The organism is Persephonella marina EX-H1 (assembly GCF_000021565.1).
Taxonomy (GTDB): domain Bacteria; phylum Aquificota; class Aquificia; order Aquificales; family Hydrogenothermaceae; genus Persephonella; species Persephonella marina.
In genome coordinates, this window is sequence record NC_012440.1 from 57672 (window position 1) to 170884 (window position 113213).

Genomic DNA, 113213 nt, shown 5'->3' on the forward strand with positions numbered 1-113213 from the left:
AGAGAATGAGTTCTTTCTTCAGGTTGCATGGAGTCATGACTATCTAAGAAGAGAATGGATATTAAGATCAAAGGAAGGGGAGATAAAGCTCAACTTTGTTGAGGACAGGATAGAGTACCCTTCTGGAAAGGTAAAAGAGAAGGATAATATTGACAAGCTTGAGCTTATGATAAAACAGTTCGTCCAGAACCCATCTTTTGAAAGCTCTTTCAGAGCTTTAAACATCCTTAAGGAGTTTGACAAATTCAGAGTATAAAGGAGAGAGCATTGATCCCGATAATAAAGCCTGTTTTTGGGAAAGAGGAAGAAGATACAGTTCTTGAGATTATGAAAAGCGGTCAGATAACCCGTGGAAGATGGACATTAAAGTTTAAGGAAAGTTTCAGCGATTATATAGGTTCAACATTCTGTCATCCTGTTTGCAGTGGTACAGCGGCTCTTTATATTGCATTAAAAGCTGTTGGTGTAAGCAGCCCTGAAGATGTTGTTATAGTTCCGGCTATGAGCTTTATGGCAACGATAGATGCTGTTTTACTTGCAGGTGGAAAGCCTGTTGTTGTTGATGTTGGTGATGATTACTGTATGGATCCAGAGCAGCTAGAGGAAGCTGTTGAGAAATACAGACCAAAGGTTGTTATACCTGTTCATCTTTTTGGTCAGACAGCTGATATGGACAGGATAAAGGAGATCTGTAGAGAGAATGATGTGATAGTTCTTGAGGATGCAGCACAGGCACACGGAGCTGAGTATAAAGGGAAAAAAGCTGGAAATCTTGGTGATCTGTCAGCCTTCAGCTTTTATGCCTCAAAGAATGTTGCAATGGGTGAAGGAGGAGCGATTTTAACATCAGATCCAGAGATAGATGAGAAGATATCAAACTGGATAGAGTTTGGAGACCATCCAGCACTGAACCTGAGAATTACAGAGTTTCAGGCCGGTATAGGTTACTGGCAGCTCCAGAAGCTTGATGATACAAATGAGAAAAGAAGAAAGATAGCAAAACTTTATAACAGAGAGTTTAGAGATCTTCCTGCCCTAAAGCTTCCTGAGGAGCTTGATGGAAGAAAACATGTGTTTCATATATACGCCCTCAGACATCCAAAAAGGGATCAGATACTTGAAAGACTGATAGAAAAGGGGATAGGAGCAAGGGTCTATTACGATTACACACTCCACCAGCTTAGGAATGCTGAGCATTTAGATTGTGGTTTCTCTGAAAAGGTTGTTAAAGAGATATTTGCCATTCCCGTTCATGCAGCTTTAAAAGAGGATGAGATAGCATATATTGTAGATACTGTTAAAAAGGTTGTAAAAGATCTGTCCTGAGGTTTAGTATAATACTATCAGAAATCTATTAAGGAGAAATCTGATGACGGAGATAAACGGCAATCTATCGGCTGAAGGACTGAATTTCTGTATTGTTGTTGGAAGATTTAACGATCTTATAACAAACAAGCTTCTTGAAGGGGCGATAGACTGTATAGTCAGACATGGTGGCTCAGAGGATAATATCACTGTTGTCAGGGTTCCTGGATCATTTGAGATACCTCTTATAGCTAAAAAGGTGGCAAAGACAGGGAAGTATGATGCTGTAATATGTCTTGGTGCTGTGATAAGGGGATCAACACCACATTTTGAGTATGTTGCAGCGGAGGTTACAAAAGGTATAGCCCTCGTTTCACTTGAGACAGAGATACCTGTATCTTACGGCATCCTTACAACAGATACTATTGAACAGGCTGTTGAAAGGGCAGGAACAAAGATGGGGAATAAAGGTTTTGATGCTGCACTTTCAGCGATAGAGATGGCCAATCTTATAAAGGAAATCAGGTAATGGGAAAGTACAGAAAGAAAGCAAGGGAGATCGTTTTCAGAACGCTATACACCTATGATATAAAAGGTGGAGATCTTTTTGAGATAATGGAGGATCATATAAAGGATATCAGAGGAAAGCTATCTAAAAAGACTGTTGATTATATTTACTCAATACTTAAAGGTATAGATGAGCATCTCCCTGAGATAGATGATATCTTAAGGGAGAACCTGAAAAACTGGAGGCTTGAGAGGCTCGGTTATCCTGAGAGAGCCCTTTTGAGACTTGGTGTTTATGAACTGCTTTTCTCAGATATAGAGGACAAGGGTAGGGTTTTTATGGACATTCTTGATCTTACAAAATGCTATATAGATAATCCAGACACAGTCAAGTTTATAAATGGTGTTTTAAGTACAGTATACAAAAACAGGCAGAAAGTAAACCAATGAGAACAGCATATATATCTGATATACACGGAAATATCCACGCTGTTGAATCTCTTGAGAGAGATCTTAAAGATCAGGGTGTCGAGAGGATTATCTGTCTTGGAGATATACTGAATTTTGGGGCAAATCCTAAGGAAGTTCTTGAGTGGGTAAGGGAGAACTGTCATACAGTCCTGAGGGGAGAACATGATACATTTGTCTCACAGTGTGAGGATATATTTATAACAAATCCTGAAGCTATAAAGATGGCAGACTGGACCTACGATCAGATAACAGATGAAGACAGGGAGTATATAGCGTCACTTCCAAAGGATGGTGAGGTAGAGGGTTTTATAATTACCCATGATGAACCATCTGTTCCAGGAAGTATGTACTTTATAACATCTTTAAAGGATGCAAAGGATACATTCCCATGTTTTTCTGAGCAGATCTGTTTTTACGGCCATACACACATACCACTTATTTTTGTAAAGGATAAAGATAGTATAAAGCTTATTAGGGATGTTTCAGAGTGTCGTATAGAGGAGGGTAAACAGTATCTGATCAGTGTGGGGAGTGTAGGTCAGCCGAGGGATAGAGATCCAAGACTCTCTTATATAATCCATGATGAAGATAAAAAGAAGGTGTTAGTTAGAAGGGTGGAGTACGATTATGAGAAAGCGGCAAAAGAGATACTGAATAAAGGACTTCCCACTCTGTTCGCTGCGGCAATTACTAAGAAGCTTTAGCTACATCTTCTATTTTGTCATTTTCTGGAGAGTTATCGATCTTTACAAAGTTTTCGCAGACAAGTTTCTCAAATGCGTTCTCAACCCTCCACCTGAGCTCATATCCCCCATCACACTTTCCAAATTCTGTGATGTTTGAGCAGTTTAAACACTGTTTAATGAGAAGCATATCTTCCACCTCACAGTATATTAGTTTTATATATTGTATGGTTATCAATAATTAATAATAAATATTTGTTTTTAATAAGTCAATCCTGATCTAATCTTTTTTCTCTTCTTCCTGGTAGTATGTTGATATTGCTGTTTTGAGAACCTTAATTATTGTTCCTTCTGATATTTTCAGGGAAACTGTTTTTTCATCTATAGATTTTATCTCACCTATTATTCCACCGGATGTTATAACCTTTTCACCTTTTTTAAGATTTTTTAGAAACTCCTCATGCTTCTTTCTCTGCTGTTGCTGTGGTCTGTACAGAAGGAAGTAGAATATTGCTATGAGAAGTACCATCCATATTATTGCACTGATAAGTCCGCCTACAGGATCTCCTTGCATTCTAACCTCCTTATTTTAGTCCTATATATATTAACATATCTTGCATCTTTATTTTTTATGTATTATATTAATAAGTAAGTTTTAACTAACCGGCATCCCTAAAGCTACCTCCCTTCAAAAGGGGGTGCTTCCCCTTCTTTTTTTATATAATAGATAATCAATGGGAAAGATATTAATCATTCTGCTTATTACTGTAGGTTTAAGTTTTGGTCTGACAGAGCAGGAGAAAGACCGTCTTCTTATGCTTATTCAGGGTCTTTATAAGGATAAGGTCTACTCACTGGCAGCTAAAAAAGCCCAGGAATACCTTGATAAAACAGATCCAGATGATCCTTACAGGGAGAAGGTTTTTATATTACAGCTTCAGGCTTATATAAAGGAAGGGAATAAGGAAAAAGTACTGTCTATGATAGACAGGGTAAACAGTTATAACTTCTCTGAGGAAACAAAAAAGAGGGTTTATGCTACAGTTTTAAGCTTTTTTGAGAAAAATCCGGATGAGAAAGCAGAGGTTCTTAAAAGAATTATAAGATACACAGAAGGTTACGAGAGAAAAAAGCTTCTTGAAAAACTGGCTGCTATTTACTACAAGAACAAGAGATGGGCGAAGATCTTAGAACTTCCACCGGAGAAAGAACTTAATCTGTTGAAACTTATCGCCCTTTATAAAATGGGAAGGTATATGGATGTTATAAAAGAGACTGAGAGGATGGAAAAGTATCTTCCTGATCAGAAAGATGATGTTCTTTACTACAGGGCTCTTGCATTTTTCAAACTTGGGAGAGAGGATAAGGCGGCTTCCTACATGGAGGCTATAACATTTAAAACCCCTGAGGTTATAAAATTTCTGTCAGGTTATTACTTTAAAAGGAAAAAGTATCTGATCGCAGAGAAGTATCTCAGGCTTCTCACCCTTGAGAAGGGATATAAGGATTACGCTTTTTATATGTTAGGTGTTATTGAGGATCAGGGAAAGAGATACAAAAAAGCTGCCGAGTATTACAAAAAAGCATCGGAGTTTAAGACAAGATACGGAGATCTTGCGAGAAAGAGGATACTACAGCTTAAGAAAGCAGGTGTTATAGATACAGAAGGTAAAACCTATTACTCTGTAAGGGTTATCCTATTTTACTCTGAGAAAAGGGCTAAGAAATTTATAAAGAGATATGGTCTTGAAGAATGTTTTACAAAGCCTTACAAAAAGTATATAGCCGTTTACTGTGGGATGTATCAGACAAAGAAAGAGGCCGTAAAAGAGAAGAAAAGATTAATGGAGAAAGGTCTGAAGGACGTTATAATTGAGAAGATAAAAATATAACCAAGATCATTTTTTTTCCTAATTTTTCAAAGTATCCTTTTTTAAAATCCAAAAGGAGGTATGTTGTATGTCAGCTGAGTTTAAGCATGTTTTTGTCTGCCTTCAGAGAAAACCACCTGGAATGCCTAACTGTGGTGAGAAAGGTGCAGACATGATATTCCAGAAGTTTCAGGAAGAGCTTATGATGAAAAACCTGTTTGATAAAATGGCCGTTACACCAACTGGATGTATGGGTCCATGTATGATGGGTCCAACTGTTGTTGTGTATCCTGATGCTGTCTGGTACGGAAACGTAAAGCCTGAGGATGTTCCTGAGATTATTGAGAAACATATACTCGGTGGAGAGCCCGTAGAAAGACTCGTAACATCAAAAGGAAAACCACCTGCAACATTTTAGATATAAGGGGGATCTTCCCCCTTACTTTATCAGATCTTTTATTCTCCTGTATATCTCAACAGTGGCCTTTGATTTATTTAATGTATAAAAATGCAGTCCTTTAACACCGTTTTTTAGAAGATCCTCACACTGCTCTGTTGCATAATCTATACCTATCTTTGCTACTTCCTCTGGACTGTTCTCAACCTTCTCAAGTTTTTCAACAAGATCTTTAGGGATTGTTGCACCGCACATCACAGCAAACTTCTCAATCTGTCTGAAGTTAGTTATAGGCATTATTCCCGGTATGACAGGAATGTTTATGCCTTCTTTACTTAACAGGTCCATATACCTGTAGAAATAGCTGTTATCAAAAAACATCTGTGTTATTGCAAACTCAGCTCCGGCCTCAACCTTTTTTTTGAAGTAGTATATATCCTTCTCAAGTGATGGACTTTCAGGGTGACCTTCAGGATATGCAGCAACGCCTATACTGAAATAATCACCGAACTGTTCTCTTATAAATGATACAAGCTCATTTGCGTATCTGCATCCATCAGGTGGGAAGACAAAACTCTCTTCCTGCCCCTGTGGTATATCTCCTCTTAATGCCAGTATGTTCTGTATTCCTATATCTTTGTAACCTTTAAGAATATCGTAGATCTCCTTTTTAGAATGTCCTATGCATGTTAGATGGGCCATAACAGTAAGGTTACACTGCTCATGAATCCTTTTAACTACCCTTATGGTTCTCTCCCTTGTGCTTCCACCTGCACCGTACGTAACGGATACAAATGTTGGATTCAGTTTTTCAAGATCTTTGATCGTTCTAAATAGCTGATCCTCACCTTCAGGTGTTTTTGGAGGAAAGAACTCAAATGATATGCTCGTATTGATATGTTTTAATATCTCTCCTATCTTCATGGAAATAGTATAGAGGTAAAAATCTGATTTTGCAAATTATTTGCAAAAAGGGGAAGAGATCCCCTATTTTGCAACCTCAATAAATCTTGATTCTCTTATTGTTGTTATCTTTATCTGACCCGGGAACTCAACCTCTTTTTCTATTCTCTTTGCTATCTCCTTTGTGAGCATGTAAGCCTCTTCATCTGAGAGCTTTTCGGCGTTAACTATTATTCTTACTTCCCTTCCTGCCTGTATAGCGAATGATTTTTCAACATTCTCAAACGAGTTAACTATAGCCTCAATCTTCTCAAGTCTGTTTATATAAGACTGGAGAGCTTCCCTTCTTGCTCCAGGTCTTGCTGCTGAAAGTGCGTCAGCAGCTGCAACCAGAACAGCCTCAGGATATCTTGCAGGTTCGTCATTGTGGTGATAAAGGATAGCGTTTATAACAACATCAGGCTCACCGTATCTTTTAGCAAGTTCAGCACCTACCTTTGAGTGTGATCCACCAACCTCATGTGAGATTGATTTTCCAACATCATGCATAAGACCACCTCTCTTGGCAGCCTTCTCATCTAAACCAAGCTCAGCAGCCATTATACCTGCAAGGTGTGCAACCTCTTTTGTGTGGAGAAGAACGTTCTGTGTATAGGATGTTCTGTAGTAAAGCTTTCCTATGTAGTAGAAAAGTTCAGGGTGAACATCTGTAAATCCAAGCTCAAGACATGTCTCCTCACCAAGCTTTCTTATGTGTGATTCCATCTCATCCTTTACTTTAGTAACGATCTCCTCAATCCTTCCTGGATGTATTCTTCCGTCCGCTATAAGTCTCTCAAGGGATCTTTTTGCTATCTCCCTTCTTAATGGATCAAATGAGGATATTGTTACTATGTCTGGAGTGTCGTCTATTATAAGATCAACCCCTGTTTCCATCTCAAAGGCTCTTATATTTCTACCTTCCCTTCCTATAATCCTTCCTTTGAGATCGTTACTTGGGAGATCAACTACGGATATTGTGTGAGATGTTGTTATCTCTGGAGCAAGTCTCTGTATAGCTGTAACAAGATTCCATTTAGCCTCCTTCTCTGCCTCTTTTCTTGCCTCTTCTTCAATCTCCTTCATAAGTTTTGCTGCTTCAAGTTTAGCTTCCTCTTCAACCTTTCTTAAAAGCTCCTCTCTTGCCTCTTCCTTTGTCATAGACGCTATTCTCTGGAGCTCTAACATGTACTGTTCTTCTGCAGCTTTTAGTTTTGCCTCTTTCTCCTCAATCTCTTTCTGTATTGATCTTATCTCCTCTTCAAGCTTTTTGATCTCATCCCATTTTTTATCAAGTTCCTCTTCCCTGTGTTCAAGTCTTGCAAGCCTTTTCTCAAGCTGAGCCTCTCTGCTCATCAGTGTTTTTTCAAGGTTCTGCAGCTCTTCCCTCTCAGATTTAAGCTCTTTTTCAAGCTCCTGTTTTCTCTTCAGTATCTCTTTCTCTATTATTATCTCCTGCTGCTGTTTGAGACTTTCAGCCTCCCTCACTATCTCCTCAGCCTTTCTCTTTGCCTCAGCCTCAAACTCCTTTATTATCTCTTCAGCCTTTCTTCTTGCTTCCCTCTCTATCTCCTCCTTATTTTTTATTATCTCTTCAGCTTTTCTTTCCTTCTCTTTGAGTGTTTTTCCAACAGTTGCTTTACACGCAGCAAATCCCGCTGCCGTTCCAACAGCTAAAGCTGATATACCAACAACTATCTCTACCATCTTTCACATTCCTCCTTTCGTATTAATTGTTCTGGTGGGAGTGATAATAAGATCAACAGGTACGTCGTGAGATTCCACAGGGAGCTTTTCAACAACCTGGAAGTCGTAAGCAAGTCCCACCTTGAGACCCTTTATCCTCTTTAAAAGCCTGTCGTAGTAGCCTTTTCCGTAGCCGAGTCTGTGACCTCTAAGGTCATAAGCTACAGCAGGAACAACAACTATATCGATATCTTCTACAGGAAAAGCTTCTCCTTCAGGCTCTAATATGCCTGCATATCCTCTCTTTAAGCCTGATAGGTCTGAGATCTGGATGGGGATTATATCGTGATCCTTAACCTTTGGAAGAAGAACAACCTTTTTTGTTTTTAGAAGTTCTTCTATTATTGGAAGTGTGTTTACCTCATTTTTATGAGGGTAGTACAGAAGGATAGAGTTTGCCCTCTGAACCTCTTCCAGCTGAAGAAACCTATCTTTTATTTTTAAGGCATCCTCTTCAGCCTTCTCATATCTTCTTCTTTTTTGAAGTAACTCTTCTCTAACTCTCTGTTTCAATTTGACCTCCCAGTAACTGGAAGGTCACGCGGTATAAACCCGCAGGGACCGACGGGATACTGAGCCCTTTCTGGACCCAAACAAAAGGTGGGTGCTCTCACCGTGTTCCCACGGGATACACGGGATTTTGAGCTCCCTTTAAGTTAGCTATAGCCCAGAAACTACCGCTGCATCCCTATCGAGCCCCCGCAGGCAACTTATTCTTTTATCTGAAAATATATTTAATACCATCTTTACCGCGTTAAACCTTCCTACTGTCTAAGTTTTAGATCAGGAATCTCTTCCTTCATTTTCTGTATAACAAGCTCAACCTCTTTATTTACCTCTTCGTCAGATAAGCTCCTGTCCTCAGCTCTGAACTCAACAGAAAGAGCAACACTCTTTCTGTCACTGGATATGTAGTAAATATCAAAAAGCTCCACCTTATCAATCAGTTCAGAGCTTCTGTTTAAAACATTTATTAATTTATCTATCTGAAGATTTTCTGCAACCTCAAATGCAAGATCCCTTTTAACTGAGGGGTATTTAGGTAGCTCTCTAAATACTGGTATTTCAGCATTTTTATAAAGTGTGAAGAGGTATCCTTCCTTAAGAGAGCTGTCGTTTATATCCCTTGGAACATATCTAAGTTTTAGTTCAGCTATATATGTTTCCTTTGGTATCTCAAGTCTGTCTGCCTTTTCAGGATGGATCTTTCCTATATAACCTACATACTGATCATTTATGTATATATCAGCAGATTCATAAGGGTTCAGATAAGGAAGATCAGAAGGGATATATCTTACATCTTTTAATCCTATTGATCTTAAGTAGCTGTTAATAAGACCTTTAACTTTAAGGAAGTTCCACTTATCTGTTGTTGAGAATCTCTGATCATCTCTCGTGAAATTAAAGCCTTTTATATACCTTCCTGAGAGAAGTAATCCTACCCTTATTTCTTCGTATTCCTCAAAGAAAGCTGATGAGATCTCAAAGACTGACAGATCCTTTATCTGGTGTCTTAAATTCTCCTGAAAGACACCGATAAGACTTACTGCGAGGTTATCTCTCATCACACTCTGTGTTTTTAAAAGGTAGTTCTCTATTCTTATCACAGGTACAGGAATTCCGAGGATATTGAATATCTCTTCTCCTACAAATGTGTATGTTACTACCTCATCAAGACCATTATCCTTGAGGAAATCCCTTGTTCTCAGCTCAAACAGATACTCGTCACTTTTTCTGAAGCTCTCAACGGATACCCTCGGGTATTTCTCACCGAAAGTATCAAAACCTTTCAGTCTTCCTACCTCTTCAACAAGGTCTATCTCCCTTTTTAGATCAAAAGCCCTGAATGATGGTATCTGGGATACCGTTCCATCCTCCTCTATCTCTGTGGGTATCTCAAGTCTGTTTAAAAGATCTGAACATTCCTCCTTAGGAATGGATACGCCCAGTATTCTCTCAACAGTCTTCTCTCTGAGTTTTATCTTCTCTGGTCTGTAAGGATCTGGATAGATATCCTTTTCTCCTACAGCCTTTCCACCTGCTGTTTTAAGTATGAGCTCAACAGCTTTATCCTGGGCGTTAGGAAGGTTCTGTATATCAACACCCCTTTCAAATCTGTATGAAGAATCTGTTGATACAGCAAGTCTTTTTGCTGTTTTCCTTACAGATATACTGTCAAATACAGCTGCCTCTAAAAGTATGTTCTTTGTGTTGCTGTCAACTTTTGTGTTATCACCACCTATAACACCTGCGATGGCTATAACTTTTTTATCATCAGCTATAACAAGGTCAGTCTCTTTGAGCTGTTTTTCCTCACCATCCAGTGTAACTATTTTTTCACCTTCCCTTGCATTCCTTACATAAACAGCCCCTTCTATCTTGTCAAGATCAAATGCATGTAAAGGCTGACCTTCCTGGAGAAGTATGTAGTTTGTTATATCAACAACGTTGTTTATAGGGTTCATTCCTGATTTTATAAGCTTAAGCTGAATATGGAAAGGAGATGGTCTGATATTGACATCCTTTATTATGATACCTCTGTATCTGGTACATCTTTCTGAGTTTACAAATATCTCAGGAATGATCTCTTCAGCTATTGATATAACAGGGAATACTTCCTTTCTTTTTATACCGAATATAGCGCCTATCTCCCTTGCAAGACCTCTAACACTTAAAGCATCTCCCCTGTTTGGTGTTATCTCAATCTCTATTATCTTCTCATCACCAAGTCCAAGTATCCTGTTTGGGTCTTCGCCGGGCTTGATATCATCTGGGAGTATAAGAACACCTTCCGATTTTTCAGATATTCCAAGCTCCTCAAGTGAGAGGAACATACCTTCAGACTGGATAGAACCGAAATTCCTTTTTGTTATCTTTATTCCTTTTATTACAGAACCTTCTTTAGCAAGGATTACTGTACTGCCCTCTTTTACATTATCAGCACCTGTGACTACCTGGTATACCTTATGACCGTCTGTAGCTTCACATACGAGGAGTTTATCCCTTTCTGGATGTTTCTTTACAGAGAGTATCTTTACAGTTACTATCCCTTCAATATACTCGCCAAAAGTCTCACATACAGCCTCTATACCTGTAGTGTTCAGCCTCTCTACAACTTCCTCAGCAGGAATATCTATATCAATAAACTCCTTTATCCATGAGTAAGGAACTCTCATCTTATCCCCTTAAACTGCTGATTAAATCTCATATCACCTGTAAACAGAAGTCTTATATCTGTGATTCTGTATTTGAGCATTGCTATTCTTTCAATACCAAGACCGAAAGCAAATCCTGTGTACTCTTCAGGGTCTATACCAACAGCTTTAAATACTTCAGGATCAACCATTCCACATCCAAGAATCTCAAGCCATCCTGTCCCCTTACATACTCTACATCCCTTTCCACCACATACGGTACATCCTATATCAACTTCTGCAGAAGGTTCTGTAAATGGGAAGTAGCTCGGTCTGAACCTTATCTTTGTGTCCTTCCCAAAAACGGACTCTAAGAATATCTTAAGAATACCTTTCAGATCTCTGAATGTAACATCCCTGTCAACCAGAAGTCCTTCTATCTGGTGGAACATTGGGGAGTGTGTTGGATCTGCATCCTTCCTGTATACCCTTCCCGGAGCTATCACAGCTATAGGAGGTTTATGTTTAAGCATCGTTCTTATCTGAACAGGGGATGTGTGTGTTCTGAGGATATCCCCATTGTTCAGGAAGAATGTGTCCTGCATATCCCTTGCAGGATGGTCCGGTGGGATGTTCAGCATATCAAAGTTGTACTTTTCTTTTTCAACCTCTGGTCCTTCAGCAACAGAGAATCCCATTGATATGAATATCTGGGATATCTCTATAAGCGTTGATATAACTGGATGAGAGCTTCCAGACTCTATCCATTGTGGAGGAAGAGTTATATCTATCCTGTTTTTTCTTAGCTCTTCCTCTAAAGCCTTTTTCTTCAGTAACTCGGTTTTTTCTTTAAGAGCTTCCTCTAGCTCATCTTTTATCCTGTTTGCAAGCTGTCCTATCTCCTTTCTTTCCTCAGGAGACAGCTTTCCCAGTGTTTTCAGTATAGACTTTATCTTACCTTTCTTTCCAAGGTAGTTTACCCTTATATCATTAAGTTTGCCTATATCTGATGCTTCTTCTATAAGTTTTTTAGCCTCTTCTTCTAAAGCTTTCAGATCCTCTTTAAGCCCCAACTTCCACCTTCCGATCTATGCTGCTGATTTCTGTGATATAGCTTCCTTTGCCTTTTCTGCAAGCTTTGTGAATGTTTCAGGATCAGCTACAGCTATATCAGCAAGCATCTTTCTGTTAAGATCTATACCTGCAAGTTTGAGACCATGCATAAACTGGCTGTAAGAAAGACCGTTAAGTCTTGCAGCAGCATTTATTCTCTGTATCCACAGTCTTCTGAACTCTCTTTTTCTTAATCTTCTGTCTCTGTACTCATACTGTAGAGATCTTAAAACCTGTTCTTTAGCTCTTCTAAAAGATCTGTGTTTTGCTCCGTAGTATCCTTTCGCTAACTTTAATATCTTCTTTTTATGCTTCTTTGATGATGGTCCTTTTACTCTCATCTTTTTCCTCCTTGTTCAAGATTTAAACCTGGTAAGGTATTAACTGTTTGACTCTGTCTGCTATGTTTTCAGGAACATAGTCAGCCTTTCTTCCCTGTCTTTTTCTCTTGCTTGATTTCTTTGTGTTGTAGTGTGAAACACCACCTTTCCAGTATTTTATCTTTCCTTTAGCTGTAACTTTAAATCTTTTAGCAGCTGTTTTGTTTGTTTTCATCTTAACTTTAGCCATAATAATTTAAACCTCCTTTATTTCTAAATTTAGAAAAATGGAAAGATAGACTTAATAGTATAAAAAGTTTTTGAAAAATAATCAAATTGATATCTATCAGCTTTAGATGTAGTTTTAAGAAAAAATAAAGGTAGGAGGTTAGCTATGGGCAGGATTATTTTAATATTTCTCATCTTTGTCGTAACAGCTTCAGCAGGTAACATCAGGCTCAAAGAACCGCCTAAGGAACTTGGAAAGTACTACCCGCCAAACTCTGAAGGATATCCGTTTGTTTCCTTGATGCACACGCTTTCACTTTCTCTGACAGGAACTGTTGTTTCTGTTCAGGAAAAAGACTGGAAAAATGCTGAGAAATGGGCTTTAAAACTTAAGAAAAACTATCTGAAGATAGGTGATAAGGTGAAAAAATGGGATAAACTTCTTAAGAAAGAGGCTGTAAATAATCTTGTCTTATCTGTTAAAAAGAGGGATGTTAAAGGATTTAAGCAGAACTTGCAGATTGTAGGCAAGAGCTGTGTTCAGTGTCACAAAAACTATAAGATATCTGCAAGGATACTTTACAGATTCCCTTCATTTCATACCGTCTCTATAGAGGATCCTGTTTCAGAACTTGATATTGATTTCCATGATTATATGAAAAAGATGACAGACGATATGAAAAAGTTAAAGATATACATTTTTGACGGTAAGAAAAAAAGAGCTTTGAAATCTGGAACCAGATTTATTAAAAGGTTTGAGGCTTTAAAGCAGTCCTGCAGCGACTGCCACTCAGGTAAAGCTTCTGAGAGTCTTTACTTCGGTGGTAAGGTTAAGGAAGGCCTGTCTATGGTAAAAAATGGATTGAGAAAGGGAGAAAGGGAGAAGATATTCAAAGGGCTGAGACTTATAGGCGTCTTTAACTGTACAAAATGCCACAACACCCATATCATACAGGCTGAACTACAGGAGAGATTTAAAAAGAGATGATATGGTTAATACTGGCTGTATCAATCTTTTTTACAGGTTGTGATAGTATAAAGGATCTGTTTATTGAGGAAGATCTTTTAAAAAGGCCTGAAAGTAAAAGATGTGGAGAGTGTCACAGGGTTATATACAGTCAGTGGAAGGAGTCAAGGCACAGTAAAAGCTGGATAAGTGAAGATTATAAAAAGAGAACAGAGAACTACAGGAAGGTAAAATGTTACTCCTGCCATATACCATATCAGGTAGATCCTCTAAAGGAGCCTGATCACAGAAAGAAGAACAGACACGATGGGGTGAACTGTGTTTCCTGTCATTTTAAGGATGAGACAGGATCAATTCACGGCGGGTATGATGTTTTCTCACCGCCTCACCCTTCAAAGAAAGACACGAACTATAAAAGGTCTGAGATCTGTGGTGGATGCCATAAAAGGACATATCAGCAGTGGAAAAGCTCAAAAACGGAAAAAAGCTGTCAGAGCTGCCATATGCCTTCAAAAAAAGGTTACCTGATACAGAAATTTCCGTTCCAGTATCTACATCTGAAGAAAGATATTCACAACCATTCTTTTCCGGTTCCGATCCCGGATAAAGGATCATTTGATCTAAAAGTAAAGTTAGAGGAAGACAGAATAGCGGTTATGCTGAAAAATCTTAAGATTCCCCACTCAGTTCCAACAGCTGATAATGGGAGACCTAAATACTATGTTACAGTTGAGCTTTTTAATAGAGGGAAACCTGTTTACAGAGAGAGATACCTTATAACATCAAAGGATCCATTGAACTACAGAGAGGAAAAGCTTATAGATTTTTATATTTTTGAAGATTTTACCCATCTGAAGATAACAGTTGAGAGAAAGTTATCGTGGAGTAAAAAAAGGGAGAAAGTTCTCGAAAAAACATTCAGGAAAGGAGATATCTTAGCTTCTCCATAAGTTTTCTTACAGCTTTACCCCTGTGTGATATTCTGTTTTTCTCCTCTAAATCAAGCTCTGCCATCGTTTTCTTATAACCTTCAGGTATGAAAACAGGATCGTAACCAAAACCTTTCTCCCCTTCAGGTTTTTCTGCAATCTTTCCATAACAGTACCCTTCCGTCCACAGACCAAAATCCTCAGGAATATAAAAAACAACAACGCTTACAAATCTTGCCTTCCTGTTTTTCTCATCTTTCAGAAGATCAAGTAGTTTCTCAATATTTGTTCTGTCTATGCTCTCTTTAATCTGGTAAACACCACCGAAATCTATACTGTAGAACCTTGCAGAGTAAACCCCCGGATAGTTTTTTAATGCCTCAACCTCAAGGCCTGCATCCTCCGCTATGACAGGTATCTTATAAAAATCTCCGTACTCCTTAGCCTTTTTAACAGCATTTTCAAGGAATGTTTCCCTGTCTTCCTCAACTTTTATTTTTTCAGGCATATCATCAAGTGAGAGTATCTGTATTCCAAGATCACCGAAAAGCTTTTTAAACTCTTTAAGCTTTCCTTTGTTTGTTGTTGCTACAAGTATCTTATCTATCCTCATATCTTCCCCTTAAAGATTTTTTGATAAACAGTGACAGAATCCAACAGCTATAGCGTCAGCCTCATCATTTGTCTCAGGTTTTATATTAAAAAGTTTCTGAACCATAAGATAAACATCCTCTTTCTTTGCCCAGCCGTATCCGGTTATAGCATTTTTCACCTGCTGTGGTGTGTACTCATAAACAGGTATCCTGTAAAATGCAGAAAGAAGAAGTATAACTCCCCTGATCTCTCCAAGTTTTATTATAGTCTGTGGGTTGTTACCGTAAAATGAAGACTCAAGGGCTATCTCATCAGGTGAGAACTCATTTATCGTTCTCTCAAGTGATTCGTATATTATTCTGAAGTTTTCAGGTTTTTTCCTTGATGTTTTTATAGTCCCAGAGCTTACAAGTCTGTGTTTTTTACCTGTTATCTTAAATATGGAAAACCCGGTACTGTAGTTTCCCGGGTCTATACCAAGAACTGTTTTTCCCATTACGATACTTTTTCCATCAGTTGCTGTGACATCTCAAAGTTAGAGTAAACTTTCTGAACGTCATCGTTATCCTCAAGTGCATCAAGAAGTTTCATAAGTTTAGTTGCTGTCTCCTCATCATTAATCTCAACAGTTGTTGTGGGGATTCTTGTGAGTTCTGCCTTTTCTATCTCTATGCCCTCTTTCTCAAGGTTTTCCTTAACAGTGTAAAGCTCTTTTGGTTCTGTTCTTATCTCGTAAAACTCCTCATCATCTGTTATAACATCCTCTGCTCCTGCCTCAATAGCCTTTTCAAAGACAGTTTCCTCATCGTACTTATCTTTTGGAACCAGTATCACACCTTTCTCTTCAAAGAGGAATGATACACAACCTGAAGATCCAAGATTTCCGCCATGTTTTGTGAATATATGTCTTACCTCACCTGTTGTTCTGTTTCTGTTGTCAGTCAGACACTCAACTATGATAGCAACACCTTCTGGCCCGTAGCCTTCATAAACGACCTCTTCGTAGCTCACACCTTCAAGCTCACCTGTTCCTCTTTTAATAGCTCTTTCTATATTTTCAACAGGCATGTTCGCCTTTTTTGCTTTTTCTATAGCTATTCTCAGTCTCGGATTGAACTCAGGGTCGCCACCTCCCTGTCTTGCAGCAACAGTTATCTCCCTTATTATCTTTGTGAACATCTGTCCCCTTTTTGCATCCATCTTCGCTTTTTTGTGTCTTATGTTATGCCATTTGCTATGTCCAGCCATCTTAAGACCTCCTTTCTTTCATTTTCAGAATGAAAATTATACTTAATTGTCATAAAATCAATATATTATAAAATAACATGGAAGAAAGTAAGATTTTAGAGATTTACAGAACGCTGCTGGATTTTTTTGGTTATCAGAACTGGTGGCCTGTTTATTCTGACAATCCTTTTGTGGAGATATCATTTGGGGCTATCCTAACACAGAACACATCATGGAAAAATGTTGAAAAAGCATTGAAAAATCTTATAGATGAAGATCTTGTAGATTTAGAAAAGGTAAGCTGTATTCATGAAGAAAAGCTCCAGGAGATAATAAAACCTGCAGGTTTTTATAAAAGAAAATCCAGAACTTTAATTGAGTTCTCAAGAAGGTTTAAAGATATTGAAAAAGATAAAATAACGAGAGATTTACTCCTTTCTGTAAAAGGAATAGGCAAAGAGACAGCGGACAGCATCTTACTTTATGCCCTTAACAGACCTTACTTTGTTGTTGATGCTTATACAAGAAGAGTATTCTCGAGGATAGGATTTTTTGATAAAAATTTAAGTTATGATGAGATTCAGGAGTTATTTGAGAAAAATCTACCTGAGGATACAGATATTTACAAAGAGTACCACGCCTTGATTGTTGAGCTTGGGAAGAGTTTCTGCAGAAAAAAGCCTTTATGCAAAGACTGCCCGTTATTTGCTAACTGTAAGTTCAGGATATATAATGTATGAAAAATTTTAAGGTATGTTAGTTGGACAGCTACTCTAAAAAAGGTTACAGGCTTTTTTTCAGGATAAGACCCCTTTTTAAAAGTTTACTCAGGATACATGTTGAGGGTATTGATAATATACCTGAAAAAGGAGGCTGTATTATAGCCTCAAACCATAGAAGTCATCTTGATCCTTTCGTTCTTAATACGGTATCTCCAAGACCTATACTTTTTATGGCAAAAAGGGAGCTGTTCGGTATCCCTCTCCTTGGCTGGATAATAAAAAAGGCAGGAGCCATACCTGTTAACAGAAATAAAAGGGATATAAACGCTTTAAAAAAGTCTATTGAGCTTTTAAAATCCGGAGAGTGTGTTGGTATATTCCCTGAAGGGACAAGAGCTAAGCCAAAGAGTTTCAGAAAACCTCAGAGCGGCGTTGGACTTCTTGTATCAAGAACGGACGTTCCTGTTATACCTGTAAGGATTGAAGGAACAGATGATATATTTCCTGTTGGATCAAAATTTCCAAAGTTATTCAGATCACGTATCTACGTAAAGATAGGAAAGCCTTTATATTTTGAGGAAAAGGAAGATTATAAAAGTATATCTGAGAAGATTATGGAATCAATAAAATCTCTTTAGGAGGTAAAGATGGCTAATATAAAGGTTGCTGAAAGTGCTGGATTCTGTTTCGGTGTTAAAATAGCTGTAGATTCTGCTGTAGAGGCAGGAAAGAAGTTTGGAAAGGCCTTTACAAATGGCCCCATTATACATAACAAGCAGGTTGTACAGTTCCTTGAAGGACTTAATGTAAAAGAGCTTAAATCTTACGATCAGTTAAAAAGAGGGGACACGATACTTATAAGATCACACGGTGTTCCGCCTAAAACTGAGAGAATGTTAAACCAGCTTGGTGTCAATGTTATAGATGCAACATGTCCGTTTGTTAAAAAGGTTCATGAAAAGGTAAAACAGCTTGTTGAAGAAGGTTACTATGTTGTTATCATAGGTGAGGAGGGGCATCCTGAGGTTATAGGTATATTAGGCCATTTAGAGGAAGCAGGGGGGAAAGGTATCGTTGTTGAAAATATGGAAGATCTTATAAGGAAGTTTCCAAGAAGGAATAAGGTTGGGGTTGTTGCACAGACAACACAGAATGAGGAGTTTTTTGAGGAGGCTGTTGGTTATATAGCATCAAATGTTGAGGAGCTTAAGGTTTTTAACACGATATGTGACGCAACATCAGTGAGACAGGAAGAGGTGAAAAGACTGGCAAAAGAGGTTGATGTGATGATAATAATCGGTGGAAAGCACAGCGGGAATACAAGAAGGCTCGCCCAGATATCAAAAGCCTTAAATCCAAATACATACCATGTTGAGAAAGCTGATGAACTGGATTCAGAATGGTTTAAAAATGCCGAAAATATAGGGGTAAGTGCAGGTGCATCAACACCAGACTGGATAATAAAAGAGGTTGTGGAAAGGATAAGGGAAATAACAGGCTAAGGGGGAAAAAGATGTGGATGAGAGGGTAAACATCCTTGTTGAAGCCTGGAGGCAGGCTGTTGAACAGGGAGCAAACTATAAAGCTCTTCTAATAATATTCACCGTATTCATAGCTGTTGTTATCTTTTTTATGTTTTATATGAAGCTCAAGGAGATCGTAAGTCTTAAATACATGAAAAAAGCCTTTTTTGAAGAAGCATCACTTTACGATCTGACACCTGAAGAAGCGGAGATACTCTGGAAGTACGCAAGGAAACTTAAGAGAGATCCATTTCTCACACTGGAGATAAAGGCAACATTTGAGAAGGTTATACAGCAGTATACTAACGAAAACCCTGATTTTGACGATAATATGATAAGAAATATGAGGAAAAAGCTTGGCTTTGATACATTACCTGAATATGTGCCTCTTGTTACAACAAAGGATATCGATATCTTCCAGACAGGAAAAATGTTTACAGAGACAGGGAAGAGCTATTCCGTTGCTCTGTATGACAAGGATGAGAGATTTATGTACTGGCTACTGATAGATACGCATCAGCCATTTGACTTTAAGAAAGGGGATAAGGTTAAGGTGAAATTTTTAAGGAGAAATGATGGTATATACACAATTGAGACTGTTATTGAGGACATAATAAGGGAGGATGATAAGTATATAGTCAAGCTTCCACATGTTTTTAAGATGGAAAGGGTGCAGAGACGTAAGGAGTTCAGGGTTCATGTCCAGTTCCCCGTCAGTCTTACATTTAAATTTGATGAAGAGGAAGTGAAGATAGAGGCTGAAGCTGTGGATATTAGCTCTGAAGGTATCAGAGTATGTATCCCGGAAGATATCCATCAGAAGTACAGACTTAACATAGGAAAAGAGATATATGTGGAGTTTAAACTTAACAACAGAACATTCAGTTTTGAGTCTTCAATAAGGAATATTTACAGGGAAGAAAAGAAGGTATGTTACGGACTTCATTTTATGAAGATGGAAGAGAGGGATAAGGAATCCATTGTTAGTTTTATTATAAGAGCAGAACAGGAACTTTTAAAACAGTACAAAAAATTGTTGGGAAGATCAAAAACGAAAAGGGTGTAAAAGGAAATGGATATATCAACGATTATAGGTATAGTAGCCGCTTTTTTACTTATAGTTATATCTATCGCTATAGGTGGAAGTCCACTTGCCTTTGTTAATATACCTTCCATACTTATCACAGTTGGTGGTGGACTTTCTGCAACCCTTACATCCTTTCCGATGAAGGATCTTTTTTCTGGATTGAAGGCCATAACAAAAGCCATGAATCCAGGTCTTCCTGATCCGATGGAGCTTACAGACTTTCTTGTTGATGTTGCAAACAGAGCAAGGAAGGACGGTATACTGGCACTTGAATCAAATATTGATGAATTTTACGGAAGGGATCCATTTTTTGGTGAGATAATGAGAATGCTTATTGACGGTCAGGATATAGAAGAGATAAGAAGTAATGCTGATAGCTCACTTATGAAGATTGAGCAGGAGCTTTCAACGGAGGTTGCCGTCTGGGAAACTCTTGGTGAGCTTTTCCCTGCATTTGGTATGATAGGGACACTGATAGGTCTTATACAGATGCTCCAGAATCTTAACGATCCATCAGCTTTAGGTCCCGGTATGGCTGTTGCTATGATCACAACTCTTTACGGAGCTATTCTTGCAAACGCATTCTGTGTGCCTGTATCTAAAAAACTTAAGCTTTACAAGGATCTTTCACTTCTTTATAAAGAGTCTTACATGTTTACAGTTGAGGCTATAAACAATGGAACAAACCCTAACGTTTTAAGAAGTAAACTGATGTCTCTCTTTGGGATAAAAGGTGGAGAAGAATAGAAAATGCCCCGTAAGAAAAAACAGGAATGTAAGGGCATTCCTGGATGGCTTGTAAGTTTTGGAGATCTGATGTCACTTCTACTCACATTCTTTATACTTCTGTTCTCAATGGGAACGATCTCCCTGGAAAAATTCCATATGGTGATAAAGGGGATAACAGAATCCCTCGGGGGAAGAAAGATCATCCATGAGGAAAAGATCCTGAACACCTCAAATATTGAGGTTGAATTTCCTGAGATGTATATGAAGTTAAAAAAAAAGAGAAACAAACTTCAAAAAGATCTAAACAGACTTGAGCAGCTTCTTGAGAAAGCAGGAATTGAAGCTGAGGTTGAAAAACATGGTAGTATCATCAGGTTCAGGCTGAACACGGAAAGGATGTTTCCATCTGGAAGTGCTACACCTTATAAGGAGGTTGTCCCACTACTACTTGAGGTCTGTAAAAGGCTGAAAGAGACACAGTTCCCAATCACAATAGAGGGTCACACAGACAATACCCCTATAAGATTCAAGTCAAACCTGGAACTATCTGCAGAAAGAGCACTTTCAGTTCTGAAGCTTTTTAAAAGCTGTGGTTATCCGGACAGACTTTTATCGGCGAGAGGATACGGAGAGTACAGACCTCTCGTTCCAAACGATACCCCAGAAAACAGAGCTAAAAATAGAAGGATAGAGATAGTTATTGATACTTCAGGATAAGAGGTTAAACTTTGGCACGTAAAAAGAAAGAGGAATGTCCCAGTGTTCCAGCATGGATAATAAGTTTCAGTGATTTGATGTCTCTGCTTTTAACATTTTTTATACTCCTTTACTCAATGTCTGTTCTCGATATAAAAAAACTGATGAAATTCCTCTGGTACTTTCAGGGTGAGGAGGCATTTGTAGCAACAAAAACTGTTACTGTTATACCACCTATAAGTCTTCTCCAGAAAGATATAGCCCTTGAGATAAAAAACAGGATAAAAAGAATTCTTCCAATGCACGCTTACCAGATAGAAGCTATAGAAAACTATATTGTTGTGAGACTTTTCAATGATGTGATATTCAAACCTGATTCTGCAGAGCTGACAGAAAAATCAAAAAAGGCCCTGAGAGGTGTTGCAAATGCTTTAAAGGCTCTTGATAAGGCCTATTCAGAAGTTTTAATAAACGGACATGCATATGTTGTTACAAAGGGTATTGATCCGTGGAAGCTTTCTATAAAAAGGGCTGTTGTCGTTGCACAGTACCTTATTGAGCATGGAGTTAATCCAGAGAAGATAGCTGTTACAGGTTATGGAAACACCAAACCTGTGTATACGTGGAACCATCCCCTTTTAAAAAGAAGAAATGACAGGGTAGAGATATTTATAAAACTTAAAGATTTCAGAGAAGATCTTATGAAAGATGAGAAGGTTAAAGGCGGTAAGAAGGATTAATCTGGTATAATTACCGGATGGTTAAAAAGGTTATACTTAACAGTTCAGGTGTTGATAAGATCAGTTCTCTCAATCCATGGATTTACAGGAAGGAGATTAAGAAGTTTCCTAAAGATGTGGAAAAAGGGGATATCGTTTATCTGTACTCATCAAAAGGTAATCTGTTAGGTACAGGATATATAAATCCTGAAAGCAAAATATCTGTTCGTGTTTTAAGCTTTTTTAAAAAGAAGGATATAGATTTTGATTTTATAAAAGAAAGGATCTTAAAAGCCTACAGGAAAAGGTACAGACTATTAGAAAAGACAGATGCTGTAAGGGTTGTACATTCTGAAGCTGATGGCCTTCCCGGGCTGATAGTTGATCTTTACGACAGATACCTCTCTGTACAGATAAATACAGCGGGAATGGAAAGATTCAGGGAAAATATAATAAAAGCCCTGATTGATATCTTTGAGCCTGAGGGAATTGTTGAAAAATCAGATGAGAAATCAAGGGAGAAAGAAGGCTTAAAGACGGAAAATAAGGTTGTTTATGGTAAAGTCCCTGAAAGTATTGTTATTCATGAAAATGGAGTAAAGTTCTATATCCAGCTTGAGAAAGGCCAGAAAACAGGTTTTTATCTTGATCAGAGAATAAACAGGTTCATAGTTTCTGAGTATATTAAAGAGGGTGATTCCGTACTTGATCTTTTTTCTAACGCTGGTGGTTTCGGTATATATGCAGGTATTAAAGGAGCAAAAGATATAACATTCGTTGATATATCAAAAAATGCTGTATCTTTAATAGACAAAAACTGTGAACTGAACGGCATAAAGGGATACACCGTTTACAGGGAAAATGTTTTTAAATTTCTGACAGACTCCGGAAGTATGGATAAAAGGTATGATCTTATAATTCTTGATCCCCCATCATTTGCGAAAAACAGATATGAGGTTAAAGATGCAATTAGAGGCTTTAAATTCCTTATATCAAGGAGTCTGGAGATATTAAATGATGGAGGGTTTTTAGCTGTATTTTCCTGCTCTTACCATGTTTCGCTTGATGATCTGAAAAAAACCGTTCTTGATGTCTCAAAGAACATGAGATGTGGTGCGGAGATTGTTAAACATCTTTACCAGGATGAGGATCATCCCTATATTTTAAATATACCATTCTCCCTTTATCTTAAAGGTCTACTGATAAGAAAAAATGAAGATTAAGGACCTGATCAGGATAGGCAGTGAAAGACTTAAAGAGGCTGGGATAAAAACACCTGTTACGGATACGCAGATACTTCTCTCTTACGTTTTAAAACTTCCAAGATGGAAGCTTATAACGGAGAGGGAGGAGGAAATACCAAAGGAAAAGGTTATGGAATTTTTTTCCCTTATAGAAAGAAGGGCTCAGAGGGAACCACTTGCATATATAACAGGTGAAAAGGCATTTTACGGTCTTGATTTTAAGATAAAAAAAGGTGTTCTTATACCAAGACCCGAGACTGAGATACTTGTTGATGAGGTTTTAAAGAGAATTCCTGAGGATAAAAGAGTTTTGGGTCTTGAGATCGGAGTTGGTTCAGGGGTTATATCAATATCCCTTTTAAAGTACAGACATAACCTTTTTATGTATGGTGTTGATATATCTGAGAAAGCTCTGGAACTTACAAGGGAAAATGCAAAAATTCACAGGGTTTCAAGTAGATTAAAACTTTTAAAATCTGATCTTTTTAAAGATGTTCCACATATTAAGTTTGATTTTATAGTATCAAACCCACCTTATGTGTCTGCTGAGGAGTACGCTGGTCTTGAAGAAGAGGTTAAAAAAGAACCTGTTGAGGCATTGATAGGTGGTAAAGGGGGTATAGAATTTTACGAAAGGATAGTAAAAGAGGGTAAAATATATCTGAAAGAAAAAGGTTTTTTTGGATTTGAAATAGGTTATACCCAGTCGGATAGAGTTAAGAAGATACTACAGGATGAGGGTTTTAACGTAAAGGTATATAAAGACCTTCAGGATTACGACAGGGTAGTTATAGGAGAGAGAAATGGTTGAAATCAGAAGTAATACAGCAGATTATCTTGAGATATTGGGGGGAGAATCGCTTAAGGGGACTGTTGAGATATCAGGTGCAAAAAACTCTGCCCTTCCTGACATGGCAGCAACAATACTTACAGATGAGACCGTTGTACTTGAGAATGTTCCCGACCTCCTCGATGTTTTCACTATGAGATCACTTTTAAACCATATAGGTATGGAAGTTGATGAGCTTAGAAAAGGGGTTTTCCAGTTCAGACTCAGAGATATAAACTCACTTGAGGCTCCCTATGAGCTTGTCAGCAAAATGAGAGCTTCCATTCTTGTTTTAGGTGCTGTTCTGACAAGGTTCAGATACGCTAAGGTGGCCTTACCTGGTGGATGTTCCATAGGAACCAGACCTGTTGATCTTCATCTTGAAGCTTTAAAGAAGATGGGTGCGAGAATAAAGGTTGAGCATGGATATATATATGCTGAGGCACCTGGTGGACTTGAAGGAGCAGAGATAAACTTTCCAAAGATAACGGTGACAGGAACTGAGAATATAATGATGGCAGCTGTTCTCGCAAAGGGAAGAACGGTTATTAACAATGCAGCAAGAGAGCCTGAGGTTGTTGACCTTGCAGATATGCTTAAAAAGATGGGGGCTGATATAGAGGGAGAGGGAACAGAAAGAATAGTAATAAACGGTGTTGAAAAACTGTCTGGAACGGTACACAGAATAATACCTGACAGGATAGAGGCAGGAACGTTTGCCATACTCTCTGCTCTTTTTGATGGGAATATAACGATAAAAAACTATCCTGTTGAGTATCTTGAGTATGTACACAGGGTTTTTGAAAGGATAGGAATAAAGATCATCCAGATAGGTGAAAATCATATCGCGGTTAAAAGGGAAGGGCGTTTAAAACCTGTTTTTGTGGAGACAAAAGAGTATCCTTATTTTCCTACAGATCTTCAGGCACAGCTTATGACGCTTCTCACTGTGGTTGATGGGAACTCAAAGATCACTGAGAACATTTTTGAGAACAGGTTTATGCATGTTCCGGAGCTTCAAAGACTTGGAGCAAAGATAAAGATAGACGGCAGAACTGCTTATATAAAAGGGGTTAGGAGACTGACAGGAGCTGAAGTAAGGGCAACAGATCTGAGGGCAAGTGCAGCAATGGTTATAGCAGGTCTTATAGCTGAAGGCAAAACAGTGATATACGATATATACCATCTTGATAGGGGGTATGAGAATATAGACCAGAAATTAAGAATGCTGGGGGCAAGGATTACGAGAGAAAGTCTTTAAGATGTCTTTTCATAGCAAGGGCTCTGAGTTTTTTTAAAGCTCTCTGTTCAAGCTGTCTCACCCTTTCCCTTGAGATACCCAGGATCTCACCTACCTCAGTTAATGTTTTTGGCTCCTCACCGTTCAGTCCGAACCTGTGCTCTATTATGGCCCTTTCCCTTTCATCAAGAACGTTAAGAAGTGTGTTAAGCTCTTTATGTAATGACTCTTCAACTATCTCTTTTTCAACATCCTCAGTTCCCTTTTTTGAAAGAACGTCAAGGAGCGTAAGATCCTCCCCTTCTTCACCGAGAGGTTTATCAAGGGAGTAAGGCATTCTCACAACCTGAAGGGCATTTTTTACCTTTTTAGGGCTTGCTCCTACTTTCTCTGCTATCTCTTCAATTGTAGGCTCCCTTTTCAGCTCTTCTTTGAGCTTCTCGTATGTTTCTTTCACTTTACTTATGAACAGTGACTCTTTAACAGGTATTCTTACAGCCCCTGTCTGCTGGAATATAGTCTGCATAATAGCCTGTCTTATCCACCATACAGCGTATGATATGAATTTTACATCCCTCTCAGGATCAAACCTTTTCGCAGCCTCTATAAGACCTAAATTTCCAGCGGCTATAAGATCTGTTAATGGAACACCCCATCCCATAAAGTTTTTTGCAACATTAACAACAAAACGTAGATTCCCTTCTACAAGTTTTTTAAGAGCCTCTTTATCCCCCTTTTTTGCTCTTTTAGCAAGCTCCTTTTCTTCCTCAGGTGTTAAAAGGGGATGTTCTGCCATTTTCTGTATGTATAAGTTTAAGGTTGTTTGTTCTTTTTCTGTGTCTGCCATTTTCAGCCTCTTAATAGGTAATATTATAAATAGTAACTATTACTGATACACCGTTTTATGATATTATTCAGGATACTATTAACCTAATGCCAAATATTTTACTTTTCAACAAGTGAAAAAAGTGTGAAAAGGGCAAAAGCCCTTTATACAGTTTCTTCAGGGATGTTAACCTCTATACCTAACTCCTCAAGCTGATCTTCCTGAACAAAATCAGGAGCATCAGTTAAAGGACATATACCTTTCTGTGTTTTAGGGAATGCTATAACATCCCTTATACTTTCTGAACCTGTCATAAGAGCTACTATCCTATCAAGTCCAAAGGCGAGACCACCGTGAGGTGGAGCACCGTACTTTAATGCGTTTATTAGAAATCCGAACTTTTCCTCTGCTTCCTCATCTGATATTCCAAGGAGCTCAAAAACCTTTTTCTGGATATGACTTGAGTGTATACGTATTGATCCACCACCTATCTCTTCTCCGTTAAGAACAAGATCGTAAGCCCTTGATCTGAAGGATAGAGCCACCTTTTTATCCTGAATGGCCTCATCAAGTCTGTCTATATCTTCCTCTTTTGGTGATGTAAATGGATGGTGAAGTGCAACAAGTCTACCCTCTTCCTCATCCCACTCTACAAGTGGAAAATCAACTACCCATACAAACTCCCATACATTCTCGGGAATGAGTTTTAATTTTTCTGCAAGATGTTTTCTTAAAAATCCGAGAACTCTGTGTGTTATCTCGTAACTGTCCGCTATAAATATAAGCAGGTCTCCATTTTCCCCTTCCATTATCTCTTTTATTTTGTTGATCTGTTCTTCTGTGAAGAACTTAACTATTGGAGACTGTAATGAGCCGTCCTCATTTATCTTTATCCATGCCATACCTTTTGCACCGTATTTTTTAGCCTCTTCTGTAAGATCGTCTATCTCCTTTCTTGAGAACTTTGATCCACCTTTAACATTGATCCCTTTTACTATTCCGCCTTTCTCCACTGTATCCTTAAAGACCTTAAACTGGACATCCTTTGCTATATCTGTAATATCTTTAAGTTCAAGTGAGTATCTCAGGTCTGGTTTATCAGTTCCGTATCTCTCAATAGCTTCTGTATAGCTCATTCTTTTAAATGGAAGTTTCAGTTCTATCCCAAGTACCTTTTTAAATATGTAATGTATAAGTCCTTCTGATACTGTTATAACATCCTCTTCATCAACAAATGACATCTCAAAGTCTATCTGTGTAAACTCAGGCTGTCTATCCTTTCTGAGGTCCTCATCTCTGAAACATTTTACTATCTGGAAGTATCTGTCTATCCCGCTTACCATAAGTATCTGTTTGAAAAGCTGTGGCGACTGTGGAAGGGCGTAAAACTTCCCCTTCTCAAGTCTCGCAGGGACAAGGAAATCCCTTGCACCTTCAGGTGTTGATTTTGTGAGCATAGGTGTCTCAACCTCTAAAAATCCATGTCCTGCAAGATACTCCCTTGTAGCCTGGTAAACCTCATGCCTGAGTATAAGCTTTTTCATCATCTCAGGTCTTCTAATATCAAGAAATCTGTATCTCAGTCTTACTTCCTCATGTGCACTTATCCCGTCCTCTATAGGGAATGGGAGGATATCGCATGTGTTTAATATTCTCAGCTCATCAACGGCTATCTCTATAGTTCCTGTTGGAAGTTTTGGGTTTTCAGTTCCTGCAGGTCTTCTCTGAACTCTCCCTCTAACTGCGAGAACATACTCAGATCTTACCTTCTTTGCCTTTTCATAGGCTTCTTTTGGACTTTTTGAAGGATCAATAACAACCTGAATTATCCCTTCTTTATCCCTCAGGTTTATAAATATAACACCACCGTGATCCCTTACACTGTCAGCCCATCCTAAAAGTCTGACCTCATCGCCTATGTTATTCTCGGTAAGTTCCCCACAGAAATAATCCCTTTTAAAATCTCCAAGTTTATCTATCATCAGAGTTTTCCTCTCTATTGCATTTTTATTTTATTCAAGTTATTTATTATAACATCAAAACTTTCAGTATAAGCAGGTAGGGGGATGCTTACAAGACTTTTTATTTTAATTTTTATCCCTCTCGTATTTCAGGGATGCATACCTTCTGAAGAGAACAGAGTTCCAACTGCAGAATACCAGAAAGGTTTGGGAAAAAAGATAAGGAATGAAAAGGCTGCTAAGATATACAGAGCCACAGGTTACAAGTACTACAAACACGGAAATTATGAGAAGGCACTTGAGTTTTACAGTAAGGCTCTTTTGAAGTATAAGGAGCTCTCAAAGCTTTACCATCCTGAAGCAGCAGAACTATATCTCAAGATGGGTGATCTGTACTTAAAAATGGGGAACAATAAGGAGGCTTTACGTTTCTATTTTAAAGCATTAAAGATCTTTAAAAAATATTACGGAACCAACCATTTTCTCACAGCTATGGCTTATAGAGGTCTTGGATCTGTTTATGAGAAAATATCAGATTACAGAAAAGCCTACTACTTCTATAAAAAATCCTTACCAGCTTATGAACAGGAGTTTGGGGAAAACCACAGAAAGACAAGAATGATAAAGGAAAAGTTGAAGGTTCTCTCACAGAAGATCAAGAATGGCTAGTTAGTATTACCAATCTCTCTGCTGTACCTTTCAGTAGCTCTCTCTATAAGCATTTCATACTGATCAAAAACATCCTTACATCCAGCTTTTCTTATCTGTATCTCAATATCAGGTCTGTTTCCTAACCTTTCAGCCTCTTTCAGACATCTGTCCAGCTCTTTCTTAAATCTGTCGTCCTTTTTATCAACCTCTTCCTGAACGTATCTCTCAAGTTTTTCCATATCAATCTCATCTGACAGCCCGCTAAACGAAAAAAGCAGTAAGAGAGAAAAACTAATCCTGAGCATAATCATAGCTGTTAAGAACCTCACATATCTCATCCGGTTTTTTAATTCTGTACTCAGATTTTATATGTCTGTTGTGGGGATGCTCAAAAAGTATGAATCTGACATTTTTTCCCTCTTCTTTATTAAAACTTTCTACCATCTGGAGATCGGCGTTAGTATCCCCTATGTAGAAAACAGGATTATCAAAATCAACCTTCTCAAAGAAAAGTTTCATTGGGTATGAGGAAGGTTTTCTAAGCTCCGGCTTAGGTATATCATCCTCGGTGATTATATAATCAAAATACTGGTAAAGATCAAACTGTTTAAATGAGTAATCAAGATCACTCTCAGGTCTTCCTGTTATAACGCCGAGTATGTCAGCTTTTTTACTCATCCTATCAAGAACATCATGTGGAAATATAAGTGTTTCCTTTTTTCTGTGTATTCTGTAAACATCCTCAAAGAACTCAACTAAGTTTTTGTATTCAGGAAGGTCTATACCGGACTCATCACCAAATCTGTACATCTCCTCAAGATTTCTGCTGTAATCCTTAAAAACATCCTTGAACTGTTCAAGTGACATTCCTGATTTTGCGTAAAGAATTCCTGCTACAGATGCGTCCCAGTCGTTATTTATATTGAATGAGAACTTAATATCAAGAAGCTCTTCCTTAGGAATATCCTTCCCTGAGAAGTAATCAACAGTATCCTTTATTGAATAATGGTATGACTTTGAAACATCTATCAAAACCCCATCAACATCAAATATTATTATCATCTTCACCTCTCTTTTATTTTTTCAGGATTTAAGATATCTAATTTATATATATTTTCAACTCAGCTTAATCTCTCTTCCCAGTATCTTATCTGTTCCAACACTCTCTCTTTCGCCGTTCCCCCATATGACTTCCTTGCATCTGCAACAGAGTAAGGATTGAGTATGTTAAGTGCATCCTCCTCAAAAAGATCGGAAAATCTCTTCAGCTCATCAAGCGTTATGCTCTCAAGCTCCCTGTTCTCTTTTGTCAGATAGGCTACAATCTGCCCAACAACATGATGGGCTTTTCTGAAAGGCATACCTTTTCTTACAAGGTAGTTTGCAAGATCTGTTGCAAGTGCAAAGCCGCCTGCCGCTTTTTCCATATTTTCTTTTTTAGGTTTCATACCTTCAATGATCTTTGTCATTCCGATAATTGAACCTTTTAATGTTCTGACAGCATCAAAAACAGGCTCTTTATCCTCCTGAAGATCCCTGTTATAAGCCATAGGAAGACCTTTAACAATCGTTAAAAGTGCTACAAGATCACCGTAAACCCTTCCTGTTTTTCCCCTTATAAGCTCAAGAACATCCGGATTTTTCTTCTGGGGCATTATTGATGATCCGGTTGTGAGCTTGTCAGGAAGCTCAACAAATGAGAACTCTGTGGAGTTCCATATTATAAGATCCTCTGACTGTCTTGAAAGGTTTGAGATACATATTGCCGCATCTGATAAAAACTCAATTATCACATCCCTTGAAGCAGTTGCATCCATAGAGTTTCTCATAACTTCAGAAAAACCAAGCTCCTTTGCTGTCATTTCTCTGTCTATAGGAAAATCAACGCCTGCTAAAGCTCCGCTTCCAAGCGGCATCTGGTCTATTCTCTTCAATGTATCTCTAAATCTCTCCTCATCTCTGTTGTAGATCTCAAGATAGGCAAGAAAGTAGTGTGCGAGCCTTATAGGCTGTGCCCTCTGAAGATGAGTGTATGCGGGCATAACTATATCAACAGTTTCTTTTGCTTTTTTTAGAAGAGCTTTTTTTAGTTCCTTTAAAAGCTCAATTATATTCTGTGTCTCCTCTTTAAGATAAAGCCTGAATGCTGTAATAACCTGATCATTCCTGCTTCTCCCTGTATGTAGCTTTCCTCCAACATCTCCTATCTTCTGTATGAGAGCTTTCTCTATATTCATATGAACATCTTCAAGCTCCTTCTTCCACTCAAACCTTCCCTCTTCTATCTCCTTCTTTATCTCTTCTAGACCTTTTATTATCTTTTCAGCATCCTCCTGAGGTATTATCCCCTGCTTTCCGAGCATTCTTGCATGGGCTATGCTTCCCTTTATATCGTACAGGGCAAGCTCTTTATCAAAAGATACACTCTCTGTAAACTCCTCAACAAACTGGTCTGTTCCTTCGGAGAATCTTCCACCCCACAGCTTTTTTTCCATACATCTCTCCTTGCCAAAAATTTGACTACAGCCGAATGTAATATAATATACCAAGAAATAAGTTTTTAAAGATATCGGATATGAAATTATTTAAAGACGCCGCCATATACATCATCATTTTCATCCTTATAAGTTCTGTTCTTTACGTATTTCTTTCCAATAAGCGTGAGGAGAATGAGAGAGTTTACCTGCATCAGAAAATAGAGAAGGCCTCTGCAGAGTTTAAAGCCACATTAAATGGTTATGATATGGTTATATACTTTGTTTACAAAAGGTACATGTATGATCCGGAGATAGTTAATGCTTTATCAAAGGCTTACAGGGACAGAAAAAATCTTGATAAGCTGAGGAAAAGAGTTTACACCCTTCTTAGACCGCTTTACTCAGACCTTAAAAGATACCAGATAAAGTTTTTTAAGTTCTACTTTCCAGATGGAACAACATTTATAAGATTTCACAGACCTGATAAGTTTGGTGATAAACCTGAGAAGGAGAGGTTTTCCATATTTGATCTTGGTAAAGGTGGTAATGACAGGGATACTATTGGATTTAAGTACACATTTCCTGTAACAGATGGGAATATATTTATCGGAAATGTTGAGTTTACGCTTCCTTTCAGTGCTGTCAGGGTTGAGATGAGAAAGATATTCAGAGGGGAGTATAACTTTCTAATTATCAAGGATCTTATCTACAGTAAAAAGTTTTCTGAGGAGAAGCAGAATTACATACAGAGTGAGATAGATCCTGACTTTTACTATGAAGAGGATCCTGAGTTTAAGGTTATAAGATGGAACATACCTGAGGAGATCATTTCCGAGATCAATCTTCAGATAAGGAATAAGCTAAAGGGGAATCTTGAGGATTTTAAGCCAAAATCAATAGCTGTTGATATAAATGGTGATTACTACATAGCATCTTTCATACCTATATCAAACAAGAAAGAGAAGTACATAGGTTATCTCGTTTATTATGAGAAAGATAACACGTACGGAGTATTTAAAAACACATTTATTATCAGTTATGTTGGTATAAATCTTCTTGTAGGTCTGTTACTTACGATGAGCTTTATCCTTGGCGTTATAAAAGAGAGATTCAAAGCTATGGCTGAGATAGACACACTGACAGGAATATACAATAAAGGTAAATTTAACCATCTTTTACAGGTAGAGCTTGATAGAAGTAAAAGGTATGGAAGACCTTTAAGTCTTATAATCTTTGATATTGACCACTTCAAAAAGATTAATGATGCATTCGGTCATCAGGCGGGGGATTATGTTTTGAAAACCCTTGCAAAAATCGTATCTTCAAATATCAGATCAACTGATTTCTTCGCAAGATGGGGTGGGGAGGAGTTTGTAATTCTTGCACCAGAGACAGATCTTGAGGGGGCACAGATACTTGCTGAGAAGATAAGAAAGGCTATTGAAGAGTATCCATTTGAGACTGTTGGAAAGGTTACCTCAAGTTTTGGTGTTACAGAAGCCTTTGAGAATGATACTGTTGACAGCTTTGTTAAAAGAGCTGATGTGGCACTTTATAAAGCAAAAGATAAAGGAAGAAACAGGGTAGAGATAGAACTACCTGCCAATATTTATTCTGATAAGGTTTAGTGCATACTGTGATACATAAAGCCTCACATCATTTCTCTCACCTTTGTAAACTATTCTGTGTACCTCCGTTTTCTCTCCATCACAGTAACCAATATAATGAAGTCCAAGAGGTTTATCTTCTGTTGCACCTGTAGGTCCAGCTATGCCTGTATCTGATACAGATATATCGGTTCCTGTTAATCTCCTGACACCTTCGGCCATCTCCCTTGCAACCTGATCACTCACAGCACCGAACTTTTTTATACTCTCTTTAGAAACACCCAGTATATTTATCTTTGCTTCATTTGAATAGGATACTATCCCTGCCATAACATAAGAAGATGATCCCGGTATATTTACAAGTCTTGAAACTATAAGACCTCCTGTTGATGATTCTGCTGTTGAGACAGTCAATCCTTTCTCTTTTAGTAATCTTCCAACAACCTCTTCCATCTCAATATCTTCTTCAGTGTATACGTAATCTCCTACTCTTTCCCTTATCACATCCACCTTGTTTTTTAAAAAGAACGCTTCCCTGTCTGTTACAAATATATCAACACCTTTTGGAGAGCTGTTAAGTATAACACCATCAATATCCTTCAGCATCTCATCAATCTCAAGCTCCTGAATACCGAATGTTCTGAATATATGGGATCTTTTAAGCTTTTCCTTGAAACCTAACATCTCAAAGGCTTTCTTTACCATAGGCTTCATCTCAGAAGGCACGCCCGGGACAGCCACAACAGCCTTATTAACATCATCAAGTATCTTTACAAACCCTACAGCCTTTCCTACAGGATTTTCTATCCTTTTACTTCCGTAAGGCAGTCTTGCCATCTTCTTTATCTCATCTGTTAAAGCCCTTCCCTGATCCTTTAATGTTTTCTTTATACTCTCAAGCCATTCCCTGTCGTATATAAGATGGACACCTATAGCTTCCTGTATGGCTTCCCTTGTGAGATCATCCTGTGTTCCCCCAAGTCCACCTGAGACAATCAGGATATCAGACTTATCAAGAGCCATCTTTATAAAGTACTGTATCTGGTACATATCATCACCAACAATGCCTATACCATTTACCTCAAGTCCTCTTTCAAAAGCCTCCCTTGCTATAAAAAGGCTGTTCTTCTCTAATTTAAGGCCGTTAACAAACTCTGAACCTGTTATGAGTATAAAAACTTTCATCTTTTTTCTTCCTCCAGATACCTCTCTAATAGAAGTTCAATACTGCTTTTTCTTAAGATACCAAGAATTGTGTTTCCGTAAACAACAGGTATCTCCTCAAGTCTGTATTTATTCATAAGTTTTAATGCTTTGTAAAGAGAATCATATGGACTGACATAGGCTATCAGAGGTTTTGCAATATCTATAACATGAACAACAGACCATCTCTCCTCAGGTATATTTTTTATATCCTCAATATTTATCACGTATATCTGACCGTCCCTTCCTATAACAGGATATATACTGCTCCTGTAGAATGGATAGTAAAAGTTAATAAAATCAAGAACCGTTTCATCAGGTAGGAGAGGTTTTACAGTCTGCATAAAGTTTTCAACCTTATATCCTGAGAGTATAACGGAGAACTTTGTCTGTTCATAGCTTGTTTTTGAGGCCTGTCTTAAAAAAAGACCTATCAGTCCGTACCACATCCCGTTAATAAAGTTTCCCTGGAGTATAGATATTACCCCTACAAACATGAGAAAGTAAGCGAAGATAGTTCCTGAAAGACTGCTTATCCTTGTTGCTGTAAGGAGATCTTTTTTTGTCCATATTATAGCTCTGAGTATCCTTCCACCATCTAAAGGAAATGCTGGAACGAGATTGAAAAGACCAAGGGCAAAGTTGACATACATAAGATAGTTTATTATCCCATTTAATAGATCATCTACAGGATAAAAGTATGCCATCGTAAAGAATAGGATACCAAGCGTGAAGCTACATAAAGGTCCTGCAGCAGCAACGAGAAACTCAACCTTTGGGTTTGGGGCTTCTTCCTCTATCATAGCAACGCCGCCGAAGATAAAGAGGTTTATACTCTTAACTGGAATACCAAAATGGAGTGCTGTTACAGAGTGCGAAAGCTCGTGTAGTAAAACGGAAACGAAAAGAAGAACAGCTGATATAGAGCCGACAATCCAGTAAACGATAAAGCTGTATCCAGGATAAAAATGTGGGAAGAAACCTTCAGCAAGTGTGAATGTTACAAGAAAAAATATGAAAAACCAGCTGAAATCAAGATTTATCTGTATTCCAAAAACTTTAAAAAGTGGGATTGGGTTCAAATTCATTACATTCTCCGTTTAACTTCTCCCGATTATTTTAAACCTTTTCAGTGTAGAATACACAAAATCTGTAAAAATATGAACCATCTCAGCAAGGAAGATACCGAATATGAAAGAAAATACAAAACTGCCTGAGAGGAATGAGTATATATCCACATCCCTGAACCTATCAAGTATCTGTATATCAAGATCTGGAAACGCATACTTCAATGAGAATATAAAAATGTATATAAGGATCAGTGATACTAATGAAAGATACACGATCTTTGTTGCTGTTCCTATAACCGGGATATGTGATATACCTCTGTGGGAAAAGATTTTTGTGTAGGGATACCATACGAATCTAAGGAAACCCCATCTCCTGTTAGGCTTTGAGTGGTATATATCGTTATCTGGTGACAGGAAGAATGTTCCTATGATATACCCTGAGATGAAACCTTCAAAGCTTACAGGATTGAGATAATAGACAGCTCCAGGAAGAAAAAGGAGGTTTATGATCTCATGTGTTCTTCCTGAAGCCAACTTTGTTCCTTTATTGGGTTACTTCCATAACAAAGAAGTCTGCTCTTCTGTTTGTGAACCTGTTAAGCCATGTTTTGTTATCAACAAGGTAGTTTTCTTTTCCTCTTCCCACAATCTCTATCCTTTCCGCTGGAATACCCTGCTTTATCAGGTACTCTTTAACAGCAAGGGCTCTCTTGTATGCAAGCCTGTCATTGTAGCTTTTTGATCCTATAGAGTCAGTATATCCAACTATCTTAACCTTCAGATTTGGTTTTGATTTCAGGTACTTTGATATCACATTTAGATATGGAAGATACTCTTTCTTTATCTGGTATTTATCAAACTCAAAATGTATTCTGGCGTGAAGCTTTAATGGATAGTAACCTTCAAACTGTTCTTCTATAATCTCCCTTTCCTTTTCCACCTTCTTTTCTGGAGTTTTTCTCTCTTCAAGTTTTGCTACCTTTTCCCCTTCTGGAACAAAAGGGTCAGTTCCCTGTTCTATCTCCTGATAGCATGGAATCCCGTCTTTATCAACATCACTGTAAACCTTGTTTCTGGCTATAGAAACGTACTTTCTTGCCTTATTGAGGTATGTTATCTGGTCCACCTTGCTTATATGTACCGTTTTTTCCACATTTTCATTGGGGTCTATATACTCAAGACCGTCCACAGCATCTATATAAGACTCTGCAATAGCTATATCCTTAGGTGCGCACTCAACAACATGAAGTTTGTAAAGCTGGTTTATTTTATCCTTTATAGATGAGAGTTTGATCTCTGTTTCCTTCTCCCATGGCTTTTTTACTTCTTCTGTCTTTTTTGCACAGGAACCGAAAATTAGTGAAACACCTATAACAGCTGAGATAAAGGCGGTTTTCTTCTTCATTTTTAATTCCCCCCGAACCTTTTAGACATCGCTTTCAAGGACCATTCTATAGATTTGAGAGCTGCAGCATTTCCAGCCTCAAGGTTGAGTTTTGATGTTTCTTCTCTTGCTATCATATAGTACGCTTCAGCTTTGTAATACTCGTAAGGTGCCACTTCAGGACATCCACTCTCAAAAGCTGATTTTAATGAGTTCTGAGCTTCATCTAAAAGTTCCGTTGTTGTTACCTCCCCACTGTACGACGCAACTGTGAAAAAGATCACAGAAAGCAGAGCTATAAAAAATCTCATTATTCCCTCCTGCTGTATTTGTATAAATTAATTTTCGGAATATATCTTTATTATAATTAGCTAAATGATACAATTATTTTAATACTAAATCTAAACGAGAGGTAAGTAATGTTCAAGTCCATAGTTTCAAAACTTAAAGAGGGACTTTCAAAAACAAAGAAGCAGATATCTGACAGCTTCAATCTCATATCTTTTGGAAGAAAGATAGATGAGTCCCTCTTTGAAGATATAGAGATGGTTCTTCTTAAGGCTGATGTAGGCCTTAAAGCTACAGAAGAGATAATCCAGTTTCTCAGGGAAGAGAGTAAAAAAAGGAAGATAACAGAAGGAGAAGATCTTAAAGAGCTTCTAAAGGAAAAACTTTACGAGATACTGAAAAAATGCGAGGGAAAACTTGAACTTGGGGATCAGAAACCTGCGGTTATTCTGTTTTTAGGTATAAACGGTAGTGGAAAAACGACAACAATTGGGAAGCTGGCATCACAGTTTGTTCAGGAAGGAAAATCTGTTGTTCTTGCAGCAGCAGATACTTTCAGGGCTGCAGCTATAGATCAGCTTGAGGTATGGGCTGAAAGATCTGGAGCAAGGATTGTTAAACATACACAGGGTGCTGATCCTTCAGCAGTTGTTTATGATGCTGTAAACTCTGCAAAAAGCAGGGGAGACGATATAGTACTGATTGATACTGCAGGAAGGCTTCATACAAAGGAACATCTTATGAAAGAGCTACAGAAGATAAAAAGAACGATAAAAAAACTTATGCCTGATCAGCCTGTTGAGACCATACTTGTCCTTGATGGAACAATAGGTCAGAACTCAATAAACCAGGCAAAAACATTTAAAGAATCAACGGATGTAACAGGTATAGTTATAACAAAGTTAGACGGAACTGCAAAAGGTGGGGCCATAATACCTATCTGTCAGGAACTCTGCATTCCTGTTAAGTTTATAGGTGTTGGAGAGGATATAGAGGATCTTCAGCCTTTTGATGCTAAAAACTTTGTTGATGCACTTTTTGATTAATCCACCTTTATGACATATCCCCCTCTACGGGGGTCTCCTGCACCTTCAAAATCACCTGTTACAGCCTGAACGCCACCAAAGAAGAGATTTATATCTTCAAACACAACAGTTTCATAATACCTTTCTAAATTTTTGATGACCTCTTTTTTAAACCCAGGTTCAAGGAATACTGTATGGTTTTCAAAATGTATTCTCGGCAGGGAAACAGCTTCCTGAACGGTTTTATTAAATACAGTGTAATTGATAATACAGTTAAGTATGGCACTCCTTATCCTGTTGCTTCCTGCACTTCCGAGAACAAGTCTGATCTTATCATCTTTCATAACAACTGTAGGGGACATCATTGAAGGTAGCCTCAGATATGGATCCCATCTGAAAAATCCTTCAGGGTTTAGATCTTCTTCTCCAAGCATATTGTTTAGCATTATTCCCGTTCCGGGGATAATATAACCTGAGCCTTCACCGTTTGTTGTTGTTACACTTACAGCATTTCCATCTCTGTCTATAATGGATATATGTGTCGTGTTTCCCCACAGATTTAGTCTCTTTCTGAAGAATTTTTTGTAGCTCTCAAATAGTGATCTGTCCTCTATGATAAGCTCAAGCTCTTTTTTATGTATATTTCTGTCTATATGTTCCCTTCTGAACAACTGTGTTGTGTGCATGGCTTCAACAATTGATGATATATGTTTTAAAGATCCAAAACTGCCAAGTTCTGTATCTTCAAGTAGTTTTAATGTAAATGCTATGAGAAGGCCTCCTGCTGATGGAGGGCTGTTTGTGAATATATCGTGATCTCTGAATCTGAAAAAAACAGGATCCTTCTCATCAACTTTGTATCTCCTGAGATCTTCCCTTCTTAAAAGTCCGCCATTTTCTAATGATAGCTTTTCAATCCTTTCAGCTATCTCACCTTCATAAAAGATCCATGATCCTTCTTTTGAGAAAGCCCTTAAAAAATCTGCATAATCTGGATTTCTGTATAATGTTTTTTCATCTATAAGCTTTCCATTTACCGTGTATATCCTTCTTGATTCTTCTGTTGCAGTAAATATAGGTTCAAGAAGTTTTACAAAGGAAGCCTGCATCTTTGAAAGGTATATACCTTCTTCAGCATATCTGACGGCAGGTTTTATTAGCTTTTCGAGAGGCATACTGCATCTTTCTCTGTATATCTGGTATATACCTGCTACCATTCCTGGAATAGCTACAGATCCGCACCCTATGTGAAACTCCTGGACGGCAGATCCAAAATCAACATAGACAGGATAAAAATCAGGATTATCAATCCTTTTTGGTGGAACGTCAACAAAGAAATCATAAATGAGAGGATACATTCCCTTTTCTACAGCTAAAAGGAAACCTCCACCGCCAAGACTTGTTAGGGCAGGTTCTGCTAAAGGTGCTGATAGAAGGGAGGCTACCGCAGCATCAAAGGCATTCCCACCAGCTCTGAGTATCTCTGCTCCGGCCTCTGCTGTCAGTTTATCACCTGCTGCTATAATACCTTTCATTCTATAAAACCGAATCTCTCAAGCTCTTTTATACTTCCTTTTTTCCTGTATTCTTCTATCATCATCTGTGATATACTCTTTTTCCCAATAATATCTGAAAGCTTTTCCATCCTTTTCTCAGTTCCAAGTTCTTTCAGTATGTCCGTTTTTTTAAGCTCCTTTATTATATCAGCAATTCTTTTCTTTATTTGAACTGTCCCTTCTCTGTACAGAAATCTTCCCTCCACAGAGTATCTTGTAGCATTCCATTTGTTCTGCTTTAAAATCTGATGGAAGTATCTCTCACCTGAAGAAAAACTGCTATAAAAACAGACAGCCTGAAAGAGGGTTGCTATGAACTCAATCCTCTCCATATCAGGGTTTGAATCACAAACTCTCAGTTCTACAGTACCAAAGTCTGGATGTATTCTGACATCCCACCATATATCCTTTATTGATTGAATAAATCCGTTTTCAAGTAGGGTGAAGTAAAGCTTCTCAAAATCTGAGTAACTATCAAAATACTCAGGAATTCCTGCTCTGGGCAGCTGTTCAAATATCTTTGTTCTGAATGAGTTTAAACCTGTAAACTCTCCGAGGAAAAATGGAGAGCTTGTTGATACAGCCAAAAAGAGGGGAAGATTGTTAAGTGTTTCGTTGTAGGCTTTAATGGCCATCTCCTTTTCAGGAAATCCCACATGTATGTGCAGGCCATATATAAGAAACTGCTTCAGTAATATCTGGAACTCTTCAAGGAGTTTAAGGTATCTGTCCTTTGCTGTTATATGTATAGTTTCCTTTTTCGCAAAAACATGTGTTCCAAGAGCTGCCGAACGAAATCCATAATCCTCCCCTATAAGATCTATCTCCTTCACTGCATTTTTTATGTGGGATACAGCTTCTTCAGGTGTCTCACATACAGGGGTTACTATCTCAACCATTGATGTCAGAAGTTCTGGATGGAGAAGTTTCTTTAATCCCTCAGATGCGTTACTGAACACAATCTCAGAACTTTCTGAAAGTTCAAAACTACCCCTGTCAACAAGCTGTATCTCAAGCTCTATACCGACTGTGAATGGTTTTGAAGATCTAAAATCAAGTTTCACCTTCAGTTCTCTCCACTTTTAATCTTAAACCTTTAACTGATACAACCTTAACATTTTCTCCTTTCTTTATCGGCTCTTCTGAGTACGCATTCCATATTTCTCCTGCTATAAAAACCTTTCCTTCTGGGTCTATATCAGTTTCAGCCTTACCTATCATACCTATCATACCTTCCATACCCGTTTCCGTTTTTCTCCTCTGGGCTTTCAGACCTAAGTATGCCACTGTTAAGAAAAAGAGAGCACTGAAAGCAACGACAGGTATTATTATCTTCAGGGATATATCCCCGTATGGAGAGTCTGGGTCTGTAAGGATCAAAGATCCGAAAAGTATGGCTATAACACCGCTCAATGCAAGTGCACCAAATGTTGGGGTTATAACCTCAAGTATGAAGAAAAGTACGCCGGCTGCTATCAGAAGAACACCAAGCCAGTTAACATCTATTATATTCAATGAGTATAAAGCGAGGAGGAGTGATATTGTTCCTAGAATACCTGGTATTAACGATCCGGGATTGTAAAGCTCAAAAAATATGCCATAAAACCCTATCATTAAAAGAAGGTATGCTACGGTCGGATTTGTAAGTATTGTTAATATTTTTTCCTTCAGGCTTTTCTCAACTTTTACTATCTTTTTATCCTTCAGGGAGATTTTTATCTCTTTACCATGTTTTTTAACCGTCCTGCCCTCTATCTTGTTTAAAAGATCGTCCAGATCTGTTGCTATAATATCAATAACATTCTTTTTCAAAGCCTCCTCAGCTGTGAGGTTTATACTCTCAGTTACCATCTTTACTATGATCTTCTCATTTCTCCCCTTTTCCTTTGCTATTCCTTTAACAAAGGCCACCATATCATTGATTATCTTCTTTTTCATGGTCTCTTCTATATCCTTCCCACCCATCTGGACCGGACTTGCAGATCCTATATTTGTTGAAGGGGACATTGCAGCTATATCCGCTGAAACTGTTATGATAGCACCTGCTGATGCAGCCCTTGATCCTGGAGGGTAAACGTATACAACAACGGGAACACTGCTGTTCATTATTGTCTTTATTATCTCTCTCATTGATGTATCAAGTCCCCCAGGTGTGTCAATCATAATTATGACAGCATCAGCCTTTTCCACTTCAGCTTTATGTATAACCCTTTTTACATAATCGGACATAACAGGTGTAACAGGGGCATTCCACTGACCTGTAACAACACCTGCCGGGCTTAATGAAAACAGAAAAAGAATAAAGGCGATTATATATCTCATTATATTTTCCTCTTTATTTATTCATTATTTATCAAATCTGTTAATAAAACAAGATAATGGCACAGTACTTGCACAGTTATATACAGGTTGATCTGAAAAACATACAAAAGACCTGTTAAAACGGGGAGCCGGAGAAGAAGGAGAGCTCGTCGCTGACACTTTTTTAGGCAGTTTCAAAAAATATGCAACTTTTTTATGCAGATAAGATTTAAGAGTTTTAAATCTTAAATAAATTTGGGGGTAGTGAGATGAGCTGTGACTACTGTATCACTCCTCACGAGTCTGTGAAGGAGATGCATTCATTTCTTACATCAATGGGGTTTAAACACACGTTTTTTGAGAGGGTTAAAAGGCAGGGAGCTATCTGTTACTTTGGTGAACAGGGAAGATGCTGTACCCTCTGTCCTGATGGTCCTTGCAGAATAAAAAGGAGAGCACCTAAGGGTAAATGCGGAATTGATGCTGACGGTCTTGCTGCAAGAAATCTTTTAAGACTTGTTAATCAGGGGGGAGCAGCTTATACACATGATTTTAAAACAACACTTAAAACATTAAAGGCTATAGCTGAAGGAAAAAGTCCTTTCAGAGTGTCTGACAGAAATAAACTTCTGTGGTTTGCAGGTTCTTTAGGTCTTGATACAGAAGGGACAGATGAGGAGATAATAGGAAGACTTGCAGACTTCCTTGAGAGGGAGTTTATGAAGGATCTAAACGAACCTTTAACACTTATTGAGAAACTTGCTCCGGAAAGCAGGGTGGAAATATGGAAAAGTTTAGGGATCATTCCTGGAGGGTATATCTTTGAAAGTCATGAGGCATCGGCAAAGGTGATGCCCAATATTGATACGGATTATATAGATCTTGCACTTACATCCCTGAGACTTGGATTGTCTGCAGGATTTTTAGCAAATATAGCAACAACCGTTATAAGGGATATTATCTTTGGCTCTCCTGACATAACGGAAGGCTATGCTGATATAGGTGTTCTTGATAAGGACTATGTGAATATTGTGGTTCACGGTCATGTCCCGTGGATGGGAAGTATTGTAGCTAAAAAGGCAAAAACGGCAAAATTCCAGAATATAGCAAGATCTGCAGGGGCTAAAGGAATAAAAGTTTACGGAAGTCTGTGTACAGGTCAGGAGCTTCTCCAGAGACCTGAAACAGCAAAGTATCTTGACGGTCAGGTTGGAAACTGGCTCACACAGGAGTTTGTTGCAGCAACAGGGGCTGTTGATGCTTTTCTTATGGATAAAAACTGTGCTGCTCCAGGAATGGCAAATCTTGTCCAGAGCTTGAAGCTCCACACAAAGCTGATACCTGTCAGTTCCGTTGTCAGACTTAAAGATGTAGAGGCAAGGTCTGATTTTATGTACGATCCTGTAAAAGCTGAAGAGCAGGCTGAAAGACTGATTATGGAAGCTATAGATGCGTACAAAAATAGAAGAAAAACTTACAAAATACATATACCTGAGAGGAAAACACATTATATAGCAGGATTTGGTATTGAGAGCATTCTGAAAGTTTTAGGTGGAACACCTGATCCTCTTTTTGAGGCTATTCAGGATGGAACAATAAAGGGTGTTGTCGGTCTTGTGAGCTGTACAACTATGAAGAACGGACATGGAACATTCACATACGATTTTGTAAAGGAACTTCTTAAAAGGGACATACTTGTTCTTATAGCTGGATGTGCTTCCTCTCTTGCACAGGTTGAAGGTTTCACAAACTCAAAAGGTAGAAAGGAGTTTGCTGGACCGGGATTGAGAGCTTTATGTGAGGCCCTTGATATTCCGCCTGTACTTAACTTCGGTTCATGTCTTGATACAGGAAGAATGGCACTGCTCATAATAGCCCTGTCTGAATATCTTGGTGTTGATCCAAGTGCTCTTCCTGTTGTAGCTGCTGCCCCTGAGTATTACAACAACGATGCTCTTATTGACGGTCTGCTGGCTGTATCTCTTGGAATAAACACCTATGTTAACCCTGTCCCGCCTATAGTTGGGGGACCTGGATTTACAAGACTTTTAACAAGAGATCTTGAAAATCTTCTCGGTGCGAGGTTTATGGTTGAGCCTGATGCTGTTAAAGCTGCCCAGATGATAGAGGAGGAATTGATAAGAAAGGTATCCTGATATATGTAGCCCGAAAGGGCTACTCTCTTTCTCCAAATATGGCTGTTCCTATTCTTACTATCGTTGCTCCCTCTTCAACAGCAACATCAAAGTCATGTGACATTCCCATTGAGAGATGTGGAAGCTTTACGCCAAAATCTCTTTCAAGTTTTTCTTTCATCTCCCTGAGTCTTACAAAATAAGGTCTAGATCTCTCCTTATCTTCAAAATATGGGGGTATACACATCAGACCTAGTATTCTAATGTTCTCCTTTTTTATTGAGTACTCAAAAAGCTTTTCAAGATTTTCAGGTTTTACACCGTATTTTGTTTCTTCCTCTCCTATATTTACCTCAATGAGAACATCCTGTTTCTTTCCTATTTTTCTTGCTCTCTTATCTAACTCGTCGGCAAGGGATTCCCTGTCAAGTGAGTGAATAAGCTCAAAGTATCTGACAGCGTATTTTGCTTTGTTTGTCTGGAGACCTCCTATAAGATGCCAGTGAATATCCCTAATCTCCTTTAACTGCTCTATCTTTTTTATACCTTCCTGAACCCTGTTCTCACCAAAATACCTAACACCTGCTTCGTAAGCCTCCTTTATCTTTTCAACAGGCTGTGTTTTTGATGCTGCAAGAAGTATAATCTCTTCAGGATCTCTACCTGATCTTTCAGCTGATCTGTATATTATCTCCCTTATTCTCTCAACATTTTCCCTTATACTCATTGTTAACTCCTGTAATTAGTTTATAATAAATGATAACAGAGATAATAAGGAGGATAAAAATGGCGGCAGAAGAGTACAGAATAGAGGATGGTTTTTACTATACAAAGGAACATATGTGGGTTAAGGTTGAGGACAGCGATGCTGTGATCGGTATAACGGATTACGGACAGCACCAGCTTGGGGATATCGTTTTTGTTGAGCTTCCCTCTGTCAATCAGGAGGTTGAATCGGGAGAAAAGGTAGTATCCATTGAGTCTGTAAAGGCTGCTATAGATCTTTTCTCGCCGCTCTCAGGCAGGATCATATCTGTTAATGAGGATCTAAAGGAAGATCCAAGCCTCTTGAATACAGATCCATACGGTGAGGGATGGATATACGAGATGGAGATAAGTGATACAACCGAGCTTGAAGATCTCATGACATCAGATGATTACAGAGCTTACATACAGGAAATAGAAGCAGAAGAGGGATAGTATGAGACATTTCGTATTAACAGCTGTTGGTGAAGACAGGCCGGGTATAGTTGCAGGTATTACGAAAGTTCTGTATGAGAAGGGATTCAATATTGAAGACTCGACAATGACAAGACTGAACAACGAGTTTACCGTAATGCTGATAGTTACAACAGAGGAAGATATAACTGAGGATGAGCTGAGGGAGTCTTTTGATAAGGTTGCAAGGGAAAAGGATCTGTACATAAACGTAAAGGAGATACCCGAGGATATTTTTGAGAAAAAACATAAGGTCGGTGAGGTTTATAATATCGTTGTTTATGGGGCTGACAAACCGGGTATCGTTTACAGTGTTGCAAAGCTCCTGTCGGATAGAAATATTAACATATCAGATCTGAGAACAGAGAAAAGTAATGATCTTTATCTTTTGATAGCCCAGCTTGAGTTTCCACCTGGTATGTCAGAGGAGGAGCTGAAAGTTGATATAGAAAGGCTGAAAGAGGAGCTGAATATAGATATCTCCCTTGAAAAAGAAGAAGCTGTGGAGATGTAATGGAAAAGTTTGAGATTCTCACATACCCTGATGAGAGACTGAAAAAGGTATCAAAGCCTGTTGAAGATTTTGGAAGGGATTTTAAAGATTTTGTGGAGAGGCTTCTGTACACGATGAGGAACTCACCTGCCGGTGTTGGTATAGCAGCCCCTCAGGTAAACAGGCATATCCAGACTATAATAGTTGATGCCTCAGAGTACAAACATAAGTACAACAAAACAAACCACGGGCTTATGATACTCTCAAACCCGAGGATAATAGCATATGATGGGGAGATAGTTATAAGGGAAGGCTGTCTTTCAGTTCCTGATTTTACAGGAAATGTTAAGAGACATTACTGGATAAAAGTTGAGGCAGAGGATATAGATGGTAATACCATAACATTTGATACTGAAGGTTTTGAAGCCGTTGTTATCCAGCATGAGATGGATCATCTAAAGGGAAAACTTTTCCTTGACAGGGTGGTCTCACCAAAGGATATATTCAAAAGGAAGGTGTATAAAAAATAACTTCAAATATCCGATCATCAGATTAAATTTAATTAAAAATATCCTTTGAGACAGAGAGTTGATCAATATAAAGCCTTTTAACTTCAATTATGAGTTCCTGACAATAGCAAAACCTCAGGGGAAATCTATTACGATCAAAGCCGGTGAGACAGTCAGAGCTGAGGTTATTGATGTACTTCCCTCAGGTGGTGTTGTTCTCAGAATGAAAGGTGGTCATATCACTGTGAACACAGAGATACCTCTACAGAAGGACACATCTCTTCTTCTGAAGATACTGAATACCCCTGATACAGATCATAGATTGAGATTTCAGATAATTGCTGTCTTAGGCAGAGAAGGATCTATCTCTTTAAACCCGAAAGCAAGTATCACACTGAACCAGCTTGTATCTCTTTTTAGTTCGGAAGAGTTGAAGGACAGCTTTATAAAAAGTCTTGTTGATCTGCTTCCTCAAAAATTTAACAGTCTGGACAGCAATCAGAGGAATATTTTAGTATCTATTCTGCTGAATAATTCAAGAAAATTGATCCTTCAGAGTGTGCAGGAGATGTTTAAGGAGAACTTTATACCTGTAAAAAGTTTAACACCGGATAAACTTCAAAATGCTATAGTAAATACGGGTATTTTCTTTGAAAACAAACTCAGGAGAGGCTCTAATATAGAGGAAGATCTAAAGTTTAAAGCACTTAAAAATGTTCATTCAGGTGATGAAAATCTGAAGGAGTTAATAAAAACGATAGACCAGTTTCAGATAGTATCAAGGTTAACGGATGGTATATTCACATTTCTTCCTGTTTTATGGGAAGGTCTGAAAAGGGGGGATATCTTTATAAAGGAGAGAGCTAAAAACGGAAAAAGGGGCTATTTATGTATTATTGATCTTGAGTTTTCAGATATTGGAGATCTGCAGATATCAGTTTTTCTCTATGAAAAAGATCTTATGGTAACACTTTATGTAGAGGATGAAGGTTTCAGGGAGATTTTGAGTAGTGGGATAAAGGAACTGAAGGATAATCTTGCTGTTTCTTTTAATAATATTTTCCTTAAATTTAAAAACAGGAAGGAAGAAAGTATAGGGAGTGGTGATAATCTGTTTCACCTGAAGGTATGAAGGAGATAAAAAAGGCTGTTGCTTTAAGATACGACAGAGAAAAAAATGATGCCCCTGAGGTTGTGGCTAAGGGTCAGGGTTTGATTGCTGAAAGAATAGTTGAGATCGCAAGGGAGTATGGTATAGAGATAAAACAGGATAGGGAGCTTGTTCAGATACTTTCACAGCTTGATATAAAACAGGAGATACCTCCTGAGCTATACAAAGCTGTAGCTGAGATACTTATATTTATATACAGGAAAAAGAAAAAAATTAAATCAGGGGAGAAAAAATGAGTATCTCTGTTAGAGAACCAGCAGTAAGCAACGCTTTTTATCCAGGTAATCCTGAGGAGCTTAGAGATCTTATAAGACATTATCTCAGTATGGCTCCTCTTTATGATATAAAACCTGAGGCTGTTGTTTCACCACACGCAGGTTATATATACTCAGGAGAGGTTGCTGCTGTAGGATATAAACAGTTTTTAAATCTTGATAGGGATAAGCATTACAACATACTGCTTATAGGTCCATCACATTATGTTCCGTTTGCAGGTATATCATTTGGATATTACGATTTCTGGGAAACACCTCTCGGGGAGGTGAGAGTAAATAAAAAGGTTATTGAAGATTTCGTTTATAGAAATCCTGATATACCCGTAACATTAAACACACTTCCACATTCAAAGGAACATTCATTAGAGGTTCAGGTTCCTTTTTTACAGGTTGTTCTTGATAACTTTTCTATAATCCCCGTTATATATGGACATGTTGATTACAAAGTTCTGGAAAGAGTTATAGATTTTATAAAGGATGATAGGGATGATGTTATTGTTGTTATAAGTTCTGATCTGAGCCACTACTATCCCGACGATGTTGCAAAGGGAATAGACAGATACTGTAATCTAGCTGTAGAACTGTTGGATCTTTCTTATCTTGAGGAATGTGAGGCATGTGGAAAAACCGGAATAGAGGCCATCATAAGTTTTGCATCAAAAAAGGGATGGAAATCTAAGGTTCTTGACTATAAAACATCAGGTGACACAGCAGGTGACAGAGCTTCTGTTGTTGGATACGGAAGCTATATATTTTATAGAGGGTGAAGATGGAAGACCTGATCAGATCACTTGACCAGATATCAGATGAGGAAGGGGAAGCTCTCGTATACCTTGCAAGGAAAGCTATAGAGGAGTATCTGATCACAGGGATAACTGTTGATCTTAAGGAAATTCCTTATGAAAGCTGGAAAAAGAAAGGAGCTTCATTTGTTACACTGGAAAACAGAACAACAGGTGCCCTGAGGGGATGTATAGGTTCTATAATACCTGTGAGGCCCCTGTATAAGGATGTTATACACAATGCCATATCAGCAGCCACACAGGATCCGAGATTTCCTCCAGTTACAGTAAATGAGCTTCCTGAGATAAGGGTAAAGGTCTCTGTTCTATCATATCCTGAACCTTTAGAATTTAAAGATCCGGCTGAACTTCTGAAAAAGATAGAGCCTTTTAAAGACGGACTCATTTTAAAGTATGAAAATTTTCAGGGGACATTTCTGCCGGATGTCTGGCAGCAGATTCCTGACAGACAGCTTTTCCTTACAAATCTGTGTTCAAAGGCGGGAATGCCTCCTGACTGCTGGCTTAAATATCCTATAAAGATTTACAGGTATAGAACCAAAACATTCAGTGAGTAGGGAAGTCCCTACCCACCGTAATTGTTATCTTCCTAAAACAGTTAAAAGATCTCTTTTATGTTCCTCCTCCTGTACAAGTATATCCTCAAGAACTCTCCTGAGCCCGTACTCTCCCAGCTCCTCCGCCTGTTTTATTCTCTCCTTATACCTCTTTATGGCATTTTCTTCCCCTTCAAGATCCTGAATTAACATCTCTTTACTGTCCATTGATGTCTTTATCTCCTCAACAGAGATAGAAGGTATACCCCCCAGGAAGGCTATCTGTTCTGAAAGTGTGATAGCGTGCTGTATCTCTTCATTTGCATGGACTATAAGCTCTTTTATTATTGATTCATACTCCGGACCTGTTATGAGGGATGCATGCTGTATGTACTGTATAGCTGCTGCATATTCCCACTCAAGATCTTTGTTTAACTCTTCTATAAATTTTTCCCGTGTGATACCACTCATGGCCTCTCCTTTATTGATAATAGTTACTGATATTAAATATAAGACTCGATTTTTTTCTGTCAATCCCTATATAGGGAGAAACTCATTTTTTTCAAAATCGTAATACTCTATTTCACCCTTATCTATTCTGTAGTACCAGCCGTGAAGTGTCAGATCTTCCTCCTCAACCCTTCTTCTAACAGCAGGGTATGTGAGAAGATTTTCAAGCTGTTTTATTATGTTCAGTCTTTCCGTCAGCTCAAATAGATCTCTGCCGGGTTCAGGTATCTGTTTTAGAGCTATCTCTCTGACCTCCCTGTCTATCTCAAGCCATCTTCTCACATGTATGAGTTCTTCACTCTCTCCAAGATCTCTATAAAGACTCTCACAGGCTCCACAGTATGAATGTCCGCAAACGATTATATGTGGAACATTTAAAACGGAGACGGCATACTCTATAGCAGCAGCCGTTCCGTGGTAATCATCATCAGGTTTAAATGGTGGAACCATATTCCCTATATTCCTGACAATAAAAAGATCTCCTATGTCAGCACCTGTTATCTCATCTGGATGAATCCTTGAATCACTGCAGGTTATAAACAGAGCCTTAGGGCTCTGTCCTTTTTCAACAAGCTCAAGGAATTTATCCCTGTACTTTGGGAATTTCAGCTCTTTAAATGCCTTTATACCTTCAAAAAACGGTACTTTCATAACACTAACCTTCTATATTGAACTCTCTTAATGCTTCATTCAGAGAAACTTTCTTATCTGTAGACTCTTTTCTTTTTCCTATTATCAGAGCAACAGGAACTCCGTATTCACCGGCTGGGAACTTTTTGTTCATAACTCCAGGAATAACGACGCTTCTTGCAGGAACTCTTCCTCTGTACTCTACAGGTTCCTCTCCGGATACATCTATAATTCTTGTTGATCCGGTGATAACAACCCCCGCACCTAAAACAGCCTCCTCTTCAATAACAGCACCTTCAACGATTATACATCTTGATCCAATAAAACAGTTATCCTCAATAATCACAGGTTTTGCTGATGGAGGTTCAAGAACACCACCTATCCCAACACCACCTGAAAGATGAACATTCTTTCCTACCTGTGCACATGATCCGACTGTAGCCCATGTATCAACAAGCGTTCCAGACCCGACATACGCTCCTATATTTACGTAAGAAGGCATCAGGATAGCACCTTTTTCTATAAATGACCCGTATCTTGCCGTTGCAGGTGGAACAACTCTTACACCAGCTTCCTTCCAGTTTTTCTTTAAAGGTATCTTGTCGTAATACTCAAAAGGTCCAACTTCCATAACCTGCATATCCTGAATGGGGAAGTAGAGTAATATAGCCTGTTTTACCCACTCATTTACAACCCACTCACCGTCTCTTTTCTCTGCAACCCTTATCTTTCCTCTGTCTAAAAGATCAATTGTTTCTCTAACAGCATCTATATACTGTTTTTCCTTTAATAGTTCTCTGTTTTCCCAGCTCTCTGTAATAAGTCTTTTAAGTTCTTCCATACTTTCCTCCTTTATTAAATTTTTTATTGATTGAACATATAGATCACCAGAAGTAACAGGTAGATCAGACCTAATGCACCAAATATGTATAGAATGAGTTTGTTTACGCCACCTTTTTTCTTCAGTAACTCAAAAAACTGTTCTTCACTATGGAACTGTTTTTTTAGCTTTTTTATACTGTTAATAACAAAGATGTAGTAAATATAATTTCCAAACATTCCAAATCCGATCCAGAGCCACAGGGATACTCCTGTACTTACAACAGGATTAACCTTGAGTATCTCAAGGATTATGTTTAGAAAAAGGATACCTAAAAAAATGCCAGTACCGTAGAGATACATCTTTCTGTAAAACATCCATAGAACGCCGAAGAAGAAGGCAGACCAGTTCCAGCTTATACTTCCACCTTTTTCAAACTTTTCAAACTTTTTTATGTAGTAATCGGATTTTTCCCCAACAAACGCTTTTATTTCTTCTGTAGATATATTTTCCATTTAAACTCCATCAGAATATCTATAAATTCCTATATAATTTTATACCAAAATAAGTATTTAATTAGCAGGAGGAGTCATGTTTAAGAATTTTCTTGATCTTTATTTTAAACCTAAACAGGGCTGGGAAGAGCTTGGAAAGGAAAAGTTCACCATAAAGGACCTGTATCTGAAGATAGTGATCATTTTCGCATTTATACCTGCTATAAGCCATTTTATAGGATTTACGCTTTTTAAGAATATGTACATAGCCGCTATCAATGAGTTTTTAAAAATGGCTGAACAGGACAAGGAGCAGTCCCAGAGAACAATAGAGTATATGAAGGCGTTAAAACAGGCTCTTCTTGATAACGATCTTACAAAGGAACTTTCAATAATGTTGATAACCTACGGTTTTGAACTTTTTAAACCTGTCGTTCTCGCAACAATAATACTATTCCTCTCACCTGCCTTTAAAGGGATAAAGGATCCTGATAAGTCATTCACGGTAGCTGTATTTGCCCTTGTTCCAAGCTGGGCAGCAGGTGCCTTTTATGTTGTAAACTCTCCTATAACTATGTTTATGCTTTTCCTTGGTACCTTTTACACATTTTACCTGGTTTTTATAGGTGCGGAGAAGGTTTTAAAAATTCCATCTGAAGATTCTAAAAACTTCCAGTTCATAATTGTTGCAATTATATTATATTTAGTAATAAGTGGTGTGATCGGCCAGATAGAAGCGGGATTGACTTACAGGGTTCTGTTACCATAAAATTAGTTATAGAATTATTACTTAATGGAGGGTAGCTATGAAAAAGTTTTTCAGCTTGCTGGTAAGTGTGGGGATGCTATTAACAGTTTCTGCATACTCAGCAGAGGAAGAGTTCCAGAAAGGGTATCATATATACCAGAAGATATGTGCCGCATGTCATGTGGAAAGTGTTACACCTGAAGAGATGGCAAAAATCCGTGAGAATGTCAAAGCAGGTAAAAAACCACCTTTCAAAGCGCCTCCTATGTCTGAAGTGTCAGCAAGGGTAAAAAAGTTCTATCCTGATGAAGAAGCTTTTGTTAATTTTGTAAAGGATTACATCACAAACCCTTCAAAGAAAAAAGGTGTGTGTCTCCCTATGGCATACAAGTTATTTGGTGTTATGCCTGCGATAGGTAAAAATATGAAAGAGGAAGACAAAGAGGCTGTTGCTATATGGCTCTACAGAAGATTTGATGAAACATGGGAAGAGTTTATAAAGAAACATCCGCACTAAAAAGGAGGAGTTTCCTTCCTCCTCTTCATCAACTCTTCTCCTCCAATATCCTCAAAGGCCTGTCAATAATCCCCTCTCTTAAAGTATAATTTATTGTTTTAATCTTAAATTTTTAAGGAGGTTTTGGAGGAATGAGTATTGTTCCGGCGGATAATGTATGGATACTGACTGCCACAGCTCTTGTTTTTTTAATGTCAATTCCAGGACTGGCACTTTTTTACTCTGGACTTTCTAAAGGTAAAAGTATGCTCAATACCATTATGATGGTTATGGTTGCGTTCTGTGTTGTAAGTATCCTGTGGATAGTTTACGGATACTCATTAACATTTGGAAATGATATAGGAGGTTTTATAGGATCCCTCCAGTATATATTTCTGTCAGGTATAAATCCAGCTGATCCTGCACCTGCATCTGACAACCTTTACCATTATCTTTTTATATTCTTCCAGATGACATTTGCCGCTATAACTGTGGCACTTATGGCAGGTGCTTTCATTGAGAGAATGAAGTTTACGGCATGGATACTTATATCCGTATTATGGGCAACTGTAGTTTACTTTCCTGTGGCTCACTGGATATGGGGAGGAGGCTGGCTTTCACAGCTTGGAACACTTGATTTTGCAGGTGGGATTGTAGTTCATGAGACATGTGGGATAGGTGCACTTGTTGGGGCTATCCTCCTTGGTGTCAGGAAGGAAAATGTTATGAAACCTGCTAATCTTCCTCTTGTTGCTGTTGGAACAGGTCTTTTATGGTTTGGCTGGTTTGGATTTAACGGTGGATCTGCCCTTGGTATGAACAGTGTTGCTATCTCGGCAGCTTTTGTAACAACGATAGCTGCACTTACAGGTGGTTTAACATGGATGTTTGCAGAATGGATACTTTTCAAGAAACCTACATCACTTGGACTTTTCACAGGATTTATCGCAGGACTTGCAACGATAACACCTGCAGCTGGGTTTGTTGATGTTTTTGCATCAGTGATAATAGGTTTTTTAGGCGGAATTGTATGTTTTGTCGCTGTAGTTTATGTTAAAAATAAATTCAAATATGATGACTCCCTTGATGTTTTTGGTGTTCACGGTGTTGGTGGAATGCTTGGAACAATACTTCTCGCTATACTGGCAAAACCTGCAGTTGGAGAGGTTGCAGGTCTTTTATACGGAAGTGGATCACAGTTAATTCCTCAGATTGTAGGTGTTATTGCTGTTGGTATTTACACGGCTGTTGCAACATTTATTATCTTCAAGATTGCTGATATGGTTACAGGTCTGAGAATAAGTAAGGATGAAGAACAGCAGGGAATTGATGAGATAATCCACGGTGAAAAAGCATATAACGAAATACTTTAAATGGAGATAGTATGAAGTTCCTGATAATAGGTGATGTTATAGGAAGGACAGGGAGAAACGCTCTGAGGGAGTTTCTCCCTTCTCTTATTGATAAGGAAGAACCTGACTTTATCATTGCAAATGGGGAGAATGCTGCAGGTGGATTTGGGATAACAAAAAAGGTTTTAGACGAGCTTCTATCAATGGGAATTGATGTTATAACATCAGGAAATCATATATGGGATAAAAAAGAGATAGTCCAGTTCATTGATCAGGAAGAGAGACTTCTCAGACCTGCTAACTATCCACCATCAGCACTTGGAAGGGGCTATGGAATCTATAAAAAAAATGATAAAAGAATAGCTGTTATAAATCTGATGGGAAGGGTTTTTATGGGAATACCCCTTGACTGTCCATTCAGAACATTTGATGAAATTTACGAAAAGATAAAAGATACGGTTGATTATATTGTTGTTGATTTTCATGCTGAGGCAACATCTGAAAAGATGGCTTTTGGATATTATGTTGACGGAAAGGCTGATATAGTTTTTGGAACTCACTCACATGTTCCCACAGCTGACGAACAGATACTTCCTAAAGGAACAGCATATATAACCGATGTTGGACTTACAGGTGCTGTTCATTCTGTTATAGGTATGAAGATAGACCAGCCTATACAAAAATTTTTAACAGGTATGCCTGTAAAGTATGAGGTTGCAACAGGTGGTTATCTCTTTCATGCGATTGTAGTTGAAAAAACTGATGAAAAGACTGAAATTAGAAGAATAAAGATGAAAAAGGAGTAACTTTATGCCTATCAGTGGGGAGGTATATCTATCAAAGATACCTCTACTTGATAAAAATAAAAGAATATTTGCCTATGAGCTCACACTTAAAGATAAAGAAGAGAACCCTATACCTGTTGAGGATTTTGCTGAGATACTTGCAAATATAAGCCTTGAAAGGATAGCAGGGCATCATCTTTTATTTATAAAGGTTGATCCCCACATACTTGATCAGGAGATACTTGATTACATACCTGAAGAAAAAACGGTTCTGTATATAACAAAGATAAATGAAGATATAATTCCTGTAATAAAACAGCTTAAAAGTATAGGATTCAGGTTTGCCTTCCCTTTAAATAAAGATTTTGAGACAACAAAAAATCTTGCCGATTATGTTTTCTTCAATGTGTCAAAACTTAAAGATGAGCTTATAAAAAAACTTGTTACGATAAAGTTCCCTTTTGAGTTTGTACTTGAAGGTATAAAGGATGAAAAAGAGTTTGAGTATTACATATCCCTCGGGTATAAACTGTTCAGAGGGGATTTTATACTGAGACCACAGACGATCGTCGGGAAAACGATAGAGCCTTCAAAAGCTGCTATTATCCAGCTTTTTAATCAGATAAACGAGGAGTTTGATCCTAAAAAGATAGAGGAGATAATAAAGAAAAATCCTGATCTGAGCGTTAGTCTCCTTAAATATATAAACTCTGCTGTTTTCAGTTTCCGTGAGAAGATAACATCAATAAGACACGCGATATCAATACTTGGACAGAAAAATCTTATGCAGTGGTTACTTCTTTATATGTACAGAACATCCGATGATACCTCCTATGCGGAAACACTTTTAGAGCTTGCCGCAGAAAGGGGTAAAACTATGGAGATCATCTTTGAAAAGCTGAAGCTTCCAAAGGAAGAGGTGGAGAAAGCCTTCCTTGTAGGAGTTCTCTCTCTGATGGACAAGCTTTTAAAGACACCGAAGGAGGAGTTTGTCAAGGAGCTGAATCTTGATGAAGAGATAAATGAAGCCCTCGTAAGATATGAAGGAAAACTTGGGAAGGTTCTTTTGATTGTTGAGAAGATTGAAGAGGGAAATCTTCAGGAGATAAGCCATATACTTGAGGATATGAAGCTCTCAATAAATGATATTATGGCTGCACAGGTTCAGGCCTATGCCTGGTTTGAGGATGTTAATATTGTTTAGACAGTTTCAGTGCAAGCTTTACAGCCTCTATGAAAGATGAAGGATCTGCGATACCTTTTCCTGCTATATCAAAACCTGTTCCGTGATCCGGTGAAGTTCTTATGAAGGGAATACCGAGGGTTATATTTACAGCCTTTTTAAAACATAGAAGCTTCAGAGGTATCAATCCCTGATCGTGATACATGGCGAGATAAGCGTCAAACTCCCTGTACCTGTTAAATGCTGTATCGGCTGATAGAGAACCTTCCAGATCTATCCCTTCACTTTTTAGCTTCTGTACAACAGGATTTATTATATCTATCTCCTCTCTTCCTATATTTCCACCATCTCCGGCGTGTGGATTCAGGCCTAAAACGGCTATCTTAGGTTTTTTGATACCGAACTTGCTCTGAAGCTCCCTGTTAAGAAGTCTTATTTTTGATTCTAAAATCTCAGGTTTTATATTTTCCGGAACATCCTTTAGGGGGATATGTGTTGTAACAAGTGCTACTTTCATCTTTTCACAGAGAAGCATCATCAGATAATCTTCTGTCTTTGTAATATCAGCAAGATAATCTGTATGTCCTGCATATCTAAAGCCGGCTTTCATAACATACTCTTTTGAGATAGGGAGTGTTACAATAGCATCTAATTTTTTTGAAAGGATATCTTTTACAGCTCTCTCAAGGAAAAGAACTGAAGCCTTTCCTGTTTCTTTATCAGGTTTTCCTACACAGAAATCCCTGTCGTACACATTTATAAGATAAACACCTTCTTTTTCAGCCTCTTCAGGACTGTCTATGATGTTTATTTCTGTTTTTTTATCAAGAATGGATGAGACTTTTTCAATTATCTTATAGCTTCCATAGATTACATAAATGGCTTTTTTCAGTTTATCTATTGATTTTATAAGGATCTCTGGCGATATTCCTGATGGATCGCCAAGAGTGATACCTATCTTTTTCATTAACTACCAGACAATAACTTTTTCAGCTTTCTCAATAATATCTATTATGTCCTCATAGTTAAGAAGTTTGTCTTCAGGTATCTTTATATTTCTTGCAACAGCATCTTCCCTGCACGCAGCCCAGTTTTCAATTATTGGAACTCTTATCACAGCATCCTGTATAAGGATTATCATATCTTCCTTCTCAAGCATATCAGCTTCAGGAAAGTCCGCTGGCCTTTTTATAAGCCATACTGTATTTACCATGTGATCACTACCTCTGATTCCTTTATAATCTCGCAGATCTCATCTTTACTTCTTATATGAACAGGTGTTGACCACTCTTTCAGCTTTACACCTCTTTCCCTTAGAGCCTCTTCTTCAACAACTATAGTTGCATCCATCATTCCAAGGGCGTCTATAGATTTATCAATAGGGTCTATCCCTATCATCTGTGGTTTCCAGTCTGTAAGTGTGTATATACCATCTTTGAGGAATATAACGGTGACCTTGTGTTCCATTGAGCATCCAACAGCCTGTCTGAGAGCCTCAAATGCCTTCCAGCTGAATGGGTTTGATTTTATAACAAAAATCAGGTTTTTCTTAGCCACGATCTTCTCCTAAGACAGCATTATAACTTTATCTGCTTCTGTTATAAGTTTTGCAAGACCATACATACTGCTGCTTTCAGCCCAGCTTTCTGGCTTTACCTTTCTCTGTTCTGCGTTATGGGCACAGTAGTAAACCTTAAGACCTTTCTCATTCAGATTTTTTATCTCATCTCTCAGTATGGAAAAAAGACCGTTTCCCATGAAGAACATCTTTGTTGTATGGTTTCTGTTAAGGGATGCCTCTGCAAGTTTTATGGCTGTGTTAAAGTCATGGGAGTATGGATTGCTTGCCATTATGATTAGTAGATTCATCTCACCTTCCTTACTATTACTTCCCACAGATTTTTGTCTATCTGCTTAACTTCAAGTACTTCCTGTCCTTCTTCTCTCATGCTTTTTGGCACATTCTCAACTGAAGGTTTGTAATCAAGTATAACTTTAAGAACCTGTCCAGGTTCCATCTGTTCTATGATAAGCTTACTTTTTACAAAAGTAAATGGGCAAACCTCACCTCTCAGATCAAGCTCTCTATCAACCTTTACTTCTTCCATCACTCACCTCTTAAAAATGAACATCACAGGCCTGTTCGTACTCTATCAGTTCTTTTATCACAGGTTTTTCACCACAGAGTGGACACTTTTTGTCCTTTCTGAGTTTTACAACATTAAACTCAGTAGTTAAGGCATCAAAAACGAGAAGTTTACCTATAAGAGGTTCTCCAATATCAAGTATTAGCTTTAATGCCTCATTTGCCTGAAGTGTTCCCATTATACCCCCAACAACACCGAGCAGACCAGCTTCCTGACAGCTTGGAACAAGCCCCGGAGGTGGTGGCTCAGGGAATAAGCATCTGTAACATGGGGATTCATCCTTGTTTCTGTAATCAAATGTTGTAAGCTGTCCTTCAAATCTAAGTATAGCCGCAGAAACAAGAGGTTTTCCAAGGAAAAAGCATGCATCGTTTATGAGAAATCTTGTGGGGAAGTTGTCAGAGCCATCAAGTACTACATCATAATCCTTTATGATATCTATAACATTTCCTTTATGTATTCTCTCATTGTAGGCGATAACCTTAACATCAGGATTTAGAGCTTCAAGGGTCATCTTCGCAGACTCAACCTTAGGCTTTCCAACTCTCTCGGTGCTGTGGAGGATCTGTCTCTGTAGGTTTGAAAAATCAACGACATCAAAGTCAACAATACCTATAGTCCCAACACCAGCAGCAGCAAGGTAGTAGAGTGATGGAGACCCAAGGCCACCTGCACCTATTACAAGAACCTTAGCATCTAAAAGCTTCTGCTGTCCTTTTCCTCCAACTTCGGGAAGAATTATATGTCTGCTGTATCTTTTTATCTGTTCCTCTGTAAATTGAAAAGACATTCAACCACCTCACAACAGGGATATCAAAAACATATATATTATATGAATTCTAAGATAAATTCAATCTGATCACGGTCATAATTGCTTTCCGGACTCTACAGGTTCTCCTTCAGGTATTTCCTGACCTGATGGAATACCTTCAACGAGCTCCCTCATAAGGTCCTTTACAGAAACAAGCCTTTTTATTCTGTATCCATTTGATCCACTGAAGAATAAACCTGTCTGAACCCTTCCAAGATAAGCATCTCCAAGTCTGTCAGCTATGCAGAAACCTACCTTCTTTGCCTCTTCACCATGATTACATGGAACGACACAGTTTGATGTACACTTAACTTCAGGTGCTGTTCCTCTTTCAATATCTTTTATAAGCTGTGTTATTATCCCCCTTGCAGGGTATCCAACGGGAGATTTTATCAGTTTTATATCCTCTTTTTTAGATTCAATAATAACTCTTTTGAATTCTGGTGCTGCATCACACTCAAAAGTTCCTACAAATCTTGTCCCCATCTGAACACCGGCAGCTCCAAGTGAAAGATAGAACTCTATATCATTTTTGTCCCAGATCCCACCTGCTGCTATTACAGGGAAATCACCCCATTTATCCCTCTCTTTTATAACTTCCGGAACTATATTTTCAAGCTGAAACTCAGGTTTAAAGCAGTCCTCGTATGGTATACCCTGATGTCCGCCAGATTTTGGACCTTCCACAACAACAGCATCTGGAAGCCTGTTGTACTTTTTCTTCCAGTGTTTGCATATTACTCTTAATGCTCTTGCAGATGAAACGATAGGGACAAGTGCAACGTGAGGCTCAGGAGCATACTCTGGAAGTCTTAATGGTAGTCCTGCTCCGGTGATTATTATATTAGCTCCAGCTTCAATAGAGTCCCTAACAACCCTTCCGTAATCTGTAATTGCGTAAAGAATGTTTACTCCAATAACAGCCTTCTCACCGCCAGCTATCTCTTTCGCATCCCTTATTATTCTCTGTAGGGCCTCTCTATTGTGTATATACTTACTTCCAATAGGTCTTCCATCTTTTAGTTTTATGTAGTTCGGATGTCTGTATCCTGTACCAACGGAAGATACTACACCTAAACCTCCGTATTTACTGACTGTTCCGGCCAGATTTTCCCATGAGATGCCAACTCCCATTCCCCCCTGAATAATGGGATACTGTATCTCATACTGTCCGATTCTAAGTGGTGGTAAACTCATCTTTATTCTCCTTCATTAAATGTTAACTCTGGATATATCTTTTTAGCTTTGAGAATTTTGATTGTGGAGTTGTAAAGCTCTCTTTCTCCTGCTTTAAAAACTACAAGATCTATAATAACCTTATCCTTCTTCGTATCAATATACCCTCTTCCTACAAAATCAGCAACAAAAGTTCCATTTCTCCTTTTATGTTCGTATGCTAATATGCCTAACACTCCTATCTCTTTGAGATTGTTTTCCTTGTAGGTAAAATCCATACCGAGAACGTTTTTTACAGCGAAGTTGTGAAGTATATAATCTTCAAGGCCTTCCCATATCTTCTGATAAAGAGGTTTTTTAGAGAATATAGTTTTTATCTCTTTTGAAGATTCCTCTACTAGATCTTTAGATTGTTCTGTTTCCTGAACCTGACCGAATTTTACAATTTTTCCCATATTGCACCTGAAAAACAAACAATAAATAATTAATTATACATATAATATAATATAATTTTCTATCTGATAAAACATAAAAACATAACAAGGAAAATAAATATGGACTCAGGATTAACCGGTTATAAATGGGTTGTACTTGAAGAGAAGAATAAAGCCCCAGAGGATCTTCTAAAAAAGTTTGGAAAAGTAATAGGGCAGCTTTTATATAACAGAAAAGAGATCTTTAACAACAACTTTGAAGAAGAAAATATATATCCAACTTTAAAAAAACTTCTTGATCCACAGCTATTCAATAAACTTGACAGAATATCCTATGAACTTGCAAAGATCATAAAAGATAAGAAAAGGATAGTTATATATGGAGATTATGATGCAGACGGCATAACAAGTACAGCACTTCTTGTTAACTTCTTTAAAGATATTAATGCTGACGTCAGATACTACATCCCAAGCAGATTCTATGAAGGTTATGGCCTGAACAGATCAGCTATAAAAAAGATATCCCAGATGGCCGATGTTCTCATAGTTGTTGATAGTGGGACAAATGCTTATGAGGAACTTCTTTACGCTAAAAAGCTAGGTCTGAAAGTTTTTGTTCTGGATCACCATGAGGCAAAAGAAGAGATCATAGATGATGAGCAGATCTATATCCTCAATCCTAAGTTGCACGATGACATAGATGTTCTTTTTAAGCATCTTGCCTCTGTTGGAATTACCTTTTACGTGATAATAATGCTCAGGAGATTACTCAATCTTGAGGTTAAATTGAAACCTTATCTTGATATAGTAGCCCTCGGAACGGTTGCTGATGTCGTTCCGTTATCTCTTATAAACAGGATACTCGTTCAGAAAGGTATTGAGGAGATAAACAAAAGAAGAAGAACAGGAATAAAAGCTTTACTTGATTATCTTTCTATTGATAAGGTCACATCTTTTGATGTTGGTTTTGTTCTTGCACCTAGACTGAATGCTGCTGGAAGACTTGATGATGCAAAGAAAGCGGTTAAGCTACTTACAACAAAAAATGAGAATAAAGGACGTCAGCTTTCCATAGAGCTTGAGGTGTTGAATAAAAAAAGGCAGAAGCTTACAGAACTTGCATTTAAAGAATCTCAGGTGAAACTGAAAAAAGAAAAAGAGATAAAAAGTATAGTTGTTGCAGATGAGAACTGGCATCCAGGTATTGTTGGAATAGTTGCAGGAAGACTTGCACATCAGTATAAAGTTCCTGCTGTTGTTCTTTCAGTCAAAAATGGAACTGCTATAGGATCGGTCAGAAGTACTGGGAATATAAATATATACAAAGTTATGGAAGAAAATGCAGATCTTTTTGATAGATTTGGAGGTCATACTCTTGCTGCGGGACTTACGATGCCCTCTAAAAACATTGAGAGATTCAAGGAGATATTGATTGATTATGTTTCGTCATTAAAAGAGGAGGATAAGATCTCATTTATTGAGGTTGATATGGAAGTTCCCCTTTCACACTGGACACCTGAAAATGTTAAAAAACTTAAAATACTTGAACCTTTTGGAGAAGGTAATCCTTATCCGAAGTTTATAGCAAGAAATTTAAGAATTGATGATTTTATAACAGTTGGAGCAGGGAACCAGCATCTCAAGTTCTGGTTTAAAGATAATGATGGAAAAGCTTATCCGGCATTATGGTGGGGTTCTGTAGGATTTTTCAAAAAACTGTCTGTGGGAATGAATGTGGACATAATATATACACCAAAACTTTCTACCTGGAATGGTGATTTAGGGGTGGAATTTATCGTTGAAGATATAAAAATTAATTAAATATGACAGATATCATTTTGGTTCTTATTAAGAACAGTTACTATTAAAATAACAAAATATAACTTAAGGAGGTTACCTAAGATGTCAGAAGTAATTTTAGTAGGACAGGAAGTTCCTGATTTTGAGATGGAGACTTATGAGCCTGAAACTGGAAAGTTCGGGACTTTTTCATTAAAGAAAGCAAAGGATGAAGGAAAGTGGACAATTCTTTTCTTCTATCCAGCAGACTTTACATTCGTTTGTCCAACAGAACTTGCAGATCTTGCAGAGGTATATCCAAAACTTAAAGAGCTTGGAGCTGAGGTAGTCTCAGTCTCAACAGATACTAAATTTGTTCACCTTGCGTGGCACAGAGATGAAAAATTACTTGAAAATGTAAAGTACCCAATGGGTGCTGATCCAACAGGAAAGATCTCAAGAATGTTCGGTGTTTATGATGAAGCTACAGGTCTTGCTTTAAGAGGAACATTCATAATTTCTCCAGAAGGAAAGCTTGTTGGCTCAGAGGTTAATTTCTACAATGTTGGTAGAAATGCTGATGAACTTCTCAGAAAAATGGAAGCTAACGCTTACCTCATAGGTCACCCAGATGAGGCTTGTCCTGCAAAATGGGAGCCTGGAAAGAAAACACTCAAACCTTCTGAAGAACTTGTTGGACACGTTTACGAAGCTCTAAATGAGTAATTCTATAAAGGGGGATCTTTCCCCCTTTCTTAAATCTTTCAGTAAATCAATAGTATCTTAAGTATTTTAAGCAATCTCAAAAAAATTAAAACCTCTTGTAGCAAGTTATATCAAGGACTTTCTTTAGTTAACATCAAAAAAATCAAACAGTAATTGAGATTTGAAAATCTGTCAGAAATAAAGGGTAAAATTTTGAGGATGAAATCTGTAAGTTATTGAAAAATAATAAGCTCGTAATTGAGACAGTATTGAGACACGCCTGTTGACAGTTTTTAGATTTTTCAGTATTTTAATAGGGAGTCTGTCAGAAATCGGGGTTTCTTGGAAACAGAATAGGCTTATATCAATAATTATAGAGGAGCTGTTGAAGTTTTCCCGAGATATAAGGGAATTGCGACTTTCTGTTTTTTGCTTTTCATATATTTCTTTTATTCCTGTTGAAGTTTTCCCGAGATATAAGGGAATTGCGACATAGGATCAATCTCAACTACATCTTTTTTAAACACCGTTGAAATTTTCCCGAGATATAAGGGAATTGCGACGGATTATTGACACATCATAAGGGTATCCGTGCCTTGCAAGTTCTGTTGAAGTTTTCCCGAGGAATAAGGGAATTGCGACGAACTAAATCTCCGTTTTGCTCAAAATAGTGTGCCATTGCGTTGAAACTTTCCCGAGAAGTAAGGGAATTGCGACTCCTCAAAGTAGCCTATTAATTCTCTTAAAAATTTGCTAGTTGAAACTTTCCCGAGAAATAAGGGAGTTGTTTTCTGAAAGCTTTTTCTCGCTTAAAAGTGGTATAATAATTCTTCAATTTTTAGTAAGGAGCTGATGCTTTTTGTTACAGTTCAAACTCGTAAGATTTCATCCCGTCAGACTTGAGGTCACCATAACCTCATCACAATTAATCAATATGTTTCCTATAGAAATTCAGGAACATCCCACAATGGGAGATATAGAAAGAGTCTGGATATCCGGAGATAAAGTATTTTCAGTTAAAACTCTTGAGCAGTTTTCCGTAAATCTGTCTGCAGGAAGAAAACATATAAAAGTTTCTGATGATAAGATGTTAAGCATTTTACATGACCTTGAAAAATTTGAAATAGCTTTATATTATGAAGGGAAAGTTGATAAATATGTAGTGGAAAGGATAAAATTATAGTATCATTAATACTTTAAATAAAAACTTTAAAAGGAGGCTGATCTTAATGGCAGTAGTTGTAGTTCAGGAAGGAGAAAGCTTTGAAAAGGCATTAAAGAGATTTAAAAAGATCTGTGAAAAGGAAGGAATTATCACAGAAATGAAGAGAAGAGAGTTTTATGAGAAACCTTCTGTTAAGAGAAAAAGAAAGCAGAGAGCTGCAAGAAAGAGACTTATTAAGGCACTTAAGAAAAAAGGTCTTTTATAAGGGATAAAAAATGGCTGAGCTTCTTAAAAAGCTTCAGGATGAGATGAAAGCCGCTATGAAAAGCGGTGATAAAGAGAAGTTATCAACTATTAGAATGCTTATCTCTGAGATAAAAAAAGTACAGATAGACCAGAAAAAAGAACTTTCAGATGATGAGATAATAGCTGTTATCCAGAGATATGCAAAACAGAGAAAAGAGTCTATAAAACAGTATAGAGAAGCTGGACGGGAAGACCTTGCTCAGAAAGAGGAAAAAGAGCTTCAGATCGTCCAGCAGTTTTTACCTCAACCTTTAACAGAAGAAGAGATTGAAAAGATAGTAGAAGAAACAATAAAGGAACTTAATGCTTCCTCAATGAAGGATATGGGAAAGGTTATGAAAGCTGTTATGGAAAAGGTGAAGGGAAGGGCTGAGGGAGCTGTTGTAAGTTCCATAGTCAAGAGTAAACTTTCCTGAAAATGCTGGATATAATCCTTCTTCTTTTTTTTATTTACCTTGTTATAGCCGGTCTTTTTAATGGTTTTACCCAGATATTTATAAAAGGCCTTGGCTTTTTAACAGCAGGATATTTAGGTTTTTCATTCACAAAAGATCTATCAGCCTATCTGAGCAGATATTTTAATGCAGAAAAGGTAATACTTGATTTTGTGGCTTTTGCTTTGATTTTTATTCTTGTTTTCAGCGTATTTCTTCTTATAAACAGTATCGTTAAAAAAGAGCTTAAAAGCAGAAAAAAGCTGTCTATAATGGATAAGCTAACAGGGGCTATTGCAGGTATTCTGATTTTTGTGATCTGTGTTTATATGATTAAGGAGTTTTCAAAAAAGAACGAAACATTGAGAGAGCTTAGCTCAAAATCCAGAATAGTAAAACTTTTTTCATGGGAAAGATAAAAAATCCAAAGATTTTTTATAAGAATCTCTTTCTTTTTGGAATATTTTTTGTTGCGATATTCCTTATGATAAGAGGTTATCTTTTACTTTATACAGATGATCTTGATGTGGCTCAGAAAGTTATAAAAATAGGTAAAGCTGAGATAGAAACGGTAACAGGTAAAAAATTTGAGACACAGATAAAAGGTCTGAAAAAGAACGATGATGAGATATACATCATCTCTGATGAAGGACAGATCCCCCTTAAGGATATTCTGTATATAGACGGGAAGAATATAAACCAGAAAATAATAAAAAATCTGTCTGACAGGGCCATAAAAGGTATATTTTATGTTGTTTCCGGTGGATTTATTTTCCTGTTTTTAATACTTATCAGAAACTATATCTAAAAGTTCATAACTATTGATTTTTCACCCGCATTTACAAAGTTTAAGAATGTTGCAGCACCTGCCGGTTTTTCAAGACCATCAATAAGATCCTCAACCTTATATCCAAAAAGCTGCATGGCTGTCTGACAGGGATACATTTTTACTCCAAGATCCTGAGCCTGTTTTATAAGCTCTTCAACTGAAGGAACTTTGTTTTCGGCCATCATCTTTTTCATCATATTTGTGGCAAAATCCACCATTCCGGGCATTATTGTGAGTATCTGCGGGACAGGCATCGGCATAGGCATTGCAGGATTACCTACAGGGGAAACTTTAAGATTTTTATATTTTTCTTTGTGAACAACATTTATCCCGTAAAAACTGAAAAACATACCTACTTCCATTCCCATTGCTGCAGCTGTTGTTCCGAGGATGAAAGCAGGCATAACCTTATCTAATGTTCCACTTAGTACTATAATTCCTACTCTTGTAGCCATTTTTATCTCCAATATGAAAAAGATCTTTATTATATTTTATGATAAAGCACGCATAATGTCATTGAAAATGACAAATATCATCAGTGTTCCAAGTAATGCAAAACCGATATAAGCGAGATACTCCTTAGCTTTTTCGGGAAGAGGTCTTCTTATGATCATCTCAATAAGCAGAATGGCTATAAGACCGCCATCAAGAACAGGTATAGGAAGAAGATTAAGATATCCAAGCTGTAGAGAAATAAAAGCTATAGAGAATAAAAATGCTGCAAGACCTGTCTCAAGAGCCTGACCGGAGAACTGGGCTATAGCAATAGGTCCTCCAAGTGTCTTTAAGGAAACCTCACCTGTTATGAGACCTTTTATTACGTTGTATATAGCAACTGTTAACTCTTTTGATTTTTCTATAGCTTTCTCAAAAGATTCTGTAAATCCGTACTTAACAATAGTGGTATCCATTTTAGGTGATATCCCTAATACATACTTGTTAAGTTCTTTATTGAATTCAGGTGTTACCTTTACAGGAAAAACCTTACCATCTCTTCTAACGAGGAGTGTTATCTCCTTTTTTTCCTTTATCGTTGATAGAGTATCAACAAGTTCAAACCAGCTTCTTACAGGTTTTCCGTTAAATGCTATGATCTCATCCCCTTTCTGGAGACCTGCTTTTTCTGCAGGTGATCCTTTCATCACCTGACCTATCTTTGCAGGTATGACAGGGGATATACCGAGAGGTTCTTTTGTGATATCGTGTGGAACCTGAATATTCAGGACTATCTTTTCACCATTCCTGTCTATCTCTATTACAGCACTTTTTGCAGCTTTCATACCTATGGCTATTGTAAACTCTTTCCAGTTTTTAATGGGCTTTCCATCAACAGCAACAATTCTGTCATAAGGTTTTATACCTACTTTTTCTGCTACGGACCCTGGATGGACGTAACCGACAACAACAGGTTCTTTAAGATACTTAGGCTCATGTATTCCTATCATATATGCTGAGGCAAAGAGGATAACCGCAAGAACAATATTAAAAAGAGGTCCTGCAAATGCTATAAGTATCTTCTGCCATCTTGGTTTTGCGTAGAAGGAGCGAGGATCCTCAAAGGCTGCCTTATCAACCTCTCCCTGAACAGGCTCTGTCATACTGTCTTCACCGTACATCTTTACATATCCACCTAAAGGGATGACAGCTATCTGGTAAAGAGTTTCTTTACCTTTCCATTTTATTAAAGGTGGTCCAAATCCTATTGAGAAGACCTCAACTTTAACGCCAAAAAGCCTGGCAAAAAGGAAATGTCCAAACTCATGTATGGTTATAAGAATACCTATCATTATCAGAAATGCTATAACACTTATCAAAATATTCCTCCTTAATTAACGTTCTGTAATTTTAATATATTCCAGAATATTTTTTCTGTTTCTTTTATGATAAAGATAATATCTTCAAATGTTTCCGGTTTGCTGAAATCAGCCTGATCAAGAACCTGTTGGATATAAACAGGTATCATATCAAATGTTATCTTACCTTCAAGGAACAGATTTACCGCTATTTCGTCTGCTGTTGTCAGGACTGTGGGACAGGCTCCACCTTTCTCACCACACTCCTTAGCTATATTTAGCAGAGGAAATCTATCGTAGTCAGGTTCTAAAAATGTTAAGTTTTTTACCTGTGCAAGGTTTAATCTCCTTACATCTATCTCCCATCTTTCAGGGTAAGATATTGCGTAACAGATAGGTATTCTCATATCAGGTGGTGAGAGATGTGATATAACGGAACCATCAATGAACTGGACAAGACCGTGGACGATGCTTTCTGGATGTATAACAACATCTATCTTGCTGTAAGGGATGTTAAAAAGATAATGGGCTTCTATTATCTCAAAACCTTTATTCATCAGTGTAGCACTGTCTATAGAAACCTTTTTACCCATCTTCCATCTGGGATGGTTTAAAGCCTGATCTGGAGTTATGTACCTGAACTCTTCCTTAGGAAGATTTAAAAAAGGTCCTCCTGAAGCTGTGAGTATGATCTTCTCAACCTCTTCTTTTCTTCCTGAAAGAAGACACTGGAATATAGCTGAATGCTCACTGTCTATAGGGAATATGTCTGAGTATTTATCACCGTAAATCTCACCAAGACAGATAATAGCCTCTTTATTCGCTGTGGCGAGCTTTTTGTTGTTTTCTAAGAGCAGATATGTTGGCAGTATTCCGTTTATTCCCGAAATACCGTTTATAAAAAGATCAATATCAAGCTGGGCAAGCTTATAAAGTCCATCCTCACCTATCAGAGTTTTAACACCTTTTATCTTTTCCCCTTCAGCTATATAAACATACTCGGGTTTAAACTCATCTATCTGATCTAAAAGCTTTTCTGAGACTCTGGAAGCTGCCAGTAAAGATACCTCAAGCCTATCCCTGTACTTTCTGACTATGTCAAGTGTCTGTGTTCCAATGGATCCTGTAGATCCAAGGACTGCTAATCTTTTCAAAACATCCCCTCTAACTTATTGAAGCAAATATACTGCCTAAAAGCTGATTTTCATCTTTAAGACCTATCTGCTCAACTTTATCATTTATCACTATCTTTGGTACTGTTGCAACATTGTATTTTACAGCAAGATCACTGAATATGTAACAGTCTATAGCTGTCGCTGTTATATACTCATTTACCATCGCAAAGCTGTATGATTTTAAAACAGCTGGTGGACACCATCCACAGGTGTTAGTTATAAAAACTTTTATTTCAACAGGTCTGTCTATCTGTTCTATCAGTTCAACAGTTCTTTCTGAAAGATCATACTCATTTCTTGAGACCATAACTATAGTATCTATAAATGTTTTAAACTCTCCTCCATCAGGCTTACCCATGAATCTTATTCCGAAATCCTTTTCAGTAGTTTGAATGGAGATACAGGGCGCATCTATACAGCTCAGGCTTTCATTAATCTCAATTGAGATCTTTTCAGAGAAGGTTGATATACTTTCTAAAACCTTTTCTATATCTCTGTCTATATCCTTACCGCTTTTTCTGAGGATTAACTTAACAGGATCTATAAGCTCATTAAAGCGTTTTTTCAAAAATGTATCTGCCCCTTCAGGAAACATATCAAAACCTCATAATTTATAAACAAAAGAATTTTAACAGATTTGGTGATTTTATACACGGAAAGGGAGAAAGAATCTCCCTTTTACTGTTGATCTGCGTAGTTAGGACCTAATTTTGGTGGATTATTGTCCCATGCCTTTGCTCTGGCCTTGTCGTATTCAGGGAATATTTTCTGAGTGTCAGGCCAGAAGGAATGTTCATCAAACTTCTCTTCCCTTCTTCTTGATACAAAATCATCAGCTATCTTTGAAAGCTTTTCCTTATCAAGTACCCATCCCCTTCTTGTATAGGATGATAGATCGTAAATATCTGTATGTATTATGCAGGCTGTTGGGCATGCAAGTGTACACAGACCGCAGAACATACACTTTCCAAGGTCCATATCAAACTGTGATACAACCTTAAGTCCGTGATGTGGATGATCCTCAGGGACATCCAGCTTTTCAGTTTTTATTGTGAATATCTCCGGAACAGGACATGCTGCCTGACAGAACTTACATCCGATACATCTTGTTTCGCCCATCTCAGGGGGTTTTATCTTTAGCTTTTTAACCCATGCATCAAAATCCGGAAGCTCTGTTCCATCAACATTTCTGAGGCCGTGAACACCTCTAAACCTTGGTGCAGGAACAACAACCTCATATGGAAAATCAACAGTTATAACCTTTCTGAAGAGATGTTTTATTGTTGTAGCAAGCCCTTTAGCAAAATCAAGGAAAAATATCTTCTCAACTATTGATTGTGGTTGAACGTTTACGTTCATTCCTACCTTTTTAATACCCATTATAGGCCTCCTTAATTATCTGTCTGTCTCACCAACAACAGGGTCTATTGTGGATAAAAGTGTTATGGCATCTGCGATAGGTCTTCCTATTATAGCTTTTGTAAATATCTGGAGATTGTAAAAAGCACCTGATCTGAGTCTGAATCTGTGAGGTTTTATACCATCCTTAGGCATATATATGTATACTCCAAGTTCACCTCTTGGGTTGTCCGTTCCTGCGTAAACCTCACCTTTTTTCAGCTTTGTTCCTCTACCGTCTATAGTTATCTTCATCTTTTTGTCTTCAGGTTCGTAGAAGAAAGGATCGTTCTTGGACATCTTCCTGAGTTTTTCAATACACTGATTTATTATTCTTACAGACTGTCTTATCTCCTCAATCCTTACAAGGTACCTGTCGTAAGAGTCTCCCTTCTCACCTACAGGAACATCAAAATCAACCTCGCCGTAGGCATCATACTTGTCTATCTTTCTCAGGTCGTAAGGTACACCTGAAGCTCTCGCCACAGCACCTGTTAGACCGTAATCGTAAACATCCTCTTCTGTGATTATACATACATCAACATTTCTCTTAAGCCATATTCTATTTCTTGTTAAAAGTCTCTCGTAATCTGCAAGTCTTGTTGGGAAATCTTTTAAGAAATGTTCTATAGCATCAAGGGCTCCGTATGGAAGATCTGCGTAAACACCTCCAACCCTGAAGTAGTTTATAGTAAATCTTGCACCGGATATACCCTCAAATATATCCATTATTTTTTCTCTTTCTCTGAATGTGTAAAGGAACATTGTTAAAGCACCAAGGTCAAGGGCGTATGTTCCAAGCCAGAGTAAGTGAGAGTTTATTCTTGAAAGCTCGGCCATCATAGTTCTGATATACTTTGCCTTCTCAGGTATCTTCTCGTGTATCCCGAGAAGTTTTTCAGCTGCAACACATACAGAGTGATTCTCATTTATAGATGCTATATAATCCATCCTGTCTGTGTATGGTATTATCTGCTGAACGTTAAGGTTTTCTGCAAGCTTTTCTATACCTCTGTGAAGCTGTCCTATGATGATATCACACTTTTTAACATACTCACCTTCCATATCAAATAGGAACCATATAGTTCCGTGTGTTCCTGGATGGAGAGGACCCCAGTTAAGAACAACCTGTGAGCTTTTCTCAGGCATTCTTATCTTCTGAGTTCTTTCTAAATCTTCAAGTGTTGGAAGAGCTGTATGCATTCTTGAGTAGTTCATCATACCTTCAAGCTGATCCATTCTCTCTGTTTCGTTGAGAGATGGAAGCTCTACCTCTTCAATTCCTCTAACCGGAAAGTCTTTTCTGAGTGGATGGTAAGGATAACCTTCCCATAAAAACATCCTTACAAGATGATCATGTCCTTCAAACTTTATTCCAAACATATCCCATGCTTCTCTCTCAGCCCATTTAGCACCGGACCAGAGTGTTGTGAGTGTTGGGAGTGTTTCGTCTGTAGCCCATGTTTTGACAATAATTCTTTCTTTGTATTCAGGAGAAAAGAGAATAACCACACCCTGAAATCTTGGATCTGCTTTCTTGCCGTGATCAATAATTGTCCAGTCAATGAACATCTTGAAAAGATAATCAGGATCTTCCTTCAGAAATTTTAAAAACTGTATGAGATTTTCTTTTGGAACTTCAAGAACCGTTGCCTGCTCATTTTCTAATACTTTGACAAAATCAAATTTTTCTTCTAATCTCTTGGCTTTATCAAGTGTTATCCAGGACATAATCCACTCCGTATGCAGATTTTTCAAACAGTGTTATAAATTTTAAAACTTAAATCAAATTTTATCAACATTTTTAGTATAATTTTTAAGTTTTAAATTACACTTATGAGGTCCTAAATTGAAAGAAAAGGATATAGTTACAGAGGAGAATATGCCTGAGGAAAGTTTTAAGGTTATGGTGGCCTATATGCTCTCAACAGGACTTTATGCAGGAAAGATCCCTGTTGCCCCGGGAACTATAGGAACTGTTGTGGGACTTATCCCTATACTGATCTACTGGACGAAAGGTGGATCATATATGCTTATAAATCAGATATTTATCACACTCGCTGTGTTTTTTGTGGGAATATGGGCTTCTACAGTCGTTGTTGAGACATTCAAAGAGAAAGATCCGGATTATGTTGTTATAGATGAGATTGCAGGATATATGGTGGCTATGATCGGTATAGAACCTACATGGCAGAATCTTCTGATAGCTTTTATTCTTTTTAGATTTTTTGATATTTTGAAACCACCTCCTATCAGATTTTTTGAGAGACTTCCTTCAGGGCTTGGTGTTATGGCTGATGATATTATAGCTGGACTTTATGTCCTTGGGATAATGCATCTGCTCACAAGGTTTGTTCTCTAAAACTGTAAATACATACCTGTTAAGAGTATGTATATAAATACATAAAGAAATGATGATACTGAGAGGGCTTTTATAAAAGATAAAAAGATTCCCTCTTTAAAAACCCATTTAAAGTAAATGGAAAGGCTGAAGGTCTGGAGAAAAAGAGCTGTCAATATTTTTAATGTTATATCATAACCACCTTCAACTGTATAAAAAGATATATTTTTTATACTGAAGAGGGTAAATATCAGATCAACAACAGCATAAACTATACCCCATATAAAAAAAGCCGGGAGGAATGATACCTTTTTTACCATCAGGATCAATAATATATTATGGAGAGTATATTTTAAAGATGCATCAGTACAGATTTTTTCGTAAAATATTCAGACTTTATCTGAGGAGGTTTTGATTGGAAAGATTCAGAATGCCTGCAGAATGGGAAAAACACAAAGGAACGATAACAACGTACCCACAGGCTTACGAGACATTTTTTGACAGACTTGATCAGGCTAGGGATCAGTTTGTCCAGATGGTAAAGTACATATCTGAAGGTGAGACTGTTTATATAAATGTTAACGGTGAAGAGGAGAAAAAGGATCTTTTAAAAAGGCTTGAAAGGTTTAATGTTAATGGGGATGTAAGGATACTCATAAATAAAACGGATGATGCCTGGTGCAGAGATTACTGTCCTATTTTCGTTAAGGATAGTGAAGGGAACACAGTCGCTTTAAAGTTCAGATTTAACAGCTGGGGTGGTAAGTACCCATACGAGAACGACGAGAAAACAGGAAATAAGATACCTGAGATTCTCGGTTATAAAAAGATAAATATTGATATGGTTTTAGAGGGTGGATCAGTTGAGGTAAATGGAAATGGTGTTCTTCTGACTACAGAAAGCTGTCTTTTGAATCCAAACAGAAATCCCGATCTTTCAAAGGAGGAGATAGAGGAGAAGCTAAGATTTTATCTTGGCGTTAACAGAATATTCTGGCTTGGTGAAGGGATCATTGGTGATGACACAGATGGACATATTGATGATATAACAAGGTTTGTCTCGAAAGATACAGTAGTAACAGCCTTTGAGGATAACAGGAATGATCCGAATTACTACCCTCTCATTGAGAACTATAAAAGACTTAAAAGTCTTAAAGAGTTTAATATTGTGAAAATTCCTATGCCTGATCCTGTTTACTACAAATATCCCGGTGATGATAAACCTTACAGACTCCCTGCAAGTTACGTAAACTTTTATATATCAAATAAGGCTGTTGTTGTTCCTGTTTTTAACTGTGATAAGGATGAGATAGCTTTAGAAACACTGAGAAAACTTTTTCCGGATAGAGAGGTTATCGGGATTTACGCTTACGATATTGTTATTGGTCTTGGGGCTTTTCACTGTCTGACACAGCAGATTCCTGAGTAGGTTCCAGTATCCGCAGGTATCTGTCATCAACCCAGCCTGTATACACCTGATCATCTTTTATATATATAACCTTTTTCCAGTGATTGAACCTCTGATCTATCACAAGAACACTATCGCCTTTGTTTATTACGGTTAAAACCTCCGAATCGAGTCTCGGGTTTTCCCTTAGATTTAACCATACTGTAGAGACAGCTTTTAAAGGTTTTATACTCTCTTCAGGTTTTGCTGTATCCTGCAGTGAGATCTGATCCGTCTGATCTTCCATTACAGGTTTTTCTTTTTTTTCAGATAAGTCCGTTATGTGCATATCGGCAGTATGTGATACTTCCTCTTCAACTGTCTGTGTTATCTCTTTTTTTTCAGATTCTGAGATACTGTCTATTTTGATCTTCTCTGTTTTTGCTGAAAGCTGTGGTTCAGTTGTTACTGGACCTGTATCTATCCTGTTAGCAGACTGGGGAATTTTTTCTTCCTGTTTGTGCTGGTACAGAAATTCTTGAATTAGAACTATGTCAAGAGCGATCATAATTATTATTACTAAGGATAAAACAAGGTATTTTATCATCTCTCCCTGGAAACCCTCCTTTTATTTAGAAAAAAATCCTTTAATATTATACTTGCCTTTTCGTAATTTATTAGGGAGTAATCAACCTTAAATGGTAGCTTTCCATCATCAAAAAGTCTGTATTTGCTTACAACAGCTCCACCTTTCTGATCCAGTGCTCCAAAAACAACCTTTTTTATCCTTGACTGCATTATAGCTCCTGCACACATAACACAGGGTTCTACAGTTACATAAAGGGTACAGCCGTCAAGCCTCCAGCTTCCTGTATTTCTGCAGGCTTCCTCAATTGCTACTATCTCTGCGTGGTAAAGGGCGTTGTTTTTTTCTATCCTCTGGTTGTGTCCTTTCCCGATTATTTCCCCATCTTTTACTATTACAGCACCGATGGGAACTTCATCCTTTTCATAGGCTTTCAGTGCTTCTTCGTAAGCGATATCAAGGAATTTTATATCTTCAGACATAAGCTGAAATTTAGGTTATTTTCTGACAAGTTCCAGTATTTGATTTATAACTTCGTCTATACTTTTGTTCGTTGTATCTATGATGATCGCATCTTTTGCAGGTCTTAAAGGACTGTCTTTTCTTGTCTGATCTAAATGGTCTCTCTCTTTTACTTCCTTAAGGATCCGGTTGTAATCTATATCCAACCCTTTGTTTTTTAGCTCTTCCCATCTTCTTCTTGCCCTTACTTCAGGGGATGCTGTCATAAATATCTTCAGGTCTGCATCAGGGAATATTACCGTTCCGGTATCCCTACCTTCTATCACGGCATTTTTTGCTTTTTTCCCCATCTCTCTCTGTTTCTGAACAAGGATCTTTCTCACCTCAGGATGTCTTGCTATCTTTGAGGCTATCTTTCCTATCTCTTCTGTTCTGATTTTTGATGATACGTCCTCTCCATCAAGGAAAACTTTTACACCGTTATCTGATGGCTCAAGTTTTATATTGATTCTTTTCATAATATTTACTACAGCATCAGGGTTATCAGGGTCTATACCTTCCTCCTTGACTTTATAGGCTACAGCCCTGTACATAGCTCCTGTATCTATATAGGTGTAGCCAAGTATTCTTGACAGTTTTTTTGCTACAGTGCTTTTTCCTGATCCTGCAGGTCCATCTATAGCTATTATCAAATTAAATCCCCATCTCGTATAATTTTTTGTTTAAATTCTGGACGGTGTAGCAGAAAGCGGCGTGAGACCAGGTTAAAGGTGTTACGGAGATCGGATCTCCTGTCTCAGGATTGTACTGTTCTGCAAGCAGTCCCGCCTGAGACTTTCTTTTTACAGCCCATCTGAGAAGCTCAACAGCTTCATCTATCTTTTCAACAGCTATATACCAGTCAGCAAGCCACATTGTAGTAACTATCCATGGATTACCTGGATATTTCTCACTTATCCTGTGATACTCGTCATTTTCAAATCTTGCAAGGCCTTTTATACCTTCATCTATCCAGAGTTTCTCCCTGATCGCATTTACAGTGTTTATAACCCTGTAGTCATCAGGTGGTAAAAGTCCTGTGAAAAACACAGCCATAAGGCTTGCATCAACAGTTTTGTCTTTTTTTATCTTTCCAGAGCTGTCCCTGTAAAGCATCCTTATGAATCTGTTCTCACTTTCATCGTAAAGATACTTCAGAATTCCTTCCCTCACCTCTTCAGCCACATCTTTGAACTTTCTTGCCTCATCAAGATTTCCTGTCAGATGTGCCAGTTTTGATGCGGATAGCAAACCGGCAAAAACGGTTGCACAGGTGTATGTTCCGACACCTCTTCTTTCTTCCCATGGATCATAGCTTTCCCTTGGAAGTCCTGTTTCCCTATCTCTGTAATTCATCATAAAGTAGGCTGCAGGTCTGACAAGCTGATTGTAAATCCTGTCTATAAACTCAACATCCTTTGTTTCCTGATAGTGTGAGAACAGTGCCCATATCACAAGTGCTGTCTCATCTTCCTGTATAGGAAGCTGTGGATTTCCTTTTTCATCTATCCAGGGATGCCATGATGAACCAAAAGATCCATCTGGTAGGTATTTCTGAAGGAAGTAACCTTTTTTTGTAAGTGTTCTTACACAGAACTCAAAGAATCTCTTTGTTGCGTGTCCATAACCGGCTCTGTCCAGTGCCATAACTATGAATGAGTTATCTCTCGGCCATGAGTATGCGTAATGATCTTTATTGAACCTCTGAAATATACTTGAGTCTGCAGACGCTATTATACTGCCGTCTTTATCCATATGGGCCTTTATTATCAGTAAACTCCTGTCGTAAAGCTCCTTTATCTCATCATCTATAGATCTTTTTATCTCTTTCCTCTCGTTAAGCCAGGCTTTCCAGTATATCTCTGTCTCTTCAACAAAATGTTCTGTTGTGTCTGCCCTGAGCTTTATAAGTTTTTCTTCTATATCGTCAAAGCTATGTCCCGCAACTATGTAGTAGTAAAACTCCTTTTCCTCATTTCCATCAAGCTCAATGTTGTATGAGACCGCACTGTCTATATCTCCCCTGGCTATAGGGTTCATGGATAGCGATCCGTTTTCTATCTCCAGTATTGAGCTTTCCTCTTTCTTCTTTATTGTGTACTCTGAGATCTCAGGACATATAGATATAAATAGATATGTTGCTTCCCTGTAGTGAACTACTCCCTTCAGATCAGGATGGTAAAGTGCTGTATTACCTACAGTTGTTTCGTTAAGTCTGAAATCATGGTAGAAAAAGATCTTTACATCTTTTTTATGTGAGGAAAGATTTTTTACTTTTAGCTTCCTTATATAAACAGGCATGTATTTGTGGATCATATCGTTTATATTAAGCTGAATCCTGAGGTCGTAATTTACAGCCTTTATATCTGTAATTAATGCATCCTTTTTATAACCGAAACTTTTTTCCCATCCTTTATCAAGAAAGCTGATCTCTCCATTTACACAGACTATAAGATGGTTTTTGTTCCCACTGAGATGGTTGTACTGTCCTACATAGGGAAAATATAGGTCTCTCATTGAAAGGTATTTATCAAAATTCGCAAACATCTGGCTGTTTGCGACAACGGCTTCCCTGTACATATTTATCCTCCACTGACAGGAGGTATAATAGCCACAGTATCTCCTTCTTTAAGCACCTGATCAGATGATGCGTATTCCTCATTAACGGCGATCATCACATTATCAAAATTCTTTTCCAGTTCTGGATATCTCTCTTTAAGTATCTTTATAAACTCACCAACCGTTGTTTTTTCTTTGATATCTATAACTTCCTGGGATTTTTTAATCCTGTCTTTTAAAGATGAAAAATAAAGAACCTTAACCTTCAAACTTTATCTCCCACTCAGTTATAAGATGAGATCCTCTCATAAAGTGGGCTCTGAGCTTAGTTTTTACGACATCATTTAATGAGTAAAAGCCTTCTCCACCTACAAGTGTTGGTGTGTCCTCTCCTCCAACAATAAATGGCATATGTATAAGTCTTATTTCGTCAACAAGACCAAACTTTATTAGATTCCAGTTTAATGTTGATCCACCTTCAACCATAAGTGTTTTTATCCCTTTTCTGTAAAGGGTATCCATCATCTCTATAAGATCAACCTGATCTTTTCCTGAGATAATAACCTCTACTTTTTCTTTTAATGCTTTTACCTTCTCTTCAGGTGCAGACTCGGATGTTACTATTATTGTTGGTGCATGTTTCTCAAGTATATTTGCATCCAGCGGTATATCCGCCTTTGATGTTGGAACGATCCTTGTTGGGTTTTTACCTTCAACATACCTTACTGTCAGAAATGGGTTGTCAGTTCTTATAGTTTCAGCTCCGACCATTATACCGTCAACCTTTGCCCTGAGCTCATGCAGATACCTGTTAGCCTCATCATCCATAAACTGCATGATCTCTTTTGAAGACCTTCCCCTTCTTAAGGTCAGTTTCCCGTCCACAGTTACTTCAGATACTATTATTGTGTAAGGGCGTTGCATATCCTTCTCCTTCTGTTTTGTTTATAAAGGATTTTAACATGATTTCTTCTCAGTCATAATCCCTGTTGTATTTTATGTAAAGGTATATAATCCTCTGTAAAAGGGATAAGATAGTCAGAACTGTAACAAGAACGAAACCAAACTGTAAACCACCAAGTATATGGAAATGTTCAAAGACAGCAAAAAGTATGATAACAAGCATACTCTCAGGTCTTCCGAAAAAACCTATTCCTTCAAGTGGATCGTTAATCTTACCCTTTTCCCTGTTTTCAAAGCCTATCTCTGCGTATGCAACAGGTTTTATGAATGTGTGGAGCATACTTGAAACAACTGCGAGTATTGTGACAACAGGTGTTGAGTAGGCCATTCCAATTGAGAAGAGAACAATCCCATCAACGAACTTATCTGCAAGCCAGTCGAATACAGCCCCAAATTTTGATGATCTTTCCGTTTCCCTTGCCACAACCCCGTCCATAAGATCAAAAAAACCGCTCATAAAAAGGAGAATAGCTCCAGTTAACGGCTTATGGTTATAAAAGGCCATAGCGGCAAATATACCCACTATGACCGATATAACTGTTATAACATTTGGCGTTATATGTGTTTTTGCAAACAAAATCCCTATCGGCTCATAAATCTTTTTCAGGGATTTTCTTTTTGATGTTAAGTTCATCTATACCCCTTTAAAGTCCTTTTCCTTCCAGCCAAGGCATCATCTTTCTAAGTTCTTTACCAACCTTCTCTACGGGGTGCTCCTCATCCCTTTTTACAAGGGCATCAAAATGAGGTCTTCTTGCTATATTCTCAAGCACCCATTCTTTTGCAAACTCTCCCCTCTGGATCTCGTCCAGTATCTTTTTATGTATTGGTTTTACAGCCTCGTAAATTCTGTCCCCCCTTGTTACATCTCCGTATCTTGCTGTATCAGATATAGAGTATCTCATTCCTGATATACCGTACTGGTATATTAAATCAACTATTAATTTAAGTTCGTGTAAGCATTCAAAATATGCAACCTCTGGCTGATATCCAGCCTCAACAAGTGTTTCAAATCCGGCCTTTATAAGAGCTGTTGCTCCACCACAGAGAACAGCCTGTTCTCCAAAAAGGTCGGTCTCTGTCTCTTCCTTGAATGTTGTCTCTATAAGACCTGCCCTTGTACATCCTACACCTTTAGCGTAAGCTAAAGCTATATCTTTAGCCTGACCTGTAAAGTCCTGATGAACAGCAACAAGTCCTGGGACCCCTTTTCCTTCCTCGTACTGCCATCTTACTAAATGACCTGGCCCTTTTGGTGCAACGAGGAAAACATCAACATACTCAGGTGGAACTATCTGGTTGAAATGTATGTTAAAACCGTGTGCAAATGCAAGTGCGTTCCCTTCATCTAAATTTGGAAGTATCGCTGTCTCGTACACTTCAGGCTGAATTGTGTCCGGGATTAACATCATAATGATATCAGCTTTCTTTGCCGCTTCATCCGGTATAAGAACCTCAAAACCTTCAGCTTTAGCTTTTTCAGCGGATCTACTACCAGAATAAAGACCTATAATCACATTCACACCGCTGTCTCTCAGATTTAGAGCATGAGCATGACCCTGACTTCCATATCCTATAATGGCTACCGTTTTTCCTTTCAGTACCTCCAATGAGGCATCTTCATCATAATAGACCTTTGCCATCTAATTCCTCCTTCACAAAATTTTCTCAATCTTATAATATTACACTAATAGATTTTTATAATCAAAATGCCTTTAACTTTGTAGTTGTTTAAAAGGTATTCAAGGAGTTTTGCCGCTTCAAAACTCTGGATGTAAGCGGTATCTATATTTATTACAGCGTTTGAAACTGTTATAAAATCACCATCAGCTTTTTCAATCAGATTTTTGTAATCTACAAGAATATCCCCTTTTGAAGAGACGATCTTTAACCTGTCTCCCTTTAGATTTCCTTTTCCTATCAGTTTAATGTATATATACTTTGTTTTCTGGTCTTTTTTCTTCTCAAGAATTCCTGTTGATATGGAAAGTTTTTCTAAATCGTCATGCAGGTCCTCTGCGGAGAATGAAACGGAGCAGTGAATATCAACAAGTTTACCTTTTTTATAAACATTGAGACAGACGTTGTATGATGTTGCTATCCATGATACAACAGGCTGTATAAGGTATGTGTAATCTTTTTCTGTCGGATATTTAACAACATTTTTAAAATGTTCCTCAAAAAATGAGAATATTACAGGTGAGTAACCTCTCGGCAGATTTTTAACTTCAGGTCTTTTTATAGCTACGGTCTCAGCATTTGCTCCGGTGACCGCTAACAGCAGTATGAGTATAAAAAATTTTTTCATTCTACCATTCTTTCTTCAAGCTTCCTTTTAGCAGATTCCCTTGTTATAGCTAAAAGACCTGTTCTGGCTATATCCTTTATGCCAAAAGGTCTTAAAAGGTCTATAAAAGCTTCTATCTTTTCCCTGTCTCCCGTAATCTCAACTGTGTATGTATCTGTATAAACATCAACAACCTTTGCCCTGAAGATAGAGACAAGTCTCATTATCTCATCCCTTGCCCTGTCCTCTCCTGCGTGAACCTTTATAAGTGCGAGCTCCCTTTCTATATGGGGAACATTTGTTATATCCCTTACCCTTACAGTCTCTATAAGTTTTCTCAACTGTTTTATTATCTGCTCTATAATTCTCTCATCACCTTCAACAACTATTGTTATTCTTGCTATATTGGGTTCGTTTGTTTTCCCGACTGTCAGACTTTCTATATTGTAACCTCTTCCTGCAAAAAGGCTTGTTATCCTTGTTAAGACACCGAAGTTATGTAAAACCCTGACTATAATAACATGCTTTCTTATCTCTGTTTTTGTTTCAGGTCTTATCTTTACAGTTGTTAGATTTTCTGACATCTCTGCTACCTCAAATATTTTTTAACCAACAAGGTACATAGTTTCAGCCTCTCCTTTCTGTTTAGGGCTTACTATCATCTCCCTGTAACTTTTACCTGCAGGTACCATAGGGAGAACATTCTCTTCCCTATCAACGACAAAATCCATTATCACAGGTCTATCATTTATCTTCATGGCTTTTTCAAGAACAGGTCTTACCTCTTCAGGTTTTGTTGCCCTTAGTCCTACAGCTCCCATTGATTCGGCAAGTTTAACAAAATCTGGATGAACAGCAAGACAGACGGATGAGTATCTGCTGTCGTAAAAGAGCTGCTGCCACTGTCTCACCATCCCTAAGAACTCGTTGTTTATTATGGCTATCTTTACAGGTATTCTGTACTGGACAGCTGTTATAACATCCTGCATATTCATAACAAATGATCCGTCCCCTTCAATAGCAAAAACAGTTTTGTCAGGGTTTCCTATCTTTGCCCCAACAGCTGCGGGGAAGCCGTATCCCATAGTTCCAAGGCCACCTGAGTTCAGGAACTGTCTCGGGTATCTGTACTTGTAGAACATCGCAGCCCACATCTGGTGCTGGCCAACACCTGCTGTAATGAGAGCTTCACCATCTGTTATCTTATAGATCTCCTCTATAACATACTGTGGTTTTATGATCTTACTTGTTCTGTCGTATGTTAATGGGTGTTTTTCTTTCCATTTCTCTATCTGTTTTAGCCAGCTTTCCCTGGCCTTAACCCATTCTATTGGTTTTTTCTTCAGTTCTTTTAATAGCTTGCCTAAAACCACCTTAACATCACCAACAATTGGAACATCAACAGTTATATTTTTACTTATTGATGCTGGATCTATATCTATATGTATTATCTTTGCTTCAGGTGCAAACTCCTGTATCTTTCCTGTTACCCTGTCGTCAAATCTCGCTCCAACAGCTATAAGAAGATCACTGTGGTAAACGGCCATATTTGCGTAGTATGTTCCATGCATTCCAAGCATATGAAGTGCTAATGGATGTGTCTCATCAAAAGCACCTTTAGCCATATTTGTTGTTGTTACTGGGATTCTTGTTAATTCTGCAAGCTCCCTCAGTTCTTCAGACGCTCCAGATATAACAGTTCCACCGCCTACATAAAGAACAGGTCTCTTTGCTTTTCTTATAAGCTCCGCTGCCTTCTTTATCTGGAATGGATTTCCCTCGTAGTGTGGCTTGTATCCTGGAAGTGCATCAAGAACATCCTTCTCAGTAGGCATCTTGTAGTCGTATTCCTGCTGTGTTATATCCTTTGGGATATCAACAAGAACAGGTCCTGGTCTTCCCGTCCTTGCAAGATAAAAAGCTTCCCTCAGTATAAGTGCAAGATCTTTTATATCTGTAACAAGGAAGTTATGTTTTGTTATAGGTCTTGTTATACCAACAACATCAGCTTCCTGAAATGCATCAGTCCCTATATAACTTGTTGGAACCTGTCCGGTTATGGCTACAAGAGGAACAGAGTCCATATATGCTGTTGCTATTCCTGTAACAAGGTTCGTAGCTCCAGGTCCTGATGTTGCGAGAACAACACCAACCTTCCCTGTAGCTCTCGCATAACCATCAGCCATGTGGGCTGCAGCCTGCTCATGTCTTGCGAGAATATTTCTTAAAGGGGCGTCAAATAAAGCATCGTAAACTTCCATTATGGCTCCACCTGGAAGCCCAAAAACAGTATCAACTCCTTCCTCAAGGAGAACATCTATTACAATATCAGCACCTCTTTTCTTCGGCATAGTATTAACCTCAGCAAGAAATATAAATGATTTAAAATATTATACGCTTAAATTGTTGATTTGTATAATTATTGTCATACTTGGAGATATATCTGGACTAATTTTTCCACTGTGATGCGAATATCTCCATATCCTTTAAAGCCCTTTCAGCCTTCAGAAGCTTTCTTCTCCTTTTATCTCTCACTTTTTTATCAAGATCTGGGAGAAGTGAGAAGTTTGGGTTCATAGGCTGGAGTTCTTCCTTGGGCTCTGTGATGTATCTTACAAGACCGCCGAGCATTGTTGTTTCAGGTGGGACTGTAGGTTCTTTACCTTTTAACATCCTTACAACATTTATGCCTGCAAGAATTCCTGTAGCAGCTGATGCTGCGTAACCTTCAACACCTGTTATCTGTCCTGCAAAAAGTATTCTTGGATCTTTTTTAAGCTGTAGTGTTGGTTTTAAAACCCTGTGTGACTGTATGAATGTGTTTCTGTGTATAGATCCAAGTCTTACAAATGTTGCGTCTTTTAGTGCAGGTATAAGTCTGAATATCCTTTTTTGCTCAGGATATTTAAGCTTTGTCTGAAAACCTACAAGGGAGAGTAATGTTCCTTCCCTGTTCTCCTTTCTTAGCTGGATCACAGCAAAAGGCTGTTTTCCTGTTTTAGGATCTATTAGTCCTACAGGTTTCATAGGTCCAAAAAGGAGAGTCTGTTTTCCTCTCCTTGCCATCTCCTCAATAGGAAGGCATCCTTCAAAAAATACAGCTTTCTCAAAATCCTTTAACGGAACCTGCTTTCCATTTATTAGCTCGTTATAGAATATCTCGTACTCTTCCTCATTTAAAACACAGTTAAAGTAATCCCCTTTACCTTTACCATATCTGTCTCCCCAGAAACCTTTTGAGAAATCAACTGTATCTGCATCAACTGTAGGTGCTATAGCATCGTAAAAGTATAGATACTCTGATCCTGTTAATCTCTGTATAACCTTTGAGAAAGCCTCCGATGTTAGAGGTCCTGTTGCAATTATTATAAAATTGTATCCTTCCGGAAGCTGTGTAACCTCTTTCCTTATAACCTTTATATTTGGATGGTTTTCAAGGATCTCTGTTATTCTTCTTGAAAATTTTACCCTGTCAACGGCGAGAGCACCACCTGCAGGAACACTGAACTCCTCAGCAACACTGACTATAAGCGAGCCGAGGAGTCTCATCTCCTCCTTCAACAGTCCTGAGCCTGTTGTTATATCCTTACCGCCAAGAGAGTTTGAGCATACAAGCTCCGCAAAACCTTCTGTCCTGTGTGCAGGTGTGGTTTTTACAGGTCTCATCTCGTAAAGGTCAACCTTAAAACCTGATGTTGCTATCTTAAAAGCCGCCTCGCTTCCTGCAAGCCCAGCACCTATAACAGCTACTTTTCCCATTTCAGATCTAACCTTTGTCCTTTTCAAGTTTAAATAGATATTTAAGTACAAAAGGTGGAACAAGTGTAGTAAGTATAACTATAAATACAAGAACTGAATATATCTCATTTGTGAAAATTTTCACAGATCTTCCAAGCTCGGCAAATATAAGTCCAACCTCACCCCGTGGTATCATGGATGTTCCAATAATAATCCTTTTAAGGTTATCCATCCTTCTTATAAGGAATGCTCCTCCTAACTTACCTACAACTGCAACAACCATTAATACCAGTGTTAAGAGCCAGAAATCAGCTGAAGTAAAATCTATTACCCTTAGATTCATTGATAGACCGACTGTTACAAAGAATATAGGTGTGAAAAGATATATCAGTGGTCTCATCTGTGATTCAAGCTTGTCAACAAAGTTAGGATCAGCCTTTAAGGCTATACCAAAAGGAAGGAAGAATCTTCTTGATAGGGCTATACCTGCTGCAAAAGCGCCTATTATCTCAGGAGCGCCAAATAGATGTGCAACATAGGCAAAGAAGAGTATCAGGGATACAACTATCGTAGGTATAAATCCTGGAAGTCTTCTGTATCTGCTGTCATACATATGTATAAACTTGGACATAATAGCTGCAAGAATTGGTGCTGCAGTGAAGAAGAAAGCAACAAGAAGTATTATCTTTATAGTATTCTCCATATTAACCTCACCTGTGAGGGCGAAATCAGCCAGTATAACAAGAAGGATCACACCTATCACATCATCAAGAACGGCTGCACCTACTACAACCTGAGCTGCTGAGCTCCTTTCCTTTCCTAAATCCTTCAAAACACGTATTGTTATACCTATACTTGTTGCTGTTAATGTCCCACCTATAAAAAGGGAGACTATTAAAGGAAGATTGAACATGTAGTAACTTACAGCAAATCCACCAACAAAAGGAACTATCGCACCAAAAAGGGCTACTATAACGGATTTGACACCTTCTTTCTGCAGCTTTTTAATATCCGTCTCAAGACCTACCTCAAAAAGAAGGAGAATTATACCTATCTCCGCAATAATTCTTATAATATCATTAACCTCAACTATCCCGAGCAGACTCGGCCCGAGCAGTATCCCAGCAAAAACCTCACCTAAAACAGGGGGCATCTTCATATATGAAAAAATCTCTGCAAATATCCTGGCAGAGATCAGTATAAGAAAAAGATCAAGGATAAACTCATGCATTTCCATAGTATAGTCCTGTCTCCTTTTAAGTATTTTTAATTTTTACAACAGAAAGGGAAAAAGTGATTTTCAGATATTGAGATCTACTTCCAGCTTTCCTCCCCAGTTCTGAATACCTCTTTCTTCCATATAGGGGCTCTTGCCTTTGTTTCATCAACTATGTATCTGCAGGCTTCAAAAGCTTCCTGCCTGTGTCCAGACCAGACAGCAACAAGGAATGATGGAACTGTGACAGGAACAATACCTGTTCTGTGGTGAACAACGGCATGTTTTATACCAAACTTCTCTTTTGCCTCATCTATTATCTCTTTTATGATCTTTTCTGCCATAGATATGTAAGCCTCATAGTGAAGTTCAATCACGTCACCGTCTTCCGGTGCAGATCTCGGTATACCGAGGAATATATCTACAGCCCCTGCTGTCTCATCTCTGTAGCTGTTTAATATATCGTTTATATCAAACCAGTTTTCTCCTATATAAACCTGTGGTACAGACATCTTCATCTCCTAACAGCTTTTTCCATTTTCAACAAATTTTTCATACTGTACTTTCTGGTAACAGTTTGATCCAAGGAAGTCTAAAAGTGATATAAAATCCCTTTTTTCAACATAGCCCGGTATTGTGTATATAGGTTTGTAATCTTTCGCCGGATCAAAAACCACTATTGTTGGATAACCCTGAACCCTGTATGCGAATGTTAGAGCCTGTTCATTCATCTTCTGTTTTGTTTCAGGATCTGTCACTTCTCTCTCTCCATAGACATTTATTATAGCTATAGCCGTTTTGTTTTTTACAAGTGACTGCTTAAAATCAAGATCGTTAAGAACTTCCTTATGTAGTTTTGTGCAGTATTTACAGTCCTCAGACTCAAAAATCAGGATGAGGAACTTTTTTTCCTTCATAGCTTCCTTTATAACAGGTTCAGGGTCTACCTTAAACTTTTCAGAAACTCCACCTTCCGTCTTCTGCTGACAGGAAGCTGTGAAGATCCCTATTATTATCAGAAAAGCTGTTAATACTCTAAGCATACTTGCCACCTCATCTATCTTAATTTTGATAAAGCTTCCTTAATTCTTCTCATACCTTCTTTAAGATTATCCATAGATGTTGCGTATGAAAGTCTAATATAACCTTCCTTACCAAATGCACTTCCTGGAACAACAGCCACCTTTGCTTCCTCCAAAAGATAAGCTGTAAGCTCTATATCATCCTTAATATCACCAACAATATATGCCTTTACATTTGGAAATGCATAGAATGCTCCTTTAGGAACAGGACATGTTATGCCATCTATAGATAAGAACTGTTCTATAACAAAATCCCTTCTTTTCCTGAACTCTTCCTTCATCATGGCTGGAAATTTTCCACCATCCTCAAGTGCAGCGAGGGCTCCATACATTGCGAAGGATGTTGGGTTTGATATTGTCTGTGACTGTACTACTGTTATCTTTTTTATATACTCTTCAGGTGCAGCAACCCATCCTAGACGCCATCCTGTCATAGAGTAAGATTTTGAGAAGGCATTTACTGTAAATGTTATGTCCCTCACCTCTTTTGAGAGGGAAGCTATACTGACATGCTCCTCATCATAACAGAACTCCTCGTAACATTCATCAGATATGATAAGTATATTATTCTCAAGACATACCTGGGCTATCCTCTCAAGCTCAGATCTTGGTATAACAGCTCCTGTAGGGTTTGAAGGTGTGTTTAGAACGAGAGCTTTTGTTCTCTCAGTTATTGCCTCTTTCAGCTTATCAGCTGTGAGAACGAACCCATTTTCCTCAGAAAGCTCAAGTATTACAGGCTCTCCATCACAGAGCTTTATCTGTTCTGTGTAGGAAACCCAGTATGGAGCAGGAACTATAACCTGATCTCCCGGGTTCAGTATTACTGAGAAAACCTCGTAAAGTCCCATCTTTGCACCGGGTGTTACAATAACCTCAGAAGGTGAGTACTCTATACCGTTTTTCTCTTTCAGCCTCTTTGCTATTCCTTCCCTCAGTTCTGGTATTCCTGCTGCAGGTGTGTATCTCGTTTTTCCTTCTTTCAGAGCCTTTATAGCTGCCTCTTTAACAAAATCCGGAGTGTCAAAATCAGGTTCACCTGCCCCAAAACCAATTATATCAATACCTTTCTTCCTTAACTCTGCTGCCTTTGCTGTTATAACAAGCGTCTGTGATGGCTGAACTCTTAAAACCCTCTGTGAAAACTCCATAATTCCACCTCTGGAAATTCTTTTAACTCATTATATGTTAAATAAAGTCTGATTTGAATATTATAAGAATATTAAAATAGTATCATGGCAAAAAAAGAGAGGATTGATAAGCTTCTTGTTGAGAGAGGTCTTGTGGAGAGCAGGGAAAAAGCACAGCGTCTTATAATGGCTGGATGTGTTTTTGTTAATGATCAGAGGGTGGATAAACCCGGGACAAAAATTCCTGTAGATGCAAATATATTCCTGAAGGAGAAGGAGAAGTATGTATCAAGGGGAGGTTATAAACTTGAAAAGGGAATTGAGTATTTTGATTTTAATCCTGAAAATAAGGTCTGTATAGATATAGGCTCATCAACAGGTGGGTTTACAGACTGTCTTTTACAGAACGGTGCAAAAAAGGTTTATGCTGTGGATGTTGGAACACACCAGCTTCACGAAAAGCTGAGAAATGATCCCCGTGTTGTAGTTATGGAGAAAACAAACGCAAGATACCTGAGTGAAAAAGATTTCCCGCAGAAGCTTGAATGTTTCGTGTCAGATGTATCTTTTATCTCCATTCTTAAGATACTCCCTGAGATCTGCTCTATATTTGAAGATTTTGCTGAAGGGATAATCCTTATAAAACCCCAGTTTGAGCTTTCAAAAAAAGAGGTTAAAGATGGGGTCGTAAAGGATCCAGAGCTTCACAAAAAGGCTATACTGAATGTTATAAAAGGTCTTGAGAAGAGCTGTTACTGTGTTAAAGGTATAACATACTCACCTGTTAAAGGGCCTAAGGGTAATATTGAGTTTTTATGTTATCTTTTCAAAAAGCCTGAAGGTTTTAGATGTGAGGAAAAGATTGATGAAAGTTATATAATGGAAGTTGTGATGGAAGCACACAGGGCGTTAAGGAAGGACTGATTATGGAAGTTTTGGACTACCACAAGCTTAAGATATTCAAAACTGTTGCTGATACAGGAAGTTTCTCCAAAGCCGCTCAGCTTTTATTCCTCTCACAGCCTACAGTCACACTCCAGATAAAAAAGATAGAGAATTACTTAGGTGTAACACTTTTTAAAAGGGATAAAAAGAGTATTTCACTGACAGAAGAGGGAAAGATCCTGTACTCCTATGCCTCAAAGATCATTGAAGATTATCTTCTTATGGAGGAAAATCTTTCACACATTAAGGAAAATATAAGGAAGAATTTAGTCCTTGGAGCAAGTACTACCGTAGGTGAGTTCTTCCTACCTGAGATAATATCTAACTTTCTAAAAAAGATTCCTGATATAAAGATACATCTTTTTATAGGTAACTCAAAAGAGATAGAGGAAGGAATACTGTCAAAAAGCTTTTATATAGGCGTTATAGAGGATGAGGTCAGCTCAAATAAGCTTGAGGTGGTAGGTTTTTTCAAAGATGAGATAATACTTATAGGAGCAAATACAGACAAAACGCCAGAATCGGTAAAAATTGATGATCTTAAAAACTTTAAGTTTATTTTCAGAGAAAAAGGATCCGGAACGAGAAATGTTGTTGAAAAGGCTTTAAAAAAATCGGGGATAGAGATAAAACCTTTTATGGAAGTTGGAAGCAGTAAGGCTATATCGAAGATTGTATCAGGATCAGACTGTCTTGCTTTTGTATCAAGACTTGTTGCTGAAGATGAGATAAGGTATGGAAAACTCAAAGAGATAAAGATAGAAGGTATAAAGATAAACAGGAATTTCTCCTTTATAACACAGAAAAATGTGAGACTTCCAAAGGTGGAGAGGGACTTTCTCCAGTTTCTTTTAAATAACACCGCTTTTTAATATATCGTGAAGGTGTACAAGTCCCACAGGTTTTTTATCCTCAACAACAGGCAGAACTGTAATGTTGTACCTTTCCATTATCTCGAGGGCTTCAACTACTAAGATATCTTTGTTTATATACTTTGGATTTACTGTCATAGCTTCTTCAGTGAGACTTCTGTCTATACTTCCCCCTTTCTTTATAAACCTTCTAAGATCCCCATCTGTAATAATGCCTGTCAGATCTCCGTCTTTGTTAATTATCAATGCAGCACCAAAACCTTTTTCTGACATAACAATAACAGTCTCTTTAAGCTCCGTTTCTGGATGAACAACGGGAAGCTCTTCACCTCTATGCATTATTTCTGAGACTCTCATAAGCTTTCTGCCCAATGATCCTCCAGGATGGAATCTTGCAAAATCCTCAGCTGTAAATCCTCTCATCTCTAAAAGGGCAACAGCAAGGGCATCTCCAAGTGCGAGTGTTGCTGTGGATGATGATGTTGGGGCTAAATTTAGAGGACAAGCCTCCCTTTCTATATTAAGGTACAGATGTATATCACTCTCCTTTGCCAGGGTTGAGTTTTTATTGTTTGTTATTGATATAACCTTATTTCCCCATCTTTTAATCGTTGGTATTATAGCCAGAAGTTCAGGTGTCTCACCGCTGTTTGATATGGCCAGAACGATATCCTCTTTTGAGATCATACCAAGATCACCATGTATAGCCTCAGCAGGATGCAGGAAAAAAGAGGGTGTTCCTGTTGATGCAAGTGTGGCAGCTATCTTTTTCCCAACAAGACCGGACTTCCCCATTCCTGTAACAACAACCTTACCTTTTGTGTTCAGTATAAGCTCAACAGCCTTATCAAAGTTATTATCAAGTGCTGACAGCGTTTTCTGTAAAGCGTTTCTTTCTTCCTCTAAAACCTTCTTCCCTATCTGTGAAGGTGATTTATCCTTCATCTTTAACTTCATCTTCTCCCTCGGTATTATTCATACTGCATCCTGTACAATCAGAACATGCTGACTGGGGAACTGATAAAACTTTTATATTCATATTTTCAATCTGGTCAAACCTGACTATGAGAGGTGAACCTTCCATATCTGTAAACTCAACATACTCCCTTATAAAATCAAAGTTTTTAACCCTGTAAACTTTTCCGTCTATCTCAACCTCTGAATCTATCTCAGGTAGATTTTTCCTGAACTCATAGTTCTCAGTCTCAAATGAAAGACAGCACATAAGTCTTCCACACACACCTGTAAACTTTGCAGGTGTTGGAGGGAGATTCTGCTCTTCAAGCATCTCAACATTTACGGTATCAAACCTGTCCATAAATAAGCTGCAGCAGCACTCATTCCCACAGACACCTACAGCCCCAAACATCTGGACTCCATCCCTGACACCTACCTGTCTCATCTCAATTCTCATTTTAAGTCTTTTAGCCAGCTCTCTAACAAGCTGTCTGAAATCTACCCTTCCTTCTGAAACATAGTAAAACATTATCTTTGATCTGTTTAAGGGTATGTAAGCTTTCAGCAGGTTCATCTTGAGTCCTAACTTCTCAGCAAGTTTTTTACAGGTTATTAATGCTCCTTCAGACTCTTTCTCATGTTTATCAAATATCTGTATATCCTTCTTTCCAGCTTTTCTCAGAAATTTATAAGGTGGTGGGTTTTCCTTATCAGGTATTGCATAACCTACAACAAGGACAAGCTCCTCTCCTTTTTCAGTCTCTATAACTATAAAATCTCCTTTCTGTACTGTTTCAGGAACCTCATCTACCTCGTGAAATTTATGTGTATCTAAAAATCTTATTCTTACGGTTCTCTTTCTCACTTCTTTACTTTTTTTATCTATAGTTTTAACCATTATTTCCTCCTATGTCTTTAGATTAAAGTAAAGTCCTTCAACGGCAAGCTTTTTCTTTACACCTTTTTCGACAGCTTTTTTAAACAATGAGTACTCATCTAAAAAGTTCTCATAAAGACCTAAAGGTACCTCTCCCTTTAAAGACTTTTTGTATATTATCTTCTCAAGTATATCAAAGATTATAAATATCTCATTTGTTTCCAATCTGTCTAAGATCTCTGCCAGATTTATAATACCTTCAGGGTGAAGGTTCTTCACAGCTAAAAGGTTGTACAGATCCTTTGCGTATTTAAACAGATTTTCATTGTTCAGTATCATCATTGGAAGGCACATACTGCCTTCAGATAAAGAGGCAAGTATTTTTGCTTTTGACTCATCAACACCTTTAAGTTTCAGTATACTGAGAATTTCCTCTTTACTTAACGGTCTGAACTTTATCTTCTGGCATCTTGATACTATTGTGGGAAGAAGAGCGTTCTGGTTTGATGTTGTCAGAATTATTAATGTGTTTTCAGGTGGTTCCTCAAGTGTTTTTAAAAGTGCGTTTGATGACTCTCTGTTCATCCTTTCGGCTTTTTCTATTATTACGACCTTTCCTTCCTTCGTTTTGAGTTTTAGAAAACTTATAACATCTCTTATCTGACCTATCTTTATCTCTTTTCCATCCTCAGGGGATACTATCTTTATGTCAGGATGTGGGTTCAGATCTGTTTTATCATATATATTTGAGATTGTGTTTCTTACAAGACGGCAGCTCTCACAGCTGTCACATCCAAAACCGTATCTTTTTTCACATAAAAAACCTTTAGCTGTTTTAAGTGCTATAAGCTTTTTACCAATACAGTCCTTTCCCTCAAAGAGAAGGGAGTAAGAGCTGTATTTTTTATCAAGGTATAATCTTATAATCTCTTTAGTCTCTTCATGTCCTAAAATCTTCATAACGTTAAATTATATCTCTTTTTCTTAAAATCTCTAAGATTTCATTAAATATGATCTCTTTATCTTTTCTTCCATCTAATAAAACCACCCTTTCCCTCTCTTTCTGGGCTATCCTCAGGAAACCTTCTCTTAACCTTTTATGAAAATCCACACCCTCCTGTTCTATTCTGTCTTTCTCTCTGTATCTATGTATCCTTTTCATACCTTCCTCAACAGGTATATCAATAATGAATGTGATATCAGGTTTAATACCTTCAGAGGCTATATCGTTCAGTCTCTCCACAAGCTCTATATCAATCCCTCTTGCATATCCCTGATATGCAAGTGTTGAGTCTGTGAATCTGTCTGATATCACGTAAAATCCTCTGTTCAGGTACGGTTTTATAATGTTGTGTACATGTATATTCCTGTCAGCCTCATAAAGCATAAGCTCTGCAACAGGAGGAAATATCTCTTTTGAGGGATTTAAAAGTATCTCCCTTATCTTTTTCCCAAGATCTGTACCACCTGGCTCCCTTGTTAAAACAGCATTCTTTCCGTTTTTAATCAGATATTCATAAAGCATCTTTGACTGTGTTGACTTTCCTGCACCTTCTATACCTTCAAATGTTATAAAAAAACCTCTCATCTCTTCCTCATCCTTGATTAAGATCATATATATTTCTGTTAAAGAGTATATAATTGTTATAGATTTTAAAACAAATTCTGGAGGTTTGATATGTCTCAAGAGCAAGGAAACAAAGTTAACATAGATAGGGCAAAGGTTGAAGAGGTACTTGAGCAGATAAGACCTATGCTCAGGTTTGATGGTGGAGATGTTGAACTTGTTGATATAGGTGAGGATGGAACTGTCTATGTTAGACTTATGGGATCATGCCACGGATGTGCTATGTCTCTTGTCACACTGAAAGGTGGTATTGAGATGAAACTTAAAGAAGCTATACCTGAGGTTAAAGAGGTTGTTGCTGTAAATCTTGAACAGCCTATGTTCTAAACCTTTCTCTGAGGAGTTTTATCTCTCTCAGGAATATATCCCTTATAATCTTCTTTGTGTTAAGGATCCTCTCCCATAACTGGTGAGGTTCCATATTAAAGGAATGTGCAATCCTGTACAGGAACGGTGAGTTCCTGTATATCTTTGACATTCCTACACCTTTTATCATCCTGAGTCTTGCCTCAACCTCCCTTAGAAATATGTACTCATCAGTTATATTTGGAAGGTATCTTTTAACGCCGTTAAGTATATTAGTCTCCCTTGATCTGTTAATTATCAGAAATGTCTGTATAAGAAACTCTACATCTGTTATTCCACCTTTTCCAAGTTTTATGTCTATCTCCTCAGGTGTTTCCCTTACAAGCCCCTCAAGCCTGAACCTCATCTCAAAAATATCTTCTATAAACTTATCATCTATAGGCTTTGAGAAAAGAAAGTTCTGTATAAGCTCCTCAAATCTCTCTTTTGTCTCTAAATCACCTGTTATAAATCTAGCCTTTGTCCATGCAAGCCTTTCCCACGATCTTGCTTCCTTCTCAAAGTATGTTTTATAGAAAGAAAGGGAAGGTGAAAGCTCTCCCCTTTTTCCAAAAGGTCTGAGCCTGAGATCAAGCTGGTATAAAAGCCCTTCCCCTGAGTATGATGTTAATGTTTTTACGATCTGTGAGGGTATCTTTATAAATCTGTTTTTTGATCTCTCATCTTTGAATACAAATATAAGATCAAGGTCTGATCCTATGTTCATCTCTCTGCTTCCTAACTTTCCAAGCGCGTATATTGAAAAGCTCTCACCACCAAAGTAATCATAAAGTTTTTCAAGTATATAATCTGCGAGGTTTGATAAGGATATATTTATCTCCTTAAGTCTTTTCTCAGCATTTTTATTACCTATCTGGGAAAGGTACTTCAGTGAAACAAGAACCTCAACGATCTTTTTGAGCTTTTTCAGCCTGTCAGGAAGATCAAGTCTTTTATTTATAACGTTAAGCTCCTTTTCAAAACCTTCCCTTTCCTGAGGAACATCCTCTATCCCGAAAGCCCAGTCAAGAAGCTCTCTATCCTTGGACATAAGATCGGATATATAATCTGAAAGTTTCGCTATATTCAACATAAATCTGACAAGATTCTCATTCTGCTCAAGTGCAGAGACAAAAACCCAGAGCATACCCCCCTCAACCATCATCTTGGAGAAGTTCAGAAGAAAGTCCTCTCTGTCTGGAAACTCTTTAAGCTCTTTTTCAAATTCTGGAAGAAAAGAAAATAATACCTCTTTTGAGTTCTCAGTCAGTTCTACATACATCTTTGAGAAAAATATCTCTTTAAACCTTGATAATGCCCATGAAGGATCTTTAAAACCAAGACTTTCAAGATAATCTTCCGCCTCTTCTTCGTACTGTTTTGTTATTATAAATCTCTGGAGAGGTGTGAGCTTTATATCTGTTTCAGGTGTTATATTCTCAAAGATCCTTTTTATATTTTCTCTAAACTGATCAAGCCTTTCTAAAAAATCCTTTTCATTTTCAAACCCAAGTTTTGATGCGTAATATTTTATATCTTTAAAATCGAGGGACTGTGTCTGTACACAGTTTTTTATCTGTATCAGATGTTCAAGTCTTCTTAAGAATATATATCCATCCTTCAGTATTTTACCGTCTTCTTCAGGGATATAACCTCTGTCTACAAGCTTTTCCAGAGCTTTCATGGTTCTTCTTTCCCTAAGTTCAGGATCCTTTCCACCGTATAAAAGCTGTAGGATCTGGACTGTGAACTCCACCTCCCTTATCCCGCCTTCACCTCTTTTTACATCATACTCACCTTTTATCTTCTTTTTAGCTTCAGCCTCAATAAGCTTTTTCATCTCAAGGATCTCTTCAAATATCTCCTCTCCTGAGTACTTTCTGTAAACGAATGGCTGAACTATGCTCATAAACTCATTTGAAAGATCAGGATCACCTGCTGCATGTCTCGCCTTTATAAGCATATGCCTTTCCCAGGTTCTTCCATGACTCCAGTAGTAAAACTCAACAGCGGGAAGTGAGTATGCTATAAAACCTTTTTTCCCTTCAGGTCTGAGATCAAGATCAACGATCCATGTAATACCTTCAAAATTCCTTTTTGTCAGGTATCTTGTAACATCCTTGAACATATTTATAAAAAACTCTCTGTTTGTTATCCCTTTTGTTGTTTTCCCTTCATTTGAGTATATATACATAACATCAACATCTGAGTAGTAGTTAAGATCAAGTCCACCATGTTTTCCGAGGGCTATCACGCTCCCTTTTGCCTCTTCACCTGTACTCTCATCAATAGGTGTTCCATACCTGTTTTTATGCTTTCTGTATGCCCTCTCAAAAGAAACCTCAAAACAGGCATCTGCGAGATAGGAGTACTCCTCTGTCAGATCTAAAAGTTCGTTCTTACCTTTTATATCCTTTGCAACTATTCTTGAAAAATGTTTCATCTTGAAAAAGGTGAGTGATCTTATAAACTCCTCATCATCAGGGATATCAAGCAGATCCATAGCCTCATTAACAAGCTTTTCCCTTCCTTTCAGAGGTTTTTCAAGTTCTGTGAAAAGATACTCAAGCTGGTCTGTATGTCTGAATATAAAATCTCCTATACAGGATGAGTGGTCAACTAAATCCTTTAATAGATCATATCTATCTTCAGGAAGGGATAGCAGAAAATCCTTTTTTAATGTCTCAAATTTTGATAAACTTCCCAACTGTATTCTCCTTTGATGTTATAATTTAAAAGAAAATCCTACCCTGAGGGTGCGTATGCATCAATTTTATATATTACTGTCATTTATTTCTATATTTTTCTTTCTTTCCTGTGAAAAACCCGAGAAAAAGGAAGAGAAAGACCCTGTTGCCGTCATACAGGAAAGATTTGCAAAAATTATTCAGGAGACGGCACCTTCTGTAGTGACGATTCTCACCCATACAAAATCCGGTAAAACACCTATCATATTCAGATTTTCAGAGGAGCCGTTTCCCTTTGACAGTGAAACACTTGGATCAGGATTTGTTATTAAGAAAGACCAGAAATTCCTTTACATTGTTACTAACAGCCATGTTGTTGAAAAATCAAAAACCATTACTGTGAAATTTTATGATGGATATGAGACCACAGGTAAGATAGTTGGTCAGGACAAGCAAACAGATATAGCTGTTGTTAAAGTAAAGATTGATGAAAAAACGAAGGGCATAAAACCTTTAAAGCTTGGTACAACAAAAAATCTAAAAGTTGGCTATCTTGTTATATCAGGAGGAAGTCCATACAACCTCGGACATACATTTACACTCGGTATAATATCCGCACTTAACCGAAATCTCGGCATCTCACCCTACGAGAACTATATACAGACTGATGCTGCTATAAACCCGGGGGATTCAGGTGGTCCTTTACTTGATATTAATGGGAATGTTATAGGTATGAATACAGCGATAATTCAGTCAGGTCAGGGACTTGGGTTTGCCATTCCTATAGACACTGTAAAAGAGCTTTCTCAACAGCTTATAAAGTATGGTAAAGTAAAAAGGGGCTGGCTTGGTGTTCTTGTTCAGGAGATAGATGAAAAGATGAAAAGAAAGTTAAATATAGATCACGGTGTTCTTGTAATAAAGGTTTTCAAGAAAAGTCCCGCTAAAAAATCAGGTATAAAAACAGGTGATATAATTTTATCTATAAACGGGATCAGGATAAGGGATCTGCAGGATATGAGACAGGTAATATCAAGGCTAAAACCTGAAGAGAAAACATCAGTTGAGATACTTAGAAACAGGAAAAGGCTCATCATCACCGTCGTAATTGAGGAGAAATTAGACAAAGGAAATTAACTATAGTAAAATTCACAACCGAATATATACTGTATAAGGTTTATATTCGGGGGACTTAAAGAGAGGTTACAATGAGAAAATTTAAATACGAAGAGGGAATAACTTATTATCTGAACTCCATATCAAAGATACCTCTCCTTTCTCCTGAAGAAGAAAAGGAGATCGCAAAAAAAGCCAAAGAAGGTGATAAAGAAGCCCTTGAGAAGCTGATAAAATCAAACCTGAGATTCGTAGTAAATGTTGCAAAGAATTACACAGGATATGGAATACCTTTTCAGGAGCTTATCTCTGCGGGGAATATAGGTCTTATAGAGGCTGCAAAAAGGTTTGATCCAGAAAGGGGTGTAAGGTTTATCTCTTACGCTATATGGTGGATAAAACAGTCTATACTCCAGACTATCCAGAGTCAGAAGGATATCATAAAGATACCCCAGAAAACGCAGAACCTGTCTATGAAGATAGATACAGCCTACCTTGAGCTTAAAGAAAGACTGAACAGGGAACCTAAGTACAGCGAGATTAAAGAGTATCTAAAGGAACATGAAAATATTGATATAGACGAGGAAACGATTGAAAACTATCTGCTTATAAAGAGACATTCTGTATCATTGGACACACCTGTAGATATGGATGAGGGAACTTTCTTTATTGATCTTATCTCAAAACACAGCACAAAGGATATTGAGGAGAATATTGTAAGAGAGTCCATAGAGAAAGAGATAGAGTACATTCTTTCCCATCTCTCAGAAAGGGAGAGGTTTATCATTGTAAACAGGTTTGGACTAAACGGTGAAGAACCAAAAACACTGAGAGAGATAGGTAAAGAGCTTGGGATATCAAGGGAGAGAGTCAGGCAGATAGAGATAAGGGCATTGAAAAAGATAAGAGCTTTAGCGACAAAAAAACATCTAAAGGATCTGCTCAGCTAAATTTCAGACCTTTTTATCCTTTTCTTCAAAACTCAGACATTCCTTTCCTGAGGCTGATCTTACCTCAAATGAAGGCAGGGATCTGCTTTTAAAGTTATAAGCTCTACACCCATAGGGAAAATTTCTGTCCCACGTTATAAAAAAATGCTTACATCTATAGCAGTTTACAGACTTCCCAGCCATTGCCCAAAAAATGCCATAAATAAAAATCTTGGTAATCTTCCGATAAATGCTGCCAGAACAAAACCCCAGAAAGGCATCTCAAATATTCCTGCAAGCCAGCATATAGCTTTGAAAGGTATAGGTGTGATTGCCGCTATTATAACAGCCCATATTCCATATTTTCTGAACAGGATCTCACCTTTGTCGTAATACTTCTCACCTATAAACTTTTTGAAAACAGGCTCACCGAGGAATTTACCTAAGGCATACCCAACCATACCGCCTAATACACTTGCAACTGCAGCTATTAGAGCGGCATAAACGGGAGAAAGGCCGAATGCTGTTCCTCCTGTGATAAAAGGATCAGGTGGAACAGGCTGGATTATACTTTCTGTAAAGGATATAAGGAATATACCTAAGTATCCGTAATCGTTTACAACGGCTTCAGCCCACTCTCTTAGACCTTCAAACATTAATATGTTCCTTAAGCTATCTTTCTATTTTTATATTTTCAGGCTTTATTCTTGCGAACTTTCTCTTTCCAACCTGCAGGACAAACTCCTTTGTAAGATCAACCTCAAAATAAGGATCTGTGAATTTTTCTCCATCTATCTTTACAGCACCACCTTTTATAAGTCTTCTCGCCTCAGATTTTGAAGGTGCAAAGCCTGTTTTGAAAACAAGCTCATAAAGAGGTATCTTCCCCTCTGTGGCAACTATTATCTCAGGTTCAGGTATCTCTTCAGGTATCTCCCTTTTTGAGTGAACTCTCTCAAAATGCTCCCTTGCCTTTATAGCGGATTCCTCATCATGGAATCTTGTTACTATATACATAGCAAGCTGTTTTTTTACTTCCATTGGATGTAAAACGCCTTCCTCAACGTCCATTTTCATCTTCTCTATCTCTTCTATACTAAGATCTGTCAGAAGCTCCCAGTAATCCCACATAAGATCATCAGGTATGGACATGAGCTTTCCAAACATCTCCTCAGGAGGCTCTGTTATACCTATATAGTTTCCGTACGATTTACTCATCTTTCTGACACCGTCTGTCCCAACAAGTAGAGGAAGCAGGATAGCAACCTGTGGTTTTTCAATCCCGTACTCTTTCTGTATATCTCTCCCTATTAAAAGATTGAATCTCTGGTCTGATCCTCCAAGCTCAACATCAGCTTTTATCGCAACAGAGTCGTAAGCCTGCAGTAATGGATATATAAACTCATGTATCGCTATAGGCTTGTTTTCCTTAAACCTCTTTTTAAAGTCATCCCTCTCAAGCATCCTTGCTACAGTGTATCTTGCTGTAAGTTTTATAAGATCCTGTGCTGTCATATCACCAAGCCACTCACTGTTAAAAACAACAACAGTTTTTTCAGGATCTAAAACCTTAAAAACCTGCTCTTTGTATGTTTTTGCATTCTCAAGAACCTGCTCTTTTGTGAGAGGAGGTCTTGTTTTATCCCTTCCTGAAGGGTCACCAATCATCGCTGTAAAGTCACCAATTATAAAATAAACGGTATGTCCAAGCTGCTGGAAAGTTCTTAATTTCTGTAAAAGAACTGTATGCCCGAGATGTAGGTCTGGAGCTGTGGGATCAAAGCCAGCCTTTACTATTAGAGGTCTCTCCTCTTTTAGTTTCTCTAGAAGCTCCTCCTCATTTATTATCTCAAGGACACCTTTTTTTATAATTTTTAACTGTTCTTCAGGTGATAGTTTAAGCAATGTTGCTTCATCCTCCAATTTTTTATTAGGCATATATTTTATACGAAAAACGGAAGTTCATCATAGTAGATCATTCTGTTAATATATAATATCCATCAATCAGGAGGATCATTAATAGATGGAAAAATTTATTGAGGAAGGTAAAAGATACCTTATACAGAATTATGCGAGATACCCTGTTTCATTTGTTAAAGGTGAAGGGGTTTATCTTTATGATACAGAAGGGAAAAGATATATAGATATGCTCGCAGGAATAGCTGTTAACACACTTGGTTATAATCACCCTTTACTTACAGAAGCTCTCTGTAACCAGATAAAGGATGTTATACATGTGTCAAACCTCTTTTATATACAGCCCCAGATTGATGTGGCAAAGATACTTGTTGAAAACTCATGTCTTGACAGGGTTTTTTTCTGCAACTCTGGAGCTGAGGCTAATGAGACAGCTATAAAACTTGTCAGAAAGTATTTTTATGATAAGGGAAAACCTGAAAAGTTTGAGATAGTAACATTTACAGGTGGATTCCACGGAAGAACTATAGGCTCACTTACAGCAACAGCCCAGCCAAAGTATCATGAAGGTTTTAAACCTCTCCTGCAGGGAATAAGATATGCAGAGTTTAATAACGTTGAAAGCCTGAAGTCAGCTGTTAATGAGAATACAGCAGCTGTTATGTTTGAGTTTATCCAGGGAGAAGGAGGGATAAACCCTATAGACAGAGATTTTCTATCGGAGATTGTAAAGATAAGCAGAGAGTACGATCTTCTGATTGTTGTTGACGAGGTTCAGACAGGTATAGGAAGGACAGGAAAGCTTTTTGCCTACCAGCATTATGATATATGTCCTGATATTGTTACACTTGCAAAGGGTTTAGGTGGAGGCGTTCCTATAGGTGCTGTACTTGCAAAAGAAGAGGTGGCAGAGGTGTTCACACCTGGAACACACGGCTCAACATTTGGAGGGAACTATATATCAACAACAGCAGCAAAGGTAGTTCTTAATGAGGTTCTAAAGGATGGATTCCTTGAGGATGTAGAAAAAAAGGGAGAATTTCTTATTGAAGAGCTGAGAAATATAGGATTAAAACCAAGGGGAAAGGGTCTTATGGTAGGCTGTCCTTTACCTGAGGATATAAAGGCAGGTGATATAGCTAAAAAGGCTCTTGATGAAGGGCTTATAATAGGAACAGCTGGAGGAAACACACTTAGATTTGTTCCACCATTAATAATACAGAAAGAACAGATACAGGAAGCTGTGAATATACTTAAAAAAGTTGTTGTCTGATCATTTAAATCTTAATATTAAAGTGTAACAGTTTTTAATTTGAAGGGGGATATATGGAAGTTACAGAAAAGGATGTAATAAATTTCTTAAAACATAGAAGAAAACCAACATACTTTAAGATGTTTCTTAAGAAACTCGGTATACCGAAGTCCGAGAAGAAAAAACTGAGAAAACTTCTTAAAAAACTGCAGAAAAAGAAGATAATCAGATATGAAAAAGGCAAATACCTTCTTACAGAGTGGAAAGAAGAAGGTGATCTTATAGAAGGGAGGGTTGAAGCCCATCCAAGCGGTTACGGATTTCTGATCGTAGGTGAGGATGTTGAGGATCTTTTTATCCCACCACCACAGATGAGATACCTTTTTGATGGTGATATTGTTCTTGCAAAAGCTGTTAAAAGAAGAAAGAAAGATGAAGCAAAAATTGTAAAGATAGTACAGAGAGCTGTAAAAACGGTTGTAGGTATATATAAAAAAGACAGAACAGGTCATTACATACTCCTTGCTGATACAGTGATACCTCACAGGATATACATATCAAAGAAGGAAGCTAAGAAGAAAAAGTTAGAAGAAGGTATGTATGTTGTTGTTGAGATTACAGAGTATCCTGCACCCAAGGTTAGAGGAAGGGGAAAGGTTGTAGAGGTTTTGGGAAAAACAAAAAATACAAGAACCGTTGCGGAGATTGTTGCAAGAAAGTACAGCCTTCCACTTAAACATTCTGAGGAGGCTGTAAAAGAGGCTGAAAAGCTTTCTCCAGTCGTCAGGATAACAAAGAACAGAAGGGATCTCACAGATCAGATCTGTTTCACAATAGATCCAGAATCAGCAAGGGATCATGATGATGCTGTTGCCATAGAAAAGGAGGGAAACCTTTACAGACTTTTTGTCCATATAGCTGATGTTTCTTACTATGTAAAGGAAGGTTCTGCAATAGACAGGGAGGCTTTTGAGAGGGGTAACACATACTACCTTCCTGAGATGGCTTTACATATGCTTCCTGAAAGGCTTGCGGCTGAGCTCTGCAGTCTCAGACCTGATGAGAAAAAGTATGCCTTTACCTGTGAGATGTTGATAAACAGAGCTGGAAAGGTAGTTGATTACGACATATACGAGAGTGTGATCATAAGTAAAGCAAAGCTTACATACGATGAGGCTTTAAGGCTTATTGTTGGTGATCCGGCTTTAGAAAAGAAATATCCAGATCTTGTTAAACCGTTAAGGTATATGGAAGAGCTTGCAAAGATACTTATGAAAGCAAAGGAGAAAAGAGGAAGTATTGATTTTGATATGCCTGAAAGTAAGATACTCTTTACGGAAACGGGGGATCCTTACGATGTTGTTCCCTATGAGAGACATCTTGCCCACAGAATCATTGAGGAGTTTATGATAATAGCAAATGAGACTGTTGCAAGATTTATGGAGGAAAAGGGATACCCATTTATATACAGGACGCATGAAGAACCTGATCTTGATAAAGTGATAAAGTTTGTTGATCTTGTTGCAGGTCTTGGATATGATGTTTCATACCCTGAAAAGATAACACCAAAGTTTATACAGAAGATAATAGAAAAGGCTACAGGAACACCTGAAGAGAATCTTATAAGATTTATGGCCTTAAGAACAATGAAGCAGGCTAAATACACCGTTGAAAATATAGGACATTTTGGACTTGCCTCAGATTGTTACACACATTTTACATCTCCTATAAGAAGGTATGCTGATATAAATGTCCACAGAATGCTCAAAAAGGCAATAAGAAAAAAATTCACAAAGAAAGATATGCAGGAACTTCCTGAAAAGCTGAAAGTTATAGCAGATCAGTGTTCAAAGATGGAAAGGGTTGCTGATGATGCAGAGAGAGATGCCCTTGAAATACTTAAGCTCAGAATACTTGCCTCCCACATAGGAGAGGAGTTTGAAGGGGTGATAACAGGTGTTGTCTCATTTGGACTATTTGTTGAGATAGAAAAGTATCTTGTGGAAGGTCTTATACATATATCAACACTTCCTGATGATTTCAGGTACGATGAGGAGAATCAGAGACTTATCGGTAAGGAAAGGATCTTCAGACTGGGAGATAAGGTCAAGGTTATAATAGAACGTGTTGATGAGGATCTGAAAAAGCTTGATCTTCTCCTTTCCGACGACTCCTTAAAAGTAAGTTAAAACATACTTCCGTCTTTTTGAAAAGCTCTTTATAACATCCAAAACAAATATAGGTTTTGAATTATTTACCTTTGTTATGATATGATAATTTAGATTGAAGTTATAAACTAAAATGGAGGATGCTGGAGTATGCATGTTGGCGTTATCCCTGATATAACACTGTTCGTTCAGCTTATCATATTTCTGATCTTCATGTTTATTATGAAAAAGATCTATTTTGATCCTTACCTTGAATCTTTTGATGAAAGGGAGAGAACCGTTGACAGCCTTTTAAAACAGGCTGAGGAAAACAATAAAAAAGCAAATGAGATCCTTGAGCAGGTTGAAGCCATACTGGCTGAGACCAAAAAGGAAGCACAGAAAATTCTTGATCAGTATCATTCAGAAACAAATGAGATGGTTGCTAATATCTTGAGAAAAGCCTCAGAGGAAGCAGAAAAAGAGATTGAAGAGGCTAAAAAAGATGTTGAGAGGGTTGTTGAGATAGAGAAGAAAACTATGGACAAAGTGATACAGAAGATAGCTGAAGAGATAGCAGAAAAACTACTTCTCAAGGAGAAGGCAGCATGAGAAAAGCTCTTTTATTATCCCTTATAGCGGTCAGCTCTGCTTTTGCAGGTGGTGGTGCAGAACACGGTGGAATGATGCTTGTCTGGAAAACTATAAATACGATTATCCTTCTGGGAGCACTTTTTTACATAGTTAAAAGATGGGGTGTCCAGTTCTTTGAGAACAGAAGAAATGCAATAGTCTCAATGGTTGAAGAGGCAAAAAAGGCTAAAGAGGATAGTGAGAAGGCCTTAAAAGATGCAGAGGCTAAGCTTGAAGAAGCAAAGATGAAGTTCACAGAGTCTCTTAAGATAGCTGAAGAAACAGCAAAGAAAGAGAGAGAGGTTGCCATTAAGGAGGCTAACGAGATAGCTGAAAGGATAAAAGCCCAGGCGAAAGATGCTATACAGGTTGAGATTAAAAGAGGTGAGAATGAGCTGAGAAAGTATGCTGTTAAGAAGGCTTTAGAGATATCTGAAAAGATCATAAAAGAAAAGGTAAATCCTGAGGTTGAGAAGGAGATCATTAAGAAAACATTAAAAGCATTAAGTTAGTGGAGGCTGAAATTGAAGATAGACAAGAAGAGCTTAAAAAGGATTGTTAAGGTTCTTTTAAACAAAGTTCCAAAGGAAGAGGCTGCATTAATAAAAGTTTCTGATGATCTTACACTTATTCAGGAGATATACAGAAAAGATAAAGATTTCAGGAATTTCATACTTAACCCTTCAGCTCCGTATGAGGATAAAAAGAAGATAATAGATTCTCTTTCCGAAAAGGCGGGACTTGATCCTGTTGTGAAAGAGGCTCTGGAATACATAGTAAAAACGAACAAAGGAAATCTACTGAAGATTATAGGTGATGAGTTCAGATTTGAGGTTGAGAAGTTCTTTGCAACTGTGAAAGGAGAGATAATAACAGCCTATCCTATTGATGAGGAAACAATAAACAGCGTGAAAGAGGTTGTTGAGAAGAAGCTCGGTAAAAAGGTTGAGTTTGATATAAAGCAAGATCCATCAATCATAGGTGGAATAATTGTTAAAGCTGGAAGTTATATACTTGATTCATCTTTAAAAACTTATCTTCAAAAGTTAGAACAGCAGTTAACAGCCTTTTAAATTGTTAAAAATTTAAGAAAGATAAAGGAGGTTTTAGATGTCTGCAATAAGAGCTGAGGAGATATTAGAAGGTTTAAAGAAACAGCTTGAGGAATTTGAAGCCAAGGCTAACCTTGAAGAAGTTGGTATGGTTCTTCAGGTTGGTGACGGTGTTGCAAGGGTTTTCGGACTTGAGAAAGCGATGTACGGCGAGATGGTTGAGTTTGAAAACGGAAAGCTCGGTGTTGCTTTTAACCTTGAGGAAGATAACGTTGGTGTAATTCTCCTTGGAGATGAGACAGGAATAGAAGAGGGAACTATAGTAAAAAGAACAGGAAAGATACTTGAAGTTCCTGTTGGAATGGGACTTGTTGGAAGGGTTGTAGATGGAACAGGAAAGCCAATAGACGGAAAGGGACCTATAGAGAATATAGCTTACTACTCACCTGTTGAGAAGATCGCTCCAGGTGTTGTTACAAGAAAATCAGTTCACGAGCCTCTCCAGACAGGTATCAAGGCTATTGATGCTATGATTCCAATAGGAAGAGGGCAGAGGGAGCTTATTATCGGTGACAGGGCTACAGGTAAAACAACAGTTGCTATAGATACAATACTTAACCAGAAAGGTGAGGATGTTTACTGTGTTTATGTTGCGATAGGACAGAAAAGGGCTGTTGTAAGACAGATCGTTGAAACACTCCAGAAACACGGAGCTATGGAATACACAACTGTTGTTGCAGCTACAGCTTCCGATCCTGCAACTATGCAGTATATAGCTCCATTCGTTGGATGTACTATAGCTGAGTACTTCAGAGATAACGGAATGCACGCTCTTATCATATATGACGACCTTACAAAACACGCTTATGCATACAGACAGCTCTCACTACTCCTTAGAAGACCACCTGGTAGGGAAGCTTACCCTGGTGATGTTTTCTACCTCCACTCAAGACTTCTTGAGAGAGCAGCTAAGCTTAATGATGATCTTGGAGCAGGATCTTTAACAGCACTTCCTATAATTGAAACACAGGCAGGTGACGTTGCTGCTTACATTCCTACAAACGTTATCTCCATTACTGATGGACAGATATTCCTTGAAACTGACCTTTTCCACAAAGGTATAAGACCTGCTATTAACGTTGGTCTTTCAGTTTCAAGGGTTGGTGGTGCAGCTCAGATAAAAGCTATGAAACAGGTTGCAGGTACACTCAGACTTGAGCTTGCACAGTTCAGAGAGCTTGAGGCTTTCGTTCAGTTTGCATCAGAGCTTGATAAAGCTACACAGGCACAGATAGCAAGAGGTCAGAGACTTGTTGAGCTTCTAAAACAGCCACCAAACAAACCTGTTCCGGTTGAAAAGCAGGTTGCGATAATATACGCAGGTACTAAAGGATACCTTGATGATGTACCTGTAAATGCGATCCAGAAGTTTGAACAGGAGTTCTACACATTCCTTGATACTGAGAAGCCTGAAGTACTGGAAATGATAAGAGCTGAGAAGAAGATAACTGATGAGATAGAGACAAAACTTAAAGAGGCTATTGAAGAATTCAAAAAGAAAGTTGCATTTTAGAGAGGTAGAGAAGAATGGCTAAGCTCTCACCAAGGGATATTAAAAGAAAGATACAGGGTATTAAGAATACACAGCGTATAACAAAGGCTATGAAGGCGGTTTCTGCCGCCAAACTTAATAAAGCAAAGGCAAAGCTGAATGCTACAAGACCATACTCAGAGAGGCTTTACGATCTTATAAACGATCTTGCTATGTTTGTTGACAGGGATATACACCCACTTTTAAAGATAAGGGATGAACATAAGGTTGATATAGTTGTTGTAACAGCTGATAGAGGTCTTGCTGGTGCTTTTAACTCCTATGTGATAAAAACAACTCTTGGTAAGGTAAAGGAGCTTCAGGAAGCTGGGAAGGATGTAAATCTTATCCTTATAGGAAGAAAGGCTGTCCAGTTTTTCAAGAATAAAGGATTTAATATAATAGCTGAGTATGAAGATATATACAGGGATCATATGAATCTCTCATTCACATCTCAGGTTGGCGGTATTATCGCAGAGAGATACGAGAACGAGAAAACCGATGCCGTTTACCTTATAAACAACGAGCTTATAACAACAGCAACATACGAGACAAAGGTAAGAAAGCTATTCCCTATAGAACCTGAGCTTGATTACACTAAGCTTTCCGAGATAAGCAGGTACAATATAGAGCCTTCTTCTGAAGAGGTTCTAGAACAGTTACTAAAAAGATACATAAACTTCCAGCTTTACAGAGCTCTTGTTGAGTCATCAACAGCAGAACATGCTGCAAGAATGATAGCTATGGATAACGCAACAAGAAACGCAGGTGAAGCCATTAAAAGATGGACGATCATATTTAATAAAGCAAGACAGGAAGCTATTACCACAGAGCTTATTGATATTATTAATGCTTCTAATGCTATTGAATAAAAGAAAGTCAGGAGGATATAAAGAATGGCAGATATGAAAGGAAAAATCGTTCAGGTCGTTGGACCTGTTGTTGACGTTGAGTTTGAAACTGAAGAACTTCCAGAAATCAGATGGGCTTTAAAAACCCAGAGAACAGCAATAGATGATAAGGGAAATGAGTTTGTTGAAGATCTTTATCTTGAGGTTGCACAGCACCTTGGAGAGAAAAGGGTTAGAACTATCGCTTATGGTCCTACAGATGGGCTTGTAAGGGGACAGGAAGTTGAAAGTGTTGGAGGACCTCTCCAGATCCCTGTTGGAAAGCCAGTTCTTGGAAGGATATTCAACGTTGTAGGACAGCCTATAGATGATGGTGGCCCTGTTGAGGCAGAGGAGAAATGGCCAATATTCAGACCTGCTCCATCATTTGAAGAGCAGTCAACAAAGGTTGAGATATTTGAAACAGGTATTAAGGTTATAGACCTACTCGTTCCATTTATCAAAGGTGGAAAGGTTGGTCTTTTCGGTGGTGCTGGTGTTGGAAAGACTGTTCTTATGCAGGAGCTTATCCACAACATCGCTAAGTTCCACTCAGGTTACTCTGTTGTTGTTGGTGTTGGAGAGAGAACAAGGGAAGGAAACGACCTCTGGATGGAGATGAAAGAATCAGGGGTTCTCCCATATACAGCTATGGTTTACGGACAGATGAACGAGCCACCAGGGGTTAGATTCAGGGTTGCTCAGACCGGTCTTACAATGGCTGAGTACTTCAGGGATGTTGAGAAGCAGGACGTTCTTATATTTATAGATAACATATTCAGATTCGTTCAGGCAGGTGCTGAGGTTTCAACACTTCTTGGAAGGCTTCCTTCTGCTGTTGGTTACCAGCCAACACTTGGAACGGACGTTGGTGAGGTTCAGGAAAGGATCACATCTACTGTAAACGGTTCTATTACATCTATTCAGGCTGTTTACGTACCTGCTGACGATATTACTGACCCAGCTCCAGCTTCAGTTTTCGCTCACCTTGACGCTACAATCGTTCTACAGAGAAGACTTGCAGAGCTCGGTATATATCCTGCTATTGATCCTCTTGAGTCAACATCTAAGGCTCTTGCACCTGAGTATGTTGGTGAGGAACATTACTTTGTTGCAAGGGAAGTCCAGAGAATACTCCAGAGGTACAAGGAGCTTCAGGAGATCATCGCTATTCTCGGTATGGAAGAGCTTTCTGAAGAGGATAAGGCTCTTGTTTACAGAGCTAGAAAGCTCCAGAGATTCCTTGCTCAGAAGTTCCACGTTGCTGAACAGTTTACAGGTCAGCCAGGTGATTACGTGAAGAGAGAAGATACTATAAGATCTTTCAAAGAGGTTGTTGAAGGTAAGTGGGATCACCTTCCAGAACAGGCATTTTATATGGTTGCTGATATTGAAGATGCTAAGAGAAAAGCTGAAGAGATGGAAGCTAAGCAGGCTTAATATAAATGGGCGGGGTTTGTCCCGCCTTTTTATTGTATCTTTTCTTGTAACAGTCCAATTCTTTATCCTCTCCTGTTCAAAGAAAGATTCAGAACTTTCCAAAGAAGATAAATGTAAACTGGTATACAAGGTTTACTCTGACTGCTACTACGGCTCTTACTTTATTGAGGATCCATCAAACTGTACAGGACTGAGTAACGGTTTTTACAAGGTTTTAAAAAAGGAAGGATACGGGACAGACATACTGGAAAAGGCTAAATCTGTCTGTTATACAGGATGTAATCAGTCTGTAAATAAAAGAAAGATAGATCCCTACAAAGAGTTTAAGAAGAAACACTGCTTTTTCTGATGATCTCTACAAACTTATCCATTCTTAATCTTGCCTTTCCCTCAAAGCTATAATCTACAGTTGTTCCACTCTCTTTAAACCTTTTGTATCCTGTGAATGCAACCATTGCTCCGTTATCTGTACAGAGGTATAAAGGTGGGAAGTACGCCTTTATTCCGTGATTCTCTTCAGCTTCTTTGAACTTTTCCCTCAGTCTTGAGTTTGCAGACACACCACCAGCTATGACCACATTTTTTATATTAAACTCTTTCATTGCATCTATCGTTTTAGCCAGAAGAACGTCAGTTGCAGCTTCCTGGAATGATCTTGCTATATCTTCCTTCCTGTAAACTCCTTTCTGTATCTCTCTAAGAACAGCTGTTTTCAGACCGCTGAATGAGAAGTTAAACCTGTTTTTACCTCTATCATTGATAAGTGGTCTTGGTAGTTTTACTGTATCTTCTCCTTCCTTTGAAAGCCTGTCTATAACCGGTCCACCAGGGTATCCAAGCCCAAGCATTCTTGCCACTTTGTCATAAGCCTCTCCAACAGCATCATCAAGTGTTCCGCCTAAATACCTGTAATCCTCAAAACCTTTTATCAGGTAAAGCTCTGTATGACCACCTGAAACAACAAGGGCTATAAAAGGGTAATCTATCTTCTCTGTGATAAAAGATGCAAAAATATGAGCTTCTATGTGGTGGACAGGGATGAGAGGTTTTCTGTATATCCAGCTTAACGTTTTTGCAACGGATATTCCTATAACGAGGGATACTATCAGACCTGGTGCCACAGTTACGGCTATTCCATCAATATCCTTTATATTTACAGACGCTTCTTTTAAAGCCCTGTCAAGAACAGGTATTATATTCTTTGTGTGTTCCCTTGCAGCTAAATCAGGGTAAACGCCTCCCCATTCCTCATGCATCTTTATCTGGGAGGAGACAACATTTGATAGAAGACCTTCCTCACTGTCATATACTGATACAGCTGTATCATCACAGGAAGTCTCTATACCCAGTATCTTCATTTAGCTTCTTTACGGGCGAAGTTAAGTATTTTTATGGCGTTTATCGCTGTATCAAGCTGTGGATCAACTATCTTTACCTTTTCTTCACCTTTTATTTTAGCTTCCCTTTCAGCTTTTATCCTTTCCATCTCTTCCTCTTCAGTCATATGGACAACGATATCAGGTGTTATACCTTTGTTCATTATGAGCTTTCCGCTTGGTGTATAGTAATGTGCTGTCGTAATCTTAAGTCCTGCACCATCAGGTAAAGGTATCAATGTCTGGACCGATGCTTTACCAAATGTCTGATCACCTACCGCTAAAGCTCTATTGTTGTCCCTTAAAGCTCCTGTTAGAATCTCCGAAGCACTTGCAGAACCTTTATTCACAATAACAACTATAGGGATATCATCCGGGATAATAGGTGAAGATGTTGAGTAGTACTCCTCATTTGCCCTTGGGTCCCTTCCTTTTGTGTAAACAATTAGCTTTCCTTTATCAAGGAGCATATCTGCTATCTCAACAGCTGTTGATAGAAGACCACCAGGATTGTTCCTTAGATCTATAATTATTCCATCTTTATCTTTGAATTTTTTAAGTGCCTTTTCAAACTCCTCTGCTGAGTTTTCCTGGAACTGTGTAAGTCTTATATATCCTATCTTTCCGTCTTCAAGCTCTTTTGTTTTGACACTCTTTATCTTTATTATTGCTCTTGTTATTGTGACCTTAAAAGGCTTCTCTACACCTTTCCTCCATATTGTAAGTGTAATCTTTGTTCCAGGCTTACCTCTCATCTTTTTGACAGCCTGCATAAGAGTCATCTTGTCTGTAGGTTCTCCATCTATCTCTATAATAATATCTCCTGCCTTTAATCCAGCTTTCCATGCAGGTGTATCTTCAATAGGAGCTACTATTATCAGCTTGTGGTTTTCCATAGTTATCTCTATTCCAAGACCACCAAACTCACCATGTGTTTCTGTTGTAAAATCTTTGAACTCATCAGGTGTAAAGAATGTTGAGTATGGATCAAGTGAATGTAACATACCCCTTAAAGAGCCGTATATAAGTTTTTTACTGTCTACAGGCTCAACATAGTAATCCTTTACGATCTTGAATACTTCTGTATATAAACCTATCAGCTTTAGATCTTTTTCAATATCCTTTGTATCGGTCTTTGCGCTAAGTCCAAAGTTTACACCAGCTATAAATACAAGAATTACACCAACGAACAGGGAAAGTCTGCTTTTCATTATCAGGTCTCCTAATTTTGTCTTTTAATCATTATCTCAAAGAATAAAATGGATTTCAAAGAAATTTTGATTCCGGATAACCAAGGTGAAAACCCTGACCGTAATCTATACCTATATTCTTTAGAATTTTTAAAATATCTTCATTTTCTATTGATTCTGCAACCGTTTTTATGTTCAGTCTTTTACATAGCAGATCCATACTCTCAACAAAGGCTATACTTTTAGGATCGGAGGGTTTAAGCTCTCTTATAAACTCCCCATCTATCTTTACATAATCTATGGGAAAATACTTTAAATAATAAAATGATGAGTAACCGCTTCCAAAATCATCAATCGCAAAACCAAAACCTTTGTCCTTGAGTTTTACTATTAATGCCTGAACTTCAGCTGTTTCCTTTACAGCCTCCCTTTCTGTAAGCTCGAAAACGATCTCCTCAGGATCTATATTCAGATCATTTACTACTGAGAATATGTACTGCCAGAAAGAATCGTCTGATATATCTTTTGCTGAAAGATTCAAAAACAGTTTTTCTTTAAGATCATTTTCTTTCTTTTCAGTAAGAGCTTTTTTAATTATTGTTTTGTCTATATCTTTAATCTTTCCAAGCTTTTCTGCGAGGGATATAAACCTGTAAGCTGATATAACCTCTCCTTTTTCATCCTTTAGTCTGGCAAGAACCTCATAGGCATGAACGTTATCATTTTTCAGATCGTATATCGGCTGAAAATAAGGTACGAAAAGTTCCTTGTCTATAGCTTCCTGCAGGATTGAAAACTCCTTTCTTTTCTCTTTTATAGTTTTTTCTATCTCCTCATGTGTTGGAACGTAAACTTTGTTTTTTCCAAGATCCTTTGCTCTGTAAAGGGCATTATCAACAACCATCATAAGTTCTTCTTTGGTTGTTCCATGTGTTGGGAATTCAACAACTCCCAGAGAGGCGCTTACAGATATTACTGCTCCCTCAAATATACAGAGTTTGTTGTTCTCAAGATTTTTTCTTATTCTTTCAGCAACGATCAGGGCTTTTTCAAGCTCTGTTTCACTTAGAAGAATAACGAACTCATCTCCTCCTATCCTTGCAACCAGATCACCATCTCTTATTGATGCCTCAAGTATGTCAGCAACAGATTTTAGAACTATATCCCCTATGTGATGACCGTATGTATCGTTAATATACTTAAAGTTATCAAGATCAATGAGTATTAATGAAAATTTATAATTTTTTCTTTTAGCTCTACTTACCTCGTATTTTAAAAGATCCTCAAATATTCTCCTGTTATAAAGATCAGTTAATGGATCATGGCCTGCAAAATATTCAAGTTCTGTTATAGCTTTGGATAAAGCTCTTGATGAACCTGTTACAAGTGTCATTATTGAAAGGATTGAGTTTAATATATTTATATCTTTTCTTGATAGCCTTTCTTCAGGTAGAACTATAAGTCCAAGAGTACCTCCTATTCCAGGAGAATCTGGCAAAAACTGGTGGGTTTCAATATGTATCTTTTTAATTTCCTTTCTTCGGGATTTATTTGATATGTATATCTCTTCAAAATCCAGATTCCTGTAAGGATTTTTCTTAAAGTTTTTAACCACATTCTCAGTGAGGTATACTTTAATCTCCTCTTTGAGATCATCAGGGGGTATATAGCTGTAGAATATATAAAATTTTATTGTGT

The 113213-nt window shown here is 37.9% G+C and carries 129 protein-coding genes (2 of these 129 cut by a window edge); 58 read left to right on the forward strand and 71 right to left on the reverse strand.

The window, feature by feature from the left end; all coding sequences use genetic code 11:
- The 5 genes in view from PERMA_RS00290 to PERMA_RS00310 are tightly spaced (at most 43 nt apart) and all read left to right on the forward strand, a layout consistent with a single transcriptional unit that may run on beyond the window.
- Positions 1–256 carry the 3' portion of a Gfo/Idh/MocA family protein gene (locus PERMA_RS00290; protein WP_012675678.1) on the forward strand. The gene continues 560 nt to the left of window position 1, outside the view, so the window shows 256 of its 816 coding nt (coding positions 561–816); its start codon lies beyond the left edge, outside the window; it ends in the stop codon at positions 254–256.
- 11 nt (positions 257–267) lie between these two features.
- On the forward strand, positions 268–1326 hold the full coding sequence (locus tag PERMA_RS00295) for a DegT/DnrJ/EryC1/StrS family aminotransferase (RefSeq protein ID WP_012675336.1): 1059 nt from the start codon (positions 268–270) through the stop codon (positions 1324–1326).
- Positions 1327–1369: 43 nt separating this feature from the next.
- The gene (ribH, locus tag PERMA_RS00300) at positions 1370–1834 is read left to right on the forward strand and encodes a 6,7-dimethyl-8-ribityllumazine synthase (RefSeq protein WP_012676400.1); all 465 of its coding nucleotides are present in this window, start codon (positions 1370–1372) and stop codon (positions 1832–1834) included.
- The gene (gene nusB, locus PERMA_RS00305) at positions 1834–2262 is read left to right on the forward strand and encodes a transcription antitermination factor NusB (protein ID WP_012676034.1); all 429 of its coding nucleotides are present in this window, start codon (positions 1834–1836) and stop codon (positions 2260–2262) included. Before ribH ends, nusB begins: the two co-directional genes overlap by 1 nt.
- A complete protein-coding gene (locus PERMA_RS00310) occupies positions 2259–2987 on the forward strand; it encodes a metallophosphoesterase family protein (RefSeq protein ID WP_012675795.1) in 729 nt (242 codons plus the stop codon). The genes nusB and PERMA_RS00310 overlap by 4 nt, the downstream gene beginning before the upstream one ends.
- On the opposite strand, the gene PERMA_RS00315 is transcribed toward PERMA_RS00310, so the two are convergent.
- A complete protein-coding gene (locus tag PERMA_RS00315; protein ID WP_015899038.1) occupies positions 2974–3156 on the reverse strand; it encodes a hypothetical protein in 183 nt (60 codons plus the stop codon). The two genes, PERMA_RS00310 and PERMA_RS00315, sit on opposite strands and share 14 nt — an antisense overlap.
- Positions 3157–3246: 90 nt before the next feature.
- On the reverse strand, positions 3247–3540 hold the full coding sequence (gene yajC / locus PERMA_RS00320; protein ID WP_012675450.1) for a preprotein translocase subunit YajC: 294 nt from the start codon (positions 3538–3540) through the stop codon (positions 3247–3249).
- A 160-nt stretch (positions 3541–3700) separates the two neighbouring features.
- On the opposite strand from yajC, the gene PERMA_RS00325 reads away from it, so the two are divergent.
- Both PERMA_RS00325 and PERMA_RS00330 read left to right on the forward strand, forming a co-directional pair.
- The gene (locus tag PERMA_RS00325; RefSeq protein WP_012676049.1) at positions 3701–4858 is read left to right on the forward strand and encodes a tetratricopeptide repeat protein; all 1158 of its coding nucleotides are present in this window, start codon (positions 3701–3703) and stop codon (positions 4856–4858) included.
- 67 nt (positions 4859–4925) lie between these two features.
- On the forward strand, positions 4926–5255 hold the full coding sequence (locus PERMA_RS00330; protein ID WP_012675239.1) for a (2Fe-2S) ferredoxin domain-containing protein: 330 nt from the start codon (positions 4926–4928) through the stop codon (positions 5253–5255).
- Positions 5256–5276: 21 nt separating this feature from the next.
- Here the strand turns inward: PERMA_RS00330 and metF are convergent, their stop codons facing one another.
- The 7 genes from metF to rpmI all read right to left on the reverse strand — a co-directional run bounded on the left by metF (position 5277) and on the right by rpmI (position 12739).
- Positions 5277–6158 (reverse strand): methylenetetrahydrofolate reductase [NAD(P)H], encoded by an 882-nt coding sequence (metF, locus tag PERMA_RS00335; protein WP_012676291.1) that lies wholly within the window; start codon positions 6156–6158, stop codon positions 5277–5279.
- Positions 6159–6221: 63 nt separating this feature from the next.
- On the reverse strand, positions 6222–7883 hold the full coding sequence (gene rny / locus PERMA_RS00340) for a ribonuclease Y (protein WP_012675875.1): 1662 nt from the start codon (positions 7881–7883) through the stop codon (positions 6222–6224).
- Between the two features lie 3 nt (positions 7884–7886).
- Positions 7887–8435, reverse strand: coding sequence for a 5-formyltetrahydrofolate cyclo-ligase (locus PERMA_RS00345; RefSeq protein WP_012676412.1), 549 nt, complete (start codon positions 8433–8435; stop codon positions 7887–7889).
- 251 nt (positions 8436–8686) lie between these two features.
- Positions 8687–11098: a phenylalanine--tRNA ligase subunit beta gene (pheT, locus tag PERMA_RS00350; RefSeq protein WP_012676075.1), complete on the reverse strand. Its 2412-nt coding sequence runs from the start codon at positions 11096–11098 to the stop codon at positions 8687–8689.
- Complete coding sequence (gene pheS / locus PERMA_RS00355; RefSeq protein ID WP_015898874.1) at positions 11095–12129, reverse strand: phenylalanine--tRNA ligase subunit alpha; 1035 nt, start codon at positions 12127–12129, stop codon at positions 11095–11097. The genes pheT and pheS overlap by 4 nt, the downstream gene beginning before the upstream one ends.
- Before the next feature lie 15 nt (positions 12130–12144).
- Positions 12145–12510 carry a 50S ribosomal protein L20 gene (gene rplT, locus PERMA_RS00360; protein ID WP_012675919.1) on the reverse strand — a complete coding sequence of 122 codons (366 nt, stop codon included), beginning with the start codon at positions 12508–12510 and terminating at the stop codon, positions 12145–12147.
- Between the two features lie 22 nt (positions 12511–12532).
- Positions 12533–12739, reverse strand: a complete 207-nt coding sequence (rpmI, locus tag PERMA_RS00365; protein ID WP_012676830.1) for a 50S ribosomal protein L35 — start codon at positions 12737–12739, stop codon at positions 12533–12535.
- A gap of 144 nt (positions 12740–12883) precedes the next feature.
- On the opposite strand from rpmI, the gene PERMA_RS00370 reads away from it, so the two are divergent.
- Positions 12884–13705, forward strand: a complete 822-nt coding sequence (locus PERMA_RS00370) for a cytochrome c (RefSeq protein WP_012675907.1) — start codon at positions 12884–12886, stop codon at positions 13703–13705.
- A complete protein-coding gene (locus PERMA_RS00375; protein ID WP_012676122.1) occupies positions 13702–14634 on the forward strand; it encodes a multiheme c-type cytochrome in 933 nt (310 codons plus the stop codon). The genes PERMA_RS00370 and PERMA_RS00375 overlap by 4 nt, the downstream gene beginning before the upstream one ends.
- On the opposite strand, the gene rdgB is transcribed toward PERMA_RS00375, so the two are convergent.
- From rdgB to PERMA_RS00390, 3 genes are read right to left on the reverse strand one after another with little or no spacing between them, the layout of a single operon-like run.
- The gene (gene rdgB / locus PERMA_RS00380) at positions 14603–15226 is read right to left on the reverse strand and encodes an RdgB/HAM1 family non-canonical purine NTP pyrophosphatase (RefSeq protein WP_015898905.1); all 624 of its coding nucleotides are present in this window, start codon (positions 15224–15226) and stop codon (positions 14603–14605) included. The two genes, PERMA_RS00375 and rdgB, sit on opposite strands and share 32 nt — an antisense overlap.
- A gap of 9 nt (positions 15227–15235) precedes the next feature.
- Positions 15236–15703: a crossover junction endodeoxyribonuclease RuvC gene (gene ruvC / locus PERMA_RS00385; protein WP_012676301.1), complete on the reverse strand. Its 468-nt coding sequence runs from the start codon at positions 15701–15703 to the stop codon at positions 15236–15238.
- A complete protein-coding gene (locus PERMA_RS00390; protein ID WP_012675434.1) occupies positions 15703–16455 on the reverse strand; it encodes a YebC/PmpR family DNA-binding transcriptional regulator in 753 nt (250 codons plus the stop codon). The genes ruvC and PERMA_RS00390 overlap by 1 nt, the downstream gene beginning before the upstream one ends.
- 77 nt (positions 16456–16532) lie before the next feature.
- On the opposite strand from PERMA_RS00390, the gene PERMA_RS00395 reads away from it, so the two are divergent.
- From PERMA_RS00395 to murA, 10 genes are read left to right on the forward strand one after another with little or no spacing between them, the layout of a single operon-like run.
- The gene (locus tag PERMA_RS00395; protein ID WP_012676044.1) at positions 16533–17174 is read left to right on the forward strand and encodes an endonuclease III domain-containing protein; all 642 of its coding nucleotides are present in this window, start codon (positions 16533–16535) and stop codon (positions 17172–17174) included.
- Between the two features lie 20 nt (positions 17175–17194).
- Positions 17195–17794, forward strand: coding sequence for a lysophospholipid acyltransferase family protein (locus PERMA_RS00400; protein WP_012675220.1), 600 nt, complete (start codon positions 17195–17197; stop codon positions 17792–17794).
- 9 nt (positions 17795–17803) lie between these two features.
- Complete coding sequence (gene ispH / locus PERMA_RS00405; protein ID WP_012676334.1) at positions 17804–18658, forward strand: 4-hydroxy-3-methylbut-2-enyl diphosphate reductase; 855 nt, start codon at positions 17804–17806, stop codon at positions 18656–18658.
- A 13-nt stretch (positions 18659–18671) separates the two neighbouring features.
- Positions 18672–19745 (forward strand): flagellar brake protein, encoded by a 1074-nt coding sequence (locus PERMA_RS00410; RefSeq protein WP_012676865.1) that lies wholly within the window; start codon positions 18672–18674, stop codon positions 19743–19745.
- 6 nt (positions 19746–19751) lie between these two features.
- Complete coding sequence (locus PERMA_RS00415) at positions 19752–20513, forward strand: motility protein A (protein WP_012676556.1); 762 nt, start codon at positions 19752–19754, stop codon at positions 20511–20513.
- A gap of 3 nt (positions 20514–20516) precedes the next feature.
- Complete coding sequence (locus PERMA_RS00420) at positions 20517–21212, forward strand: OmpA/MotB family protein (protein ID WP_012675898.1); 696 nt, start codon at positions 20517–20519, stop codon at positions 21210–21212.
- Positions 21213–21223: 11 nt separating this feature from the next.
- The gene (locus PERMA_RS00425) at positions 21224–21931 is read left to right on the forward strand and encodes an OmpA/MotB family protein (RefSeq protein WP_012676764.1); all 708 of its coding nucleotides are present in this window, start codon (positions 21224–21226) and stop codon (positions 21929–21931) included.
- A gap of 17 nt (positions 21932–21948) precedes the next feature.
- Positions 21949–23133, forward strand: coding sequence for a class I SAM-dependent rRNA methyltransferase (locus tag PERMA_RS00430; protein ID WP_012675957.1), 1185 nt, complete (start codon positions 21949–21951; stop codon positions 23131–23133).
- A complete protein-coding gene (prmC, locus tag PERMA_RS00435; RefSeq protein WP_012676577.1) occupies positions 23123–23965 on the forward strand; it encodes a peptide chain release factor N(5)-glutamine methyltransferase in 843 nt (280 codons plus the stop codon). The genes PERMA_RS00430 and prmC overlap by 11 nt, the downstream gene beginning before the upstream one ends.
- The gene (gene murA, locus PERMA_RS00440) at positions 23958–25244 is read left to right on the forward strand and encodes a UDP-N-acetylglucosamine 1-carboxyvinyltransferase (RefSeq protein ID WP_012675312.1); all 1287 of its coding nucleotides are present in this window, start codon (positions 23958–23960) and stop codon (positions 25242–25244) included. Before prmC ends, murA begins: the two co-directional genes overlap by 8 nt.
- Here the strand turns inward: murA and PERMA_RS00445 are convergent.
- Together PERMA_RS00445 and aspS are read right to left on the reverse strand one after the other, a co-directional pair.
- The gene (locus PERMA_RS00445; RefSeq protein WP_012676632.1) at positions 25225–26070 is read right to left on the reverse strand and encodes a sigma-70 family RNA polymerase sigma factor; all 846 of its coding nucleotides are present in this window, start codon (positions 26068–26070) and stop codon (positions 25225–25227) included. The two genes, murA and PERMA_RS00445, sit on opposite strands and share 20 nt — an antisense overlap.
- Before the next feature lie 143 nt (positions 26071–26213).
- The gene (aspS, locus tag PERMA_RS00450; protein WP_012675723.1) at positions 26214–28031 is read right to left on the reverse strand and encodes an aspartate--tRNA ligase; all 1818 of its coding nucleotides are present in this window, start codon (positions 28029–28031) and stop codon (positions 26214–26216) included.
- A gap of 84 nt (positions 28032–28115) precedes the next feature.
- Between aspS and PERMA_RS00455 the strand changes: the two genes are divergently transcribed.
- Positions 28116–28679 carry a tetratricopeptide repeat protein gene (locus tag PERMA_RS00455; protein ID WP_012675515.1) on the forward strand — a complete coding sequence of 188 codons (564 nt, stop codon included), beginning with the start codon at positions 28116–28118 and terminating at the stop codon, positions 28677–28679.
- On the opposite strand, the gene PERMA_RS00460 is transcribed toward PERMA_RS00455, so the two are convergent.
- From PERMA_RS00460 to argH, 3 genes are read right to left on the reverse strand one after another with little or no spacing between them, the layout of a single operon-like run.
- Positions 28676–28900, reverse strand: coding sequence for a hypothetical protein (locus PERMA_RS00460; RefSeq protein WP_015898920.1), 225 nt, complete (start codon positions 28898–28900; stop codon positions 28676–28678). The genes PERMA_RS00455 and PERMA_RS00460 overlap by 4 nt on opposite strands.
- 52 nt (positions 28901–28952) lie before the next feature.
- Complete coding sequence (locus PERMA_RS00465; protein WP_012676769.1) at positions 28953–29723, reverse strand: HAD family hydrolase; 771 nt, start codon at positions 29721–29723, stop codon at positions 28953–28955.
- Positions 29724–29782: 59 nt separating this feature from the next.
- On the reverse strand, positions 29783–31156 hold the full coding sequence (gene argH, locus PERMA_RS00470) for an argininosuccinate lyase (protein ID WP_012675497.1): 1374 nt from the start codon (positions 31154–31156) through the stop codon (positions 29783–29785).
- An 80-nt stretch (positions 31157–31236) separates the two neighbouring features.
- On the opposite strand from argH, the gene PERMA_RS10425 reads away from it, so the two are divergent.
- A complete protein-coding gene (locus PERMA_RS10425) occupies positions 31237–32766 on the forward strand; it encodes a GGDEF domain-containing protein (protein ID WP_012675251.1) in 1530 nt (509 codons plus the stop codon).
- Here PERMA_RS10425 and PERMA_RS00480 read toward each other — a convergent pair.
- The 5 genes from PERMA_RS00480 to PERMA_RS00500 are packed head-to-tail and all read right to left on the reverse strand — an operon-like array spanning position 32734 to position 36713.
- Positions 32734–33930, reverse strand: coding sequence for a CinA family nicotinamide mononucleotide deamidase-related protein (locus PERMA_RS00480; protein ID WP_012676586.1), 1197 nt, complete (start codon positions 33928–33930; stop codon positions 32734–32736). The two genes, PERMA_RS10425 and PERMA_RS00480, sit on opposite strands and share 33 nt — an antisense overlap.
- The gene (locus PERMA_RS00485; RefSeq protein WP_041530849.1) at positions 33927–35036 is read right to left on the reverse strand and encodes a site-2 protease family protein; all 1110 of its coding nucleotides are present in this window, start codon (positions 35034–35036) and stop codon (positions 33927–33929) included. Before PERMA_RS00485 ends, PERMA_RS00480 begins: the two co-directional genes overlap by 4 nt.
- A 12-nt stretch (positions 35037–35048) precedes the next feature.
- Complete coding sequence (locus PERMA_RS00490; protein ID WP_012676822.1) at positions 35049–35552, reverse strand: metal-binding protein; 504 nt, start codon at positions 35550–35552, stop codon at positions 35049–35051.
- A gap of 10 nt (positions 35553–35562) precedes the next feature.
- A complete protein-coding gene (locus tag PERMA_RS00495; protein WP_012676804.1) occupies positions 35563–36423 on the reverse strand; it encodes an OmpA family protein in 861 nt (286 codons plus the stop codon).
- A gap of 2 nt (positions 36424–36425) precedes the next feature.
- Positions 36426–36713 (reverse strand): hypothetical protein, encoded by a 288-nt coding sequence (locus tag PERMA_RS00500; protein WP_012675308.1) that lies wholly within the window; start codon positions 36711–36713, stop codon positions 36426–36428.
- A gap of 108 nt (positions 36714–36821) precedes the next feature.
- Between PERMA_RS00500 and ftsY the strand changes: the two genes are divergently transcribed.
- Positions 36822–37736 (forward strand): signal recognition particle-docking protein FtsY, encoded by a 915-nt coding sequence (gene ftsY / locus PERMA_RS00505; RefSeq protein WP_012675543.1) that lies wholly within the window; start codon positions 36822–36824, stop codon positions 37734–37736.
- Here the strand turns inward: ftsY and ggt are convergent.
- Genes ggt through PERMA_RS00520 form a run of 3 tightly spaced genes read right to left on the reverse strand, consistent with a single transcriptional unit; the run spans position 37733 to position 41593 of the window.
- On the reverse strand, positions 37733–39250 hold the full coding sequence (gene ggt, locus PERMA_RS00510; RefSeq protein WP_012675945.1) for a gamma-glutamyltransferase: 1518 nt from the start codon (positions 39248–39250) through the stop codon (positions 37733–37735). The two genes, ftsY and ggt, sit on opposite strands and share 4 nt — an antisense overlap.
- Positions 39247–40335 carry a carboxylate-amine ligase gene (locus PERMA_RS00515; protein ID WP_012676677.1) on the reverse strand — a complete coding sequence of 363 codons (1089 nt, stop codon included), beginning with the start codon at positions 40333–40335 and terminating at the stop codon, positions 39247–39249. The genes ggt and PERMA_RS00515 overlap by 4 nt, the downstream gene beginning before the upstream one ends.
- Positions 40325–41593 (reverse strand): NfeD family protein, encoded by a 1269-nt coding sequence (locus PERMA_RS00520; protein WP_012676249.1) that lies wholly within the window; start codon positions 41591–41593, stop codon positions 40325–40327. Before PERMA_RS00520 ends, PERMA_RS00515 begins: the two co-directional genes overlap by 11 nt.
- 248 nt (positions 41594–41841) lie before the next feature.
- On the opposite strand from PERMA_RS00520, the gene cooS reads away from it, so the two are divergent.
- Positions 41842–43728 (forward strand): anaerobic carbon-monoxide dehydrogenase catalytic subunit, encoded by a 1887-nt coding sequence (gene cooS, locus PERMA_RS00525; RefSeq protein ID WP_012675684.1) that lies wholly within the window; start codon positions 41842–41844, stop codon positions 43726–43728.
- 19 nt (positions 43729–43747) lie between these two features.
- Here the strand turns inward: cooS and PERMA_RS00530 are convergent, their stop codons facing one another.
- Positions 43748–44434 carry a YggS family pyridoxal phosphate-dependent enzyme gene (locus PERMA_RS00530; RefSeq protein WP_015898856.1) on the reverse strand — a complete coding sequence of 229 codons (687 nt, stop codon included), beginning with the start codon at positions 44432–44434 and terminating at the stop codon, positions 43748–43750.
- 59 nt (positions 44435–44493) lie between these two features.
- Here PERMA_RS00530 and gcvH point away from each other — a divergent pair, with 59 nt between their 5' ends.
- From gcvH to amrA, 7 genes are read left to right on the forward strand one after another with little or no spacing between them, the layout of a single operon-like run.
- The gene (gcvH, locus tag PERMA_RS00535; protein WP_012675418.1) at positions 44494–44907 is read left to right on the forward strand and encodes a glycine cleavage system protein GcvH; all 414 of its coding nucleotides are present in this window, start codon (positions 44494–44496) and stop codon (positions 44905–44907) included.
- Between the two features lies 1 nt (position 44908).
- The gene (locus PERMA_RS00540; protein ID WP_012676172.1) at positions 44909–45439 is read left to right on the forward strand and encodes a glycine cleavage system transcriptional repressor; all 531 of its coding nucleotides are present in this window, start codon (positions 44909–44911) and stop codon (positions 45437–45439) included.
- Positions 45439–45948 carry a peptide deformylase gene (gene def, locus PERMA_RS00545; protein ID WP_012676933.1) on the forward strand — a complete coding sequence of 170 codons (510 nt, stop codon included), beginning with the start codon at positions 45439–45441 and terminating at the stop codon, positions 45946–45948. The genes PERMA_RS00540 and def overlap by 1 nt, the downstream gene beginning before the upstream one ends.
- Positions 45949–46006: 58 nt before the next feature.
- Positions 46007–47059, forward strand: coding sequence for a hypothetical protein (locus tag PERMA_RS00550; RefSeq protein WP_015898858.1), 1053 nt, complete (start codon positions 46007–46009; stop codon positions 47057–47059).
- Complete coding sequence (locus PERMA_RS00555; protein ID WP_012676730.1) at positions 47056–47334, forward strand: EscU/YscU/HrcU family type III secretion system export apparatus switch protein; 279 nt, start codon at positions 47056–47058, stop codon at positions 47332–47334. Before PERMA_RS00550 ends, PERMA_RS00555 begins: the two co-directional genes overlap by 4 nt.
- On the forward strand, positions 47331–48140 hold the full coding sequence (amrB, locus tag PERMA_RS00560) for an AmmeMemoRadiSam system protein B (protein ID WP_012675617.1): 810 nt from the start codon (positions 47331–47333) through the stop codon (positions 48138–48140). Before PERMA_RS00555 ends, amrB begins: the two co-directional genes overlap by 4 nt.
- Positions 48141–48142: 2 nt before the next feature.
- On the forward strand, positions 48143–48733 hold the full coding sequence (amrA, locus tag PERMA_RS00565) for an AmmeMemoRadiSam system protein A (RefSeq protein ID WP_012676458.1): 591 nt from the start codon (positions 48143–48145) through the stop codon (positions 48731–48733).
- Between the two features lie 24 nt (positions 48734–48757).
- On the opposite strand, the gene PERMA_RS00570 is transcribed toward amrA, so the two are convergent.
- The 4 genes from PERMA_RS00570 to PERMA_RS00585 form a co-directional block, all read right to left on the reverse strand.
- Positions 48758–49183 (reverse strand): ferritin-like domain-containing protein, encoded by a 426-nt coding sequence (locus PERMA_RS00570; protein WP_012676894.1) that lies wholly within the window; start codon positions 49181–49183, stop codon positions 48758–48760.
- A 66-nt stretch (positions 49184–49249) separates the two neighbouring features.
- The gene (locus PERMA_RS00575) at positions 49250–49873 is read right to left on the reverse strand and encodes a carbonic anhydrase (RefSeq protein ID WP_012675525.1); all 624 of its coding nucleotides are present in this window, start codon (positions 49871–49873) and stop codon (positions 49250–49252) included.
- A 4-nt stretch (positions 49874–49877) separates the two neighbouring features.
- Positions 49878–50693, reverse strand: a complete 816-nt coding sequence (locus PERMA_RS00580) for a 2,3,4,5-tetrahydropyridine-2,6-dicarboxylate N-succinyltransferase (RefSeq protein ID WP_012676639.1) — start codon at positions 50691–50693, stop codon at positions 49878–49880.
- A 23-nt stretch (positions 50694–50716) separates the two neighbouring features.
- Entirely contained in the window at positions 50717–51187 is a 471-nt protein-coding gene (locus PERMA_RS00585; RefSeq protein WP_012675272.1) for a DUF2628 domain-containing protein, read from the reverse strand.
- 76 nt (positions 51188–51263) lie between these two features.
- On the opposite strand from PERMA_RS00585, the gene PERMA_RS00590 reads away from it, so the two are divergent.
- The 5 genes from PERMA_RS00590 to PERMA_RS00610 all read left to right on the forward strand — a co-directional run bounded on the left by PERMA_RS00590 (position 51264) and on the right by PERMA_RS00610 (position 55751).
- Positions 51264–51935, forward strand: coding sequence for a Yip1 family protein (locus PERMA_RS00590; protein ID WP_012675225.1), 672 nt, complete (start codon positions 51264–51266; stop codon positions 51933–51935).
- 37 nt (positions 51936–51972) lie between these two features.
- Entirely contained in the window at positions 51973–52431 is a 459-nt protein-coding gene (locus PERMA_RS00595; protein WP_012675535.1) for a c-type cytochrome, read from the forward strand.
- Between the two features lie 131 nt (positions 52432–52562).
- Complete coding sequence (locus tag PERMA_RS00600; RefSeq protein ID WP_012675783.1) at positions 52563–53783, forward strand: ammonium transporter; 1221 nt, start codon at positions 52563–52565, stop codon at positions 53781–53783.
- A gap of 11 nt (positions 53784–53794) precedes the next feature.
- On the forward strand, positions 53795–54568 hold the full coding sequence (locus PERMA_RS00605; RefSeq protein ID WP_015898965.1) for a TIGR00282 family metallophosphoesterase: 774 nt from the start codon (positions 53795–53797) through the stop codon (positions 54566–54568).
- 4 nt (positions 54569–54572) lie between these two features.
- Positions 54573–55751, forward strand: coding sequence for an EAL and HDOD domain-containing protein (locus PERMA_RS00610; RefSeq protein WP_012676433.1), 1179 nt, complete (start codon positions 54573–54575; stop codon positions 55749–55751).
- Here the strand turns inward: PERMA_RS00610 and pdxA are convergent.
- The 8 genes from pdxA to PERMA_RS00650 all read right to left on the reverse strand — a co-directional run bounded on the left by pdxA (position 55738) and on the right by PERMA_RS00650 (position 60319).
- Positions 55738–56697, reverse strand: coding sequence for a 4-hydroxythreonine-4-phosphate dehydrogenase PdxA (gene pdxA, locus PERMA_RS00615; RefSeq protein WP_012675802.1), 960 nt, complete (start codon positions 56695–56697; stop codon positions 55738–55740). The genes PERMA_RS00610 and pdxA overlap by 14 nt on opposite strands.
- Positions 56698–56700: 3 nt before the next feature.
- Entirely contained in the window at positions 56701–56943 is a 243-nt protein-coding gene (locus tag PERMA_RS00620) for a sulfurtransferase TusB (RefSeq protein ID WP_012675503.1), read from the reverse strand.
- Positions 56937–57287 (reverse strand): DsrE family protein, encoded by a 351-nt coding sequence (locus PERMA_RS00625; protein ID WP_012675870.1) that lies wholly within the window; start codon positions 57285–57287, stop codon positions 56937–56939. The genes PERMA_RS00620 and PERMA_RS00625 overlap by 7 nt, the downstream gene beginning before the upstream one ends.
- 9 nt (positions 57288–57296) lie before the next feature.
- The gene (locus PERMA_RS00630; RefSeq protein WP_041530850.1) at positions 57297–57599 is read right to left on the reverse strand and encodes a DsrE family protein; all 303 of its coding nucleotides are present in this window, start codon (positions 57597–57599) and stop codon (positions 57297–57299) included.
- Entirely contained in the window at positions 57596–57838 is a 243-nt protein-coding gene (locus PERMA_RS00635; RefSeq protein WP_012676153.1) for a sulfurtransferase TusA family protein, read from the reverse strand. Before PERMA_RS00635 ends, PERMA_RS00630 begins: the two co-directional genes overlap by 4 nt.
- A 10-nt stretch (positions 57839–57848) precedes the next feature.
- Complete coding sequence (moeB, locus tag PERMA_RS00640; protein WP_015898897.1) at positions 57849–58667, reverse strand: molybdopterin-synthase adenylyltransferase MoeB; 819 nt, start codon at positions 58665–58667, stop codon at positions 57849–57851.
- Positions 58668–58742: 75 nt separating this feature from the next.
- Positions 58743–59885 carry an NAD(P)H-dependent flavin oxidoreductase gene (locus PERMA_RS00645; protein ID WP_012676270.1) on the reverse strand — a complete coding sequence of 381 codons (1143 nt, stop codon included), beginning with the start codon at positions 59883–59885 and terminating at the stop codon, positions 58743–58745.
- Positions 59886–59887: 2 nt separating this feature from the next.
- On the reverse strand, positions 59888–60319 hold the full coding sequence (locus PERMA_RS00650) for a hypothetical protein (RefSeq protein ID WP_012675671.1): 432 nt from the start codon (positions 60317–60319) through the stop codon (positions 59888–59890).
- 99 nt (positions 60320–60418) lie between these two features.
- Between PERMA_RS00650 and recJ the strand changes: the two genes are divergently transcribed.
- The 7 genes from recJ to PERMA_RS00685 all read left to right on the forward strand — a co-directional run bounded on the left by recJ (position 60419) and on the right by PERMA_RS00685 (position 65495).
- Entirely contained in the window at positions 60419–62119 is a 1701-nt protein-coding gene (gene recJ / locus PERMA_RS00655; protein ID WP_012676272.1) for a single-stranded-DNA-specific exonuclease RecJ, read from the forward strand.
- 81 nt (positions 62120–62200) lie between these two features.
- Positions 62201–62803, forward strand: coding sequence for a peroxiredoxin (locus PERMA_RS00660; protein WP_012675665.1), 603 nt, complete (start codon positions 62201–62203; stop codon positions 62801–62803).
- 946 nt (positions 62804–63749) lie between these two features.
- On the forward strand, positions 63750–63965 hold the full coding sequence (locus PERMA_RS00665; RefSeq protein WP_012676551.1) for a hypothetical protein: 216 nt from the start codon (positions 63750–63752) through the stop codon (positions 63963–63965).
- A 46-nt stretch (positions 63966–64011) separates the two neighbouring features.
- On the forward strand, positions 64012–64212 hold the full coding sequence (gene rpsU, locus PERMA_RS00670) for a 30S ribosomal protein S21 (protein WP_012675899.1): 201 nt from the start codon (positions 64012–64014) through the stop codon (positions 64210–64212).
- Between the two features lie 10 nt (positions 64213–64222).
- Positions 64223–64669, forward strand: coding sequence for a GatB/YqeY domain-containing protein (locus PERMA_RS00675; protein ID WP_012676812.1), 447 nt, complete (start codon positions 64223–64225; stop codon positions 64667–64669).
- A gap of 2 nt (positions 64670–64671) precedes the next feature.
- Complete coding sequence (locus tag PERMA_RS00680) at positions 64672–65106, forward strand: CvpA family protein (RefSeq protein WP_012676162.1); 435 nt, start codon at positions 64672–64674, stop codon at positions 65104–65106.
- Complete coding sequence (locus PERMA_RS00685; protein WP_012676186.1) at positions 65094–65495, forward strand: hypothetical protein; 402 nt, start codon at positions 65094–65096, stop codon at positions 65493–65495. Before PERMA_RS00680 ends, PERMA_RS00685 begins: the two co-directional genes overlap by 13 nt.
- Here PERMA_RS00685 and PERMA_RS00690 read toward each other — a convergent pair.
- The 6 genes from PERMA_RS00690 to PERMA_RS00715 form a co-directional block, all read right to left on the reverse strand.
- Positions 65492–65971, reverse strand: a complete 480-nt coding sequence (locus tag PERMA_RS00690; RefSeq protein WP_012675329.1) for a DsrE/DsrF/DrsH-like family protein — start codon at positions 65969–65971, stop codon at positions 65492–65494. The two genes, PERMA_RS00685 and PERMA_RS00690, sit on opposite strands and share 4 nt — an antisense overlap.
- 36 nt (positions 65972–66007) lie before the next feature.
- On the reverse strand, positions 66008–67327 hold the full coding sequence (rseP, locus tag PERMA_RS00695; RefSeq protein ID WP_041530965.1) for an RIP metalloprotease RseP: 1320 nt from the start codon (positions 67325–67327) through the stop codon (positions 66008–66010).
- A 14-nt stretch (positions 67328–67341) separates the two neighbouring features.
- The gene (gene dxr / locus PERMA_RS00700) at positions 67342–68463 is read right to left on the reverse strand and encodes a 1-deoxy-D-xylulose-5-phosphate reductoisomerase (RefSeq protein WP_012676935.1); all 1122 of its coding nucleotides are present in this window, start codon (positions 68461–68463) and stop codon (positions 67342–67344) included.
- Between the two features lie 10 nt (positions 68464–68473).
- Entirely contained in the window at positions 68474–69079 is a 606-nt protein-coding gene (locus PERMA_RS00705) for a thioredoxin family protein (RefSeq protein WP_012675539.1), read from the reverse strand.
- Between the two features lie 83 nt (positions 69080–69162).
- Complete coding sequence (locus tag PERMA_RS00710; protein WP_012675877.1) at positions 69163–69864, reverse strand: NuoI/complex I 23 kDa subunit family protein; 702 nt, start codon at positions 69862–69864, stop codon at positions 69163–69165.
- Between the two features lie 15 nt (positions 69865–69879).
- Positions 69880–71613: an NADH-quinone oxidoreductase subunit D gene (locus PERMA_RS00715; protein WP_012675293.1), complete on the reverse strand. Its 1734-nt coding sequence runs from the start codon at positions 71611–71613 to the stop codon at positions 69880–69882.
- Between the two features lie 118 nt (positions 71614–71731).
- On the opposite strand from PERMA_RS00715, the gene PERMA_RS00720 reads away from it, so the two are divergent.
- On the forward strand, positions 71732–72244 hold the full coding sequence (locus tag PERMA_RS00720; protein WP_012676321.1) for a phosphatidylglycerophosphatase A family protein: 513 nt from the start codon (positions 71732–71734) through the stop codon (positions 72242–72244).
- Here the strand turns inward: PERMA_RS00720 and PERMA_RS00725 are convergent.
- Positions 72241–72543: a hypothetical protein gene (locus tag PERMA_RS00725; protein WP_012676686.1), complete on the reverse strand. Its 303-nt coding sequence runs from the start codon at positions 72541–72543 to the stop codon at positions 72241–72243. The genes PERMA_RS00720 and PERMA_RS00725 overlap by 4 nt on opposite strands.
- Positions 72544–72638: 95 nt before the next feature.
- On the opposite strand from PERMA_RS00725, the gene PERMA_RS00730 reads away from it, so the two are divergent.
- Positions 72639–73652 (forward strand): agmatine deiminase family protein, encoded by a 1014-nt coding sequence (locus PERMA_RS00730; protein WP_015898964.1) that lies wholly within the window; start codon positions 72639–72641, stop codon positions 73650–73652.
- Here the strand turns inward: PERMA_RS00730 and PERMA_RS00735 are convergent.
- From PERMA_RS00735 to PERMA_RS00810, 16 genes are all read right to left on the reverse strand, one after another.
- Entirely contained in the window at positions 73603–74217 is a 615-nt protein-coding gene (locus PERMA_RS00735; protein WP_012675319.1) for an SH3 domain-containing protein, read from the reverse strand. The genes PERMA_RS00730 and PERMA_RS00735 overlap by 50 nt on opposite strands.
- Positions 74214–74678 carry a nucleoside deaminase gene (locus PERMA_RS00740; RefSeq protein WP_012676053.1) on the reverse strand — a complete coding sequence of 155 codons (465 nt, stop codon included), beginning with the start codon at positions 74676–74678 and terminating at the stop codon, positions 74214–74216. The genes PERMA_RS00735 and PERMA_RS00740 overlap by 4 nt, the downstream gene beginning before the upstream one ends.
- 15 nt (positions 74679–74693) lie before the next feature.
- The gene (cmk, locus tag PERMA_RS00745; protein ID WP_012676511.1) at positions 74694–75350 is read right to left on the reverse strand and encodes a (d)CMP kinase; all 657 of its coding nucleotides are present in this window, start codon (positions 75348–75350) and stop codon (positions 74694–74696) included.
- 1 nt (position 75351) lies between these two features.
- On the reverse strand, positions 75352–77277 hold the full coding sequence (locus tag PERMA_RS00750; RefSeq protein WP_012675594.1) for a glycoside hydrolase family 15 protein: 1926 nt from the start codon (positions 77275–77277) through the stop codon (positions 75352–75354).
- Between the two features lie 2 nt (positions 77278–77279).
- On the reverse strand, positions 77280–77525 hold the full coding sequence (moaD, locus tag PERMA_RS00755; RefSeq protein ID WP_012676443.1) for a molybdopterin converting factor subunit 1: 246 nt from the start codon (positions 77523–77525) through the stop codon (positions 77280–77282).
- Entirely contained in the window at positions 77515–78180 is a 666-nt protein-coding gene (locus PERMA_RS00760; protein WP_012675560.1) for a 2,5-diamino-6-(ribosylamino)-4(3H)-pyrimidinone 5'-phosphate reductase, read from the reverse strand. The genes moaD and PERMA_RS00760 overlap by 11 nt, the downstream gene beginning before the upstream one ends.
- 49 nt (positions 78181–78229) lie before the next feature.
- Entirely contained in the window at positions 78230–78853 is a 624-nt protein-coding gene (locus PERMA_RS00765; RefSeq protein ID WP_012676207.1) for a CDP-alcohol phosphatidyltransferase family protein, read from the reverse strand.
- A gap of 10 nt (positions 78854–78863) precedes the next feature.
- On the reverse strand, positions 78864–79862 hold the full coding sequence (gene ilvC, locus PERMA_RS00770) for a ketol-acid reductoisomerase (protein ID WP_012675393.1): 999 nt from the start codon (positions 79860–79862) through the stop codon (positions 78864–78866).
- 44 nt (positions 79863–79906) lie between these two features.
- The gene (locus PERMA_RS00775; protein ID WP_015898923.1) at positions 79907–80527 is read right to left on the reverse strand and encodes a hypothetical protein; all 621 of its coding nucleotides are present in this window, start codon (positions 80525–80527) and stop codon (positions 79907–79909) included.
- On the reverse strand, positions 80524–81090 hold the full coding sequence (gene ilvN, locus PERMA_RS00780) for an acetolactate synthase small subunit (protein ID WP_012676152.1): 567 nt from the start codon (positions 81088–81090) through the stop codon (positions 80524–80526). The genes PERMA_RS00775 and ilvN overlap by 4 nt, the downstream gene beginning before the upstream one ends.
- Positions 81091–81111: 21 nt before the next feature.
- On the reverse strand, positions 81112–82857 hold the full coding sequence (ilvB, locus tag PERMA_RS00785; protein ID WP_012676796.1) for a biosynthetic-type acetolactate synthase large subunit: 1746 nt from the start codon (positions 82855–82857) through the stop codon (positions 81112–81114).
- Positions 82858–82954: 97 nt separating this feature from the next.
- Positions 82955–84265 (reverse strand): FADH(2)-oxidizing methylenetetrahydrofolate--tRNA-(uracil(54)-C(5))-methyltransferase TrmFO, encoded by a 1311-nt coding sequence (gene trmFO / locus PERMA_RS00790; RefSeq protein ID WP_012675714.1) that lies wholly within the window; start codon positions 84263–84265, stop codon positions 82955–82957.
- A gap of 7 nt (positions 84266–84272) precedes the next feature.
- Positions 84273–85481: a cation:proton antiporter gene (locus PERMA_RS00795; RefSeq protein WP_015898850.1), complete on the reverse strand. Its 1209-nt coding sequence runs from the start codon at positions 85479–85481 to the stop codon at positions 84273–84275.
- A 77-nt stretch (positions 85482–85558) separates the two neighbouring features.
- Entirely contained in the window at positions 85559–85972 is a 414-nt protein-coding gene (locus PERMA_RS00800) for a molybdenum cofactor biosynthesis protein MoaE (RefSeq protein ID WP_012675793.1), read from the reverse strand.
- A 9-nt stretch (positions 85973–85981) separates the two neighbouring features.
- Complete coding sequence (locus PERMA_RS00805; protein WP_012676417.1) at positions 85982–86503, reverse strand: thioredoxin family protein; 522 nt, start codon at positions 86501–86503, stop codon at positions 85982–85984.
- Between the two features lie 14 nt (positions 86504–86517).
- On the reverse strand, positions 86518–87693 hold the full coding sequence (locus PERMA_RS00810; protein ID WP_012675214.1) for a pyridoxal phosphate-dependent aminotransferase: 1176 nt from the start codon (positions 87691–87693) through the stop codon (positions 86518–86520).
- 84 nt (positions 87694–87777) lie between these two features.
- Here PERMA_RS00810 and PERMA_RS00815 point away from each other — a divergent pair, with 84 nt between their 5' ends.
- Together PERMA_RS00815 and PERMA_RS00820 are read left to right on the forward strand one after the other, a co-directional pair.
- Entirely contained in the window at positions 87778–88596 is an 819-nt protein-coding gene (locus tag PERMA_RS00815; protein WP_012676641.1) for a TlyA family RNA methyltransferase, read from the forward strand.
- Positions 88597–88598: 2 nt separating this feature from the next.
- Positions 88599–89489, forward strand: a complete 891-nt coding sequence (locus tag PERMA_RS00820; protein WP_012675837.1) for a LysR family transcriptional regulator — start codon at positions 88599–88601, stop codon at positions 89487–89489.
- Here PERMA_RS00820 and PERMA_RS00825 read toward each other — a convergent pair.
- Genes PERMA_RS00825 through tmk form a run of 4 tightly spaced genes read right to left on the reverse strand, consistent with a single transcriptional unit; the run spans position 89469 to position 92911 of the window.
- Positions 89469–90446 (reverse strand): KpsF/GutQ family sugar-phosphate isomerase, encoded by a 978-nt coding sequence (locus tag PERMA_RS00825; protein WP_238527221.1) that lies wholly within the window; start codon positions 90444–90446, stop codon positions 89469–89471. The genes PERMA_RS00820 and PERMA_RS00825 overlap by 21 nt on opposite strands.
- Entirely contained in the window at positions 90424–91344 is a 921-nt protein-coding gene (locus tag PERMA_RS00830) for a PSP1 domain-containing protein (protein ID WP_012676940.1), read from the reverse strand. The genes PERMA_RS00825 and PERMA_RS00830 overlap by 23 nt, the downstream gene beginning before the upstream one ends.
- Positions 91345–91353: 9 nt before the next feature.
- Positions 91354–92283, reverse strand: coding sequence for a DNA polymerase III subunit delta' (locus PERMA_RS00835; protein WP_012675672.1), 930 nt, complete (start codon positions 92281–92283; stop codon positions 91354–91356).
- Positions 92284–92287: 4 nt separating this feature from the next.
- Positions 92288–92911: a dTMP kinase gene (gene tmk / locus PERMA_RS00840; RefSeq protein ID WP_041530969.1), complete on the reverse strand. Its 624-nt coding sequence runs from the start codon at positions 92909–92911 to the stop codon at positions 92288–92290.
- Positions 92912–93001: 90 nt separating this feature from the next.
- Here tmk and PERMA_RS00845 point away from each other — a divergent pair, with 90 nt between their 5' ends.
- Positions 93002–93277, forward strand: coding sequence for a NifU family protein (locus tag PERMA_RS00845; RefSeq protein ID WP_012676414.1), 276 nt, complete (start codon positions 93002–93004; stop codon positions 93275–93277).
- Here the strand turns inward: PERMA_RS00845 and PERMA_RS00850 are convergent.
- Complete coding sequence (locus PERMA_RS00850) at positions 93267–96002, reverse strand: [protein-PII] uridylyltransferase family protein (protein WP_012675316.1); 2736 nt, start codon at positions 96000–96002, stop codon at positions 93267–93269. The two genes, PERMA_RS00845 and PERMA_RS00850, sit on opposite strands and share 11 nt — an antisense overlap.
- A gap of 55 nt (positions 96003–96057) precedes the next feature.
- Here PERMA_RS00850 and PERMA_RS00855 point away from each other — a divergent pair, with 55 nt between their 5' ends.
- Positions 96058–97119 (forward strand): S1C family serine protease, encoded by a 1062-nt coding sequence (locus PERMA_RS00855; RefSeq protein WP_012675222.1) that lies wholly within the window; start codon positions 96058–96060, stop codon positions 97117–97119.
- Positions 97120–97190: 71 nt separating this feature from the next.
- Positions 97191–98048, forward strand: coding sequence for a sigma-70 family RNA polymerase sigma factor (locus PERMA_RS00860; protein ID WP_012676374.1), 858 nt, complete (start codon positions 97191–97193; stop codon positions 98046–98048).
- 164 nt (positions 98049–98212) lie between these two features.
- Here PERMA_RS00860 and PERMA_RS00870 read toward each other — a convergent pair whose 3' ends face one another.
- Both PERMA_RS00870 and tyrS read right to left on the reverse strand, forming a co-directional pair.
- Positions 98213–98683: a YqaA family protein gene (locus PERMA_RS00870; RefSeq protein ID WP_015899027.1), complete on the reverse strand. Its 471-nt coding sequence runs from the start codon at positions 98681–98683 to the stop codon at positions 98213–98215.
- Between the two features lie 16 nt (positions 98684–98699).
- On the reverse strand, positions 98700–99932 hold the full coding sequence (gene tyrS, locus PERMA_RS00875) for a tyrosine--tRNA ligase (RefSeq protein WP_012675736.1): 1233 nt from the start codon (positions 99930–99932) through the stop codon (positions 98700–98702).
- 118 nt (positions 99933–100050) lie between these two features.
- On the opposite strand from tyrS, the gene PERMA_RS00880 reads away from it, so the two are divergent.
- From PERMA_RS00880 to PERMA_RS00920, 9 genes are all read left to right on the forward strand, one after another.
- Positions 100051–101217 (forward strand): aspartate aminotransferase family protein, encoded by a 1167-nt coding sequence (locus PERMA_RS00880; RefSeq protein WP_012675586.1) that lies wholly within the window; start codon positions 100051–100053, stop codon positions 101215–101217.
- Between the two features lie 53 nt (positions 101218–101270).
- A complete protein-coding gene (gene rnr / locus PERMA_RS00885) occupies positions 101271–103385 on the forward strand; it encodes a ribonuclease R (RefSeq protein ID WP_012676539.1) in 2115 nt (704 codons plus the stop codon).
- 129 nt (positions 103386–103514) lie between these two features.
- The gene (locus tag PERMA_RS00890; RefSeq protein ID WP_012675425.1) at positions 103515–103955 is read left to right on the forward strand and encodes a F0F1 ATP synthase subunit B; all 441 of its coding nucleotides are present in this window, start codon (positions 103515–103517) and stop codon (positions 103953–103955) included.
- Complete coding sequence (locus tag PERMA_RS00895) at positions 103952–104488, forward strand: F0F1 ATP synthase subunit B (protein ID WP_012675986.1); 537 nt, start codon at positions 103952–103954, stop codon at positions 104486–104488. Before PERMA_RS00890 ends, PERMA_RS00895 begins: the two co-directional genes overlap by 4 nt.
- Positions 104489–104500: 12 nt before the next feature.
- Positions 104501–105049 (forward strand): ATP synthase F1 subunit delta, encoded by a 549-nt coding sequence (gene atpH, locus PERMA_RS00900; RefSeq protein WP_012676386.1) that lies wholly within the window; start codon positions 104501–104503, stop codon positions 105047–105049.
- Positions 105050–105086: 37 nt separating this feature from the next.
- Positions 105087–106601, forward strand: coding sequence for a F0F1 ATP synthase subunit alpha (atpA, locus tag PERMA_RS00905; protein ID WP_012676375.1), 1515 nt, complete (start codon positions 105087–105089; stop codon positions 106599–106601).
- A gap of 14 nt (positions 106602–106615) precedes the next feature.
- Positions 106616–107491 carry a F0F1 ATP synthase subunit gamma gene (locus PERMA_RS00910; protein WP_012675291.1) on the forward strand — a complete coding sequence of 292 codons (876 nt, stop codon included), beginning with the start codon at positions 106616–106618 and terminating at the stop codon, positions 107489–107491.
- A gap of 24 nt (positions 107492–107515) precedes the next feature.
- A complete protein-coding gene (gene atpD, locus PERMA_RS00915) occupies positions 107516–108949 on the forward strand; it encodes a F0F1 ATP synthase subunit beta (protein ID WP_012676486.1) in 1434 nt (477 codons plus the stop codon).
- A 16-nt stretch (positions 108950–108965) separates the two neighbouring features.
- Positions 108966–109298: a hypothetical protein gene (locus PERMA_RS00920; RefSeq protein ID WP_012676852.1), complete on the forward strand. Its 333-nt coding sequence runs from the start codon at positions 108966–108968 to the stop codon at positions 109296–109298.
- Here the strand turns inward: PERMA_RS00920 and tsaD are convergent.
- The 3 genes in view from tsaD to PERMA_RS00935 are tightly spaced (at most 55 nt apart) and all read right to left on the reverse strand, a layout consistent with a single transcriptional unit that may run on beyond the window.
- Positions 109273–110307, reverse strand: coding sequence for a tRNA (adenosine(37)-N6)-threonylcarbamoyltransferase complex transferase subunit TsaD (gene tsaD, locus PERMA_RS00925; RefSeq protein ID WP_012676836.1), 1035 nt, complete (start codon positions 110305–110307; stop codon positions 109273–109275). The two genes, PERMA_RS00920 and tsaD, sit on opposite strands and share 26 nt — an antisense overlap.
- Positions 110304–111536 carry a S41 family peptidase gene (locus tag PERMA_RS00930; protein ID WP_012675757.1) on the reverse strand — a complete coding sequence of 411 codons (1233 nt, stop codon included), beginning with the start codon at positions 111534–111536 and terminating at the stop codon, positions 110304–110306. Before PERMA_RS00930 ends, tsaD begins: the two co-directional genes overlap by 4 nt.
- A 55-nt stretch (positions 111537–111591) precedes the next feature.
- Positions 111592–113213, reverse strand: the 3' portion of a protein-coding gene (locus PERMA_RS00935; RefSeq protein WP_012676649.1) for a putative bifunctional diguanylate cyclase/phosphodiesterase. 430 nt of this gene lie beyond the right edge of the window; 1622 of the gene's 2052 nt are visible here — the last part of the coding sequence; the start codon falls outside the window, past its right edge; its stop codon occupies positions 111592–111594.

Bases quoted from the DNA above. Each gene is read 5' to 3' on its own strand.
- PERMA_RS00590 (WP_012675225.1), top strand. From the start codon at position 51,264: ATGTTTAAGAATTTTCTTGATCTTTATTTTAAACCTAAACAGGGCTGG.
- PERMA_RS00800 (WP_012675793.1), bottom strand. From the start codon at position 85,972: ATGTCTGTACCACAGGTTTATATAGGAGAAAACTGGTTTGATATAAAC.
- PERMA_RS00530 (WP_015898856.1), bottom strand. From the start codon at position 44,434: ATGAGTATAAGGGAAAATGTTGAGAGAATAAGGGAGATAATATACAGA.
- PERMA_RS00835 (WP_012675672.1), bottom strand. From the start codon at position 92,283: ATGAAGATTTTAGGACATGAAGAGACTAAAGAGATTATAAGATTATAC.
- PERMA_RS00620 (WP_012675503.1), bottom strand. From the start codon at position 56,943: ATGGTAAATACAGTATGGCTTATAAAAAGGCCAGCGGACTTTCCTGAA.
- PERMA_RS00630 (WP_041530850.1), bottom strand. From the start codon at position 57,599: ATGAATCTACTAATCATAATGGCAAGCAATCCATACTCCCATGACTTT.
- PERMA_RS00795 (WP_015898850.1), bottom strand. From the start codon at position 85,481: ATGGAAATGCATGAGTTTATCCTTGATCTTTTTCTTATACTGATCTCT.
- PERMA_RS00735 (WP_012675319.1), bottom strand. From the start codon at position 74,217: ATGATAAAATACCTTGTTTTATCCTTAGTAATAATAATTATGATCGCT.
- amrA (WP_012676458.1), top strand. From the start codon at position 48,143: ATGGAAGACCTGATCAGATCACTTGACCAGATATCAGATGAGGAAGGG.
- pdxA (WP_012675802.1), bottom strand. From the start codon at position 56,697: ATGAAAAAGATAGGTATCACTCTTGGCGATCCATCAGGAATATCGCCA.
- tmk (WP_041530969.1), bottom strand. From the start codon at position 92,911: ATGAGAGGTTTTTTTATAACATTTGAAGGTATAGAAGGTGCAGGAAAG.
- ftsY (WP_012675543.1), top strand. From the start codon at position 36,822: ATGTTCAAGTCCATAGTTTCAAAACTTAAAGAGGGACTTTCAAAAACA.
- PERMA_RS00760 (WP_012675560.1), bottom strand. From the start codon at position 78,180: ATGCAACGCCCTTACACAATAATAGTATCTGAAGTAACTGTGGACGGG.
- PERMA_RS00485 (WP_041530849.1), bottom strand. From the start codon at position 35,036: ATGAATTTGAACCCAATCCCACTTTTTAAAGTTTTTGGAATACAGATA.
- rpsU (WP_012675899.1), top strand. From the start codon at position 64,012: ATGGCAGTAGTTGTAGTTCAGGAAGGAGAAAGCTTTGAAAAGGCATTA.
- rplT (WP_012675919.1), bottom strand. From the start codon at position 12,510: ATGAGAGTAAAAGGACCATCATCAAAGAAGCATAAAAAGAAGATATTA.
- PERMA_RS00810 (WP_012675214.1), bottom strand. From the start codon at position 87,693: ATGGAGTTTTCACAGAGGGTTTTAAGAGTTCAGCCATCACAGACGCTT.
- PERMA_RS00600 (WP_012675783.1), top strand. From the start codon at position 52,563: ATGAGTATTGTTCCGGCGGATAATGTATGGATACTGACTGCCACAGCT.
- PERMA_RS00825 (WP_238527221.1), bottom strand. From the start codon at position 90,446: ATGAAGTTAAAGATGAAGGATAAATCACCTTCACAGATAGGGAAGAAG.
- PERMA_RS00860 (WP_012676374.1), top strand. From the start codon at position 97,191: ATGAGAAAATTTAAATACGAAGAGGGAATAACTTATTATCTGAACTCC.
- PERMA_RS00460 (WP_015898920.1), bottom strand. From the start codon at position 28,900: ATGGAAAAACTTGAGAGATACGTTCAGGAAGAGGTTGATAAAAAGGAC.
- PERMA_RS00415 (WP_012676556.1), top strand. From the start codon at position 19,752: ATGGATATATCAACGATTATAGGTATAGTAGCCGCTTTTTTACTTATA.
- PERMA_RS00520 (WP_012676249.1), bottom strand. From the start codon at position 41,593: ATGAGATATATAATCGCCTTTATTCTTTTTCTGTTTTCATTAAGCCCG.
- PERMA_RS00930 (WP_012675757.1), bottom strand. From the start codon at position 111,536: ATGAAAAGCAGACTTTCCCTGTTCGTTGGTGTAATTCTTGTATTTATA.
- PERMA_RS00740 (WP_012676053.1), bottom strand. From the start codon at position 74,678: ATGTCTGAAGATATAAAATTCCTTGATATCGCTTACGAAGAAGCACTG.
- nusB (WP_012676034.1), top strand. From the start codon at position 1,834: ATGGGAAAGTACAGAAAGAAAGCAAGGGAGATCGTTTTCAGAACGCTA.
- metF (WP_012676291.1), bottom strand. From the start codon at position 6,158: ATGAAGATAGGAGAGATATTAAAACATATCAATACGAGCATATCATTT.
- ruvC (WP_012676301.1), bottom strand. From the start codon at position 15,703: ATGGGAAAAACAGTTCTTGGTATAGACCCGGGAAACTACAGTACCGGG.
- PERMA_RS00605 (WP_015898965.1), top strand. From the start codon at position 53,795: ATGAAGTTCCTGATAATAGGTGATGTTATAGGAAGGACAGGGAGAAAC.
- PERMA_RS00685 (WP_012676186.1), top strand. From the start codon at position 65,094: ATGGGAAAGATAAAAAATCCAAAGATTTTTTATAAGAATCTCTTTCTT.
- PERMA_RS00370 (WP_012675907.1), top strand. From the start codon at position 12,884: ATGGGCAGGATTATTTTAATATTTCTCATCTTTGTCGTAACAGCTTCA.
- PERMA_RS00725 (WP_012676686.1), bottom strand. From the start codon at position 72,543: ATGGTAAAAAAGGTATCATTCCTCCCGGCTTTTTTTATATGGGGTATA.
- rny (WP_012675875.1), bottom strand. From the start codon at position 7,883: ATGGTAGAGATAGTTGTTGGTATATCAGCTTTAGCTGTTGGAACGGCA.
- PERMA_RS00500 (WP_012675308.1), bottom strand. From the start codon at position 36,713: ATGAGATTTTTTATAGCTCTGCTTTCTGTGATCTTTTTCACAGTTGCG.
- PERMA_RS00855 (WP_012675222.1), top strand. From the start codon at position 96,058: ATGCATCAATTTTATATATTACTGTCATTTATTTCTATATTTTTCTTT.
- argH (WP_012675497.1), bottom strand. From the start codon at position 31,156: ATGGAAAAAAAGCTGTGGGGTGGAAGATTCTCCGAAGGAACAGACCAG.
- PERMA_RS00595 (WP_012675535.1), top strand. From the start codon at position 51,973: ATGAAAAAGTTTTTCAGCTTGCTGGTAAGTGTGGGGATGCTATTAACA.
- cooS (WP_012675684.1), top strand. From the start codon at position 41,842: ATGAGCTGTGACTACTGTATCACTCCTCACGAGTCTGTGAAGGAGATG.
- PERMA_RS00805 (WP_012676417.1), bottom strand. From the start codon at position 86,503: ATGCTTAGAGTATTAACAGCTTTTCTGATAATAATAGGGATCTTCACA.
- PERMA_RS00390 (WP_012675434.1), bottom strand. From the start codon at position 16,455: ATGGCTGGACATAGCAAATGGCATAACATAAGACACAAAAAAGCGAAG.
- PERMA_RS00330 (WP_012675239.1), top strand. From the start codon at position 4,926: ATGTCAGCTGAGTTTAAGCATGTTTTTGTCTGCCTTCAGAGAAAACCA.
- PERMA_RS00815 (WP_012676641.1), top strand. From the start codon at position 87,778: ATGGCAAAAAAAGAGAGGATTGATAAGCTTCTTGTTGAGAGAGGTCTT.
- PERMA_RS00445 (WP_012676632.1), bottom strand. From the start codon at position 26,070: ATGGCAGACACAGAAAAAGAACAAACAACCTTAAACTTATACATACAG.
- moeB (WP_015898897.1), bottom strand. From the start codon at position 58,667: ATGTCTTTTCAATTTACAGAGGAACAGATAAAAAGATACAGCAGACAT.
- pheT (WP_012676075.1), bottom strand. From the start codon at position 11,098: ATGAGAGTTCCTTACTCATGGATAAAGGAGTTTATTGATATAGATATT.
- PERMA_RS00610 (WP_012676433.1), top strand. From the start codon at position 54,573: ATGCCTATCAGTGGGGAGGTATATCTATCAAAGATACCTCTACTTGAT.
- ispH (WP_012676334.1), top strand. From the start codon at position 17,804: ATGGCTAATATAAAGGTTGCTGAAAGTGCTGGATTCTGTTTCGGTGTT.
- murA (WP_012675312.1), top strand. From the start codon at position 23,958: ATGGTTGAAATCAGAAGTAATACAGCAGATTATCTTGAGATATTGGGG.
- amrB (WP_012675617.1), top strand. From the start codon at position 47,331: ATGAGTATCTCTGTTAGAGAACCAGCAGTAAGCAACGCTTTTTATCCA.
- PERMA_RS00845 (WP_012676414.1), top strand. From the start codon at position 93,002: ATGTCTCAAGAGCAAGGAAACAAAGTTAACATAGATAGGGCAAAGGTT.
- PERMA_RS00890 (WP_012675425.1), top strand. From the start codon at position 103,515: ATGCATGTTGGCGTTATCCCTGATATAACACTGTTCGTTCAGCTTATC.
- recJ (WP_012676272.1), top strand. From the start codon at position 60,419: ATGGACTCAGGATTAACCGGTTATAAATGGGTTGTACTTGAAGAGAAG.
- ribH (WP_012676400.1), top strand. From the start codon at position 1,370: ATGACGGAGATAAACGGCAATCTATCGGCTGAAGGACTGAATTTCTGT.
- PERMA_RS00315 (WP_015899038.1), bottom strand. From the start codon at position 3,156: ATGCTTCTCATTAAACAGTGTTTAAACTGCTCAAACATCACAGAATTT.
- PERMA_RS00540 (WP_012676172.1), top strand. From the start codon at position 44,909: ATGAGACATTTCGTATTAACAGCTGTTGGTGAAGACAGGCCGGGTATA.
- PERMA_RS00710 (WP_012675877.1), bottom strand. From the start codon at position 69,864: ATGGGTATTAAAAAGGTAGGAATGAACGTAAACGTTCAACCACAATCA.
- def (WP_012676933.1), top strand. From the start codon at position 45,439: ATGGAAAAGTTTGAGATTCTCACATACCCTGATGAGAGACTGAAAAAG.
- prmC (WP_012676577.1), top strand. From the start codon at position 23,123: ATGAAGATTAAGGACCTGATCAGGATAGGCAGTGAAAGACTTAAAGAG.
- PERMA_RS00895 (WP_012675986.1), top strand. From the start codon at position 103,952: ATGAGAAAAGCTCTTTTATTATCCCTTATAGCGGTCAGCTCTGCTTTT.
- trmFO (WP_012675714.1), bottom strand. From the start codon at position 84,265: ATGGGAAAAGTAGCTGTTATAGGTGCTGGGCTTGCAGGAAGCGAGGCG.
- rdgB (WP_015898905.1), bottom strand. From the start codon at position 15,226: ATGAGGATAGATAAGATACTTGTAGCAACAACAAACAAAGGAAAGCTT.
- PERMA_RS00575 (WP_012675525.1), bottom strand. From the start codon at position 49,873: ATGAAAGTACCGTTTTTTGAAGGTATAAAGGCATTTAAAGAGCTGAAA.
- PERMA_RS00465 (WP_012676769.1), bottom strand. From the start codon at position 29,723: ATGATAATAATATTTGATGTTGATGGGGTTTTGATAGATGTTTCAAAG.
- atpA (WP_012676375.1), top strand. From the start codon at position 105,087: ATGTCTGCAATAAGAGCTGAGGAGATATTAGAAGGTTTAAAGAAACAG.
- PERMA_RS00495 (WP_012676804.1), bottom strand. From the start codon at position 36,423: ATGAAGAAGAAAACCGCCTTTATCTCAGCTGTTATAGGTGTTTCACTA.
- PERMA_RS00585 (WP_012675272.1), bottom strand. From the start codon at position 51,187: ATGGAAAATATATCTACAGAAGAAATAAAAGCGTTTGTTGGGGAAAAA.
- ggt (WP_012675945.1), bottom strand. From the start codon at position 39,250: ATGAAAGGTATTATAGCAGCAGGTGATAAACTGACAGCAGAGGCCGGA.
- ilvB (WP_012676796.1), bottom strand. From the start codon at position 82,857: ATGCCGAAGAAAAGAGGTGCTGATATTGTAATAGATGTTCTCCTTGAG.
- PERMA_RS00830 (WP_012676940.1), bottom strand. From the start codon at position 91,344: ATGGTTAAAACTATAGATAAAAAAAGTAAAGAAGTGAGAAAGAGAACC.
- PERMA_RS00820 (WP_012675837.1), top strand. From the start codon at position 88,599: ATGGAAGTTTTGGACTACCACAAGCTTAAGATATTCAAAACTGTTGCT.
- PERMA_RS00750 (WP_012675594.1), bottom strand. From the start codon at position 77,277: ATGTACAGGGAAGCCGTTGTCGCAAACAGCCAGATGTTTGCGAATTTT.
- PERMA_RS00555 (WP_012676730.1), top strand. From the start codon at position 47,056: ATGAAGGAGATAAAAAAGGCTGTTGCTTTAAGATACGACAGAGAAAAA.
- yajC (WP_012675450.1), bottom strand. From the start codon at position 3,540: ATGCAAGGAGATCCTGTAGGCGGACTTATCAGTGCAATAATATGGATG.
- aspS (WP_012675723.1), bottom strand. From the start codon at position 28,031: ATGATAGATAAACTTGGAGATTTTAAAAGGGATTATTTCTGTGGGGAA.
- PERMA_RS00715 (WP_012675293.1), bottom strand. From the start codon at position 71,613: ATGTCCTGGATAACACTTGATAAAGCCAAGAGATTAGAAGAAAAATTT.
- tsaD (WP_012676836.1), bottom strand. From the start codon at position 110,307: ATGAAGATACTGGGTATAGAGACTTCCTGTGATGATACAGCTGTATCA.
- PERMA_RS00395 (WP_012676044.1), top strand. From the start codon at position 16,533: ATGGAAGAAAGTAAGATTTTAGAGATTTACAGAACGCTGCTGGATTTT.
- ilvC (WP_012675393.1), bottom strand. From the start codon at position 79,862: ATGGCAAAGGTCTATTATGATGAAGATGCCTCATTGGAGGTACTGAAA.
- PERMA_RS00455 (WP_012675515.1), top strand. From the start codon at position 28,116: ATGCTTACAAGACTTTTTATTTTAATTTTTATCCCTCTCGTATTTCAG.
- PERMA_RS00705 (WP_012675539.1), bottom strand. From the start codon at position 69,079: ATGTTTCCTGAAGGGGCAGATACATTTTTGAAAAAACGCTTTAATGAG.
- rnr (WP_012676539.1), top strand. From the start codon at position 101,271: ATGGAAGTTACAGAAAAGGATGTAATAAATTTCTTAAAACATAGAAGA.
- PERMA_RS00570 (WP_012676894.1), bottom strand. From the start codon at position 49,183: ATGAGTGGTATCACACGGGAAAAATTTATAGAAGAGTTAAACAAAGAT.
- PERMA_RS00775 (WP_015898923.1), bottom strand. From the start codon at position 80,527: ATGAAAAAATTTTTTATACTCATACTGCTGTTAGCGGTCACCGGAGCA.
- PERMA_RS00420 (WP_012675898.1), top strand. From the start codon at position 20,517: ATGCCCCGTAAGAAAAAACAGGAATGTAAGGGCATTCCTGGATGGCTT.
- PERMA_RS00690 (WP_012675329.1), bottom strand. From the start codon at position 65,971: ATGGCTACAAGAGTAGGAATTATAGTACTAAGTGGAACATTAGATAAG.
- PERMA_RS00430 (WP_012675957.1), top strand. From the start codon at position 21,949: ATGGTTAAAAAGGTTATACTTAACAGTTCAGGTGTTGATAAGATCAGT.
- ilvN (WP_012676152.1), bottom strand. From the start codon at position 81,090: ATGTCAGAAAATCTAACAACTGTAAAGATAAGACCTGAAACAAAAACA.
- PERMA_RS00325 (WP_012676049.1), top strand. From the start codon at position 3,701: ATGGGAAAGATATTAATCATTCTGCTTATTACTGTAGGTTTAAGTTTT.
- PERMA_RS00650 (WP_012675671.1), bottom strand. From the start codon at position 60,319: ATGGGAAAAATTGTAAAATTCGGTCAGGTTCAGGAAACAGAACAATCT.
- gcvH (WP_012675418.1), top strand. From the start codon at position 44,494: ATGGCGGCAGAAGAGTACAGAATAGAGGATGGTTTTTACTATACAAAG.
- PERMA_RS00375 (WP_012676122.1), top strand. From the start codon at position 13,702: ATGATATGGTTAATACTGGCTGTATCAATCTTTTTTACAGGTTGTGAT.
- PERMA_RS00870 (WP_015899027.1), bottom strand. From the start codon at position 98,683: ATGTTTGAAGGTCTAAGAGAGTGGGCTGAAGCCGTTGTAAACGATTAC.
- PERMA_RS10425 (WP_012675251.1), top strand. From the start codon at position 31,237: ATGAAATTATTTAAAGACGCCGCCATATACATCATCATTTTCATCCTT.
- PERMA_RS00310 (WP_012675795.1), top strand. From the start codon at position 2,259: ATGAGAACAGCATATATATCTGATATACACGGAAATATCCACGCTGTT.
- PERMA_RS00660 (WP_012675665.1), top strand. From the start codon at position 62,201: ATGTCAGAAGTAATTTTAGTAGGACAGGAAGTTCCTGATTTTGAGATG.
- PERMA_RS00635 (WP_012676153.1), bottom strand. From the start codon at position 57,838: ATGGAAGAAGTAAAGGTTGATAGAGAGCTTGATCTGAGAGGTGAGGTT.
- PERMA_RS00675 (WP_012676812.1), top strand. From the start codon at position 64,223: ATGGCTGAGCTTCTTAAAAAGCTTCAGGATGAGATGAAAGCCGCTATG.
- PERMA_RS00665 (WP_012676551.1), top strand. From the start codon at position 63,750: ATGGGAGATATAGAAAGAGTCTGGATATCCGGAGATAAAGTATTTTCA.
- PERMA_RS00480 (WP_012676586.1), bottom strand. From the start codon at position 33,930: ATGAAAGTTTTTATACTCATAACAGGTTCAGAGTTTGTTAACGGCCTT.
- rpmI (WP_012676830.1), bottom strand. From the start codon at position 12,739: ATGGCTAAAGTTAAGATGAAAACAAACAAAACAGCTGCTAAAAGATTT.
- PERMA_RS00765 (WP_012676207.1), bottom strand. From the start codon at position 78,853: ATGAACTTAACATCAAAAAGAAAATCCCTGAAAAAGATTTATGAGCCG.
- PERMA_RS00580 (WP_012676639.1), bottom strand. From the start codon at position 50,693: ATGGAAGAACTTAAAAGACTTATTACAGAGAGCTGGGAAAACAGAGAA.
- PERMA_RS00880 (WP_012675586.1), top strand. From the start codon at position 100,051: ATGGAAAAATTTATTGAGGAAGGTAAAAGATACCTTATACAGAATTAT.
- atpD (WP_012676486.1), top strand. From the start codon at position 107,516: ATGGCAGATATGAAAGGAAAAATCGTTCAGGTCGTTGGACCTGTTGTT.
- PERMA_RS00645 (WP_012676270.1), bottom strand. From the start codon at position 59,885: ATGAGTTTACCACCACTTAGAATCGGACAGTATGAGATACAGTATCCC.
- PERMA_RS00910 (WP_012675291.1), top strand. From the start codon at position 106,616: ATGGCTAAGCTCTCACCAAGGGATATTAAAAGAAAGATACAGGGTATT.
- PERMA_RS00680 (WP_012676162.1), top strand. From the start codon at position 64,672: ATGCTGGATATAATCCTTCTTCTTTTTTTTATTTACCTTGTTATAGCC.